Raw genomic sequence first — 115343 nt, 5'->3', positions numbered from 1 at the left:
ATCTAATTCTTCTAATTATTTTGTATAAAGATGGTATACTTGTTTTAAAATTAAAAAGGAGAGTTGATTATGGAAATAACAATTGAACATGTAGTAAATGAATTAAAAGGCATACTTCCTGAAGATCGAGTAGTAATAAATATGACAGTAAGAGAGTTACATAGTAAAGATGAATCTTACCATGTTAGTAGTTTACCTGATGTAGTTGTTTTTCCAAAAACGACCGAAGAAGTTAGCTCGATAATGAAAATAGCGAGTCAGCATGGGACAGCTGTCGTTCCATTTGGAGTAGGGTCCAGTTTAGAGGGACATGTAATTCCTTACGGAAAAGGAATTACAATGGACTTTTCTCTTATGAATAAAATACTTGAAATAAGAGAAAAGGATTTTCTTGTGAGAGTACAGCCAGGGGTGACGCGCTCTCAGCTTAATAAAGAATTGAAAAAGTATGGATTATTTTTTAGTGTAGACCCAGGAGCTGATGCAACGTTAGGAGGAATGGCTGCTACAAATGCGAGCGGAACGACAGCGGTAAAGTATGGTGTAATGCGTGATCAAGTGCGAGATTTAGAAGTCGTTCTTGCTGATGGAGAAGTAATACATACCGGGAATTTAGCGGCGAAGTCATCATCAGGTTATCATTTAAATGGTATTTTCGTAGGATCAGAAGGAACACTTGGATGTTTCACGGAGTTAACTTTAAAAGTATACGGTATACCAGAACATGTTATGGCTGCGAGGGCATCGTTTCCAACTATAAATGATGCAGTAGAAGCTGTAATTAACATATTACAAGCAGGTATTCCAATCGCGAGAATTGAACTCGTTGATGAATTATCTATGAAACAAGTAAATCATTACAATGAAACAAGTTACAGAGAAGAACCGACACTGTTTTTAGAGTTTCACGGCAATGAAGCAGGGTTAAAGCAAGATATTGAATTTACGAAAGAAATCGTTCTTGATCATAAATGTATAGAAATTGCATTTGAGACGGAAACAGCAGCGAGAAATAAACTGTGGGATGCAAGACATAACTTAGCGTACTCTTACGTGCATAGTTATCCTGGTAAAAAGCTAATGAGTACAGACGTATGTGTGCCAATTTCGGAATTAGCTGGCGCAATTCAACATGCGAAAGAGGTATTAGATAAAGTAGGCCTTATTGGTGGTATTCTTGGTCATGTTGGGGATGGGAATTTCCATGTACTCTTAATGATTGACGCAAATGATAAAGAGGAAGTGAAGAAGGCAGACGAAATAAACGAAAGTATCGTTTTGTATGCTCTTAAACGAGGAGGAACGTGTACAGGAGAACATGGCGTTGGAATCGGAAAACGAAAGTATCAAGAAGAAGAACATGGGGCGGCATTATTTGTAATGGAGAAAATAAAGAAAGCTCTTGATCCGCAAAATATTTTGAATCCCAATAAGGTGTTTCAATTAAAAGATAGGGGCTGAGTGGATGAAAGTACTAGAAGCGATAAGTAATATAGCTGGAAAGTATTTTGCATTTTGGGTTATTTGTATGGCAGCTATTGCATACTTCATTCCCGTGCCATTTCTAGGGTTAACTAGTTACATAACGATTTTACTTGGGATTGTAATGTTTGGGATGGGATTAACATTAAAGGCTGTTGATTTCAAAATCATAGCTACAAAACCATTACCAGTTATTATCGGTGTATGTGCTCAGTTTATTATTATGCCACTTGTCGCATACGTACTAGCCTACGTTATGAATCTGCCAGCTGAATTAGCAGCTGGATTAGTGTTACTCGGTTCAGCACTGCATCAAATGTTATGGTTTATTTAGCAAAAGGGAACTTAGCGCTGTCTATTGCAATGACTTCATTATCAACATTACTAGCACCAATTGCTACACCACTCATTTTACTATTACTTGCAGGGCAATGGATGCCAGTAAATGCTATGTCCATGTTTCTTTCTATCGTACAAGTCATTATTGTGCCTATTATTTTAGGACTAGTAGTGAAAAAGTTTTTCCCTCGTATCGTTAATAAAGAAATGACTGTTATTCCTTTAATATCGGTTGTAGCAATTATTATTATTGTTTCCGCAGTTGTTTCAGCAAATGTAAGTAGCATTAATTCTTCAGGACTTCTTATTTTTATTGCAGTGATGCTCCATAATGCTTTCGGTTTTTTGCTCGGATATATAACTGCGTTCGTACTTGGACTAGACGAAGGGACAAGAAGGGCTATTTCAATAGAAGTAGGAATGCAAAATTCTGGCTTAGGTGTTGCACTGACGACAGCGCATTTTGGACCTGCTGCTGCACTCCCAAGTGTATTAGCGGCAGTATGGCATAACATTGCAGGGCCAATATTAGCAACCATCTGGTCAAAAAATGCAAAGAACACTTTCAGCGATGAAAATGTATCAATAAATATAGAAAAATAGGAATGATAAATAATGCAAAAACGTATTGTACATTTTGAAGGAATGGTTGTATTTTTAGCCACAATTTATATGTATTCGATATATGAGTTTAGTTGGATTATATTTTTTGTATTCCTTTTAGCCCCGGATCTATCAATGTTAGCATATGGGATTAATAATCACGTTGGTGCGAAAATATATAATGTATGTCACACACACATATATCATATCCATATTAATTGTTCTAATAGGTGTCTATTTTAAGATAGATACCGTTATAATGATTGGCTTAATATGGACAGCACATATTGGAATGGATCGAATGTTTGGATATGGATTGAAATATGAGACGGGTTTTAAGGATACTCATATTCAGAGGTTATAAGAAAAAGTATTCATATTTACAGCGGATTTATTAAAATATTGAACGAAATTCAGTGAATGAATTTCGTTCAAGTGTTGAGAAATATATATATAGATAGATATAAATAATCGAATTATGTTATTTTTATGATAATTAAAAGAAGGAGAGTGGATTTGATGAATATACAAATCACTGGCAATGAATTAATTACTAAGATGCTGAATGATTGGTATCGAGATATTAGAGCTCAACGTATAAGTGAAGCAAAAAAATTAAAAGGGGAGATCGATAAAAAGCTTTATATTATCGAATCAGATGTAAAGGTTTCATTTCACTATTATCTGTTAGAATTTCGATATAAAGTGTTAATAGATGGTTTAGGTAATTTGAAAAAAGCTTTTGATAAAATAGATGCATTGCCTAAACCAAATGATAAATATTCTAATTATTATTATTATTTATTCAAAGCCATTCATTATACAATTCTTACTAATTATAGTGAAGCTAGCAACTATTTTGAAAAAGCTGAAGGGTTATTAGAGCATATTTCCGATGAAATTGAATATGCAGAGTTTAATTATAGAATTGCTATATTAAAATACCACTTGCATTACGCATATTCAGCTATTGAATACGCTTCAAAAGCAAGAGATATCTTTGTTAAACAAGCAGGGTATGAAGTGAACATAGCGCTGTGCGAAAATATATTAGGATTATCTTTTTCGGAATTAAAGCAGCATGATAAAGGTGAGGAATATATTGCGTCAGCAATAAACATTTTACAAAAAAATGATGCTGAAATGTTAGTATTAAGAATCAGACATAATTTAGGTTTATTGTATGCGAGTCAAAATCTTTCAGTTTTAGCAATTAGACACTTATCTGAGGTTTCTAAAAAAATGCCTACTCATTATAAGGCAATCTTTTTAGAGGCAAGAGAATATTATAAATTAGGTGAAATAGAAAAAGCGAAGGAATTAATTGAAAGTGGATTGAAGGTTTGTGAGGAATTAAAAAATGATGAATATAGATATCACTTTTTAATTCTAAAGGGATTTTGTCAGCATTTAGAGGTAGAAAAAATAGAAAAAATTATTCTCGAAGGTTTTTCTTACTTTGAAAGAAAAAATTTATCGGAGTATATTCACGAATATACTGAAAGTCTGGCATTAGAGTTTCATAAAGTAGGTAATATAGAAAAAGCAGAAAAGTATTTTTTTATGAGTTATGAAATAAAAAAGAGAATATTTGAAAAAGAAGCATTGAAATAAAGAAAAAACTTGGATTATCTATAATGGGAATAGCAGCTGGAGTTATGTGGTTTTATGGTAGAAGCTCTTTGTAATAAATTAGCTCAAAGTGGATATGGTGGAACGTTTATAATTATAAAACCTAATGAAAATCCATATGCTGTCTCTGAAGATACAACGATGCCTGCAAAACAAATTTTCTATTGAACGTGGGTAATTAAACAAGTCACAAATTATAATTTGTGACTTGTTTAAGGTTGGATACTAAATGTGTTGCTTTCAATATTGAAAGCAACTTTTAAGTTTGTGATTAATAGTTAACTTAATAAATTTTTGGGTTAAAATAAAAACAAATTTTTAATCAAGTCCCACAAAAAGTACGATAAGGACGATTCGTAGGCGCAGGTGGAATGCAGTATTCTTCTTGAGCTGTAGAATACGCATAAGGGTTTGATAAAGCTTCAAGAAGTTGCTCCATTACGCTATAGTCGTCATTTGTAACAGCTGCTTCTAGTGCTTCTTCTACACGGTGGTTCCTCGGGATGATTGATGGGTTATTATTTTTCATCATCTCGTAGGCGTTTTCTTTCGATTCTTCTTGATTTTCTAATCGAGATTGCCACAGTTTGTACCAGTCTTTAAATTCAGGACTATCGAATAGAGGGGTATTTTCTAACGTATCAAGAGTTAATGAACGGAATGTATTAGTGTAATCTGCTTTATATTTCTCCATCATTTTTAAAAGTTGCTCAATAAGTGATTGATCTTGTTCTTCGTTGCTAAATAGTCCTAATTTCTTTTTCATTCCAAGGAACCAATTGTTTTCATACTGTACGCTAAATTTCGAGATTTCGTCTTGGGCGATTTTTAGTGCTTCTTCTTCATCTTCGTGCAGAATTGGTATTAAAGATTCTGCTAATCGGGCGAGGTCCCATGCGGCCATATATGGTTGATTTCCATATGCATAACGGCCTTGTGTGTCAATAGAGCTAAATACGGTTCCTTGGTCGTAATTGTCCATAAATGCACAAGGACCGTAATCAATTGTTTCGCCACTGATCGTTATATTGTCAGTGTTCATTACGCCGTGAATAAATCCAACAAGTTGCCATTTTGCGATAAGACTTGCTTGTTTTTTAATGACTTCTTGTAGTAATGCAGTATATCGGTTTTCATGGGATTCACTTTCTGGGTAATGTCTTTTTATCGTATAGTCAGCTAGCGATTTAAGGTCCTCTATTGAACCACGAGCTGCAGCATATTGAAATGTACCAACCCGTATATGACTACTAGCTACTCTAGTTAAAATTGCTCCAGGTAACTTTGTTTCACGATATGTAGGTTCACCAGTTGTGACAACAGCCAAACTACGAGTAGTCGGAATATCAAGTGCATACATTGCCTCACTAATAATATATTCACGTAGCATCGGACCGAGTGCAGCACGGCCATCTCCTCGGCGTGAATAGGGAGTAGGGCCAGAACCTTTCAGTTGAATATCGAAACGCTCACCTGAAGGAGTAATTTGTTCGCCAATTAAAAGAGCACGACCGTCGCCTAACATATTAAAATGTCCGAATTGATGACCAGCATATGCTTGAGCTAATGGATGAGCTCCTTCTGGAAGTCCATTGCCAGCGAAAATGGCAATTTCAGCTTCCTTTTTCAGTTCTTCAGGGGTTAAGCCAAGAGATATCGCTAATGAATGGTTTAGTTTAACTAACTCCGGTGAACTTACGGGAGTAGGGGGGATTTCTGTATAAAATGATTGTGGTAAAGTCGTATAACTATTATCTAAATTCCAACCTGTTTCATTATTTTTAGTCATTGTATCTCCTCCTTTTTGTATTTTAAATTATGTATTTGTACGTATGTATTCTTTGTAAAGTTAACTAAAAGTATAATACAATATTTCCCCTTGCAATCTATTGTAAGGACTTCATTGTACTATGTCTATTTAACAGCAAATTTAAAACCTCCATTTTTAAAAATGGAGGTTTTATTATTATTTAATTTTTACAATTATTTTTCCTTTTGCTCTTCCAGCCTCGGAATATTCCATTGCTTTTTGCGCATCTTCAAAAGGAAAAACTCGATCGATTACAGGTTTGATTTGTCCAGCTTCAATATAGTTTGCAATAGTACGTAATTGATCCCCACTTGGCTTCATAAATAAAAATGAATATTGAGCATTATGCTTTTTTTCAAGTGCAGTAAGTTTTTTGCTGGCTAATGAAAATAAGAGAGTTTTAAAGAATCCTGAACCAAATTCTTTACCGAAGCGAGCATTCGGCATGCCTGAAACGGAAACAATGTTTCCTCCCCTTTTTATAATATTGAATGATTTTTCAAGTGTTGCACCGCCGATTGTATCAAATACGGCATCATAATTTTTTAGTATATCTTCAAATTTCTCTGTTTTGTAATTAATAATTTCATCTGCGCCAAGAGACGTTACTAAATTCGCACCAGCTTCACTAGCAGTCGTTGTAACAATGGCACCCATTATTTTTGCTAGCTGAATAGCGAAAGTACCAACACCACCGGATCCGGCGTGAATTAAAATCTTTTGTCCTTTTTGTAATTGCATGATGTCATGTAATGCTTGATATGATGTTAAGCCAACGAGTGGAATCGAAGCAGCTTCCTCAAAACTTAAATTTTTCGGTTTTAAAGCTATATCATCTTCATGAATGGCTATATACTCCGCGAAAGTACCAATCTTATTTTTTCTTGGACGAGCATATATTTCATCACCAACTTTAAAACGAGTTACTTTTGATCCAATCTTCGTGATGACACCGGCAAAGTCGTTACCAAGGATTAGGGGCATTTCATATTTCAGTAACATTTTTACTTTTCCGTCGCGTATTTTAAAATCAATTGGATTAATGCTAGCTGCATGAATTTCTGCGAGCACTTCATACTCATTTATTTCAGGAGTAGGTACCTCTGCCATACGCATTGGGACTTTTCCATATCTATCAATTATCATTGCTTTCATTTCTTATACCTCCAAGTTTTAATAAAAGTTTTGCAATAGCTTCTCAATATCTAATACAAGATTTTTTAATAAACCTAATTTTGTACGTATATCAATATAATAAAAATTCTTTGTACCTTCTTTTCTCATTAAAATAATGCCAGCTTCTCGTAAAATCTTAAGGTGATGTGATACGGCTGGACGGGAAAGGTGTGTTTGCTTCGTGATTTCTCCTACACGTAATCCTGTTTGACATTCCGTTTCCATTAGCACTAATAAAATAGCTTGACGCGTTTCATCACCAATTGCCAATAATACTTTTTGAGAATCAATAAAATCTTTTTTTATAATATTTAATTGTTCTTGTTTATTCATTTCAATCACTTTGCCTCCAGGTAATTAGTCGAAAGGTTTAAGATGATGAACCATTACTTCGATACGGTAATGCTACATGATTGTTGTATGAGGTGCAATATTGAGAAAGAAAATCGAGACGAATGAATTTTTTATTGTTAAAAATTATAGGGAGATAGAAAAGGGATTGGAAGGGTTACATAACACAATGGATGAATTTTTAAAAACAAAAAATGATGTAACAATAAAATAAGCTGTCGTAACCTTGTATAATCCATAAGGTTACAATCGCTTATAATGTTTGTATTATTTTTGATTTTTACGATAGAACATGGTTCAACGTAAAGTACGTTCTTTTGTTTTACACTTTCATACAGACACAATTCAGGTGGATTATAGATGTATGAAAAAGTAAAAGGAATTTTGGGGCGTAATCTATCTATATGATAATTCAAAATAAAATATAAGTCTATATTTTATTGTTTTTTTTGATTATATTTATGTCACTGAGCTCAGAAGAATGATGTGGAGGGTAAATATATGAAATCGAATTATGTACCAGTTTTAATTGTTGGAGGGGGATTATCTGGGTTAGCGTCTGCGTTATTTCTTGCAAAACATAACATTGAGTACTTACTTATTGAAAGGCATCCGTCTACTGCCATTCATCCGAAAGCAGGCGGTCTTACTTTACGTACAATGGAGTTGTTTCGAGAATTAGGCTTGGAAAAAAGAATTAAATTGGCAGGTAAAGCATTAGAGAACTGCCGAGGAAGAATAGCGGTTCATACAATAGCTGAGGCGAATAAAGAAGCATTGGAACAAATGAGAGCGACACAATACGGAAACGATGAAGAGTTACTTCAAAAAATAGAAAAGATTAGTCCATCAAAACAAACTGCGTGTTATCAAATTATTTTAGAAGAGGTGATGTTACAAGAAGCGAAAATGCTAGGCGGGCAACTATCTTTTTATCATGAATTAGTTTCATTTGAACAAAATGAAAACGGGGTAAAAGCAAAGATTCGAAATCGTGAAACAGAAAAAGAAAGTGTCATACATTGTGACTATGTAATTGCAGCAGATGGAGCGAAAAGTAAAATACGTGAGCAGTTAGGGATTAAAACTGAGGGGCGTGGAACCATTGGTGGCTATTATATGAATATTTATTTTGAAGCAGACTTAAGTGAGTTTATACAAGGAGACGCATTCGGTTTTTCTATGGTAGTTCATCCAGAGGTTCTTGGTGCACTGATCCCAGTAGATAACGTGAAAAAATGGATTTACCATGTAGCCTACGATCCATTAAAAGGAGAGGAACCAGAGGATTTCACGATGGAACGTTGTAAACAAATTATTGAAATAGCAATTGGAAGTACAAATGTTGAGTCAGAAATATTAAGTGTTTTACCGTGGGAAGCGGCCGAAAGTACAGCAATGAAATTTCAAGGAAATCGAGTCTTTCTAGTTGGAGATTCAGCACATATTATGCCGCCAACAGGCGGATTTGGTTCAAATACAGGAATACAAGATGCGCATAACTTAGCTTGGAAATTAGCGGCTGTTATAAAAGGGAAGGCAAAACCAAAATTGTTAGAAACATATCATGAAGAGAGACACTCTGTTGCAAAATTAACGACAGCTTATGCAAGTAGTTTACTGTTTCGTGCTGCGAAGAGAGAGGAAGGCAGTTTGAATAATATGGATAGTTTAGCTGTTACAGTTGGATATCAGTATTGTTCAGAGGCGATTATAGATAATTCAGTCACTCCACATAGAATGGATAGCATAGAGTTGAACGGAAGACCTGGAACGCGAGCGCCACATTTATGGGGAACGTATGAAGGAAAGGAAGTTTCTATATTAGACTTATTCGGTAACAGTTTTGTATTACTTACAAGAGTAGAAAATAGTTCTTGGGCTGAGGCAGCACATACTGTTTCAGCTAAATTAGGAATAAATATAAAAGGGTATCGTGTTGGCTTAAGTGAAGACTTTGTTGCTCCAGAAGATATTTTTAGCAAATTATATGGTATAGAGAATGGAGGTGCTGTATTAATTAGACCAGATGGCTTTATCGGATGGCGTTCGGAAAAAACAGTAGTAAATCCAAATATAGTATTGGAAGAGGTAATGAGAAATTTATTATGTGATTTTTAAGTAACTACAGAAATATTGTTTTATGTGCTTCACTGTACTGAAAAAAATATTCACAAATTTCAATAGGTTTGATATGATTAAATTCGACAAGTTAATAGAGGCCGGAGATATTTGAGAAAAGCCATAAATTTATTTAGGGATACAGGAGTGTAGCCTAAATAATTTATGGCTTTTTTTATTGAATGAACCGTACAAAATAGGGAGTTACATGTGAAAAGGAGGGCTATAGGAATTAAATAGGATAATACTAGTTTTCTATATTAATAATATAGAGAAAGTATATTTGTAAGATTGGAATTTTAATATAGGTTTATAAAAATATTGAAAGTGTGTCTTCTATTTCGTGTAAATCTCATTAGCTTGTTGAAATTTGCAACGTAGGAAGGGTTAGAAGGATGAGAAAGATTATTAGCGTTTTAGTTATTTTCTTTATGACGGGGAGCATCTTTGCTGGGGGAGCTGTTCATGCGAAAGCAGAAGGAAAGCATGAATGGAATACGAATAAGTTTTTAAATATTGCACATCGCGGAGCAAGTGGACATGCACCTGAACATACTTTTGCTTCTTATGATCTAGTGAAAAAAATGAAAGCGGATTATTTAGAGTTAGATATCCAATTAACAAAGGATGGCCAATTAATTGCAATGCATGATACAGCAGTTGATCGCACTACAAATGGAACAGGCGAAGTACGTGATAAAACGTTAAGCGAAATAAAGAGTTTAGATGCAGGATCATGGTTTAATAAAGCGTATCCAGAAAAGGCTAAGCAAGAGTATGTTGGGCAAAAAGTTCCAACTCTTGAAGAAATTTTTCAAAAGTATGGAAGAAGTATGAAGTATTATATTGAAACAAAATCACCAGATGTGTACCCAGGAATGGAAGAGAAATTGTTGGCGTTGTTACAAAAATATAATTTAGTAGGTCAAAACATGTCTTCTAGCCGTGTTATGATTCAATCATTTAGTAAAGATAGTTTGAAAAAGATTCATAGTATGAATGAAAATATTCCGTTAGTTCAATTGCTTTGGTATTATCCAAATGAAAACAATGAAATTGTCGAATGGTCTGGCATTACACATGAACCGAAAAGTGTAACGAATGATGATTTTCAAGAAATTAAAAAGTATGCAGCTGGTATTGGACCAAACTTACGTAATGATAACGGAGAACTAATTATTGATGAGTCATATATGAAAATGGCTAGGAAAAATGGACTGTTAATTCACCCTTATACAATTAACGAGAAACCTGATATGAGACTGTTAATCAAATGGGGTGCTACAGGAATGTTTACAAATTATCCGGATCGATTACATAGTGTATTGAAGGAAAAATAAGTGGAAAAGGGTATACCAGTGTTTTAGGTATACCCTTTTTAATTTAACTCCCCGATAAACAGAATCTCTTTTTCATAGCACTCATCTTCATCATAAATAATTTCTTGAAAGCGAAGTGTTTGGAAGGAATGATAAACCGAAATTTTCCATGTCTCCCAAAAATCAATTTCATTTGAAAGAAGAATCCATTTTTGAAATTCACTATTTCTATTAAAGAAATTATGAAAGTAGTTCTCATTTTTAAATATAATGATTTGCGAATCACACAAATTATTTATAGAAATCAAAACAACAACTCGATATGTATGTGTATCGCTCGGTTTCATATTTATTAAATGATTTGCTTGATTTAATAAGGTTTGAATACATAATCGCTTTACTTTTCTAGGTGTTTTACGAGAGTCAATAAAAGCTTGCGAAACTGGCAATAGCATATTCCAATATTCATCGTTATAGAAAGTAGAAGGGAACGTTTTTGTATGTTCCTCAATTCGCTTTATCATAGTGTTTGTTTTTCGTTTCATACCACGTATTTTCTTTTCACGCATTGAGAGTCATCTCCATAAATTTTTGTAATGCAGCAGAGTGATATATATCTTTTCTAGTAATAAAAGTAGTAGGAACTTTTTTGAAGCTATTTGGCAAAGGGTTGAATGATATGTCATGTTGATGACCATTTAAAATAGACTTCATCATAATTGCTACGCCCATACCTGATTTTACACATGCGAGTATCGCTTCAATTGTTCCAAACTCTAATACTCGTTTAGGGGAAATTCCTTCTTCTTGAAGCCAATCTTCTAATAAATTTCTATAATAGCACCCGTGACTAAATGCAAGTAAATTCATGTCTCCTATGTCTTTAAAGGAAGATAAAGGATTTTTGCTAATGAGAACTAATTCTTCTTCATGAAATATATTTGTATGAAGTTCAGCATGCTGAGTGGTTTCAGCGATAAACGCCCCGTCTAGTTTTCGTTCTAATACAAGTCTAATCAATTGTTCCGTCGTATTTGATTCTAAAATCAATTCGACTTTTGGGTATTCCTCATAATAGGCCGTTAATATAGATGGAAGTCTTACAGCGGTTGTAGATTCTGTACATCCAATTTTTAAAGTGCCCCTTGGTTCGATCCCATTACTTTGAACTGCTTTAATAGATTGATCCATTAAGTGGATAATTTGTTTAGCGTATGTTAATAAAATCTCACCGTTAGAAGTTAAAGTTACACCTTTTCCGTTTCGGTAAAATAAAGGTACACCTAGTTCGTTTTCTAGTTGTTTCATACGCATTGTTACGCCAGACTGTACATAGTTTAAATTTTTAGCTGCGTGAGATATGTTTTTTTCTTTCGCAACTTCGTAAAATACAGTTAAATCTTTTATATCCAAGTATCATCCCTCCATAAAAGGTATCATTTTTTTTGATGGATTACATGATAAATCTTTATTTTATATGATATCAGAACTTTCATACAATGGAAGGGGATGGAGGGATTATTGTGTTAATGGAAGAAAGGATAAATGGTACTTATAAGTGGGTTATGTTAATTTTTGCGACAGTTGCTCAAACAACAGCGACACTTATAACGTATGGTGTTGGAGCGTTTGCTTTATTTTGGAAAGAAGAATATGCACTTACGAATACGGAGATTGGATTGTTAGTAAGTGTTGTAAATATAGGACCGCTATTTTGTATGCTTTTTGTTGGGCGGCTACTTGATCAATACAATGAAAAGTTGTTAATTTCGATAAGTTCATTTTTACTAGGGGGTTCGTTTTTACTGACTAATATGGTCAATGGATTTAATGGGTTACTCTTTGTACTTTTATTAGTAGGAACGTTTTATAGTGTTTCGCAGCCAGGAGGAAGTAAGGTGATAATGAAGTGGTTCTCAAAAGAAAATCGCGGGTTAGCGATGGGGATTAGACAAGCCGGTATACCGATTGGTGGTACATTAGCGGGAGTATTGATCCCGTTTCTTACAATAAAATATAATATGGCCTATGCGGTAAATAGCATTGCATGCATTTGTATAATTGGAGGGTTTTTATTTTTTATATTTTATAAGGAACCATATATTCAAGAGAAAGTTAAACAAGAACGTAGTAAACTTTCTTTTTGGATGCAGTTAAAAGAAGTGATGTGTAAAAAAGAGTTGTATGCAATTTATATAACTGGCATTTGTATGATTTCATTGCAAATGGTGTTAGTTGCACACTTTATAAAATTTTTAGTATTGGAACAATCAATCACGCCAATTTTAGCTGGAAAAGTATTTTCCGTTATGTTCTTTTCTGGAATGGTTGGTAGGGTTATATTAGCAGCTACTAGTGATTTATTTTATAAGGGGAATAGGCGTACCCCCTTATTTATAACTGTTTGTATTTCTATTTTCTTCATTCTAATATTAGTAATGAGCATACATACAATAACGAATGTATTGTATGGCGTAAGTGCATTGTTAGGGTTCTTTTCAATTGGATGGTTTAGTCTTTTTATAACTGAAGTTGCGGAATCAGCAAGTGAAGAATCGGTAGGGATGACAGTGAGTTTTGCACTTACATTAAATCAAATTGCTATTATTGTTGCGCCTGCTTTATTTGGTTATATTGTAGATAAGAAGGGATATACGTACGCGTGGTTATGCATAGTTGTATTACTAACTATTTCAGCGGTTAGCTTATATAGGAAGTATAGAAAATGAAGGAATGTTAGCAATGTGAATTTTTTATGAAGAAAGTCTAAAGAAATGTTGAATGAGCGACATTTCTTTTTTTATTTGTTGTATAATCAAAATATAAATGAGATTCGTTTTCAATTTTGTTCATTACCTCTTTTGAAATTACCTGTAATTTTAGCCATAATTAGCTGTTTTTCTTTATCGTTATTTGCATGATTTATTTTATTTAAAAATTTTTCAGCATCATTTCCTTTTAATACCATTATCTGTTTTCCGTAATATTTAATTAATACCATGTTGTTTTTTATTATCCGATAATGAAACATTTTATCATCTAAACGATTGCGTTTATCGGTATTTTTCATATTACATCTCCATTCTTTTTAGTATGTAACAAATGTTACAAAAGAATTTGAAATTATAGTTTAATGCATCCGATTGTATGTTGGAAATTTTGCAAGAAAGAAATACAATAGAGAGTAGTAAAAATTGAAAATGAGAAAAAGGAATCTAGTTTTAACAGAGTGAATATTAAATAATATTATAATATACTTGATAATTAAAAGATATAAAATAGAATGGATGTACGTTAAGTGAAACTAGATAAAAGAGGGTTCCTAGTATGTTAAAGAAATGGTTAATCGTTTTCTTTATTTTTGCTGTTTTTTGTGGAAGTGTTGTTACACTAATACATGCAAATAAAGGAAAAAAATATGATACAAAGGCATTTTCTAATGTAAATAGTAAGCAAAAAGATGTTAAGCAGGAAATTGATGCGAATGAGAAAAAGCGTTATGAAATTGCAGCTGGAAAACTAGATCAGTACTTAAAAGATAAAGGATTTAATGGGAGTGTTCTTGTAGCAAGTAAAGATCATGTCATTTTACGAAAAGGCTACGGTTATGCGAATGTGAAAAATCAAGTATTAACAACGCCAAGAACGAAATATCGCATTGGGTCTATTACGAAAACAGTAGTTGCAATATCTATTATGCAACTAAAAGAAAAAGGGAAGTTGAACATTGAAGACAATGTAAATAAATATATCCCATCGTTTCCGGCAGATAAAAACATTACGTTACGAAACTTGTTAACACATACGTCTGGATTACCAGAACAGGGACAAGGTAGTGTTGACGCAGCATCACGGTTAAAATTAGTAACATGGATTGGGGCACAAACGTTACAATTTCCAGCAGGGACAGGATGGAAATATACAGATTATAATTATATGGTGCTTGCATATATTGTAGAAAAAATATCGAATAAACCACTTGCTGAATATGTGAAAGAAAATATTTTGACTCCTGTTGAAATGAATGAATCTGGAATGGGCGCAACACTCCCAGAAGATATTTTCTTAGCAGAAGGGTATACGAAAAAAGATAATAAGTTAATAGCCACGCCTCGCTTAAAAATGAACTGGCTGTATGGTTGTGGTGAAATGTATACGACTGTTGAAGATATGAAAAAGTTAGATGAAGCTATTATGGATGGTAAACTACTTTCCAAACAAAGTGTATCAGATATGTTTTCTGCATCACCTGCAAGAAAATATGGATTTAGTTTCTATATTTACCCAGATTATTATCATAACCACGGTGTATTAGCTGGCTGGAACACTTTTAATAATTTTAACTGGGATAAACGAACGTTTGTCATATTATTTTCTAACGTCCAAAATGGTATGAATGATGCATTTAATCAAGAATTTAGGAAAATGGCGAATGATTTAATAGAAGGAAAGTAATTATAAAAAAATCGGTATTGATATGTAATTATCAATACCGATTTTTTTATTTTGTAAAGTTTTACTTACTGAATAAAGTGAAACTTTAATCAGCAGGGCCCCACCTAACTTCTTTGCTTTCGCTGAATTTTGAGGTGGGGGTCTTACTGCCCACAAATGGCGGGATAAATAGGTAAAAAAGGTGATTGGCATTTGAATAAATCTAAATAGGTAGTTAAATGATAAGTAATGCAAAGAACAATTGGTAATTTTTACATTGATAAAAAAGCTTGAGCTTCACACTATGTGAAGCTTTACAGTATTGGAGACAAGAACAGGAGGTTGGAAAAATGAAAAAAGCAATAAAGTTTTGTTTAATAGCTACATTATCTACAACGATTATTAGTGGATGCTCTTTTGAGGGTAACAATGAAAATGTTAAAGGGAAAGAAGGAGAAAAAGTAGAGGTACAGAAAAATGCTGGGAAATATACGATGCCAGATGAAAAAGATAAACATGAAGGTACATGGCTGCAATGGCCACATGAATACACATATGGTGAAGAGTATAAGCAGGAGGTTGAACCTATTTGGGTTAAGATGGCAAGTGCTTTAACTGAGGGTGAGAAAGTTCACATTGTTGCATATGACCAGGAAGAAAAGGAGAGAATCAATAAGCTTTTAACAGATGAAGGGTTAAATATGGAGAAGATTGATTTCTTTATCGCGCCTACTGATGATGTATGGGCAAGGGATAGTGGACCAATTTTTGTTTATGACAGCAACAAAAATCTCAAAATATTAGATCCAGCATTTAATGGTTGGGGGAAGAAGACACCTTATAAAAATGATGCTCAAATACGTAAGAATGTTAGTAAACAATCAGGAATTGAAAGAATTGATTGGGGCAAATTTGTCCTTGAAGGCGGCGCAATTGAATTAGACAGCAATGGGACTGCTTTATTAACTCGAAGTGCGGTAACGAATAAAAATAGAAATCCTGATTTATCAGAAAAGGAAATTGAAAAATATATAAGTGACCTTGGGGTATCAAACTTTATTTGGTTAGACGGAGTACCTAATTTAGATATTACGGACTTTCATATTGATGGATTTGCTAAATTCCATAATAAATCTACCATTGTAACGATGAAAGAAGATGACCTAGCTGAATGGGGTTTATCTAATAAAGATATGGATACATTGTTAGATGCCAAAAATGCTTCAGGACAGAAATATAAGTATGAATACTTGCCGCTTAGTAAAGAAAAGGTTGCTTTAGAGAATGGAAAAACTCTCGATTATAAGGGATCGTATATCAATTATTATATTGGGAATACAGTTGTATTAGTGCCTAATTATAATGATCCAAATGATAAAATCGCAAACGATACGATTCAGAAGTTATACCCAGATCGTAAAGTAGTCGGTATTGATGTGAGAGAGTTGTATAAAAACGGCGGTATGATTCATTGTGTGACACAACAACAACCAATTGCATTGAAGTAATTGATTGTAATTTCGTTGTGCTGCTTATATAGACAAAATAGGTGAAATCTTATCTTTACCTATTTTGTCGTTCCTTATTATTTGTAAAAATGAAATTTAAATATAATGATAATTGAATTGTAGTGTATGTTCGCTTTTCGTTTTATATGGTAAAGGAGAAAAATGTTTGTGTTAAAGAATTTTAAAATAGTGTTTTCGTATTTCCCTATCGTTTTACAGTACATTTTAAATGTAGCTTTAATTTGCTTAGGGGTTGTTCTAAGTGTGTTTCTTATGAAAGAAGTCATTCAGTTTATACAAGAACTGAAATTGGATGGTAATGAATCTAGTTATCATTTAATTGATAGTATTGTCGTATTCTTTTTGTACTTTGAATTCATCGTAATGATTATAAAGTATTTTCAAATGAATTTTCATTTTCCATTACGATATTTTATATATATAGGTATAACAGCTATTGTTCGTCTTATTATTATAGATCACGATAGTCCGTTAGATTTATTGTTATATGCCTGTGCAATCTTTGTATTAATTAGTGCGTTGTTCATTGCGAATTCTAAAATGATGCGTCGTGATTTAGAATAGTGGACATTTGTTGTTGAATTAAATAAGATATTTTATCTTTTTGAAAAAAGGAGTAACGGTATTGAAAGAAATAATCTTAACCAGCCTCATAATGATAGGGTTTATGATTCTATTATTTAATTGTATACTTTCATAATTTAAAAGAATAAAAGGTTAATAGAGAAAGAGGTTTTTGTAAATATGGTTCAGTACAATAATCAAAATAGTTTACATCAAATATTTACATTAAAAGGGACAATTATAAGAGATATTTTCCCGCAAATCGTATTATATACGTGTATTTCAACGATAGTAGCTGTAATTAATTATTACTATGCAGAAATAAATATAAATCAGACTCCTTGGGTAATCGTAGGAGGAGCTTTAGGATTACTATTAGTGTTTCGTACGAATACTGCCTATGATCGGTACTGGGAAGGTAGAAAGCTCTTTGGCACGATTGGTGCTTGTACTAGAAATTTAGCAATTAGTTTTTTATGTCATTGGGATTCTAAAGGGAAGAGTATGGAGCAGGAAAAAATAAAATTTTTACATTTATTAATTGCATTTCCAAAGTTAGCGAAAGGACACTTGAGAGAGGAAAAAAATCTATCTGAAGTGAAATCATTGCTCGCTGTCTGTTCTGAAAAGGAAAAAGCACTTTTGGTTGAGTCCAATCATTTACCGATTAGTATAGTTTTTATGTTGAAAACTATACTATCAAAAGGTTTGAAAACGGGGCAAATTCATCCAAATGCGATAATTAGTATGGAAATGGATTTGAATACGTTACTTACATCTGTGGGTGGATGTGATCGTATCAAAACAACACCTATTCCTTTTGCATATTTTGCTCATATAAAAATTTTATTGATTATATTTTGTGCGACTTTACCGATTGGTCTTGTTGATAGTCTCGGATGGTTTACAGTACTTGCGACTACGTTTATAAGTTTTGCATTCATAGGTATTGAAGCAATAGGGGTTGAAATTGAAGATCCCTTTGGTCAGGATCCAAATGATCTTCCGCTAGAAGGAATTTGTATAGGAGTAGAGGCGCATTTAGTGAATTTATATAATCAAAACGATCTATTAGAAGTAATGGGTTTGAATCTTGATACAAAAATCATTTAATCATTTATTGTTGTTTTAAAATAGGTTATTTAAAAAACTTGTCAAGAGTCAATTTAAGGCTTAACGTCAGCTTTATATTTTTTATATAAATATATAATATTTCTCCATGCTATAATCCATTCATGAAATATACGCGGTTCATGAGTTGTAATGAAAAGAGAAATGAATTGAGGAATAGTTGGCTTTGTGAAATCAGTTATGTAACTACTATTAAAAAGCGAGGTAAATAATATGGAACAAAAACATAATGGGATTATTTTTACTGCAATACCAGACGAATCGAATGAATATTATCAACCATTTTATGAAGACTTGATTTACTTTAATGAATGTTTAAATGAAAAGAAATCAATTGCGGATCAACTTATATCTTTATCTGTTGAAGAACAAGACTTTCATACGAGCTGTTTTGAGTATGATGATATTTGGCTAAGAGATGTTGCACCGGTTGTCACAAATCATCTAGTTAAATTTAAATATCGACCAAATTATTTGCCAGATGATCAAGGGCGATATTTAGATCAACAGTTTAATAAATGGTTGAAAAAGAATGACTTTGAATATGTGAAATCCCCATTAATATTAGATGGTGGTAATCTTATTTGGAATAAAAAAGATACCGTAATATTAACAGAACGTATATTTGATGATAACGATGATTGGACAGAAGAGGAAATTATTGAGCAGTTAGAATGGGATTTAGATGTGAGTCGAGTTATTATTATTCCTGCTGAAGAAGGGGATGTACTAGCACACGCAGACGGAATGGTTAAATTTATTGATGAACATACAATGTTTATTAGTGATTTTTTAGGAGATCATGAATTTAGATATAGTGTTCAAGAGATTATTCAAGAACAAATGCCAGAAGCTGAATTTATAGTTGTTCCTTCATCATATACAGAGAAAGGACAATATGATCAAGAGATAGCATCAGCAAAAGGGTTGTATATAAATATGTTAGAATCATGTGATGCTCTTTATGTTCCTAAGTTTGGACTAGCCAAAGATGAGGAAGTTTTACGATATATTCAACAGTATACGGAGAAGCAAGTTATTCAAATTCATGTAGGAGAAATATCAACAATGGGAGGCGCAATGAATTGTTTAACGTGGTATTGTCCAAGCCATTTGTTACCTTCGAAAATGAGAAGATTGAAAAATGAGAATGAAGATTTTTCAATGAAGAAGATTTTTGATTGGTTTTAATAAATAAGTAATGAAAAGAAAATATATTCAAGGAGTATTGATATGTATACCATCGCTGAGTTTTCTCGGATTTGTAAAATGAGTACGCGGATGTTAAGACATTATGACAAAGAGGAGATATTAAAACCGGCATATGTGAATCCGGTTAATGGGTATAGGTATTATGAACAAGAGCAGCTGGAAGTAGCATTGAAAATAAAAAAGCTAAGGGAGTATAAATTTCCTCTTCCAAAAATTAAAATTGTTTTGCAGTCATCGGATCAAGATTCGTTTGTTCAACATATACAATCACAAATTATCGAGTTGTCTCATGAAGTGAAGCAAAATTTACAGGTTATTTCAGAAATGAATGAAATGGTAATGGTGAATAGTAGTCTAAATATTGCTCGCCATAGAAGTTACGATATATTAATGGGAATGAGGAACGAAGTAACGATAATTACTCAAAGAGTAAAAATAGATATAGATGATATAGATGATTATTTTTATGACTTATATGAAGAGGTACAAAAAAATAACTTTCAAATAGTCGGTTCGCCATCTGCAGTCTTTTATGATGAAGAATATATTCCAAGTAACAGTGATATTGAATTAAGAATCCCGGTTATGCAGGGGAATGATGAAGATGTAGTACAAGAATATGAAATGAAAAAACTAAGTCCACATCAAATCGTTACTACTATGCATTATGGAAGTTACGACTATATAGGTTACGCTTATATAGCGTTAGAAGAATGGGTTGAAAAAAATGGGTATGTAATAGTTAATTGGCCATATGAGGTTTATATAAAGGGACCTGAATGTGATTGTTTAGCAGAAGAGTATGTGACACAAATTTGTTTTTTAGTTACGAAAATAGAATGAGAATAAGGATTGACATTAACATTATGTCAATCCTTATTCTATGTACGAAAGCAATTTATCATAATAAAAAGGTGAAATAAAGAGTCACCTTATAAAGTTGCTACAAGTAAATGAAGATATTCCTGTTGACCTTAACACGATGTCAAAGTATAGACTGTACGTACATTCATATAAGGGGTGAACACGTATGAGAAATATAGAAAATAGTTTGTTTTATATGCCTGCGGAATGGGAGAAACATGAAGGTACATGGCTCCAATGGCCACATGATAAAGCACATAGAGGTGAAGGTTATAGAGCTAAGTTAGATGATATTTGGATATCGATGGCAAAGGAGCTTCACTATGGAGAAAATGTCCATATTGTTGTATGTGATGAAGAAGAGAAAATACATGTCCAATCGAAGTTAATGGAAGCTAATGTAAATATGGATAAAATTGATTTCTTAATTCAAGAAACTGATGATATTTGGATAAGAGATAACGGACCAATCTTTGTAACGGATAAGGAAGGGAATCGCTGCCTAACGCACTGGATATTTAATGGTTGGGGAAATAAATATCCGTACGAAAAAGACGCTAATATTCCGAATAAAATAAGTGAAATGTATCGCATTCCAAAAGTTGAATCTAGTGTCTGTCTAGAGGGCGGGGGAATTGAGATAAACGGAAACGGGACCTTAATGGCGGCGAAAACGTCTATTATAAATGAAAATCGAAATCCCACACTAAGTCAGAAAGAAATTGAAATGGAATTAACGAAATATTTAGGAGTAACGAATTTTATATGGATAACTGGTATACGCGGAGAAGATAATTATGATGAAGATACGGATTATCATATTGATGGCGCGGCACGGTTTGTAAATGAAAATACGATACTGTATGAATATGATCCTTTCGGTGAAGGAGAGCCATACCTTTTGGAGGCGTACGAAAAGCATTATCAAGAATTACGACAAGCGAAAAATATAGATGGAAAGCCATTTCAGCTCATTCCAGTACCAGTAACAAGAAAAGTGGTAAAAGAAGCAGACTGTAAGGGTTCATATTTGAATTTTTATATTGGTAATGAAGTTGTATTAGTTCCTGTATATGGTGATGAACATGACAAGTTAGGGCTGCAAATTATTGAAGGTCAGTTTCCAGGAAGAAGAATTGTCGGTATTTATGTGAATGAATTGTATGCGTATGGTGGTATGATTCACTGTGTGACGCAGCAGCATATAGAATAGAGTAATTCAAATGAAAAAGCATGCAGAGCATATACTCTGCATGCTTTTTATAATGCTGAAAACTCCTCAACAAGTTGAGTGAATTGTTTCAATGCACTTTCAATCGGTTCTGGCGTAGTTAAATCAACACCAGCTTTTTTCAATAGGTTTAGTGGATAATCAGAACTTCCACCTTTCAGGAATTCAATATAATTTTTCTGAGCATTCGGATCACCGCTTAATAGTTTATCAGCGATTTGAATGGCAGATGCGAATCCAGTTGCATATTTGTATACGTAAAACGGGCGGTAGAAATGAGGGATTCTAGCCCATCCGTATTTTACTTCTTCATCAAATACAAGTGAATCACCGTTATATTCTTTAAATAGTTTTTCATAAATTTCACTGAAGACTTGTGCATTTAATGGTTTACTTTGTTCCGCCATTTCATGTGTGATTTTTTCAAATTCTGCAAACATAATTTGTGTAAAGAAAGTACCTTTGAATTTTTCAATAAAATGGTTAACTAAATGGTTACGCACGTTCGTTTCTTTTGCTTCTTTTAATAAATAGTGAATTAATAACACTTCATTTACTGTAGAAGCGACTTCTGCCACAAAGATAGAATAATGTGCAGAAATTCTTGGTTGGTATCCATGTGAATAGTGCGTATGCATACCGTGCCCGCATTCATGAGTAAGAGTGAACAGGCTATTTAAATCATCGTGATGATTTAAAAGAATGAAAGGATGAACACCATATACACCAAAGTTATAAGCACCAGAACGTTTTCCTGGTGTTTCTCTTACGTCTATATATCGTTTATCTTTAAAACTTTTTAATGTTTCAATATATTCTTCTCCTAAAGGAGCTAGTGATGCAATCATAATGTCAAATGCTTCACTATATGGAATGTCTTGTTTTGCACCTTCTACTAAATCGACGCCTAAGTCGTATTGTCTTAGTTCATCTACGTTTAATTTTTCTTTTCGAATTTCATTGTATGTATGTAATGTTTGAATGTTTTTTTTCGTTGTATCAATTAGGTTTTCATATACTTCTTTCGGAACCATATCGCCAAATAATGATTTCTCTAGCGCTGATGGATAGTTTCTTAGTTTCGAAACAGTAACATTATTTTTAATAGCAGCGGATAAAGTAGATGCGATGGAATTCTTTAACTGAACATATGGTTTGTAATATGCTTTATAAGCTTCTTTACGCTTTTCACGATTCGTATCTTCTATTAACTTTGCATACATTCCGCGTGTTAAGTTCACTTTTTCTCCATCGTCAGTCGTCACTTCACCAAATAATATATCTGCATTGTTTAACATACCAAATGTGTGCTGTGGAGAAGAAAGAGCTTCACTCATCTGTGATAAAATTGCTTCTTGGTCCTTATTCAATACGTGTTTTTTATAACGATATAATTCAAATAAGTCTTCTTTATAATATTGTAAGCCTTCTGTTTCTTCTATGTAAGAATGTAATGTGCTTTCGTCTATGCTAAGTAAGAAGGGGGAAAAGAAAGATTTAGCTGCACTTACTTTCACGTGTAATTGTGATACTTTATCGACAAGAGATTGCGCGTCAGTATCGCGTGTATCAAGGTCAGATTGTAATCGTGCATAAGCGAACATTAAAGATATTATGCTAGAAATTTCTTCACTCTTCGTTAAATAAGCTAATAAACTATTGCCATCGTGAATATTGCCATTAAACTCGTGTAATTCCTTCGTTAATACTTCAATTTTATAAAAATCACTTTCCCAATCTTCAATTGTATGGTAAATGTCTGTTAAATCCCATTTTTCTATATCAGCTACTTGTAATCGATCTTTAAGTTCTGTCATAATCATTTCCTTTCTAAACATGTAGTTATATTTCTATATAACTATGAAATACAACAAATTGCAAAAAATCCCTGCTGAAAATTGAAAAGCCTTGCTAAAATAACAAGGCTTACATACTTATAGTGTAATTCCAAATTTTGAATGTAAAAGGTTTGTAAATTGCATGTCTGTAACGGTTTCTTTCGTTTTTTTACCATTTTTCGCTACTGTAAGGCTATCTTTCGTTAAAGAGGCATGCCCATCTTCAGTTAGTTTTACAATAAGAGGTAGTTTATTAAAGGGTGACCCTTCATGTTCAACGATAATTTTTTGTGCTGTATTTGCTTTTTCTTCATCCACTTCTTCTATATAAAATGCATAGCCTAACGTCCAATCATCAGCAGAAGATTGATCCAAGAACTCATTGTTTTTCCGCATCTCTAAAATGTAGTTTCCCTTTTCGGTCATTTCTTTACGAATACGATAATCTCCTGTAACAGAGTGAATGACTTCACCTGAGAAAGGGACAGGGGCAAGAGGTAAGTATGATCCGAATCCTACTTCAATTAAATAAAGTTCATTATGATGTGTTAAAACGGTTGCGATATGGCCAGAATCAACAGCCCATATGGAGTTTGCAGCGTTATAAACTGTTCCTGAAACGAGATGAACATCGAATCCAAAATCTTTCAGGAAGTAATACATAGTAGGATTGAGTTCATAACAAAGACCGCCACGGTTATTTACTAAAATTTTCTCTTTCAAATTTTCTTTTGATATTTCTTTAAAATTCTTTTCGAGAATATTTAAGTTTTCAAAAGGAACAGTTTGTGCCATTGCGTACATAATGTTAGATAAATCTTCAAATGAAACTGTGTCTTTTTCTTCTATATGTAATCGTGCGAAAAATTGTTTTTGAAAGTCTGTCATAGAAATCCCTCCGTTATGTTTTTATAGGTAAATTGTAAACAATCTTGAATAGGATGTGAAATTAAAACTACGTTGAATATTTGAAGTGAGATTAAAAATAATGTGGGAGAGTGAGAGATTGCTACTTTACTAACGGTGGGACGAATATTATAATAATTCTGATAAACTATGCAAACGCTTTCTTAGAAGGGGATGGTGTACAGATGTTTAAAAGAATAACAATAGTCGGATTGTCAGTTGTTTTGTTTTTACCTAGTATATATGAGGGGAGTAAAGCATATGCAGATACAGTTAACAATGGAACGTTAATGCAGTATTTTGAGTGGTATGCTCCGAATGATGGGAATCATTGGAATCGTTTGCGTACTGATGCTGAAAATTTAGCGCAAAAGGGAATTACATCTGTTTGGATACCACCTGCATATAAAGGAACTACGCAAAATGACGTAGGATATGGAGCATATGATTTATATGATTTGGGGGAATTCAATCAAAAGGGAACAGTGCGGACGAAATATGGGACGAAAGCACAATTGAAGTCTGCAATTGACGCTTTACATAAGAAAAACATCGATGTATACGGTGATGTAGTTATGAATCATAAAGGTGGGGCTGATTATACGGAAACTGTCACAGCAGTTGAAGTAGACCCGAGCAATCGAAATGTTGAAGTATCAGGTGATTATGAAATTAGTGCGTGGACAGGGTTTAACTTTCCAGGGCGTGGAGATTCTTATTCTAATTTCAAATGGAAATGGTATCATTTTGACGGAACAGATTGGGATGAAGGAAAGAAATTAAACCGAATTTATAAATTTAGGGGCATAGGTAAAGCGTGGGACTGGGAAGTGTCTAGCGAGAATGGGAATTATGATTATTTGATGTACGCGGATCTTGATTTTGATCATCCAGATGTTGCGAATGAAATGAAAAAATGGGGAACGTGGTATGCGAAGGAATTAAATTTAGATGGCTTTCGTTTAGATGCTGTTAAACATATTGATCATGAATATTTGCGCGATTGGGTAAATCATGTTAGACAGCAAACGGGGAAAGAAATGTTTACAGTAGCTGAATATTGGCAAAATGATATCCAGACTTTAAATAATTATTTAGCAAAGGTCAATTATAATCAATCTGTGTTCGATGCACCACTTCATTATAATTTTCACTATGCTTCAACAGGAAATGGGAATTATGATATGAGAAATATTTTAAAAGGAACGGTAGTTGCGAATCATCCTACACTTGCGGTTACTCTAGTTGAAAATCATGATTCACAGCCTGGTCAGTCATTGGAATCTGTAGTGAGCCCTTGGTTCAAACCGTTGGCATATGCATTTATTTTAACGCGTGCAGAGGGATATCCTTCTGTTTTCTATGGTGATTACTATGGTACAAAAGGAAATAGTAACTATGAAATTCCAGCGTTAAAGGACAAAATTGATCCGATTTTGACGGCACGAAAAAACTTTGCATATGGTACGCAGCGGGATTATTTTGATCATCCAGATGTAATTGGCTGGACAAGAGAAGGTGATAGTGTACATGCTAATTCTGGTTTAGCAACATTAATCTCTGATGGACCAGGAGGGTCAAAGTGGATGGATGTTGGGAAGAATAACGCAGGGGAAGTATGGTACGATATTACGGGTAATCAAACAAATACTGTAACAATTAATAAGGATGGTTGGGGACAATTCCAAGTAAGTGGAGGATCAGTTTCCATATATGTTCAGCAGTAATTTGGTGATGAAAAAGAAGAGGTAGACTGAAACATAAGTCTACCTCTTCTTTTTATATTGTGCATATTTATCCCGCTATTTGTGGTCAGTCCGATTGGTGAGGGCTTATTAAAGTTTCACTTTATTTTTCCTGAATCTTTATTGTAATAAAAGAGTTAGTCGACCTTTATAACAACAAGAGAGGCATTGGAATATATAATGTCACCCGTGGCTTCTCTTATTCGTACTCGAAGAACATCCCCTTGATTTAAAGGTAGTAAATCAGTTCTGGCGGATGTAGCTCTCACCCCAGAAGCACCACCAACTCGCGTTTCAATTGCGAATTGAATGGAATCGTTTATTGTAAGATTTAATATACTAGACGATATAGCTTGTATTACAAATACAATTGAAAAGGATACAGAGTACACGCCAGTGGTATCAATTGTAATAGAATTATTTAATGGATTTAGGGTAGTTCCACTAGCAGGTCCTGGAATGGTAAAATTAATATTTGTATTAACTACTGCTGAAAAACCGATTCCTACTTCAGAAGTTATTGTTCCAAATATGGGAAGAATCCCTAAACCGGTTGCGCCAGTAGGACCAGTTATTCCGATTCCGGTAGAACCTGTAACCCCAGTAGGACCAGTTATTCCGATTCCGGTAGAACCTGTAACCCCAGTAGGACCAGTTATTCCGATTCCGGTAGAACCTGTAACCCCAGTAGGACCAGTTATTCCGATTCCGGTAGAACCTGTAACCCCAGTAGGACCAGTTATTCCGATTCCGGTAGGACCTGTAACCCCGGTAGGACCAGTTATTCCAATTCCGGTAAAACCTGTCGCGCCGGTAGGTCCTGTGATTCCAGTAGGTCCGGTGGGGAATGTAAATGGTGGAATTGATGGTAGTGTGGGACCGATTAAATTTGGTTCCAGAGCAGGTCCATGTAAAATATTATATTCTTCACTCATATAGTAAACCTCCTATCATTGCTTGTCATAATTATTAAATGTATTAGGGGAAGTAAATGACATTCGCAATAGCGGAGGCGCTTCTTATAATTTCTCTTCAGTGAATATAGACCTAATTTAAGCAATATTGAAATCTATAGTTACGTACTACTAAAGTATGACACCTTTACTTCTCACGTAACATATAGTATGATGATTTCAATAAATTAGATTTCAATGACTATAATATAAATTAATGAGAGGTGCTTTTTGTGAGTGCGGTAGGTATTAAATAGGAAAAATTTAATGAAATAAATCGGATAAGACCAGGGGATTTTTATGTACATCATACCCCTAATTTTGTCATGCATTTATTTCAAAACCTATGAAGATACCTACAATACTTTATAAAGCGTGTAATAAGGGACTGCCATCTATTTTTATGGCTTATTTCCTCATACGTTATTACACATGCCTTGTAAATGTAAAAGCTGCGGTATCCCCGCAGCTTTTTTGTATATATTTTTAATGTATAAAAATGGTAATTAAATAATGTAGAGCTCATTGGAATCTAATGAGTAGGTATCTTCATTTATGATAAAAATCAATCATAGTGAGGAGAAACAAAATGAATACGATGACTTTTGAAAAGTTACAATATAACGAATTAAAGGATATAGTGAAATCTTATTGTGTAAGTGGATTAGGTAAGGAATTAGTAAACAAATTAGAGCCGAGTACGAGTATAAAAGTAGTGAGAAATCGCTTGAATGAAACGACAGAAGCACGAGCTATATTAGATGCAGAAGGGCATGTTCCTTTCTTCGGCATTTCTAATATTGCTAGTACAATTCAAAAATTAGAAAAAGGGATGATTTTAGATCCAGAAGAATTAGTAAGTGTTTCAGACTTTTTACGTGGGTGTAGAAAGATTAAAAAGTTTATGTTAGATAAAGAATTTTTTGCACCAGTATTAGCTTCTTATGCAAATTCAATGACTGAATATAAAAGTATTGAAGAGGAAATTAACTTTTCAATTAAAGGAAATAGTATTGATGTAGCTGCAAGTAAAGAGTTAAAACGAATTCGAAATAATATCGATTCTGTAGATGGGAAAATAAAAGAACGTTTAACGAAGTTTTTAAATAGTAGTGCAAATAAGAAATTCATTCAGGAATTCTTTATTAGTAAAAAGGATGACCGTTATACGATTCCAATTAAATCTTCCTATAAAAATCAAGTTGCTGGAAGTATTATTGAAGCCTCGGCAAAAGGTTCTACTGTATTTATAGAACCGCATACGGTTACGAAATTGAATGCAGAATTAGCAGGTTTGAAAGCAGAAGAAGCGGTTGAAGAGTATCAGATTTTAGCGACTTTATCAGGAATGGTGTTAGAAAACATTTATAATATAAAGATTAACATGGAGCTAATTAGTCAGTATGATATGGTATTTGCGAAAGCGAAGTTTAGTAAATCGATTGATGGAATAGAACCGAAGTTAAACGATCATGGCTACATTCATTTAGTGAATTGTAAGCATCCGCTTTTAACAGGGCAAGTTGTACCGTTACATTTTAAAATTGGTCAAGAGTATCGTAGTTTAATTATTACAGGGCCGAATGCGGGCGGAAAGACAATTGTGTTAAAAACGATTGGATTGTTAACATTAGCTACAATGTCAGGTCTTCATATTGCAGGAGATAAAGGTACAGAAATCGCTATTTTCGAAAATGTATTCGTAGATATTGGTGATAATCAAAGTATTGAAAATGCACTAAGTACATTTTCGTCTCATATGAAAAATCTGTCTGAGATTATGAGGATGTCAAATAATAATACGTTACTTTTATTTGATGAAATAGGGAGCGGGACTGAACCGAATGAAGGGGCAGCACTTGCAATTTCTATTTTAGAGGAGTTTTATCTTGCGGGATGTATTACCGTTGCGAGTACGCATTACGGAGAAATTAAACGATTCTCAGAAATGCATGATGACTTTATGAATGCAGCGATGCAGTTTAATAGTGAAACGCTAGAGCCGCTTTATAAATTAGTTATCGGAAAATCAGGAGAAAGTAATGCACTTTGGATTGCGAATAAAATGAGCGTAAAAGAACATGTACTGAAAAGAGCGAAAGAGTATATGGGAAATAAAGAGTACGCTTTAGAAAAAGTGAATGAAAGTAAAATTAGAAAACCGAAATTTGTACAAGAAAAAAGAGAATCTCATTATGAGTACAAAATCGGCGATCGTGTGAATTTATTGGATCATGATGATTTTGGTATCATCTATAAGGAAAAAGATAATTTTTATAACGTTGTTGTATATTATAACGGTGAATTCGTTGAAGTAAATGTAAAACGTATTACTTTAGAAGTAGCAGCGAAGGAGTTATATCCAGAAGGATACGATTTAAATACACTATTTGTTGATTATAAAGAAAGAAAAATGCAACACGATATTGAGCGCGGATCGAAAAAAGCACTGCGTAAAATTCAAAAAGAAATAAGAAAGAATAGAGGATAAGTTAAAATGGTAACGATTAGACAAGAACAAAAAAATGATTATAGAAAAACAGAAGAAGTCATAAAAGAAGCATTTTTAAAGGAAGAATTTAGTGATAAAACAGAACATGAACTTGTAAAACGTATTAGAGAATGTGACGCGTTTGTTCCAGAGTTATCAATTGTTGCGGTAGATGAAGATATAGTTGGTCACATTATGTTATCGAAAATTACAATAGAACAAGATGGAACTTCTGTAGAATCGTTAGCACTTGCACCAGTTTCAGTTGCTAGGGGTCATCAGAAAAAAGGAATTGGTGGAAACCTGATTGTAGCTGCATTAGAAAAAGCGAAAGAACTTGGATACGGATCAGTTGTAGTATTGGGACATCCAGAGTACTACCCGAAATTTGGTTTTAAGAAAGCAAGTGAGTGGAATATAAAAGCACCGTTTGAAGTGCCTGAAGAGGTATTTATGATAATGGAATTAACAGAAAATTCTCTTCGAGGTGTAGAAGGAATTGTACAATATTCGAGTGCTTTTGCTGAGTAGGAGTAACGGTTAAGAAATGTAATCATAAAAGATGCTATCTTTTTGTATGGATATACAGAAAGATAGCTTTTTTTATTAAGCGGATCTACTGACGTATATTTTGCTCAATGAATAATTGAGGTGGTAAAATTGATATAGAAACGTAAAGGGAGAGAATGACATGAATAAGCGAGAAACAGATAGCAATGAGAATGCAGTTACGTTATATGTTACAAGACACGGTAAAACAATATTAAATACGAATCATCGCGCGCAAGGTTGGGCTGATTCTCCATTAGTAGAAAAAGGTGTTGAAGTTGCCACAAATTTAGGAACAGGATTAAAAGATATTCATTTTATGAATGCGTATAGTAGTGATAGCGGCCGAGCGATTGAAACTGCTAATTTAGTATTAAAATATAGTGAGCAATCAAAATTAAAACTTGAGCAAAGAAAAGATTTGCGAGAATTAAATTTCGGTATTTTTGAAGGTGAAAAACTTGAGAATATGTGGGATGTGGTTGGAAAAGCTGCAGGCGTTGCATCACCAGAAGAACTTATGAAGTTTTCTATTCAAGAAGTGATTAATCTTATTAGAGTAGCAGATCCTACAAAACAGGCGGAAGATTGGGAATTATTTTCTACTCGCATAAAAGCTGAGATAGATAAAATTAGTGAAGAAGCTGCTGGAAATGGTGGCGGTAACGTTTTAGTTGTCGTTCATGGGCTTTTGATTACTACCTTAATAGAAATGTTAGACAGTAGCAAAACAAAACTTGGGGTGGAAAATGCTAGTGTGACGAAGATTGTATACCAAGATGGAACATATACAGTCGAGTCGGTTGGAGATATGAGTTATGTTGCAAAAGGGAAAGAAAGTGTGGAAATATAATTAAATCTCAAATAGAAATAAGAAAAGGAAGGTAGATAAATCTAGCTTCCTTTTCATTTTGTGAATTATGGGATTAATAAAATCTTCCCTGTGCTTTTACGGCTCTCTAATAATTCATGAGCAAGAGCACCGTCTTGTAAAGAGAATGTAGTAGGATTTGAAATGTTTAATTTTCCAGTTGCGATCCAATCGAATAATTGAGTAGATCGTTTTTTACGTTCTTCATAAGTGGTAAGAACGTTCCAAAGGTCTCCGCCAGTTAAAGTTTTTGAAGTATCCATAAGCATACGTGGATCAACTGGAGCAGGATTACCACCAGCCATTCCGTAAAATACGACAGTACCGCCAATTTTAGTAGCGTTAAAACTTTCCTCTAATGTAGAACCTACTGATTCATATACGAGATTTACTCCAGTTCCATTAGTCATTTCAAGTACTTTCGTATGCCATTCTTCGTTATATAAAAATACGTGATCGGCCCCAGCTAATGTAGCTAACTTTGCTTTTTCTTTTGATGATGTAAGACCAATTACTGTTCCGCCCTGTAGTTTAATCATTTGAATAAGAAGTTGACCGACGCCACCAGCTGCAGCGTGTACTAAAGCTATATCACCTTGTTTTAGTTGATAGCTATCGTGCGTTAAATAATGTGCAGTTAATCCTTGTAATAAGACAGAAGCGGCTGTTTCAAAAGAAATAGAATCTGGTAGTGGGATTACTTTTTCAGATGGAACGGCAACTAGTTCTGCATTTGCAAATGGGACGTCCGCAAATGCAATACGGTCTCCTAGGTTGATAGTAGTAACGTCAGCTCCTACTTTTTCAACAATTCCAGCTCCTTCATAACCTAATACATAAGGCGGATTGCCAGCAAGATGATAATCGCCGCGGCGTCTATAAATATCAGCGAAGTTTAATCCGATTGCTTTCGTGCGGACAAGAATTTCATTTGGACTTATGATTGGATCGTGTATTTCTTTATAGTGTAGAACATTAGCGTCTCCGAATGTTTCGAAACAAAGTGCTTTCATATGGAATACCTCCATTTATATTGTTTATAGATGTTCTTTATCATACAATACAAATATCAATAGACAAAGAGGATTATTTCGATGGAATCAATCGAAAATATCGATTGAAAAGAGGGATGATAAATGGAAATAAAACAGTTAATTACATTTAAAGTAGCGGCACATACTTTGAACTTTACACAAACTGCGAAGAAATTAAACTTTGCCCAATCGAGCGTTACAGCACAAATTAAAACATTAGAGGCTGAGCTCGGTACACCACTATTTGAGAGATTAGGGAAACGTCTTTTCTTAACTGAAGCAGGTAGGAAGTTTCAACTATATGCCGACAAGATGATTGCACTCAGTAACGAAGCGAAAATGGCTGTGAAAGATGATGAAGAACTAGCAGGTACGTTAATAATTGGTGCACAAGAAAGTCAATGTACATACAGACTGCCTTCTATATTAAAGAAGTTTAAAGCACAATTTCCTCAAATAAAACTTATATTTAAACCAGCACACTCCAATAAAGATGCGAAGGAACAATTGATGGAGGGGAAAGTAGATCTTGCATTTATTTTGGACGAATGTAAAACAGAAGATGTTTTACATGTGGAACCACTTATGAAAGAAGAATTAAAAGTAGTAGCTGCTCCTACGCATCGTTTACTTGAACAACCTTCAGTTTCTATAAAAGATTTAGAGAGTGAAACACTTTTACTAACAGAATTAGGCTGCTCGTATCGGACTTTATTTGAAGAGCTATTTCGCTGGGAAGATGTATATCCAGCAAATAAAATTGAATTTGTTAGTGTTGAAGCAATTAAACAATGTGTTATTGCAGATTTAGGTATAGCCGTTTTACCAGCGATAGTAGTAGAAAAAGATATACGGGAAGGGACGTTAAAGGAGTTAATGTTAAACGAAACAATATCTCCAATTTATACACAAATCGCTTGGCATAAAGACAAATGGATGACAGTGCCACTGCGACAATTTATTGATGTAACGAGGGAGTTTTTTGTAACGGATTAAGTGGAGAAATATTTATTTTATATAAAAGAAAAAATGGCAATTTTGTATAAAGAACCGATGCTTGAATATAACAAGTATTGGTTCTTTTATGTTTTAAATATAGAATGCTATAAAATGTGTATTTCTCAACTTTTTTTCTTACAAGGATAAGTAAAATTCTTCGTATATTCCAATAATCATAAGGGAATTTACAACGTTTATTCGTTTCTGTAAGATGCCTCTAGGAAGCGTGAAAGGAGGACTTACATAGCAGTATAGCTTGTCTTTAGTATACGTACTTATTGTAAGGAGGAATTTAAAATGTTTAAAAAGTTAATGAAAGTATGCGTGTTAAGTGCGGCAAGTATAGGTGTGTTATTTAGTTTTCAAGGAAGTACATTTGCAGCTACTGATTTAAGTAGTTATTATGACGGGAAAAATCCAGCAACAACGAAAGTATACGGGGGAAGTACAACGTGTGATGCAGATGGATTTAATGCAAAGTCTACAGCAGTTTATGAAGGTAGTAAAAAAGTAGGGACAGTGTATTTACGTTACAGTAATAAATGTCATGCAGCGTGGTCTAAGCTTGTTTTAGATCAACCAGCTCCTTCTGTTTCTGGAGGGGCATATGCTTACGCTGTTATTAATAAATATAAAAATGGTGTATTCCAAAAATCAGTAGACTCTAATAGTGGCAATGGGGCAATTAAAACAGGACAAACGAGTACGTATACAGGAATGGTGTTTGATTTAACTGCTGATTTTGGTTATACAGCTGATGCCGAAGCGGTGACGATTAATAATGGTTACGGGAAAACAGCACGTTATTAATAAAGGAGTGGAATTCTATGAAGTTTTTTAAAAAGGTAAGCGCATGTCTTTGTCTGGCATTGCTCATCGTAACTAGTGTGTTTAGTACGACCAATAATGATAAAGCATACGCGGAAGACCATTCATATGATGGGAAAAGTCCTTATTATAATAGCTGTGATCAATCCGCAGTAACGAAAGAAAAGAAGTGGATTGATTCAAATTCTTATGTGGAATTAAAATTTAGCACGACGTGTAAGACAGCATGGGCAAAAGTTACTGTAACTCGCCTGGCAGTTTATAATAATGAAGCTGATGCAAGGATTGTTAGAAAAACAGATGGAAAGGCATACACTTGCGGAAGTGTTGGAGGAAATGGTGTTGTAAATAAAGGTCAAACATCATGCTATACGCCAATGGTATATGATTTAGATCCAAGAAAAGCGCAAGCGCAGGGAAAACATGCAATACCAAATAGTGATGCTTATAATTATGCGGAGACTATTTGGTATTGATGAGGATATGGAGATTGTAAGATAGAATATTTTAAGAGCATGTTTTGATTGGATTTCAAAACATGCTCGTTTTGTATTCATTCTAATTTTTTCGGTAATCATGGACCATTGAATTAACTAAGGTCTGTATCAGGAGGAGTATATCCAAGATGACGAGCTATTGATACAATTTGTCCTTTATGATGAAACTCATGAGTCTCCGTATGAGTTAAAAGCCATAGCGGTGTTGTGCTCCAAGGTTCTTTTTGCCATTTCACTTCATTTGTTATGTTTTCAAGCCAACGATCATTGTATTCATCTAAAAAACGTTGTACAGTCTCATCTACTAATTTAAATCTAGCACGGACTTTCGCGACATCTGCATGCTCAATTTCGTAATCGCTAGCAAATGAAAAATCTGCTCTTTTTTGCTTGAATGCGAATGACCCAAGCCAGTATCGATAGCAATCGGCTACATGAATATGTGTCTTTATAATGCTACCGCTCCCGAAATTCGGAACAGTGCTATGTAATTTTTCTAATGGGATTTCTTCTAAAAATGTGAATAGAGTTTCTCTTGTAGAGCTAATAAGATTATATTGCTGTTTTAAAATATGTAACATGCAAGTACACTCCTCTTTTATTTACATAATAAGTAATTCTATATTTACGAGGAGTGAACCTTTTTATTATTTTTAATAAGCATATTAGATGTATTTCTTATTTGTTTCTGATAGATTAAACAAGGTGAAACTTTAATAAGTTGAACATTATTAGTTCATAATAAATTGTACATCAAGAAGGGGAACGATAAAATGAATAGACTAGTGGGTTTAAAACAATTTGAAATAACGCGCGGGGCGTTACTTAAATTTATGGAAACGTTAGATGATAAAACTGTGGATACGCAGCCAGAGGGTTTTAACAATACAATTCGTTGGCATATTGGACACGTGTTAACAGCAGCAGAAGTTTTCATGTTTGGAAAAGAATTTAAACAATTACCAACTGAATATCCAGGTATGTTTGGGTATGGATCACGACCATCTAAATGGAAAACAGAAGGACCATCGTTAGAAGTGTTAACGGCTCAATTAAAAGAACAAGCAAAACGTATTAACGAAATTCCAGCAGAAGCATTTGAAAATAAACTGCCAGAGCCATTCCTAGGATTGGAAACAGTAGGGGAGCTTTACGGTATGATGCTTTATCATGAAGCTGATCATATTGGGCAAATGAAGGCGATGGAACGTATTATTAAAGCTCTTTAGTCTTAATTGCATATAACAAGCAATACAGTTGTAATGTTAAATAATATATACAAAAAAGGTAGATAAATTATTATCTACCTTTTTTGTATAACTTCTTGAAGGATTAGAGAATTTTATAATTTTTTATGTTGTGATTATTAATTATAGTATTCCTAAATATGGAATATACGTATAATAATAGAGAAGAACTAGAAATAGGGGTGAATACTATGATTACATTAGAACAAAAGTTGGAGCAATATAAACATACATATGTACAGTTAAAGGGAGAACTAAAATGGAAAACGAGTGATTCTCGAACAGGAATGATGATTGCTGCTATGTATGCAGGTAGTGATAAATTGTTTGATCTCGGACGTTTTTTAGAAATTAGTAGTTATATTAAGAATCAGGTAGGGATGTTTTCATACTTAAAGTCTTATCATCGTTTTGTAGTGGCCGCAACATTAGATATTCACTTTACAGATTACAAGGAAGCTTTTCGGACGTTTTTAGATTTATATGAACAATTGGTCACTGGTGGCTTTAGCCGGAGTATATTTACTTATCTCGCAGCAGCTGTGCTTTTAACAGAAGAAAATGAACAGCATGGCACACATATTCAGCGTTCGATGCAAGTATATAAACGCATGAAAAAGGATCACCTCTTTCTTACAAGTACAAATGATTATCCGCTCGCAGTTTTATTAGCAGGACAATCAGAGCATGTAGAAACACTTATGGATCGAGTGGAACGTCTTTATCAGAAACTAGCGACAGCTGGTTTGCGTAAAGGGAATGATCTTCAATTTTTGAGTCATATTCTTTCACTAAAGAAGGATGTCAGGGAAGAACTATTAGTTGCAAAATGTACAAATATATGGAATTTGTTAAAGCAAGAAAAGGTAAAAGTAAAACAGATGCATTACCCAGCTATCGGGCTACTAGCGTTACTCGAGGACGGAGAAAAAGAGATTCATTCTATTCGAGCATTTATTGAAAAATTGCAGGGGGATAAATTGTTCCGTTGGCATACAGATACAAATATTCTTATTGCTATTCAACTGTTCGTAAGTCAGAAAGGTGAGGAAAGTAAAGCTACTAACACAGGTTTACAAACAATGATAGAAGTCCTCATACAAGCACAACAGGCAGCCATGATGGCAACGATTGCCGCTTCATCTGCAGCAACATCTTCTGCTAGTAGCAGTTCATAATGTTTAATTGCTTATACTCTTGTAAATTATAACTCCCTTGATAAGGAAGGTTTAAAAAATATTACTAAAAACAGTTAGCCCATCACTCTCTAATGAGTGATGGGCTAACTGTTTTTACATAATCAGCATTATCTTTTTGATTCCTTCAAATGTTTGAGCTGTGTGACAATCATAATGCTAATAACAACGAGTAAAAACCATGAACTAATTTTGCTTAAGTGAACGAGACTCCATGCTTCCCGTTGATTTGGATATTGCCATGCTCCGAAAAATGTTGCGATGTTCTCTGCAACCCAAATGAAGAAACCGATAAGGAAAAAGGAGAGAACGAGTGGCATTTTATATGGAACGCCTCGTAATGAAAATTCCACAAATGTCCGAAAGAAAACGATGAATAGTAGTAAAGTTAATATCCATCTAAAATCGTATAGAAAATGATGCGTGAAAAAATTGAAGTAAATCATAGCTCCTAACGGCACGGCAAAAATGGCTTTCGGCCAATGATGCATTTTTAAATGCAACCTTCTCCACGCTTGACATATGTAACTCGCGACACTCGCATACATAAAACCGCTGTAAAGCGGAACTCCAAAAACCTTCGAATATCCCTCTTCGGGATAACTCCATGAACCGAAATGTACTTTATATATTTCTAGTAAAAGGCCGATGAGGTGAAAGATGGTAATTACTTTTAGTTCGTCTTTTGTTTCAAGACCAGTCTTGTACATAATCCACTGCATAAGAAGGCATACGATGAGTATGAAATCATAGCGGTATAACTCTGGGATTGAAACAATTTTTGAAAGGGCTAGTGTTAAGAAAATAATGACTGGGAATAAGCAAGATAATGCTTGTTCGTAAGTGAAATGTAGTAGTTGTTTTATATAGAACATTGTGTCACCTTCGATGTTTTTTATTGGAAAAATCAAAATAATCAATAATTATACTACAATTTAAAAAATAATCCAGTAGTCTATTTTGCATGTATTTGTAAGTTTTAGAAGGGAATTGTAATGAGTATTTTAATATTGTAGAAAAGTAAAAAAATAGTTTGCTATTTAAAAAAAGTGGGGATATAATATCTAAATGAAAATGATAATTATTATCAATAATAATTACAAATAAAAAATAATTATAAAAAACAACTGAATATAAAGGATGAAATGAAACATGTTACATAAGTCTACTGTACATGCTGGTAATAACCGCTGGATACATATTAAGTTCATATGTTTCATGAGCTTAACAATTTTATGTTTAATTGGATCTATATTTTTAGCCATTTCATTTGGTGCAAAAGATATTCATTTACAAACGGTGTGGGCAGCGGTTTTGGATTACGATCCGAAATTAACACAGCACCAAATTATTTATGAATTAAGGCTCCCGAGAGTAATTGGAGCAGCAGTTGTAGGGGCAGCTTTTGCGGTTGCTGGTGCTGTTATGCAAGGTGTAACACGAAATCCTTTAGCTGATGCAGGTGTACTTGGCATAAATGCAGGAGCGATGTTTGTAGTAGCACTTAGTTTTGCTTTTTTTCCGCATATGCCGTATTCCTATTTAATGATTGTTTCCTTTATTGGAGCAGTCTTAAGTACAGTACTTATTTTTGTTATTGGATCAGCAACATCAGGCGGGTTAACACCAATGAGGTTAACGATTGCTGGAGCGGTTATGGCAGCGCTTTTACATTCATTAAGTTCAGGTGTTGCGATTTATTATGATTTAAGCCAGGATTTAGCGTTTTGGTATGCTGGTGGTGTTGCAGGGGTTAAGTGGGAACACTTGAAATTTTTAGTCCCTATTATTCTTATAACGATTATTTTTGCAATAGTGTTAGGGCGATCTATTTCACTCATATCAATGGGGGATGATGTTGCTACGAATTTAGGAGTAAAAACGAACCGAACGAGAATACTAGGGATGATTATAGTAGTCATTCTTGCAGGTGTATCTGTTTCAGCTGTTGGCTCTATTGGGTTTGTAGGACTAGTTATCCCGCATATTGCTAGAAAATTAGTTGGTGTGAATTATAGACTCATTATTCCTATGTCAGCATTATTAGGAGCTATGTTATTAGTTGTAGCTGATTTAGGGGCAAGAACAGTAAATCCTCCTAAGGAACTTGCGATAGGGATTATGGTAGCTCTTGTTGGAGTTCCGTTTTTCCTCTATATAGCACGTAAAGTTGGGAGGGAGTTGTAAGTGAAGGATCTTTTGAACACAGATAAAAAGAGAGCCATTACTGTAACTACAATTTTTGGTTGTATTAGTATCGCTGTCATTTTAATTAGTTTAAATACAGGGACACTGAGCATTGCACCGCTCAAAGTAATTCAAACGCTTTTCGGTTATGGTGATTTTGAGAGCGAGACCGTGCTATATGATTATCGTATGCCAAGAATAATAATCACAATGTTAGCCGGTATTGGCCTTGGGATTTCCGGTGCGATTTTGCAAGGGTTATCACGTAATGCACTTGCAGACCCTGGTATTTTAGGATTACATGCAGGTGCATCTTTCGGGCTAATTATATTCGTTACTTTCTTTCATTCTATTAATGAGAATGCATCGATTTTAATACCGTTATTTACATTTGGCGGGGGAGTACTAGCTGCATTTTTAATTATTATACTGGCGAGTGATCGGTCAAAAGGTTTACTTCCTATTAGACTTATTCTCGTTGGTATTGCTGTTTCAGCTGGATTTAGTGCGATTTCGTTATTTTTCTCTCTCAAGTTAAATGATGAGACGTATACATTCGCTTCTAGATGGTTAGTTGGTAACGTGTGGGGAAGGGATTGGATTCATGTCCTTGCATTATTACCTTGGATTTTCATACTAACCCCGTATACATGGATAAAATCTAAAACGTTAAATGCATTGTCACTAGGTGATAGTGTAGCAGCAGGGCTTGGTGTTTCTGTTCAAAAAGAACGGTTACTACTTTTAGCTACAGCGGTTGGATTATCTTGCGCGAGTGTATCGATGGCAGGAGGAATTGGTTTTATCGGTTTAGTTGCTCCGCATATCGCAAGGAAGTTAGTAGGTACTACATATCAACACTTTCTTCCTTTAGCAGGCATTATCGGAATGATTATTTTAGTGCTAGCAGATACGATAGGTCGTTCTATATTTGAGCCAAACTCTATTCCAGCTGGTGTAGTAGTGGCGGCATTAGGAGCACCGTATTTTCTTTATTTACTTACAAAAACAAAATAAATACTTCAAAGAGGAGAACATATGAAAAAGAAACTTATTATTTTATTTAGCATGATGTGTATTTTAGTATTAGCAGCATGTGGTCAAACGAAAGCTAATGAAGAGGCAACGAAAAAAACGGAAAAAAGTAATGATCCAAAAATCGCCTCTATGTCCATTCATTTAACAAATAATTTACTTGCATTAGGAATTACACCAGTAGGTTCTGTTATTGGTGGAGATTTAAAAGATTTCTTACCGCACGCAAAAGAGCAGTTGAAAGATACGAAGAAACTTGGTGTTGTAACAGATCTCAATATGGAAGCGTTACTTCAATTGAAGCCAACTGACATTTATGTGGATGAAAAATACGCGGGCAAAGATTTAGCGAAATACGAAAAAATTGCAAAAACACATTCTTTCAACTTAGATGAAGGCACGTGGAGAGATCAGTTACAACAAGTTGGTAAACTTGTAAACCGTGAGAAAGAAGCGGATAAATATATTCAAGATTACGAAGAGCAATCAAAACGAGTAAAAAGTTTAATAGATAAAGAATTAGGTAATAACGAAAAAGTAATGGCAATTCGTGTTACTGCAAAAGAATTACGAGTATTTAGTACGAAAAGACCGATGGGACCAATTTTATTCCAAGACTTAGGATTACAACCTGCAAATGGTGTAGAGAAAATTGATGGAAACCGTCCTTTCGAAGTCATTTCACAAGAAGTATTACCTGACTTTGATGCAGATGCTATTTTCGTTGTTGTAAATAGAGATGACAAAGCAAAAGCAGCATTTAAACAACTTCAAGAAACACCAATTTGGAAAGACTTAAAAGCAGTTAAAGGCAAGCATGTATACATTATCAATGATCAACCATGGCTTGACTATTCTGCTTTAGGAAACAAAATGGCAATGGATGAAGCGGAGAAAATGTTTACGAAATAATATAGTTTTGTTATTAGGAAAGGCCCTCTAAATTTGGAGGGCCTTTCTATTATTGTTAGAATAAATGAAAAATTATACAATGAAGTTAATTCGATATGGAGGAGATGTGCCAATGTCAGCGCTTATTGTAAGTATCCCGTTTATGAAACAGTTTATGAAACGAGGGGGTAAATAGGCTTGAATAATTATCCCCGTTATTTAATAAAGGGGGAGTTTGAAATGACAATGAATCTTTTTCGAAATAAAACGATTAAATTATCAGCTATGAGAGAAACAGATGCTGAAGTAATGGCTATGTGGCAAGAAGATAGTGAGTATTTAAGAAATGTTGATACAGATGTAGCATTCCCGCAATCTTTAAATGAAATAGCAAGTGATGGGTTATTAAAAGGACGAAGATCGAATAGTGTTTCTTTCATGGTAAGGACAGTTCAAGAAGATCGCTTAATTGGTTTTGTGGCGATTCATGGTATAGAGTGGAATAACAGAACAGGTTTATTAGCCATTGGTATAGGAGATGCGAATGATAGAGGAAAGGGATATGGAAGAGAAGCAATCCATCTTATCTTAAAATATGCTTTCTATGAATTGAATTTACACCGCGTCGGTCTGGATGTGATTTCTTATAATAAAGCAGCCATTGCGTTGTATAAAAAGATAGGTTTTCAGATGGAAGGGTGTATGAGAGAAGCGGTTCAAAGAGATGGGAAGTGTTTTGATCGTATCATTATGGGGATATTGCGGGATGAATGGATAGGGTTGCAAGATTAGCGAATACATTCAATATTATATATGTAGTATGCAGGAGATATAATGATAATTGGCGAAAATTTACAGTGAACTGATTGAATTTATAAGGAGTTATGTAAAATGAATTTAGAAAAAGCAAAACCAGTAAATGAAGAGGTCGCTGAATTAAAGGAACTAATTAAAGAGTTACACGGAAGTGTACATCAACTGCAAAGCGAAGTGCAACAACTAAGGCACGAAAGACCAGTTGTTGAAGTGAGAAAAGGTGTTCAATTATCACCAACAATTGTCGGACAAATTGGTGGTATGATTTTAGGTGGGTTAGCAATTATCGGTATATTTTGGTGATGAAAAAAGGTTTGCAGCACGATGCTGCAAACCTTTTGTATTTGACGATATAATTTCATGCAATACAACTTTTACATTAAATAACGTAAATATATATAAGCATGTGATAACAAGAGTGCAACAATAGTTAATGGTAAACCAATTTTTAAGAAGTCCATATAAGAGAAAGCATGTCCTTCACGTTTTGCAATACCAGCAACGACTACGTTTGCAGATGCTCCGATTAGCGTTCCATTTCCTCCTAAGCAAGCTCCAAGAGATAACGCCCACCATAGTACTTCTATTTGCGGAGAATCGACAGATAGTCCGAGTCCTGTAGCTAAGTCTTGAATAAGAGGAATCATCGTAGCGACAAATGGGATGTTGTCGATTGTCGCAGATGCGATGCCAGATACCCATAAAATAAGTATAGCTGCGAATCCGATGTCACCGTTTGTTACGCCGATTACTTCTTTTGCAAGTGAAGAGATAAGTCCGATATCAATTAACCCGCCAACGAGAACAAATAGTCCGGCGAAGAAGAAAATGGTTACCCATTCAACGTGGGCAAATACATCTTCAATATCATGTTCTTTCACGCCGATTAACATAAGAAGTGTAGCGCCTGTCATCGCGATAACAGCAGCGTCTACATGAATAATCGAATGAAGTACGAAGCCTAAAATAGTTAGTCCTAAAATCGAAATAGATTTTAAAAGGAGGCTTTGATCTTTAATGTAATCTTTTTCGTTTAATGCCATTAGTTTTTCGATTTGTTCAGGTGTTGTTTTTAGTTTGTTACGATACATGAAGTAAATAATGCCAAGTGTCACGATAGAAATAATAATTACGATTGGAGCTAAGTTAAGTAAAAAGGCGTTAAAGTCTAAATGCTTGTTTGCTGATCCAATCATAATATTAGGTGGATCACCGATTAATGTTGCTGTTCCGCCTATATTTGAAAACAGCACTTCTGAAATCAAATAAGGCACAGGATTTACTTTTAAAATACGTGTAATGGATAATGTAACAGGAACGATTAATAAAACAGTCGTTACATTGTCCAAAAATGCTGATCCGCCAGCAGTTAATAGGGATAGTAATAATAAAATGCGAATCGGTTTTCCGCCAGCTGCTTTTGCCGCTTTAATGGCCACAAATTCAAAGACGCCTGATTGACTCGTAATATGTACGAGAATCATCATCCCAATTAAAAGGGTAATCGTTTCCCATTGAATATGTGATGTGAAAGCAGTATGTAAATCTACAACTCCAAAAATAATCATAATAGCAGCACCGAATAGTGCGATTACAGCACGATTCAATTTCTCGGAAATAATAAATCCGTACGTGATTAAAAATACGGCAATTGCAAAATAATATTGCCAATTTGCTACTTCATGTGCTGATTGTTCCAATCATGTCACCTTCTTTAAATTATGTATTCAATTGTCGAAATGTATCTCGCTGCAATAATGCGGGATAAAATATATTGTAGCAAATTCAAAAAAGAAAGAAAACTATTTAACAAAGTGAAGGAAAAAATGTATTTTTTACATATCATATAAAAAATATAAAAAACACAGTGCAAATTATTAGGAAAAGTGAGCGTTGTCCTCTAATATAGAGATAGCAATTTACATTATTTTTGCGTAAAATGGTTTAAAGAGGTGAATTCCGATGGAAATAGTAAAAGATAGTTCTCTTATTCAAAATGAAATTGAACGTTTTGTAAATAAAGATGTATATATTCATTTAGAAACGACAAACGGAGCGTATGCATCACACATAAATGAAAAGATGATGACAGTTGGTGCTTTCATTCGAAATGCAATTATCCGTTTTGAACGCGGGAAGATAACTGGAACAAATCCATACCGAGTTGGTCTGAAAATGGATCATGGTTGGGTATATGCTGAAGGTATTACGCACTGGGAAGTAGATGGTCAAGAGCGTTTATTACTAGCTGGACATGATAATTTAGGTCGTCTAGCAGTTGCACTTGAGTTAAGCTTAACACCATTTAAGTAAGAAGGAGGGAAACTTATGGAGAGACATGTACTTGTTGTATTTCCGCATCCAGATGATGAAGCATATGCTGCGGGAGGAACAATTCGCTTATTAACAGATCAAGGAGTACCTGTAACATATGCATGTGGTACTCTAGGACAAATGGGACGTAACATGGGTAAGAACGTATTCGCTAACCGTGAAACGATTCCACATATCCGTAAGAAAGAATTGAAAGATGCTTGTGAAGCGATGGGCATTAAAGATTTAAGAATGCTTGGCTTCCATGATAAAACGTTAGAATTTGAAGATGTTGATTTCGTTGCTGACAAAATTGAAGCAATCATTCAAGAAGTAAATCCATCTCGAATTATTACATTTTATCCAGAGCACGGTGTACATCCAGATCATAATGCATTTGGCCGCGCTGTCGTTCGCGCTGTATCACGTATGCCAAAAGAAGAGCGCCCAGTTATCCATGCTGTTGCGATTACGAAAAATCGTGAGGCAGTATTAGGAGAACCGGATGTTGTAAATAACATTAGTGAAGTATTTGATCATAAATTAACGGCACTAGGTGCGCACCGTTCACAAACAGAAGCAATGCTTGAAGACACGCATGCAAAAATAAAAAACAAAGATGCAGCAACATTAAAATGGCTGCAACTTGAACAGTTTTGGACTTATAAATGGGAGTAGGCTAGAAGGATATCTTCTAGTTGCTCTTACATAGAAAAAGCGCCGTCACTTGTGATGGCGCTTTTTCTTGTTGAAGACTATATATTTTTTAGGGTGCTTCAAAATTTAAAAATTAACGTGCAGTATAGCCTCCATCAACAAGAAGTGTTGTACCGTTAACAAAACTAGCATCATCACTTGCTAAAAATAAGACAGCTTTAGCGACTTCTTCTGGTGTTCCAAGTCTGCCTTGTGGATGAAGTGAAGCTAAATATTCTTTCTGTTGAGGATTAACACTACCTAGTAAAGGGGTGTCAATATAACCAGGGCACACCGCATTAATACGTATTCCATATTTAGCGTAGGCAGTACATAAATTTTGAGTTAATAGTTTCACACCACCTTTTGCAGAGGAGTATGCTGTTGGGGTAGGTAATGAAACAAAACTATGAATCGAACCAGCGTTAACGATGACACCACCTGTACCTTGTTTAAGAAATTGTTCAATCGAATATTTATCAGAAAGGAATACCCCAGACAAATTAATATCAATAGTTCTTTTCCACTTTTCATAGGATAATTCGTGTGCCGGTGCATCATCAGCAACGCCGGCATTGGCATACATAATATCTAATTTACCGTATGTACTTACTGTCTCATGAATTAGCTGTTTAATATCTGCCTCTTTTGTTACATCGGTTTTAATAAATAACGTATTGTATCTATGTGCATTCAATTCATCTGATAGTTCTTTTCCACGTTCAGAAAAGTCAGCAATAACTACTTTTGCACCTTCTTCGATAAAAAGATGAACAGTAGATTCGCCAATTCCACTTGCACCACCAGTTATGATTGCTACTTTGTCTTTTAATTTCATATAAACCTCTCCATTCATCAATGAATTTAAGTCGAATTTTTAAATCTTGTTACTAAACTATTAACCTTAAATAGTAAGTAGATAGAAGAAAAAGCTCGCGTTTACTTAATCGTGAGAGTGCTATTTTTCTTTAGTGTACTTTTTGATACAGTTATGGACGAAAATATTAATTTGGTCAATTTTATCATTAGATTGAATATTTGGTAAAGAGCTCTCGAACAGAGCGAGTACGGATGCTGAAAAATTAAAATAAACATGCAGTATTATTTGTAGGGTAAGGAACAAGGGGGGGAGAGAAGCATAACGAAAACTACTACTCTAGTTAAATAGGAAAAAGCCTTGCAGGGGGGCAAGGCTTTAAACAGGGTATTAAAAATTATTGATTTATTAAGAATAACTTCTTCTTGTGAATAAACTAATTTTAGCATGATAACTCATATGTATGTGTTACGAATTTGTGAATAAAAACTCAATGATAAAAGTATGAGTGAAAGGAAATAATGTATTTGAAATATGCATTATTACACAAAGTTAAGTTGAAATAGGGGATTTGTATATGTAATTTCTTTTTGCATTTAATTCTTTAGAACTGATTTTTAATAATGTATATTAGAAGCGTATATTTTGAATTATTTAATAGAATAATATATATTTATATTGATTTAATGATTTTAGTTTGTTAAAAATGGGGAAATCGATATGAAGGTTAAATTTGCCGTAATAAAAGATGAGAATTTTGATTGTAGTTTATTGGAAACAAAATTATTGAAAACTTTTAAAGAAGTAGATTGTGAAGCAGATATTGTAAAGGTTAAGGATGAAATTTTTGAAAACAATGATGTACAAACGCATTTATCAGAAATAACCATACATGTTACTGGAAAAAATATCGGATATAGATCTGTTTCAGCCAGTATATTTATTGTTCTAGAGAGTTTATCAATACAGCTATTTCATATTCATATTAGTATACTTTAAACAGTTCAAAAAGTGGATTTATATTGCGTTGTAAATATGAAAATGGTGATGAAAACAATAGAAATTATCGTATGTGCTCCCGAATGTTGGATTGCACTTTGTTTGTTGTTAAATAAGCAAGGGGTCCCTTTTTAAATTTTAATCTATCTTAACGCTAATTTATAAATAGAAGAATGGAAACATGTGAGTAATTCAATTAGATTGTACAAAAAATTTGGTACGCGGATATACGCAATGTATTCACAGGTAAGAGGGTTGTCTCATAATATATATAGATTTTTCTATTAAGATGAACAGAGGGTGTGAATATATGGAAGATGTTTACGCTAAAATTGACAGTCTCAAGGCGGAGCAAAAAGAAATGATGAGAGACATTCGAAATTTAGAAACGCGTACTACTATTAATGAGAAAGATATAGCAACAATCAATAAGCAATTAGAAAAAATAAGTACAAACACTACTTGGATTTTGCGAATTATTATTAGTGCGATAATAATGTCAGTTTTAGGATTGATATTAAAAGGGATGATTTAAAAGAAAGAGGGGAGCTCCCTCTTTCTTTTATGTAAATGAGAAACTATAAATTTTCCGTTTCCTTTTCGTCTGCATACTTATCCTCTAAGGAAATTAATAGAGGGATTGATATAGTTACAAGAATGATTAAAGTGGTGATAAAAGATTTAGAAAGAGAAAAAGAACCTTCAATTAAAGGTGATAAAAACTTGAATGAAAGTATACTTGTTATGAAGGAAATTACTAAAAAGCTCAAAAGAGATATATTTTTATTCTTTATAGATGTCTCTATAAAGTCTTTAACACAGGTTATTACGACAAATATAGTTAATATGATAAGAGAAACAAAATAATGTGTTAAATTCGTCATACTAATAGTAGGATCGTCTATTATGTAAGCAAGTAACTTAGATACTAATATTCCTCCAAACAATAAAATAATAAAAGCAAGTAATCCTTCCGATATATAAGTGCTTAAATTGTTTTTCTTGTCAAAGAGTTTATAGTTTAGAGTAGATTGGGTTATTTGAATTAGGAATAGGGTAATAATCCATAAATAATATACAAATGGTAATTCTCCTGAGAATAGAGAAATTAGAAAGTTGACTACTGTCCTTAAAATTTCAATCATTACGAAAGTCCTCCTACTTGTTCAGCTTTATGACATTAGGAATATATGAGTCTATCATTTTATAATTGGGTTTATAGATTCAAACTATTTCTAATTATTCCATAATAAGGTGGTTATATCAAGTAGTTATCTTCTATGGTGTGTATTAGTTGTTCACTAATATAAAAAGAACATTTGAACGTTAATACTAGAAAAATAAAAGTAATATGTAATATAATTGAAAAAGTATATTTAAAAATCGATGTTAATATTACCCTCCTATAAGTATTAACATACGTAATTGAGGTGTTTTCTTTGTTGTTTTATGACCGGATTTCTATAATGGCCCCTCCTGTTCCGTAGCTAAGGAAAGTCTTTTTATTTCTGAGATTTTCAAAGTTATAGGAGGGTATGAAAAATGAAAAAAGTCTCAGTACCATCACTTTTGTTAATGATTATTCTTGTCGCATTTCCGCAAATTAGTGAAACGATTTACACACCGTCTTTACCGGACATTTCAAAGGCGTTACATGTAAGTAATAATGAGGTGCAGTTAACACTTAGTTTGTATTTTGCTGGATTTGCTTTAGGTGTATTTTTTATTGGATGGCTATCAGATATAATTGGCCGTCGCCCAGCAATGTTATTTGGAATTGTAATATATGGCGTTGGGAGTTTCTTATGCTTTATTGCAAATTCCATTGAAGTTTTATTGGTAAGTCGTTTTATTCAAGCGTTTGGAGCAAGTGCAGGATCCGTGGTTACACAAACGATTCTTCGTGAAAGTGTAGAAGGGCATAAGAGGCATGTTATGTTTGCTCAAATCTCGGCAGTCATTGCTTTTACACCAGCGATAGGACCGTTAATTGGTGGCTTTCTTGATCAAATGTTTGGATTTAAAATAGTATTTTTAAGTTTAGTAGTTATGAGTGTCGGGATTTTTCTGTATACATTTGTTTCTCTTCCTGAAACAAAGACGGACTCAGTAACGAATCAAATAAATGTGTTTTCTGTTTTAAAACGGTTGATTACAAATCCGAAAGTAGTAACATACGGTCTATTAATTGGAGGAGCGAATGGTGTTTTATTTAGCTATTATGCAGAAGCGCCGTTTATCTTTATTGATTACTTTCAATTATCGCCTAGTATGTATGGATTTCTAGGAATTGTCGTTGCTTCTGCTTCTATTATTGGAGCGAAAGTTTCAAAACGTTTACTTGCTACTTATAAACCAGAGAAAATTATATATATCGGTTGTCTCGTAATGACAGGAGGAGCTATCCTTTTATCTGTAATTACGTTTGTTGGATCAAATCCAAATGTAATATATATGGTTGTATTTTTAATAGCGATGTTTATATTGCTATTAGGAATTGGAATAGCATTACCTAACTGCTTAAGTTTAGCGTTAGTAGATTTTCAAGATGTCATTGGTACAGCTGGAGCGTTGTTTAGCTTAGGATACTATGTAATTGTAACGATGACAATTTGTGGAATGAGTCAACTGCATACGGGCTCGTTACTAGTGATGCCACTTTATTTTCTAGTTATTGTAGTTATAATGGCAGTGTTTACTAGGGTGTTTATCTTTGGTAAGCAAACTTTGAAATCGGTTTAAATATGAAATCGTAAAAGAGTCTCATTTTTAAATGAGGCTCTTTTATATTTTGGCTGGGGTAAAGAAGTTAGTAGTTTATTAATATATTAAATTTCTCATTGGTATATAAATCGAATGTGTGGGAAATTACGTTATCAACTATAAAGGTTGAAGTATTTGACATATGAAACCGAGGAAGAAATGCTCTCCTCTGTTATTTATATTGTAATAATATACATGCCGGAATCATATTGAATAGATGTATTTTATTGTTAATTTAGTTAAAAATTAATCAGAATTATGTATAATAATTTATTGAAAAAATAATTGAATTTTTCAGATTAATGAATTAATATAAGGTAAGTAATTTTAATATTTATAGAATATTGGAAGATGAAAGGTTTTGAGAATTTTATTAGGAGCACAAAACGATTTTAGGATAGCTTTAAAGCTAGTGTAAAATGACGTTTGCTTCATCATTTTCAGGGCCGAAAGGAATTAGGGGAAAGCATCTTGTGTTAAAATGCGGCTATGAATCATCTAAGAGGGGGAAGTGAAGTGGCAAACAAAGAATTGAAAAGAGGTTTAGAAGCACGTCATATTCAAATGATTGCTTTAGGTGGAACCATTGGTGTTGGTTTGTTTATGGGGTCAGCCAGCACAATTAAATGGACAGGTCCGTCAGTAATGCTTGCTTATGCAATTGCAGGTATTTTCATATTCTTCATCATGCGTGCCATGGGAGAAATGTTGTATATGGAGCCAAGTACAGGCTCATTTGCGACGTTCGGTCATAAGTATATTCATCCACTAGCTGGTTATATGACAGCGTGGAGTAACTGGTTCCAGTGGGTTATCGTTGGGATGTCAGAAATTATCGCGGTTGGAGCGTATATGCAATATTGGTTCCCGGATTTACCAGCTTGGATACCAGGTATAATCGCAATGGTTATTCTTGGTGCAGCTAACTTAATTTCAGTTAAGTCATTTGGTGAATTTGAATTTTGGTTCGCGATGATTAAAATCGTTACGATTCTATTAATGATTATTGCGGGATTTGGACTTATTTTCTTTGGAATTGGTAACGGCGGAGAAGCGATTGGTATATCAAATCTTTGGTCAAATGGCGGTTTCTTTACAGGTGGTTTTTCAGGATTCTTCTTTGCATTATCACTTGTAGTTGGAGCGTATCAAGGTGTGGAATTAATCGGAATTACTGCTGGAGAAGCGAAAAATCCGAAGAAGACACTTACAAGAGCGATTCAAAGTACAATTTGGCGTATTTTAATTTTCTACATCGGTGCTATTTTCGTTATTGTAACTGTGTATCCGTGGGATCAATTAAGTACAATTGGTAGCCCGTTCGTAGCAACTTTTGCGAAGGTTGGTATTACGGCAGCAGCTGGACTTATTAACTTTGTTGTTATTACAGCAGCAATGTCTGGTTGTAATAGTGGTATTTATAGTGCTGGTCGTATGCTTTATACGTTAGGTGTAAATGGACAAGCACCGAAATATTTCACGAAACTTTCTGGAAATGGTGTACCTTTATTCGGTACAGTTGGCGTAATTATCGGTCTGGCGGTTGGTGTTGTTTTAAGTTACATCGCACCGAAAAATTTATTCGTATACGTATATAGTGCGAGTGTACTCCCTGGTATGGTACCATGGTTTGTCATTTTAATTAGTCAAATTAATTTTAGAAAAGAAAAGGGAGCAGAGATGAAAGATCATCCGTTCAAAATGCCATTTGCTCCTGTAACAAACTATTTAACGATTGCCTTTTTAATTATGGTATTAATCGGAATGTGGTTTAACGATGATACTCGTATTTCTTTAGTTGTAGGTATTATTTTCTTAGCTATCGTTACAATTAGTTTCTATGCTTTTGGAATAGGAAAGCGAGCTCCGTTAGACGTTCAAAATAATAAAGAGATTTCAAGTAAATAAAGAAAAGGCTGTTCATCTGGAACAGCCTTTTCTTATTGTTGTTATTTGTCGATAAATCAATATACCTTGTCGAATCGTTGATATAATTTGATTTGTGATAGATATATTTGAAAAATCGTTGATATATTGTACGTTATGATAGATATATTCGAAAAATCGTTAATATAATTTTACATACTATCTGTCACTATCATGATTAAAATTTCTCTAATACGATTTTTCCAATGGTGTGCCCGCTTTCAAGTAGTGCATGTGCTTTCTTTAAGTTTTCAGCGTTAATCGGTGTTAATGTTTCATTTTTATGTAAGCTGTACTGATAGTCTAGAAGGAGTTTATTTCTAAAAAGAAGAATTTTTTACTGTATTACTTTATCCAAAACTAAATGTAAAGGTGGATACATAATGACAGTAAAGAAACTTTATTTCATCCCAGCAGGTCGTTGCATGTTGGATCATTCGTCTGTTAACAGTACTTTAACTCCAGGGAAACTATTAGACTTGCCGGTTTGGTGTTATCTTTTGGAGACGGAAGAAGGTCCTATTTTAGTAGACACAGGTATGCCAGAAAGTGCAGTTAATAATGAAGGGCTTTTTAACGGTACATTTGTTGAAGGGCAGATTTTACCGAAAATGACTGAAGAAGATAGAATCGTGAATATATTAAAGCGTGTAGGGTATGAGCCGGACGACCTTTTATATATTATTAGTTCTCACTTACATTTTGATCATGCAGGAGGAAACGGTGCTTTTACAAATACATCGATTATTGTGCAGCGAACGGAATATGAGGCAGCACTTCATAGAGAAGAATATATGAAAGAATGTATATTACCGCATTTGAACTACAAAATTATTGAAGGGGATTATGAAGTGGTACCAGGTGTTCAATTATTGTATACGCCAGGTCATTCTCCAGGCCATCAGTCGTTATTCATTGAGACGGAGCAATCCGGTTCAGTTTTATTAACAATTGATGCATCGTACACGAAAGAGAATTTTGAAGATGAAGTGCCGTTCGCAGGATTTGATCCAGAATTAGCTTTATCTTCAATCAAACGCTTAAAAGAAGTTGTGACAAAAGAGAAACCGATTGTTTTCTTTGGTCATGATATAGAGCAGGAAAAGGGTTGTAGAGTGTTCCCGGAGTATATATAGTGCAAAAAGTCATGAGTTCGCGTGCTCATGACTTTTTCGTTTAAATAATTTTTTTAAATAAATTATAAACTTTTTTTGAACTATCTTCGTTTAACTGATAGTACGTAAGGTTTACATCATCAGGAGTATCTTGCTGAGCAATCATCACTTCGCTGCTGTGATGATCAACTACCCATATGAAATATTTTTTATAAGTTCCATCCTCGAAAGTAATCCACATATCACAATCTATTAAGTCTGATCCTTCTTCATCTAATGTTAATTTACCTTTTTTTGCGGTATTCATACTGTTAATAAACGTTTTTAATTCATCTGTTTTTGTGAGAAAGATATCCTGTTTTGTTTTAATTGATTCTACATGTATATCTTTTATTTCCTGTTTTCCTAAAAAAACAGGGGGCTCATTTGGATCTCGCGAGCTTGAAATAATAGTTGCTTTCTTTTTCGGTTTATTTGCAGTATAGAGATCTTGAATAGATTTTCCCGAGTTTATAAACCATACAATTCCAGAAATAATTAATACGCTACCTAGCAATAAAATAATTTTTTTAATAGGATTTTCTCCTCTCTATTACTTCGTGTGAAGAGCTTTTCTATTAATATATGATAGGTAAGCGTAAAGTATTATAGTTGAACTTGGTTATGCTTCACAGTTTTTATCGGGCGATCTATGAGTAAATTGTAAGTGAGCCCAATTAATACGAAAATGCCACCGATAACTTTACCAATTGAGAGTTCATTTGTCAGGAAGAAATCAATAATAGTCCCCGCAAATAATTGTCCGATAAAGATGAGTAATGTTAAATAAAAGGCTGATATTTTAGGAGTAATATAGTTGGATAATGAAATAACGATAACGCCTACTAATCCGCCTAAGTATACGGCGATAGGAATAGATTGCAACTTATGAATAGGGATATACAATGAATCTGAACTGAAAATTAAAAATAACATAGAGAAAAATAATCCAGTAATATAATTGAAAAACGTGCCTTCCCAGTTTCCAATTTCCTTTGCTAAATTCGCGTTAATAATTCTAGCAACAACGATAGAAACACCAGCTAAAATAGCAATCGTAATATATAGCATTTTCTTGCCCCCATTAATAAATTGTCATGATTATAATTCCAGAAGAGATGAAACATAATCCAATTAGTTTTTTCTTTTCAAACTTTGCAACTTTCATTCCTAATAAGCCGAAATGATCAATAACGATGGAAGCAATAGATTGACCGAGTAAACTTAATGCGATCGTAATAGAAGCACCAAGGACGGAGAAACTTATATTGTTAAAAAGAACAGTGAATACTCCAATCGCTCCAGCGCTATATAAAAAAAGTGGAATACTTTTATCGAAACGAATTTTATTTTTGTTTATGATTAAAATGAAGATAACTGCAATTAAACCGACAAGGTGAATGACCACGCTTGCTGTGTACTTGCCAATTAACTTAGATAAAATCCCATTCAGTGGAAGCATAACGGCGATGAGCACACCAATAAAGACAGAAAGAAAGTTATACAATGTAATATCCCCTTTGTATTTCATATTTGTAATGACTGTATCATGCTGAAATTGTGTATTGTTATGACATATGTCATAGTGGAAGAAGAAAATTTTGATTACAATGGGGATGAGTTGTAAAGGTGGGGGACTATGAAGAAAATATGTAATTCTATTAAATTAGCAGAGTATATAAAGCAAAATAATATTGATTCATTTTTTAGTCATGATATGAAGCCATATATGGAACTTATATTTTTTAAAAAGAATGAGTTTATTTGTAGAGAAAATGAAGTGATAGATTATTTATATTTCTTTGTTGAAGGAAAAGCAAAAGCGTTTAACACATTAAGTAACGGAAAATCGGTATTATTATGTTTTTACGATAGTTTGCAGTTACTTGGAGATGTGGAGTTAATTCATTCCCAAAGGATTACTTCAAACGTACAAGTGATGGCAGATTCGTATTGTGTCGGTTTACCTTTAGGAAAAGTGAGAAATCAGCTATTTCATGATGCGAAATTTTTAAGATGTATTTGCGGATCATTAGCACATAAATTAAACCGACTTTCCAAAAACAGTACAATTAATTTATTGTATCCACTTGAAAATAGACTTGCGAGTTACATGTTAGCAGCAGGGGAGCGAGCAGTTCAGCATGAAAATAGAATTGTATTTAGTGGGAATTTAACGGAAATAGCGGAATTGTTAGGAACGAGCTATCGGCATTTGTTGCGAACATTAAATATTTTTTGTGATAAAGAGATAATAAAGAAGAACGATGGATGCTATGAAGTAGTAAACGTGGATGTTTTGAGAGAATTGGCAGCAGATGTTTATAAATAGGAGGAGAGTATAAATGATAACACCTATATTTAGAATTTTTGATATTGAAAAAGCAAAACTATTTTACTTAGGTTTTTTAGGATTTAAACTGGATTGGGAACATCGGTATGAGGAAAATATGCCATTATATTTGCAAATTTCGTTACAGGATGCTGTGATACATTTATCAGAACATCATGGTGATGCCTCACCAGGTGGTGCGATTCGGATCAAAATAGATGATGTAAAGGATTATCATTCTGTATTATTAAGTAAAGAATATGCTTATTCGAAGCCGAATATAGAAAAAACACCTTGGGGTACAATTGAATTAACTGTGATTGATCCGTTTTCAAATAGAATTACACTATACGAGGAAAAATTGTAGAAATGGAATGAAGAGTAGTTCATAGAGCAGTGAACTGCTCTTTTTTATTTTGAGTAGATATTGAATCATATAAAAAGAAAATGTTATGATTATGGAAACGTATGAATATATGAACAAGTATTCATATGTTTAAGAAGAGGAGGGATTAGAATGAAAGATCTAATTATTATTGGGGCGGGTCAAGCTGGATTAACAATGGGATATTACTTGAAGCAAGAAGGGTATAATTTTTTATTACTTGAGGCAGGAAAACGAGTTGGTGATTCATGGAGAAATCGATATGATTCTTTGCAGCTTTTTACCTCAAGGTCTTACAGTAGCTTGCCGGGTATGACGTTAATAGGTGAAAAAAATGAATTTCCATATAAAGATGAAATTGCAACTTATTTAGAAGAATATGCAAGACATTTTCAATTACCGGTACAATTACAAACGGAAGTTTTAAAGATAAAGAAAGAAAAAGAAATATTTGAATTACACACTCCTACAGAAATTTTACAAACGAAAAAAGTTATTATCGCATCAGGTGGTTTTCAGCATCCATTTATTCCCTCGCTTTCAGAAAATCTTTCACCACATATTTTTCAAATACATTCATCACAATATAAATCATTATCGCAAATTCCACAGGGGAAGGTACTTGTAGTAGGGGGCGGAAATTCAGGAATGCAAATCGCAGTAGAACTTGCAAAAACGCATGAAGTTACGGTGTCTATTAGTCATCCTTTAACGTTTTTACCGTTACAACTTTTTGGAAAAAGTATTTTTAATCTGCTAGAAAAAGTGGGTTTATTGTACGCTGAAATAAATACAAAGAGGGGAAGATGGTTTCAAAAGAGAAAGGACCCTATTTTCGGTTTTGAAGGTAAGAAACTTATTCGTAATGGAGCAATTAAACTGCAAGAAAAAGCAGTAAGTGCATCAGGAAATAACATTATGTTTCAGAACGGTGAAACATATAGTGCAGAAAGCGTTATATGGTCAACTGGTTTTGTTCAAAATTATAATTGGATTGAAATTGAACAAGCAGTGAATGAGAAAGGATTTCCTAATCATATAAAGGGAATAAGTCCAGTAAAAGGATTGTATTATATCGGATTGCCGTGGCAATCTCAAAGGGGTTCTGCACTTATTTGTGGTGTAGGAAAGGATGCAGCATATTTGCTTTCTGAAATCAAAAAAATAGATCAGTAGCAGCGACTACTGATCATCCATATGTACATGAATTAGGAGAGGTCAAACATTTATTAACTTTATTATAATTGATTTTCATAAGAATAAAAACTGAAAATTCTAATTTTATGTTGAGAAAGTTTTTTGTATCGAAATATATGAAAGAATAGGGGGTTTTTAGTAAAAGGAAATATGATATTTATATTTTACTAAAGTGTGATATAGTCAATATAGGATTTATTTCCTTAAATTGGTTTTTGTAGTCATTACATTTTTAAAGCAGAAAGGAGAAGTAATTATGAAGTTTGATGATCAACGCTTACTAGGAGTCCGATTAGGTTCTGTACTTGTGACAGAGGAAAATCAATATTTAGTAATTAAGAAGAAAGATCATTATGCACTGTTAAATATACATAATTTAGAATGCACTCATGTTGAAGTGCAGTTAGAACATTTGGAAGAAATGTTGCGGGAAGATTTCCAAGAAAGTATAACGGAGATTATCGCACCAGAACATATAAAAATTGTTGCGAAAAATGTTATATAGATAAAGAAGCTGGAAGGAACAGCTTCTTTATTTTCATTATAAGGGTAACGTTTTTACAACCTCACCAATGATCCCTTCCATTTGATGAACACCTAAATCGGAATTGGTCATAATAACAGCACCATTCCCGCAGTATGGATAACAAACCATCATACATTGAAATCCAACGCCCCATCCGAGTGAATAAATCTGTAATTCTTCATTAGAATCATCTAGAAAAACACCTAATCCAGTCCATTTTGAGCAACCTTGAGGAGAAATCATGTCTATTACTAATTTTTGAGAAAGTTTTAGTTTGCCCTTTCCTTGTAAGGAATGAATGATTTCAATAACTAAAGCTGATAAGTCAGTTGGTGTTGTCCAAATACCTGAAGCAGCTGCGAATGGATAAAATGGATACTTCTCATTTGTTACAGTTCTATCTTTATTATGTCCGCAAGCAAAAACATCGGTTTTATCTATGTCTTTTGGAGAAAAAAGTGTACTATTTTTCATTTGTAATGGCTGGAAGATGTGTTCTTCTAATAACTGACTAAATGATCTTCCTGTAATATCTTCTAGTAGTAGTTCGATTATACAAAAGTTTGCGTCTGAGTAGTGAAATTCACTTTCTGGTTTATAAGTTACCTCTATAGGTACGGGGCAATATAGTGTTTTACCGGAAAGGAGCTCAGACATATTAGGTAAGCCTTTTGCAGGTGTATAATGTTCAAAACTATTAGGTGGATCAATGAGTCCAGATTGATGGCTTAATAAGTTTCTCAAAGTGATGCTTTTTTGTGAAGTAAATAGATTAGTAGGAATGTTCCAAGATGTGAGTTTATCATTTACGTCTTCGTCTAAATGCAAGATTTCTTGATCTGATAACATTAGTACGAGCATTGTAGTGATGAATTTGCTGATAGAACAAGAATTAAAGAGAGAATTTGTAGTAACAGCTCTAGTTGTTCCAGCTTCAAGTGTTCCAAAGGCAGTCGCTTCATCTAGTTTGCCATTACATATAACAGCGAGGCTTAAACCTGCAACGGAATATTGGTTCATTTTCTCGTATATATTGCTACTTTTTAAGTTCATGGTGACTCCTTTCTTTAAAGACAGAGTAGTATTTTTATTATACAGTAGTAAAAAAAAGAAAACACTTCGTCATTCACCAATGAAGTGTTTTCTTTTTTAGTTAGTTTGAAGTGAACTTTTGAAAAAATTTGTCTCGGTACATGTACATAACCCATGAGATTGTTATTAAAGAAATGATGATTTGTTTGTTTTTAATTGGTGCATTGAAAACAAGCCAACCAACTATATCAAATAACAAATGTAGCACGATTGAAAGAACTACAAATTGAAGTAACGTATTTAAAAATCTTTTCATAAAGTGTCCCCCTAAAATAATAGGTTTTATTAACAGTTTGATATAGTGATATTATACATTAAATGTGTATTGTGGTAAAATTTACATAAGTTAGTGGAATAAAGCAAATGAAAGTTAGTAAGGGGGAACATTCATGGAATTCTGGATGGTTATACTGATAGTAGCTGTTGGTTTCATTTATATCGCTGAAAAATTAACTACAATTGAAAAGAAAAATGATGCGCGTTTAAAGAGAATTGAAGATAGATTACAATTAATTACGAAAGAAATGGGAATTATAGAAAGAGAACCTGAAATTAATAAAGAACTACGCCAGCTTGTAGAAGAAGGCAAAAAAATTACAGCAGTTAAGAGAGTAAGAGAAGCTTTTGGTTTTTCCTTACTAGAAGCGAAGCAATATGTTGATAAATTATAAAAAAGATCATCCATTTGGGTGATCTTTTTTACTGCACCATGCGTGTATTTACATAAACCGCGATTATAAAGTGTCCAATTAGAGTGATAGGAATAACGATTGTGACATTAGGCGTAGTGAAGACACTACCGATTGTCGCAATGACACCAGCAATTAAATTATAAAGACCTACTATTTTTGATAGTTTCACTTTATCAGGCACGCGGCGTTCGTTGAATCCTGATAAGAGCCAAGTGTACTGCTTTACTCCAATGAAATAAGCTAGTGCAAATGAAAGGATTGCCACTATGAATAATGATGGGGAAGCGAAGAGAGTCAATGAAAACACCTCCGTTAATGGGCTATAAATAAATTATAGTCCGAATGTTATAATTTAACAAAATATAATTTTAGTTTTAAGTGTAATAGAAAAATGGAGTATTGGTAATGAGGGGAGATTAAGTATGAATATTGTGGAGTTTCAGAGGTATGTATCAAATTTCAGTAAAGAAAAAGGATTTCAAGATACAACAATTGAAGAGCGTACGATATATACGATGGCGGAATTAGGTGAATTAGCGGAAGTCATATTAAAGCGTGATACAATACAAGATGCGAAAAGAGAAATCGGTTTAGAAATGTTTGATGTAATTTGGAATGTATGTGATTTAGCAAATAAATTAAATATTGATTTAGAGAAGGCGTTTGAAGAAAAAATGAAAATTAATAAAAAGCGCGAATGGTAAGTAGAATTTTAATTTGTAAAGATGGGTGATATGAATGAAAAAGAAGCTTATTATAGGAGGAATCTTTACTTTAATTAGTGTAATAAGTGTTGTCGTTTACTTAGTTTTTCAAGGCATATTCATTCCGAATCAAATAAGTGCTGATAAGTATGAAATAAAAGGTGTAGATGTCGCATCGTATCAAGGGGATATAGATTGGAGAGAGTTGGAAAAGCAAAATATGAAGTTTGCGTTTATAAAGGCGACTGAAGGAAGTTCGTTTGTGGATGAGTACTTTTCGAAAAATTGGAGGAATGCGAATAAGACAGATATGCGCATCGGAGCGTATCATTTTTTTAGTTTCGATAGTAAGGGTAAAACACAAGCAGAGCAATTTATACGAACTGTTCCAAAATATAAACAAGCACTGCCACCCGTGATTGATGTTGAGTTTTACGCTAACAAAAAAGATAATCCGCCTAAGCGTGAAGATGTTACGAAAGAGTTGGCGGTCATGATTGAAATGCTAGAAAAACATTACGATAAGAAAGTAATATTGTATGCAACGCAAGAGGCGTATGATTTATATATAAAGGATGCGTATCCAAAATGTAATATATGGATTCGTAGTGTTCTTACAAAACCGAGTTTATCTGATGAGAGAAAATGGACGTTTTGGCAATACACGAACCGCGGGAGATTAAGCGGTTATAATGGAAAAGAAAAGTATATTGATTTGAATGTATTTTATGGGAATGAGGAAGAGTTTGAGAATTATGGAATGGAAGATTAAGTTTTAAAGCGTACAAAATTTTGTACGCTTTTTTGTTAATTACATAAAAGTATGCAAATGAAGATGGAACAAACATTTGAGATGAATTGTCTAATATAGGTAATAACTATTTAGCTTGAAAGAAAGGGTTGATAACATGAAAAAGAATACGTTGTTAAAAGTAGGATTATGTGTAAGTTTACTAGGAACAACTCAATTTGTTAGCACGATTTCTTCTGCACAAGCATGACAAAAGGTAGAGCAAATAGTAATCAAAAATGAGACGGGAACCATTTCAATATCTCAGTTAAACAAGAATGTATGGGTTCATACGGAGTTAGGTTATTTTAATGGAGAAGCAGTTCCTTCGAACGGTCTAGTTCTTAATACTTCTAAAGGGTTAGTACTTGTTGATTCTTCTTGGGATAACAAATTAACGAAGGAACTAATAGAAATGGTAGAAAAGAAATTTCAGAAGCGCGTAACAGATGTCATTATTACACATGCGCACGCTGATCGAATTGGCGGAATAACAGCGTTGAAAGAAAGAGGCATTAAAGCGCATAGTACAGCATTAACCGCAGAACTAGCAAAGAACAGTGGATATGAAGAGCCGCTTGGAGATTTACAAACAATTACGAGTTTGAAGTTTGGCAATACAAAAGTAGAAACGTTCTATCCAGGGAAAGGACATACAGAAGATAATATTGTTGTTTGGTTGCCACAATATCAAATTTTAGCTGGAGGCTGTTTAGTAAAATCTGCGGAAGCTAAAGATTTAGGAAATGTTGCGGATGCGTATGTAAATGAATGGTCTACATCGATTGAGAATGTGCTGAAGCGATATGGAAATATAAATTCGGTAGTACCTGGTCATGGAGAAGTAGGAGACAAGGGATTACTTTTACATACATTGGATTTATTAAAATAAGAAATTGTAGAAATACAAAAGAAAGGAGAAATAATTTTCTCCTCTCTTTCTTCTAACTATATTTAAATGCTGAATCTGTCGATTACGTCAGCGTATATTACTGAGATTTTAATTCCAAGTATACAAATACTAGTACTGTCATAATTGCAATAACAACGTAAGTAGCATCAAGCATTATAAGTGTTTTTAAAGTTTCAGTCATCGTAATTCACCCCTGTTATAAAAATATAACATGATCTTTTTATTGATTAGATTAGAGATCATAAAGATAAAATGTATATGAAATTTCTTAAGTAGCTTCTATATAAATATATCATATAAATAATGTAAGTAATGTTAAGATAGTGTAAATGTATTGTAAATAAAGAGGTTTACAATGAAGGCTTTAATAAAAAAATGATAGTTCCTTAAAATAAAAAATACGCTATTTTCATATGAGATGAATTGCAATTATTTGTATAAGGGATTCAAAAAAATTTTTTCGTTGTATATATTTCTCCAAATTAATTATTTAGCTATTTAAAAGTATCGAAAGATGTGTGCACACTAATGTATATTTTTTGGATGTCAATAAAAGTATTATGTCAACAATATGAACTGTCACAAATCTTTATATATTATTGTGATTGATATCACATCACTTTTTTTCAATGGGTATTATGCTTAAGGTGTAATGAATGATTGGGAGAGGGTGGAATGATATGTTTTGTTATCAATGTGAACAAACGCCAACAGGCGGATGTAAAGTAATGGGTGTTTGTGGCAAGAATGAAACGATTGCGAGTTTACAAGATACGATTGTGTTTGGGCTAAAAGGAATTGCAGCTTATCGCACACATGCTGCTCAGCTAGGGTATACGGATGCATTTGTAGATGCTACAACACAAGAAGCTTTATATATGACATTAACAAATTCTAACTTTAACGAACAAGAGCATATTGATATGGCTATGAAAGTTGGGAAATCAGCTTTACGGGTGATGGAGTTATTGGATGAGGCACATACGAATCATTTTGGTGTGCCAGAGCCTGTACAAATTACACAAAATCGTGTAGAAGGTAAAGCAATTGTAGTTACGGGCCATAATTTATTTGCATTAGAAGAACTATTAAAGCAAACAGAAGGAAAAGACATTAATATTTATACGCATTCTGAAATGCTACCAGCACACGGATACCCGCAGCTGAAAAAATATAAACATTTAAAAGGAAACATCGGTAAGGCATGGTATGATCAAAGACGCCTTTTTGAAAAATTTACTGGTGCCATATTAGCTACAACGAACTGTGTTATGCCAATTAAAGGCTCGTACTCTGATCGATTCTTTTCATATGACATTGCAGGTTTAGAAGGTGTACAAAAAATTGAAAATGATGATTTTACACCATTGATTCAAAAAGCACTAGAACTTCCAGAAGTACATATGGAGTCGGATGAACAGTTAGTGACAGGGTTTCATCATAATAAAGTATTATCATTAGCTCCAGAAATTATTGATGCAGTAAAAGAGGGGAAGATAAAGCGTTTCTTTGTTATCGCCGGTTGTGATGCACCGGGAAAAGGCGGAGAATATTATCGTGAATTAGCAACGTCACTTCCGCCAGAAACAGTTATTTTAACAACTTCTTGCGGGAAATTCCGCTTTAATGATGTGGATTACGGTGTTGTACCTGGTACCGAGATTCCGCGCTACATCGACTTAGGACAATGTAATAATTCCATTTCTACAGTGAAAATAGCAGCTGCATTAGCTGATGCTTTCCAATGTGAAGTGAATGAATTGCCAGTAAGTATTGTGCTATCATGGTTTGAACAAAAAGCGGTTGCCATTTTACTCGGGCTATTTAGTCTTGGAATTCAAGATATTCGCATCGGTCCAAAGGCTCCTGAATTTATTTCACCTGGCGTGCTTGATGTATTACAAGAAACATTTGGTTTAAAACTAATTACAAATGCAGCAGAAGACATGGCTATGATGTTATCGTAACGGAAAAGGTGTTTTCACTTAATTGTGGCTTTATAAATCATTTGTATGTGTGTGAGTAAACGCACATACAAATGATTATTAATAAAGAAAATCGCTATATCTATAAATTTTATAGAGCTTTTAAAGTATAACACCACATGCTCATCACCTTAAGATTTTAAGTATCCCCAAAACGAAATTTCTACATGAATATCTATAATTTTACCTCTTTTTCATTTGATTTGAAAATAAGCTTTCTATTTTTAAAAACCAACGATACCACCTCAAATTATAGGAATAAAATCCATTCATTTATTAGGAAAATGGATTGAAAATAATAAGGTAGACTAAAAAGTAAAATATTATTTATGATAATCATTCTTTTATAAAATTTAAATTGGAAATAGCCCTACTCATTTTGATTGCGCATTTTCAAAATGGAGGGGCTTTTTTTACTGTAAAATCAATAACTGCATCTTATTTTTGTTGAAAAAATTCTCATTCTTATTTTGAAAGTGATATGGGTACATTTACATGCACATCAATCTTTTATTATGAAGTGGCCCTTGAATATATTGTTTTTTATTGACAGACATAAAAATGATTTATTTGCTGTATTGATAATTTGTAGATGTTATAATAAAATGTTTATGTATATGTAAACTTAATTTATTTTTGTTTGGTTTTATTGTAAGGTTAGGCAGTGTTGATAACAATAAAATAATGAATATATCACCTGTAAAAAGAATGAAACCAATACGGAGAAGGTGATTTCGTTAAAAATTCGAAAAATAAGCGTTATTAGCTCTTGAAGAAAAATTACAAGCATATGGAAAATAGGGTTATACAAAAAGTCCTAAAGGGGGACGGAATTATGGAGAAAAGAAAGTATTCAGTAACACCACAAGATCGAATGAATTATGTATTAGGTCATTATTCTGCAGATCAACAAATTAATGCAGTTCTTTATTTTCCTGTAGGTATATCCAAGGAAATACTTGAAGAATCAGTAAGGATAACGTTGCAATTGCAACCAGTTTTGAACAGCCGGTTTGTAGAAAATGATATTCCTTACTGGGAGGAACATTCATCTGACACTAACTCATCTATTTGCTTTTTTGCAGAAGGAAATAATCAAGAACTTGAAATAATGGCAATAGATTTTATTAAGGAACCTGGTGATCGTATTCAGGGGCCTATGGTTCAAACGAAATTATTACGGGGCACTACAATAGATATGTTAGTTGTGAAATTGTCTCATCTATGTTCAGATGGTGCAGGAGTCAAGGAATATATAAAATTGCTTGGAACAATATATACTCACCTTTCATTGGGACGGTCTAAGAAGCAAATTATAAAGGAATTTGATGAGGGAAATGAGAGTTGTCGAGATCAATCACATGTATTCAAATACGCTGGAATATCGGACATAAAAAGTGCGTATCGTCCTAACCAAGAACAACAGGCATCGTTATGGTCTTTTCCATCTCAACCTAACAAAAATAAATTTCCCCAAATGTCCGTACGGCGATTGAGCCATAAGCAAACTCTACGTTTAACCCAATGGACAAAAGCACAACAGGTTACCTTGAATGATGTAATCATGACTGCTTACTTCCGAGTTTTATCACATTTCACTGTGTATGCAGAACCTCGCACTGCAGAAAAAATGATTGGTTTGACAATTGATTTACGTCGATATCTGCCTAATAATACAACTGGTGCTATTTGCAACTTATCCGGTATGGAAATGCCAGTGATTAAAATGGAAGACGATGAAACATTTAAGCAGACTCTTGGTCGAGTTAAACAATCAATGGATAAAATAAAGTCTCAAAATCCAGGTCTTTCTTCAGCAGCAGGAATGGAGTTACTGGCAGAAATGAAGCTATCTACAGTGAAGGAAATGTATAATCAGCAATATGAACAGGCTGTACAGATGGGGATGGCGTTGCCATTACTGACAAATTTGGGAGTGATTGCTGAGGAACCTATTCAGTTTGGTCAAATTCAAGCTGAGGACGGGTATATGGCATCACCTATTATGTATGCACCATTCTTTTCAATGGGAGCAAGCTCTTATAATGGAAGGCTTACATTTACGATCGGTTATCATGCGCCGGATACATCAAAAGAAAAGGTAGAAAAATTTTTAGATAGTGTTGCTAATCAACTATCAGAAATAAAATAAAAGAGAATATAGAGAACAGATTTCTAACAGAATTGTATTTTAGGGGCTCGTATCATGTATGGATAATCTCTGGAAATTTTCTCTGACCGCACTTGCCTTTATGCTTTATATACAATGGGAATGGTAGTGAGAAACAATTTGTATCGTGAAAAAACAAGATATATCGGTATAAAAACAATAAAACAGAGCTGATTTAAATTACACTTTGAATCAGTTCTGTTTTGCTAGTGTGATGGTCCTTACAACAAAAAAAGTAGGCTGTATCCGGTTAGGGTAAAGCGGATTTTTAATTTTTTTGAAAATAAAGTTGACATCCATAACTACTTAGTCATACAATGTAGATGTAATAAGTGATACTGAATAGTTCGGATTCACAAAAACTGTTCAGTAAAAAATTCGCCTTAGTACTCTGTGATACTGAATATAAGTCAGACAGAATAGGGGGTAAAGGAGGATCAGGACATGGAAAATTTAACTGAAATGCTGAAAGGTTCACTGGAAGGGTGTGTACTGGAAATCATTAGTCGCCGTGAAACGTATGGCTATGAGATTACCCGCCACCTGAATGATCTTGGGTTTACCGAAGTTGTGGAAGGTACGGTGTATACCATCCTCGTACGATTAGAGAAGAAAAAGCTTGTGAATATTGAAAAGAAACCATCAGATATGGGACCGCCTCGTAAGTTTTATTCATTAAATGAAGAAGGCCGCCAGGAGCTTGAATTGTTTTGGGAAAAATGGGATTTTGTATCGTCAAAAATTAACGTCTTGAAGTCAAAATAGGTTCATAAGATAAAATGTTCCGGCCGATATTTTGAGAATTTCTTGTTCGGTTTTATAAAAAAGGAGGAAAATAAGATGTTAGAAATGTTCAAAAAGTTAATTGGTGATAAAAAAGAGTACAAAATGATGATGGCACGAGTTGAGGCTCTGCCAGAGGACTACCAATTTGTATTTAAGAAAATTCAAAACTACATGTGGAATTTTTCAGCGGGTAACGGGATGGATATGTTACACATACAGTATGAATTAATCGATTTGTTCGAAGCGGGTGCAGCGGAAGGAAGACAAGTGCTTGACATTACTGGGGATGACGTGGCTTCCTTTGCTGACGAACTAGTGGCAAATGCTAAAACTTACGTCTCCAAGTATCGTGAAGATTTGAATGAAAGTATTATGAAGAAATTGAGAAAAAAATAAATGGAATAAGTAGTACCGACTGATTAGCTGGTTACACATATGAATTGCCATCATAGCTATTCAGTTATATTTTTAACTCGGTACTAAGTAATACAGAATATCAGTGATACTAAATAGATAGAGGTAAATAAATAGTCTTCGCAAAACATTTTTATAGGGAGGAAAAAAGTATGAGTCATGCAGCGATTTCTGTAAAAGGCTTGAAAAAATCCTTTAAAGACAAGGAAGTTTTAAAAGGGGTAGATTTTGAGGTGCAGCGTGGAGAAATTTTCGCGCTGCTAGGCTCAAATGGAGCTGGAAAGACGACAACGGTTAACATCCTTTCGACGCTAATGAAGCAAGATAACGGTGAAGTAAATATTTGCGGATTTGATGTACAGCGTCAACCAGACCATGTTCGTCAAAGTATCAGTTTGACAGGGCAGTTCGCAGCTTTAGACGGTATGCTGACAGGGAGGGAAAACTTGATAATGATCGCCAAATTACGTGGTGTTTCCAATCCCGCTCAAGTTGCTGACAATCTACTTGCAAGATTTAGCCTGACTGATGCGGCAAACCAAAGGGCAGATCAGTATTCAGGCGGGATGAAGCGCCGGCTTGATATCGCGATGAGTTTGATTGGGACGCCAGCAGTTATTTTTCTTGACGAACCAACGACTGGACTTGATCCTGAAGCGCGAATCGAAGTGTGGGATACAGTTAAGGAACTTGCTGGTAGCGGTACAACTATTTTGCTTACGACTCAGTACTTGGAGGAAGCAGAACAACTGGCAGACCGTATCGCTATTTTGCATGGCGGAAAAATTATTACGACAGGTACTCTTGCTGAACTAAAAGAGATGTTCCCACCGGCAAAAGTGGAGTATATCGAAAAGCAACCGACATTGGAAGAAATCTTCCTTGCGATCATTGGTAAAAAGGAGGAGATGTAAATGAAAAGTAGAACAGGTGTATTACTAGGTCGTTTAATGCGTAACATTATGCGCAGCCCGGATACAATTATTACAGTAGCGATTACGCCGATTATGATGATGCTATTATTTGTCTACGTGTTTGGCGGCGCAATAAAAACAGGAACGGAAAATTACGTCAATTATTTATTGCCGGGAATTTTGCTAATGGCTATCGCATCCGGTGTAGCTTACACTTCCGTGCGACTCTTTACGGATGTAAAGAGTGGGCTGATGGCACGTTTCATTACGATGCCTATTAAGCGCTCATCGATATTGTGGGCTCACGTTTTAACCTCTCTTGTTGCTAATGTACTTACTATCGTGGTGGTTATTCTTGTTGCACTCTTAATGGGCTTTCGTTCCAGCGCTAATATTCTAGATTGGCTTGCAGTAGCTGGGATACTAGGGATGTTTACGCTGGCGCTAACATGGCTAGCTATCATTCCAGGATTGAAAGCGAGGTCTATGGAAGGGGCGACTGCTTACTCGTACCCGCTAGTTTTTCTTCCATTTATTAGTTCGGCCTTTGTACCTACCGAAACGATGCCAAAAATTGTTCGTGTGTTTGCGGAGAATCAGCCTGTAACTTCAATCGTGAATGCGATTCGTGCTCTTTTATATGAAGGAACTGTTGGTAACGATATTTGGATTGCGCTCGCTTGGTGCGTAGGTATAATGGTCATCTCTTACTTTTTCGCCAGTAAAGCATTTAAACGTCAGTTAGGGTAAGAAACGTGATAAACGAAACCTTCAGGAATAATATATATTTAGAAAAGCACGGGAGATTTTCCGTGCTTTTATTATTTATCATGCTCTCATTGTAGTAAATGAAATGGTATTTAAAAATAGGATAATTATCCAGTGATAAAGCTTAATATTTGAGGCTCACTGCTTATGGAATGTATAAGCACACTCGTTTTTGTAAATCTGCTAATACTTCATCGGGTATTTCTTTGATTTTAATATCCTTCCCTAGAAAAAGCAGCCAATTTATTATTTCCGTCACTTCATCGGGATTGTTAACATTGATAAAAGTTTTTAAAATGGCTGTGGATTGGTAAGGATTAGTATAAGATATTGAAATTTTTAAAGGATGGTATTTTTTGAACTGGGCAATTGCTGTCGGACCAAGTTCAAATACAAGGTTAATTGCTTCGTCCTTCTTACTTAGTTTTTCTAAAATCTTTTTCTTATTTAGCCTTTTGTTCGTCGTGTATGGTTCGATATTAATGAGATCATCGACAGGAAACATCATCTTCTTTTCTTTTTTTAAGTCAAACCCTTCAATGATCCAATGGCTTTTTTCTTGATAAAGGTGCAATAGATAAATTGGATAAGACTTGATTTCTTCATCTTCTTTCATAGTAATCAATAAATGGTTATCCAAAAGAAGGATTTGAATGAGTTTTTCTAACATAGGATGGGGGAGATCAGAAAGCTCAAGTAGATCGGGATTATGAGGGTTAGTCCCTTGGAAAAGCAAGAGTTGATTTAAAAGAACGAGATCATCTTGCTGGGTTTCTGAGATGAGTCCTAGTAGTTTTTCGGCTAAAGATTGACGACTCTTTAGGTAGGGAAGTTGTTGATTCCTCGTAGCCATAAAGGCAATAAAAAGAGCTTTCACTTCATTATCAGTAAAGCGAACAACGGGCAGGATAGAGTTGTGCATAACAAAATATCCCCCGGTCCTCCCAACTTCAGCGACAAGTGGCATTCCCATAGCTTCAATTTCTCTAATGTCTCTAATAGCTGTCGACCGTGATATGTTAAATTCTTGTATAATTTCAGAAATTGTAAAGTGAGAGCGGTTGTTGATATACCGCATAATTGTATTAATCCGTTCAACCTTTTTCATTTTAGTCTCCTAAACAGTATCATTTTTTGACATGGTTTAAAGGTATTATAAACGTATCAGATGAAAAGATAAATCGTTTGATTAATAAAAAAAGAGGCAGGTTTTGAATATGAAAAATTATACTATAGAAGAAAAAGATAGCTTTATTGTGTTAGGTATTGGAACTGAAATTAAGAGTGAATACACAGACTTTGCTGGAATAAATAAAGAAAAGGAAGACTTTTGGTCGGCTGTTAAAGAAGATGGAAGGCTGGACACTTTAAAAGCTTTAGCTACAAATGAATACATTTTTTCCGTGAGCGAAGCGGTGAATAACAAAATGATGTATTATGCGGGTGTCATGACAGAAGCACAAATAGAGGAAGAATCTAGAGTGATTCAGTTTCCGAGGGGAGAATACTTAGTAGTGAAAGGGGAAGACAAAACGGCTAAAGAGCTAAGTAATAAGCTTACTGGCATCGCCTTCGGTCAAGCTTTACCAGAAGCAAAGGATTTTGCCTATGTTGGTGGACCTAATACAACGGTTGAGATGGGACAGAGAAATGGCCTAGTATTTGGTGAAATGTGGATTCCGGTTGTTAGGAAGTAAAGTGATAAAAGGTGCGAATATGGAAAGTAGAGGCTAACGATCTTGTATTGTTGGCCTTTTTGAAATGAATATAATATTCATATACTGCTACACAGTATGTTCTGATAAAATGGAATAAAAGGGAATTCCTGTAAGGTGGTGGCGGATTGAATAAAAAAAGATTATTTGAGCTATTCATAGTAACGTTTGTTTTTCTATTCCTTCATGTAAGTACATTTACTAATGAAAAATTTAACGATAAATTGGGATCTTTTACTTACATTGTTTTATTTCTTATGCTTACTATCAACGCTATATTTATAGAAAGGTATTTTGGTGATATACAAAAGTGGATTCGAAATATTACATGTTGCTTTGCTTTATTCGTAGTGGTTTTAGTAGCTCTATGGATAGGTTATTTTTAGTCCTTACTTAAGAGAATGAGAAATATGTGATTACACTACATTTGATCCGATACTATTACTTAGCTGCATCGGTTTATATTAATCTTTTCTCTCCTCAATCATGATAAAATGTACAATAGGAAATTTTATGTAAGATAAAGAAGGAAGGTTTACGGTCAGCCTGAGTACTTTGCTAGCTTTTGCGCTTGTTTCACTTAGTATGGTGAGCCTATTTTGATTTATCTTATTTCTCATTCCATTACACAGGGGCGTATGGCAGGATTTATTTTTTTATTAAGCATCATGCTTGGATTTGTAATTCATATAAATGAAGCAACTTTAGTATTCACTCAAAAATCCATTGTCTATGAAACAACTAGATTTGTAAACGGCTTTAATAGAAAGATGTCTATTGTATTTTTTGCGGCAAGATTAAATAGCTTTTTTGTTACTTTACAATAAAGTATACTTAATATCAGTAATTCATGTAATTAGGGGTGGTTTCTATATTTAGAGAAAATACAAAAAGGATACTTCTGTCATTAGTAACAAATCCAATACTAATAATTGTATATGGGATTTTTTGTTATGAGTTGGCCTTATACTGTAAGTACGGAAGAATGAATTATAATATTTATATTATGTTATTATGTATAGTACTTTTTATATCCATAACTGCATTTACTACAATGCGGGTGATGAAAAATAGAGAATATAAATCTAAAAAATTAACTAATTCAATAGTATGGAGATCCATTTCTATTATCATTATTGTTACAATTACATCATTTTATGGGATGCAGATTTATAAAAGTGCAATAAATTACAATGGCAAATTGGCATGGTTTATAGAAAAGTTAAAACATGAAAGATCAGTTAAACTTAAACATAATAATATATATAAATCTGGAGTAGAAGGTATTTTTGAAGATATAAATAAAAAATATCCTTTGCCAAAGAAATTGTATATGGCAACTGATTTTGATCTTACATTTCATTCAGATGGAACAATCACAGCGTTTGATACATTTGTTTATGGGAAAAATGTTGATGGGAAAGAAGAAACTTATTTAATCTCTTATAATAAGAAGAAATCAGAAGATATTACTATAATACGAGATGGATATGCAAAGCCTGATTATAATGATGATAAATTAGTAGAACCTTTAATTAAAACGGTTAAGGCGATCCCAGTTAAGCAAACGGTCAAAAAATGGAATGAAAGTAAGTATGGGTTGATTTATTATGGAAAAAGGAATTGGGGATCCAATACAGAGGGAATTATTAATATTACTGAGGATGGTAAGGGGCAGAGTCTTAAAAAAGCAGCTTCTGATATCATTGGATATACTGTATCTATATTTGTCCCTGGAAAAGAGCAAGAGCTAGTCCCTGCTAGATATAATTTAATAAGTGACGCAAGTTGGAGTAAATCAAAGACGCCTCCAAAAGAAGATATGCTTAAAGAAAAGAAACAACAAGATTTAAAGAATGAAAAAGAACAGTTTTTCCTATCGAAAGAAGTTGGTTATAAACTAAATATGACAGATAAAGCATTAGGGAGCGCCTTTTATTCATTAAGCAAGACTAGTGATGAAGGGAAAACATGGGAGGTTATCAATCCAGACCCATTTAATGGGGGGATTGGTAGTGTATCAGGAATCACTTTTATAAATGATAAACTTGGGTTTTTAGGAGCAATTAGGCCTTCTGGTAATGAAGGAGAGTTATATCGCACAGATGATGGGGGAGTATCTTTCAAAAAGGTAGAATATCCGCCGCATGAAGTGAAATTAGATCATACACAGTCCACAATAAGTCCTTTTGATTCACCTAGTATGCCATATGAGAAAGATGGGGTTTTTAATATGTTAGTTGGACAAGGGGCAGATGGAGACTACAATGGCGATAGTAGTGCACTTTATCAATCAAAAGATAACGGAGAGACATGGGAATTTGTAGAAGAAGTGAAAAAGAAATAATCAGAATTTTTTTGAAAAATAAGATAACTACTCAGCTATACATTTTATTTAGAAGTTTGGTAAGGGGTATAATTCCAGCCATGAAGATAAAAATGGACCTATGCCTCGCTGTCTTTCTTTGTTTTATTTCTTATGCTTACTATCAACGCTATATATAGAAAGGTATTTTGGTGATATACAAAAGTGGATTCGAAATATCACATGTTGTTTAGCTTTATTTGTAGTGGTTTTAGTAGCTCTATGGACAGGGTACTCTTAGATCCTTACTTAAGAGAATGAGAAGTATGTGATTACAATACATTCGATCCGATACTATTACTTAGCTGCATCGTTTTATATTAATCTTTTCTCTCCTCAATTATGATAAAATGTACAATAGGAAATTTTATGTAAAATAAAGGGGGAAGGTTTATGGTCAGCTTGAGTACATTGGTAGCTTTTGCAATTGTTTCGCTTAGCATGGTTTGTTCACCTGGGCCTAATATGATTTACCTCATTTCCCGTTCCATTACGCAAGGACGTATGGCGGGATTTATTTCTTTATTGGGCATCATGCTCGGATTTGTAATCTATATAATCGCAACTATGTTTGGACTTACAGTTCTATTCGTTGCTGTTCCCGCTGTATATGAAGCAGTAAAGTGGGCAGGTGCTGCTTACTTGCTCTGGCTCGCCTGGAATTCGATTAAACCGGGTGCTACATCTATTATGGAACCTCGTATGATTTCTAATGAGCCACCAAGGAAATTATTTCTGATGGGACTCATGACCAATCTTCTGAATCCAAAGATTGCTATTTTGTATGTATCACTTCTACCTCAATTTGAAGATCCAGAGAAGGGATCGTTGCTTTTTCAAGGTGCAGTTTTGGGGCTTACGCAAATCACTGTTAGCTTTATAGTTAACCTTGTAATTGTATGTACAGCAAGTAGAATTGCAAAATGGTTTGGCACACGCCCGACGTGGCTACGAGTACAGCGTTGGCTTATGGCAAGTGTTTTAACGGGGATTGCTGTACGTCTTGCTTTTGAACGTCGACAGTAAGAGCCTCTTTACCGTCAGTTTCTATAATATAACCTAATAAATATTAATATAATTTATGTATAGTAGATATTTACCTTATAAAATAAGGGGGGAATATTATGACTGAGACAAACGAATCTTCAGGAGTTAATTTGAAAAAAGATGTGAAGTTTTCTATTATAATTCCTGCGCATAATGAAGAAAAGTACATTAGAAAATGTTTAGATTCAATTGCAAAGGCATCAGAGGCATATAAAGAGCAAACGGAAGTTATAGTTGTTTTAAATCGTTGTACAGATAAAACAGAGGAAATAGCAAAATCTTATAATTGTGTTACATTGAAAAATAACGATAAAAACTTATCTAAAATTCGAAATGCAGGGGCTAAAATAGCTAGTGGAGAAATAATCGTTACTATAGACGCTGATACCATAATGACAGAGTCTATGTTGATTAATGTAGATAAATATTTAGCTTCAGGTACATACATTGGTGGTGGGGTGAATGGTAAGTTTGAAAGAATATCTTTAGGAATATTTCTCTCCGCAATGTTAATCATAATCCCCTTACTTTTTAAGTACGGAGCTATATCTGTAGGGATTTTTTGGTGCTATAGAAAAGATTTTATGGCAATCAACGGATTTAATGAAAACATGCTTATGGCAGAAGATGCAGATTTCGCTAAACGTTTAAAAGAGTGGGGAAAGAAAAATAATAAGAAATTCGGTACTATTAAAAATGGAATGATAACTTCATGCAGAAGATTTGATACATATGGAGACTGGACTTTACTTAAAAATCCAAAAGTAATTTTAGCTTATCTAAAAGGAAATGATAGAAAATACGCAGATAAGACATATTATGATAACCAAGAAAGATAAAAATGGAGAAAATCAGAAGAGGATAGCTAGTACTTTTTTAGATATAATGAGAATCCAACTTAATTTAATAGATATTATAAGAAAACCATCAATTTGATTATCTTTTTTCAAATTGATGGTTTTTATTTTTGAAATAAATATGTATTTTTTTATGAAAATATTTTTTGACCCCCATAAAACTATGTATTCCTCCGAATATGTATAGTGAAGAAAATAAATAGAAGAAAAATGACTATGAAAGAATATAGAAGCATTAATAAAATTGCTAGATTAAGTGGGCATCCAAAGTAAAAGGATGAAATTACCAATTATATAGAGGAGAGTTATTCAAGGATTGCAGATAAAATAGAAAGAGAATAAGCAAAACGAACGGTAGAAAATAAGAAAGTAGATAAAAATACAAACTTAACTGTAGTGCCGAGAGAAAAGGAAAAATCATTAAGAAAACGTTAGACTCTAAAAATATAACTAACAGCAAGAAAACAAGACCGAAGAAAAGTACCAAGAAAATCTGGTTAAATGGTCACTTTTGTAGTGGCCATTTTGCTATTTGAAGGAGGCTGGGAGATTACAAGTGTTGAGTTTAGTAATGAAGATCTTAAGAAAACCGAAAATAGAAGATATCGTATGTAACATACAAAACAACGAAGAAGATAAAGAAGCGTTTATCGTACAGTATCAGCCTTTTATTAGAAAATCAATCTCATCTGTCTGCCGCCGATATATTACAGAACAGGATGATGAATATAGCATTGGATTGTTTGCGTTTAACGAAGCAATTGAACAGTATTCCTATACAAAAGGAAAATCCTTTTTAGCGTTTGCTGATCTTCTTATAAAAAGAGATGTAATTGACTATATACGTAAGGAGTCTAAACATAACTTTGTCTTTTTAAAAGAAGATGAGCAAGAGGAAATGTTAGAAATGCAAGTGTCGCTTACGGAGTATATGAAAGAGATGGAAAATAGTAACCGTAAGGAGGAAATTCTTCATTTTCAAAGTGTGCTAGCTGAGTTTAAAATCACATTCTCAGAGCTTGCTAAAGAATCTCCTAAGCATCGTGATACGCGTGAGCACTTAATAGAAATTGTAAAAATTATTATAAAAGAAGAGGAAATGATGGAAGAGCTGTTCCGAAAGAAAAAGTTACCGCTTAAACATATTGAACCGCGTGTTAGGGTAAGTCGTAAAACGTTGGAACGACATAGAAAATACATTATTGCAATGTGTATTATTTTTGCAAACAACTATACATATATTCTGGATTACATAAGAGGGGAAAAGCATGATGAATAAAGGAATTGTGATGGATATAAAAAAGCATAGCGTAGTTGTTTTAACACCAAATGGAGAGTTTATTACGTGTAAAAGAAAAGGGGATTCTTGTATGATCGGGGAGGAAATCTCATTTGATGAGCAAGAAAAAAAAGCATCGCATTTTTCGATCCCTTCCTTTTTAAAACCTGCATCAATACTTGTTGCTTGTTTTCTATTTGCAGTGCTGTTTTTCTACAACCAACCAGAAGAAAAAGTATTTGCTTACGTCTCAGTTGATATAAATCCAAGTTTAGAGGTGAGCGTAACGAAGGATTTTCGTGTTATAGATTTACAGGCTTGTAATGATGATGGAAGGCGTATTTTAAAAGAATTGAAGCAATGGGAAAATAAACAATTACAAGAAGTAATACGTACTATTATAAAGCAAAGTCAAGAGGATAAGTATTTAATGAATGATAAGCAAGTTATGCTAACAGCAGTTGCAAAGGACAAGGCGCTAGAACCACAGTTAGAAAAGGCAATGAAAGAATTGAAGAAAGAATATGAGTTAAAACATATTACAGTTGAATATCAAAGTAGCACGATGCAAGTACGAGAGAATGCTAGAAAAGCTGGAATTGGCATAGGTGTCTATATAAAGCAAGAGAATGAGAAAAACAAATCGCTTACTCCTCCTGCCACGCCGCCTAATCCGGTGGAAAATGAAGAAGAGGTGCAATCACAGCCGGAGTCATCTCCTGATGCATCAATGGATTTACCTCCTGTAAAAGAAAAAAAATATGAAAAGCAAGAGCAGAAAGAACAAAAGAAAACAGAGGGACAGCCATCGAAGCAAATAAAAGAAAACAATGGAAGAGGATCTCAGCAAGAAAATAGAGGGAATCAACAGGAGAATAACAGTAGAGAATCTCAACAAGGAAATAATGGGAATCAGCAAGGGAACAACGGAAGAGAATCACAACAAGGAAATAATGGAAATGGGCAAGGGAACAACGGAAGAGGATCACAACAAGGGAATAATGGAAATGGGCAAGGGAACAACGGAAGAGGATCACAACAAGGGAATAATGGAAATGGACAAGGGAACAACGGAAGAGGGTCTCAACAAGGAAATAATGGGAACGAGCAAGGGAACAACGGAAGAGAATCTCAAAAAGGAAATAATGGGAATCAGCAAGGGAACAATGGAAGAGGATCTCAACAAGGGAATAATGGAAATCAGCAAGGGAGCAATGGTAGGGGGTCTCAGAAAGAAAATGATGGAAACGAGAAAGGGAACAATGGTAGGGGGTCTCAACAAGAAAATAGAGGCCACCAGCAAGGGAATGAAAAGAAGAATCAATAGAATATGGAAGTGAGAGATTCATTTCAAAGCTAAAAGGATTTCTCTCGCTATTGTGGGCAGTAAAACTCCCATCTCAAAATTTGGCTGGGGCAAAGAAGTTAGGTGGGAGTTGGGCTGCTTGTAAATGCCCAATTGGTGAGGGCTGATTAAAGTTGCACTTTATTATTTTATAGTTCTATTAAGAAGGAGTATGTGAAAAATATAATGGAGAAAAACATTCAACAAGAGAAAGATAAAGAAAAACCTGTTTTTTATGATCCGAAAGGAAGGAGAAATATAGCCTTTATTTGGTTTCTATGTATCTCAATAGTTAGTGTAGGTGTTGTATTCTATTTTTTCTTTCAAAGTATTTTTTCAACACCAGAAATTCCAAATATGAATACCGCTGTACAACAAGATACTAAACTTGTACCAATTAATCAAAAACTTAGTGATCAGCAGTTAAAGAAGGAAGAATTTAACCCAAATACCGAAACGAAGGATAATAAAAATTTGGTGAATCCACCGAAGGATAGTAAACAACCTAAAGAAGTGTATGGTTTTTATGTAAATTGGGATGAAAATAGTACCGCTTCTTTAAAAGAAAATATCGATTCCTTAACTACGTTAGTACCAGAGTGGTATCATTTAAAAGCAGATTTAACGATTAGAAGTGAGATAAAACCTGAGATAGTAAAGTTGGCAGAAAAAAATCAAGTGAAGATTATGCCTTTGCTTACTAACTATACTGAGGAAGCTTCTGGTCCTGATAGTGGGCTAATTCATAAGTTACTGAATTCCTCAAATGATGTAAAGACAAAGTTTATTAATGATTTAGTAAGCCAAGTTAAAAAGAATCATTTTTCAGGAATTAATATTGACTTTGAGGCCGTACCTGAAAGTGATAGAGAAAACTTAACAAATTTTATGAAAGAACTTACTACGGAATTTCATCAACATGATTTGCTCGTTACACAAGATGTTCCAGCTAATGATAAGGCTTTTGATTATAGTGCGTTAGCAAAAATAATAGATCGAATGATTGTAATGATGTACGATGAGCACTATGGAGCCGGGGAACCAGGACCAATTGCTTCAAATAAATGGTTCCAACATACATTGAAAGAACTGAATATTCCGTCTAATAAGCTTATAGTTGCTTTCGGTAACTATGGATATGATTGGCAAGTAAATAGTAAAGAAGCTGCGAAGTCTTTAACTTTCTCAGAAGTTATGGCAATGGCTCATGATTCAAATATGAAAATTCAATGGGATAAAATGAGTGGAAACCCTTATTTTAGGTATAAAACAGAAGGGAAAGAACATACTGCTTGGTTCTTAGACGGTGTAACTCTTTATAATCAAGTGAAAATCGCAATGGACAATCATGCAAAGGGATTTGCGTTATGGAGACTAGGAGCAGAAGACCCTACAATATGGAAAGTTTTAAAAAATCCGATTGAGGCACAAAAAAATCCTAATGTATTACATAAAATCAATAGTTTAGATGAAGTAAATTATTCTGGACAAGGTGAAATTTTACAGATTGAGAATGAAAGAAAAAATGGATTGAGAGATTTTAAAGTAGGCAAAGATGGTTACCTTACAGATGAAGTATATCAATCCTTACCATCTGCATATGAAGTGCAACGATATGGAAAACCAAATGGGAAACAAGTAGTATTAACATTTGATGATGGACCAGACCCGAAATATACGCCAGAAATTTTAGATATATTAAAAGAGAATCAAATAAAAGCTGCTTTTTTTGTACTTGGTGAAAACGCACAACTAAATACTAGTATTGTAAAAAGAATATACGATGAAGGGCATGAAATTGGCAATCATACTTTCAAGCATCCTAACATAGCTGATACGTCTTTACTACGAACGAAAGTAGAACTTAATACGACGCAACGTTTAATTCAGGAAGTAACTGGACATTCTACGGTTTTATTTAGACCGCCATATGAAGCGGATGCTAACCCGGATTCATCAAATGAAATATTGCCTATTTTACGTGCACAAAATATGAACTATACAATGGTAGCGGAAAAAGTTGATCCCGAAGACTGGGCAACACCATCAACAAATGAATTAGTAAAGCGTGCTCTTAATCCCATTTATAAGGGAGAGGGAAATATTATTCTTCTCCATGATGCGGGAGGGAATCGTACACATACAGTAGAGGCGCTCCCAATCATTATTAAAGACCTAAAAAAGCATGGATATAGTTTTGTAACAATTTCAGATTTAATGAATAAAGAACGAGATGAAATTATGCCTCCTGTTTCTTCTGAGGGGAAGCAATATTTACTTTACAATAAAGCTGTCTTTTCAGGAGCTGGATATTTTAAGCATATATTAACAACTATTTTTTATATCGCTATTGGATTAGGGGTTTTTCGATTCTTATTCTTAATTTATTTTGCATGGAAGCAGAAAAGACAGACGTTATCTCGCTATATTAATTCGTCTTATCAACCTTTTGTTAGTGTTGTCATAGCGGCATATAATGAAGAAAAGGTGATAGCTAAGACGATTCGCTCAATTTTGAATAGTAATTATAGAGAATTTGAAGTTATTGTTGTGGATGACGGATCGACAGATGGTACGTCAAAAGTAATGAAAGAAACATTTTATAAACACCCTAAAGTTCGTTTCATTCAGAAAGAAAACGGCGGGAAATCATCGGCAATGAACCAAGGGTTTCAACAATCGCGAGGAGAAATCATTGTCACTTTAGATGCGGATACTATTATTGCGCAAGATGCTATTTCTTTAATGGTTAGACACTTTGAAGATCAGAATGTAGCTGCAGTTTCAGGTAATGTCAAAGTGGGGAATAGACGGAATTTGTTAACTACTTGGCAACATGTTGAGTATATTACAGGGTTTAATTTAGAACGTAGAGCTTTTGATGAGTTAAATTGTATTACAGTCGTTCCAGGAGCTATTGGGGCGTGGCGCAAGAAGAATGTAGTTGAATCTGGATATTTAAGCGAAGATACATTAGCAGAAGATACGGATCTTACTATTACATTTTTACGTCAAGGGCATAGAATTGTATATGAAGAAAAAGCGCATGCTTTTACGGAATCACCTGAGGATGTGAAAAGTCTCATTAAACAGCGATATCGTTGGTCATATGGTACACTTCAATGTCTTTGGAAACATCGAAAAGCGTTGTGTAATTCAAAACATAAAACATTAGGATTTATTGCACTGCCTAATATGTGGTTATTCCAATATGTTCTGCAATTCATTGCTCCTTTTGCAGATATATTAATGATTATAGGACTATTTAGTAGTAATCCGCTAAAAGTTTTAGGATTTTATCTTGTATTCTTTTTAATGGATCTTCTCGCTTCTCTGTTCGCATTTAAATTAGAGGAAGAGAACCCAAAACCATTGGCATGGTTAATTTTACAACGTTTTATTTATCGTCAATTTATGACTTATGTTGTCATTAAATCTATATTCTCATCGCTTCGAGGAGTAGCGGTAGGGTGGAATAAACTAAAGAGACTGGGGAGTGTTAAACATTCCACGGAACATAAGGAGGCATCATAAAAGAGCGGACTATCTGCTCTTTTTTTCATTGATTTTAGTTAGTTGAATGTAGAGTTGTAGCATAAAAACTGCTGCTTCTATAACGAGATTCCTATTCACCATTAATAGTGAGACATTATGTTAAGCTAATCCTTTAGTTTCGGATTAAAGTTTTTTTATATTTTTTTAAAATGACGGACACAAAAACGCATATACCTTCGAATTATATATATGGATAACATAAATATGTATATAAAAGGGGAGAAATAAGATGAAAGAAAAAAAAGAAATGTTTCAAGAAATCGCTGAGGTGTTAAAGGTATTGGCGCATCCAGTTCGTCTATCTTTAGTAAAAATAATGCTTGCAAAAGGTCCTACTAATGTAACAACAATGTATGGGGATTTACAAATGCCTCAAAGTACAATTAGTCAACATTTATCTAAACTAAAAGCTGCTAAAATGGTTACAGGTACTCGGAAAGGATTAGAAATTTATTATGAGGTAACTGACAATCGCACAAAATCAATATTAGCATGTTTAGTTTAAATACAGACTTCTATTTCAAAATAAAAAACGCTATTCTTTTCTATGATTTTACAGAGAGAATAGCGTTTTTTATTTTGAAGGAGTATCTTTTTATATGCCTATAGAATGGAGTGAAAGGTTTATGGGTTTAAATGTACCTACTATTACCTTAGGTTCTAATGCGTCTAATAATGAAAAAATTCTCGGTTTAGGGGTGCTTCTTTATAGCTTACGTACAATTGAGATTAGAAAAAGTAGAGCGAGCGCTTAATGAGGCGGAAGTAGTGTTTATATGCGAAACTTTATAGAAATCTCATTTTTCTAATTGTATCTTTTTAGATTGATGGATGTGGGGTCACGTCCATCAATCTAAGAAAACAAGTTAGCTAAAAAATGATGAAAATAAACTTTATAGAAATAAAAAATATGAACGTTGAGGATTAAACAAAGTATATAGTGCTTTTTTAGTCATGTAATCTTTTAATCTGATGATCTTTTCCCCATTCAAACAGATCATTCATTATTTGCATTAAAGATTTTCCGTATTCACTTATGGTGTACTCAACCTTTGGTGGTACTTCTTGATATACGGTACGATAGATAATCCCATCAGCTTCAAGTTGCCGAAGTTGTTGTGTAAGAACCTTTTGTGTAATGTTTGGGATTTCTCGTTTAATTTCATTTGTTCGCATTTTTCCATCCGACAAAATACATAAAATATGAACTTTCCATTTTCCACCGATTACATCGAGTGTTGTTGCAATTGGGCAATTATCATTTTGATTCATATAACACCTCCAAAGGTACTTCAAGGTTCCTATAGTACCTGAAAGTACGTACTTTTCAATTATATGTAACTCATTCATACTAATACGTAAAGGATTGATTAATTTATAAAGGGGCTGGAAAATGATGAGAACACTTGTAATTGTAGCACACCCTCATATTGAAAAATCAAAAATTAATAAAAGATGGATAGAAGAACTTGAGAAACATTCAGATGAAATTACGGTGCATGAATTATATAAGGTGGCACCAAATTGGGAGTTTAATATTGAACAAGAGCAAAAGTTATTAGTAGAACATGACAGATATATATTTCAATTTCCGCTTTACTGGTACAGCACACCACCATTATTAAAAAAATGGTTCGATGATGTATTAACATATGGATTTGCGTACGGATCACAAGGAGATAAAGTGAAGGAGAAAGAATTTGGTGTAGCTATTTCTATAGGTGGATTAGAAAAAGACTATGAAAATAGTGGGATTACAATGGATGAGTTGACGAAACCATTCCAAGCTACATGCCTATATACAGGTATGGAATTTATACCTTCCTTTTATTTATATGGTGCAGAATATAAACTAAGTGATGAAGAGATTGATAAAAGTGCACCTGAGTATGTGCAATATGTAATGAACAAGAAGTATTCTAATATATAATGAAAAATAGCCATTTACTTGTGAAGTAAATGGCTATTTTATATTCTTCTTATATTCACTAAGTGTAATCTTTAGTAAATTAATAATTAATCTGGTAAAATAAAAAATCTAACATATATAAAGGGGAGTTTTACTTGAGAACGATGCGACAATTATTACAAAAGAGAGCAATGCAGTCACCAAATTTGGAAGCGCTTGTAGGAGGGAAGAAAAGATATTCGTTTCAGCAATATAATGAACGAGTAAATCAGCTTGCACATTATTTGTTACATAATGGTGTGCAAAGAGGAGATCGTATAGGAATACTATGCAAAAATAATCACCCATTTCCAAGCGTTATGATGGCAAGTTTAAAAATTGGAGCGGTATTTATTCCGCTAAATCATCAGCTTACTGTATATGAATTAGAAACGATTGTAAAAGAAGCGAAATTAAAAGTGTTAGTTATTGATGAAGAATTTAGTGAAGTGTTATTAAATGTTGATGCTGTTAAAGAAATTCCTTATGTAATTCAAACGACAAAAGAAGGTTTTGGTTCATTTGAATTAGAGCTGCAAAAACAGCCAACGACAGAACCGAACGTAGAAGTTCATGAAGAAGACGACGCCATTTACTTATTTACTTCAGGAACGACTGGACAGGCGAAAGCATGTGTAATTGGACATAAAAACTTACATCATTATTTTGCTGAAATTGCGGGACAAAGAGAAATCCCAGCAGGTGAACGCTTTTTATCTGTGCATCCATTGTTCCATATGAGTGGCGTGCTTTCTATTTTAAATTGTATTTATCATGGCGTTACGATGATTTTCTTAGCTGATTCGAATCCTACTCTTATTTGGGATAAGATTGAAGAAGAGAAAATTACTACGATGCTTGCGTTCCCTGCTGTTTATAGTTACATGCTTGATGAATTAAATAAAAAAGAACGTAATATTTCAACCTTTAAAGTAGCACAAAGCGGTGGTACAAAAGTGCCAGAAACACTCATTCAAAAATATATGGAAAAAGGAATATATATGGTGCAAGGTTATGGTAGTACAGAAGGTTGGGTTGTAACCTCATGGCATCCAATGATGGGAAAAGAAAAGATGTCTTCTGTAGGAAAAACCTTGAAAAATGTAGAGGTGAAAATTGTTCATCCGGAAACAGGACATGAATTAACAACAAATGAAGTTGGAGAGATTCATGTGAAAAGTCCATACATGTTTAAAGGGTATTGGAATAATGAAAAGGCGACAAAGAAGGTAGTAAAAGATAACTGGTTTAACATGGGTGATGCTGGCATGATAGATGACGATGGATTCCTGCATATTATGGGAAGATATAAAGACGTTATTATACGCGGTGGTGACAATGTATATCCAGATCAAGTAGAAGATGTTATTCATGAAATACATGGTGTTTTAGAAGTTGCAGTAGTTGGAGTTCTAGATGACTTTTGGGGAGAGGTTCCAAGAGCTTTCATTGTGAAGGATAGCGAAACAATATTAACAGAAGAAAGTATTACTCAGTATTGTAAACAGAAATTAGCCAGTTACAAAATACCAGAAGTGGTATTCATGGATGAGTTACCGAAAAACGCTTTAGGAAAAGTGTTGAAGAGGGAATTACGAGATGTAGTTCTTGTGAAATAGAAAATTATGAAACGATGGAGAACCCAGTTATGTATAAAGCATGACTGGGTTTTTATGTATCAAAAACATAATAATTTACTAGATTTTGTATTTTGTGTAAGATAATAAAGAATATTCAATTAATAATTTGAGGGATGAAATTAAATGAAGCTACCGTTATTAGAAGTAGAGACGGATAGACTCATTATCCGTCCATTTCAAAAAGATGATTATGGAAGTTGGTTAGATCAATTTTCTTATTGATTATAAAAATAAAGAAATGGACAAATAAGGAGAAAAGAAAATGAAGACTATAAACGTATTTCATTACGACGCATTTACGAATAAACCAAATAAGGGAAATCCAGCAGGTATTGTATTAGAAGCAGATGGATTAACGGAAGAGGAAATGCAAATTATTGCTGAAAAAGTTGGATATAACGAAACAACTTTTGTTCTTTCCTCAGAAGTAGGAGATATAAGAATGCGCTATTTTACACCTGGTTTTGAAATGGATTTATGTGGTCATGGGACAGTAGGGACGATATATGCCTTGCGCGAAAAAGGTTTATTAGAAGAGAAAAGTAACCTTACGATTGAAACGAAGGCAGGGATTTTACCAATACAAATAGGTGTAAATGAAAAGGGAGAAACCTTTATTAAAATGAGGCAGACAGCACCTCAGTTTAAAGATTTTGCAGGTTCAAAAGAAGAATTAGCTCATAGTATTGGTTTAGAAGTAAATGATTTAGATGAAAGTTTACCGATTGTATATGGAAGTACGGAGAATTGGACTGTAATTGTACCGATTAAAAATCTTGATGCGTGTGAGAGAATGAAACCTAATACTGATGCATTTCCATCAGTATTAAAAGAAATACCTAATGCTTCCATTCACCCAATTTGTCTAGAAACTTATGATGAACTAGCACAAATGCACGGCCGTCATTTTTCATCAGCTTACGCTGGAACGATTGAAGATCCAGTGACAGGAACAGCTTCAGGTGTAATGGGAGCGTATTATGCGGAGTATTTAGAGAAAGATTTTGAACATGAATTGGATTTAATCGTTGAGCAAGGACAGGAAATAAATAAAGATGGTCGTGTAACTGTTTATGTAACGAAAGGGATAGAAAACGAGAAGTTACAAATAGATATTGCTGGAACAGCGGTATATGTGAAAGAGTTTGAAGTTTTAATATAAAAAAAGAAAGCCCGGCATACATCCGGACTTTCACTATCTGTTCAATACTTCAATATACGAAGCATTTCCAGTTGTTCTTAAAGCAGAGCGAAAATTGTTATTTTCTAGCGTTTTAGCGACTTGTTGTAATTGCTGTGCATCATCATGATGGATAAGTAAGCTGTCAGCACCGCTTTCTTCTATATGAATGTGTTCGACATTTCCGATGGCATCATGTACAGCTTTTAAAAATTCAGGTTTCATATTGTCCTCCTATATGTATGTAACGTTGTTGTTAGTATTTCCTTATTTTTGAAATATAAAAGTAAATGAAAGGAGAAATAAAATGAATATAAAGCAGTTTAACGAACATATAACATCATTATTTGGAGAGCATCTTCATAAATACGGCGATGATGAATATGGTTTTACTCATATAAGTAAAGATGAATTTCACAAAATCGGTTACACAACAAATTTAACGTTAGAAACTATTGAAGAAGCGTATAGAAATGGAGTCGATATGATAGTTACACATCATGCGCCGTGGAGTTTTTTATTTGGTATGGAAGAGGCTTGTATTGAGAAATTGAAGCAATATGAAATGAATCATTTTTGGGTTCATTTGCCGTTAGATTTTGTAAAGTTTGGCACATGTACATCGTTATTTAACGGAATTGGGATAGATACAATACTGGAATATTCCACGTATGAGGAAGAAGAACTACCGGGAATAGGAGAATATAAAGAAGCGATTCCTTTTTCAAACTTAGTTGGAAAACTTGAAGAAAAAATGGAAGAGAAAGTGAAGAGCTGGAAAAATCACGATAAACCAGTAAAACGGATTGCGATTTTAACCGGTGCAGGAAACAATACAAATTTGATTGAACGTGCATTAGAAAAAGGGTGTGACACGTACATAACAGGTGAAAAAACATTATATACAGTTCAACATGCGAAATTTAAAGGGATTAATTTAATTGTAGGCAGTCATACGTTTACAGAAGTGTTTGGTGTAGAAAGTTTGGCTCATAAATTACAAGACAGAGACCCTGCAATAGAAATTATTAGAGTATATGAAGAGCATTTAGAGTGATAAAATCACGTTATCATAAATGAGATATTGAAGAAAGCCATTGTAATAAAATAAAATTGTTGTTTGTTATATTAGGATGGTTGGGAGGATTTCCCTTGCGTTTGTCAAATAATAGTAAAGTTGTCTTTTGAATTAAGGGAATCTTCCGAATTAAAGGGTGAGAGAATGGACATTTCAATAATCACTGCACAACTAGTTAAGGAAAAAGTTATTTCATATTATCCAAAAAGCGTAAAAGCATTAAACGGGGGAACGGCAAGTACTATATATTTGTTAGATGAACAATACGTTGTAAAGTTGAATGAATCGGATGTCATACGTGAAGAAGCTTATTTTCTTCAGTTTTATAAAAAGGACGAATTATTTCCAAAGCTTTTATATAAGGAACCTTTAAATCGCTATATTGTTTACTCATTCCTTGAGGGCACAAATTCTTGCAAACTAGGCTATAAACGGAGTGTTCTTTGTAAACTTGTAAAAGAAGTTATCAATGAGTATGAAGTAGCTACAGAGGTTGATGGCTGGGGATGGAAAGAAAATTCGGTTCAATCTTGGAGTGAATTTTTAACAACAAATGTGATAGAAGCTCATGAAAATGTAAGGCGTTACATAAGTGAAGAAGAGTATAGAACGGTTCTTAAGTTAGCGAATAGGGACGTTGGAATAAATCAGCTATTTTTATTGCATGGTGATCTTGGATTTCATAATTTTATATTTCAAGAGAATAAACTGCACGGTGTAATTGATCCTTTACCAGTGTTAGGAGATCCTATATATGATTTAATTTATGCGTTCTGTTCAACTCCCGAAGATTTAACAAAAGAAACGATTGGTTATGCGATGAAACAATGTGTATTTCATAAAAATGACCGTGATTTATATGAAGAAATAGTCATAGGATTATATTTGCGTATAGATACATGTTTACGGCACCACCCGAAAGATTTAGAAGATTATTTAGAAGCTTGGCATTATTGGATGGGTGAGGTTGAGGTGACTTTATAGTACAAATATTTTTGGGGAGATAGTGAGATGAATGTTGCAGAAGCGAAAAAGGATTTAGCAATAAAAACGAAGAGAGGCCTACCGATTATATTAGCCGGCGTTTTATTTTGGATAGTTATGAGTATAACGGGATTTGTTCTTTCTGAAAAACAAGTGGTGTGGGTATATTTAATCGGTATGGGCTGTGTGTTTCCTTTTGGCTTAATGATAGCTGCTATATTGAAGATTGATATGTTTGCGAAAGGAAATCCGTTAGGGGTTTTGGCAGGCTTAATTGGTGGAATAAATGTATTGAATATTCCACTTGTATTACTTGCCTATTTTCAATTTCCAGAATGGTTACCTTTTGTAGTAGCGATGTTAATAGGTGTTCATTTTATTCCGTACGTATGGATTTATGAAAGTAAAAGTTATGGTTTATTATCAGTAGGGACTGTATTTGTAACGTCAGTTTGCGGGATTCTTTTTGCAGAAAAAGGATTTACTGTAATTCCATTATCGGTTACAGTTGTCTATTTACTTACTTTTATAAGTTTAATAATTGAAAATAAAAAAGCAGATCATTATCAACAAAAGTCAGCTTAATAAAAATATAGGGATAGGGGAAATTATGATGAAAAATTTCGTTTGTACAACGTGTGGCGTGCAGTATGCAGCGAGTGTAGAAGAACCAGTGAGTTGTCATATTTGTGATGAAGAAAGGCAGTATGTGAATCCGAAAGGGCAGTCTTGGACGACTTTAGAAAATTTGCAAACAGATGATACATATAAAAATGAAATAATTAAAGAGGAAAATGGACTTTATAGTATTACGACAAAACCAGGATTTGCGATCGGTCAAACGGCATTTGTAGTGAAAACAGAGTCATATCGTTTACTGTGGGACTGTATTACGTATTTAGATGAAACGACAATTACGAAAATAAAAGAGCTTGGCGGATTAGATGCGATTGCATTGTCTCATCCTCATTATTATTCAACGCAAGTAGAATGGGCAGAGACATTTGATGTACCAATTTATATACACGAAGATGATAAAGAGTGGGTGATGCGTCCGAGTAGTCGTATTATTTATTGGTCTGGTGAGTCTTTACAATTAGCTGATGGATTAGTCATTCATCGTTTAGGGGGACATTTTAAAGGTGGATCTGTCTTACATTGGGAAGAAGGTAATGACGGAAAAGGAATTTTGTTAACAGGTGATATTATTCAAGTTGTAGCAGATGAGCGGTGGGTAAGCTTCATGTACAGCTATCCAAACTTAATTCCACTACCAGCGAGAAAAGTGGAAGAAATGGTGAATCGAGTGAAGCCGTTACAGTTTAATCGTTTATACAACGCTTTTCATCGAGTAGTAAAAGAAAATGCAAATGAGGCAGTTGAACGTTCTGCTGACAGATATATAAAAGCAATAGAAGGAAAGTTGTTTCATACGTAAAAGGAGAGTAGCTTAATGAAAACGTTAGTATGTTTTGGAGATAGTATTACAGCTGATGAAACATTTTTTGATGGAATGCCGAGATTAACACCACGTTTGCAAGAGATGTTTCCGAACTGGAAAGTAGTGAATGCAGGTGTTCCAGGTGATAATACATTCGATGCGTTAAATAGGATTGAAGAAGATGTAATATCATATAAACCAGATTTCGTAACAGTTTTTCTTGGTACGAATGATGCAGTTTCTTTTTCTCAAGTGTCATTACAAGCATATAAAGAAAACTTAGAGAAGATTGTGAACCAAGTTTCATCAGATAAAGTACTACTGATTAGTCCTGCACCAGTTGATGAAGAAAGACAGCATAATAGAACAAATAGAGTGCTTAGTCAGTATGCAGACGTGGTGGAGAAAGTGGCGAGGGAAACAGGAAGTTATTTTCTAAACGTATTCGCTGAAATGATTCAAGAACGGGATTATAAAAGATTTGTAGAAAATGATGAAAAAGATGGATTACACTTTGGGCCAGAAGGTTATGAGTATGTAGCGAAGTTAATTGGTGAAAAGTTAAAAGGGATTTTATAAGGAGCAAAGCACTTAGTGCTTTGCTTTTTCGTATTTCTTTCGTAGTCCATAAACTTATTGATTGCTGTAATTTGGATAGATATTTTGCATTTTTATCCCGCATTAACTGCCCGTAAATGCCCGATTGGTGAGGGCTAATAATCAGTGGGGGATGAGCAAAAAAAACACTGATTAAAGTTTCACTTTATGTGGGTAAAAGGTTAGTGCTGTTTTAAAGTAATATAAATTTATTTTTAAAAATTTATATTTCGTAGTTGAAAATTAATAAAGGTGTAACTATAATAGTTACAGCAAGTTTGTTGTTTTGAGATGTACATATTGAATTACAAGAATGAAGGGAGTTTTTATGTAAATCAAAAAGCTATAAAATCCATTAATTTTTATAATAAGATAAAATGCTTTTGGTTCATACACATTATTAAATATGTTATTTCTAATAGAAAACTAGAGGTGGAAAAATGAAAAATTTTAAAGGTATGTTAATATCATCACTTGCAATTACAGCTTTTGCTGGGGTAGGTACGACATTTGTAACAAATACAGTACATGCTGCTAATGACGATTCTAGTAAAATACAAGTTCGTTCTAATAAGAGTATAAACACAACAACTGGCTCGAGATTGCCTGTATTATCAGTCAATCCTTATGATGAACCTAGATTTTCAAGACAGGGATATCTTGAAGAGGCACCTTTAGGAATTAATGCTCCTTATGCTTGGGGAATTAAAGGAGGAAATGGCCAGGGAGCAACTTTTGTAGATTTGGAAGAAGGTTGGTTATTAAATCATGAAGATTTAGTCGGTCAAAATATTGAATTTATGTCTGGAAAAATGAGTAATGATCTTTCTCACGGTACTTCAGTTCTAGGTGTTGTTTCTGCAGCTGACAATGGGATTGGGAACATTGGGATTGCACCAAAAGCAAAGGCAAAAGTAATTTCAGTGATCCGAGATAATGGGAGAATCGATGTAAGAGATGCTATTTTAAGTGCCGTAGATTCTTTACAGGCTGGAGATGTTTTATTAATAGAAGAATCCTTTAAATATGATGGATATGGAGATGACCCTTTACCAGTAGAAGTATACCCGAGTATATTTAACGCAATTCGCAAAGGTACAGATAAAGGCATTATTATTGTAGAAGCAGCTGGTAATGGTGGGATTGATTTAGATGAATTTAAAGACCGTAATGGTAAGCAGATTTTAAATCGAAATAGTCGAGACTTTAAAGATTCAGGAGCTATTATAGTTGGAGCATCTACTGCAAGAGTTCCTCATAAACGTTTAGCTTTCTCTAACTATGGTAGTAGAATTGATGTATATGGTTGGGGAGAATATGTTGATACATTAGATACATATCAAAATCAAAATAGTAAAGGACAAAAAGTTACAGATCAGAACATAATTAATCGTTATACTTCTAATTTTCGTGGTACTTCTAGCGCTTCGCCTATAATTGCTGGGGCTGCTGTATCGATTCAAGGGATTGCTAAAGAACATTTAGGTAAGGCATATACACCAAAAGAATTGAGAGCAATTTTAAGTAATCCTAATACAGGCACAAAGACTAATAACCCATCATCTGATAAAATAGGGGTTTTACCAGATTTAAAAGCGATTTTGTCTAACCTTGGATTTCATAATGATTTGACTACCAATGATCCTATGGTATTTCCAGATAACGTAGAAAAAAATGAAGGAAAAGAAAATTCAACTTTCGTATTTCCAGGTGAAGAAACAAAAAGAACAGGTGATAAAAATTCAACTGTAACCTTTCCAGAAGAAGATTTAAAACAGGAGGAAAAAGAAGAGGGATTAATTGTTTTTCCTGATTAATAAAAAAATACTACCTTCCATTTGGAGGTAGTATTTTTTATTTCTTGTCAATAACAAGCAGGCATGAAATTTGTATTTGTTTATCTTTCATAATGAATTTAACTAAAAAAATCGAATATTTGACTGTTAATTTACTTTTTCGTCTCAATCAATTACATGAATTAATCTAGAAATGCTTGCTGTAATGCTTTCAGTCCATCGCTGTAAATACCATGAAACAGATTTATTGCCTCTTCATCACTAACCTCAACAGGAGTGAATGTACCAGACCACTCTACTAACGATGTATTACTTTCAGTACCTTCTTTCACCTGGATTGTAGATAAATAATTAGTGACTGGGAACGGTGCATTCATGATTGAATACGTGTAGTAGCGTTCTTTATCATTGAATATTTCTAAGCGTTCTATAATTGTATCACCATCTGGATTAGCTAGATGACGTACACGACCGCCTTCCGTTAATTTACTGCTAGGTATATAAGGTAACCAGTCTGGAAGGGAGTTGAAACCTCCGATTAATTGCCATACTTGTTCAGGTGAACCGAAAATTTCCATAGATGTAGTAGTATGTGCCATATTCATTACGCTCCTTTTCATCCCGGTATTTACGGGTAAATAATCAGTGGGGGATGCTCCCACTGATTAAAGTTTCATTATTATTTTACGTTGATTGGTAGTGGTGCATTAGGTGCTACTAGTTTTTGTTCGCGCATTTCTTCCCAGAATGCTGCTGGAATTACTGTATTTAAGGCGTTTTGGTCTTCTACAATTCGTTCCGGTTTACTTGCACCAGGAACAACGGCAGCAACTGCTGGATTTGCTAGTGAAAATTGTAATGCAGCAGCTTTGATGCTGATGTCGTGACGATCTGCAAGAGCTTTGATTTTCTCAACCTTTGCAATAATTTCTGGCGATGCTTTTTGATATTCGAAGTGAGCGCCTCCAGCAAGAATACCTGAGCTATATGGGCCACCAACAACAATATCCATATTATGCTTTACAGCTGCAGGCATTACTCGTTGCAATGCACGTTCGTGGTCTAATAATGAATAGCGACCAGCTAGTAAGGATATATTTGGTTTCGCTTCTTCTAAATCAAGCATAAGTTCAATTGATTCTACTTTGTTTACTCCAAGCCCCCAGCCCTTAATAACTCCTTCTTCACGTAAACGTGTTAGCGCACGGAATGCTCCTGTTCGAGCTGTTTCAAATTGTGAAATCCACTCATCACCATAAAAGTCTTGTGCTAAATCATGAATGAAAACAAAGTCTAGACGATCTGTTTTTAAACGTTTCAAACTTTGCTCGATAGAACGAAGTGTTGCATCTGCGCTATAGTCATTGATCATTTTATTTTTGCGACCAAATTCGAAAAGTCCGCCTTTTTCACCTAAATCACGTGCAGATGGATCTTCTAGTTCATCTGAAATCGTTCGACCTACTTTGGTGCTTAAAAAGTAATCATCACGATTTCTTTTTGACAGTGCTTCACCAAGACGGATTTCCGCTAATCCAGATCCATAAAGTGGAGCTGTATCAAAGTAACGAACGCCATTCTCCCAAGCAGCATCCACTGTAGCGATTGCTTCTTCCTCTGGGATATTACGGTACATATTTCCTAGTGGTGCTGTACCAAACCCGATTTTTTCTTTTAGTAATTTACTCATTATAGATATCCTCCTAAAATGTATTTGAAAATTATTTATTCATTGTGAATGGATGTGAAAATGAAAACATGTCATTTCATCGTCTGACAAAATGTATGATAAAAATACTCACTTTAAAGTACAGGTACTAACAGGTAATTTCTAACACTGCATGACTCACTCAACTCTTACAAATGCTATTATGAAATGTATTTTACATAATGAAAAGTACGTACTTTAAAGTGATATAGATACTAAAAAGTAATACAGGTACTTTTTGGTGCCGTACTACTCATCTGCTGTTTACGTATGCTATTATGAAACATGTTTAACACAATAAAAAGTACGTACTTTAAGGTGCTATAGATACTTAAAAGTAATATTTAAATATTTTAGCTTATTTGTCTTATAAAATTATTAAAGGAGATTTTTATATGAAAACATACAATATTCCTGTAGAGGCAACTTTAGAGGTTATCGGTGGAAAGTGGAAAGTAGTTATCCTTTGTCATTTAAAGAAAGACAAAAAGAGAACGTGCGAATTAAAACAATTAATGTCTGGTATTACACAAAAGATGTTAACGCAACAATTACGTGAATTAGAAGAAGATGGTGTAATCGAGAGAAAAGTGTATAACCAAGTGCCACCAAAAGTAGAATACTCTTTAACTGATTACGGTCATTCTTTAGATTCTATACTCGATACTCTTTGTAACTGGGGAGAAAATCATCTTGAAAAGAATGGTAACACGTCTATGCTTATAACCGCAGCTGAATAAAGAAAGAAAAAACGAACGAGAATACGTTCGTTTTTTCTTTTTGTATAGAGGGAGATTTTTAAGCAGCATAATTACTTTTTTGTAATATAGGTACTTTTTTGTGCTGTAGGAACTAAAATGTGCCGTATAGAAAATTATTTATTTTTACGTAACAATAGATAAGGAATTTATAAAAAAGGAGAGGAGATCGCGTGAAACAATATAATATACCTATAGAAGCAACTTTAGAAATTATCGGTGGAAAGTGGAAGGTCGTCATTTTATGTCACTTAACGAAAGGGACGAAGAGAACGAGTGAGTTGCAACGTCTAATTCCTGAAATTTCTGTGAGAATGTTAACGCAGCAACTACGTGAGCTGGAAGAAGATGGTGTGATTACACGTGAAATTTACAAAGAAATTCCCCCTCGAGTAGAATACTCCCTAACCGATTATGGGTGGTCTTTACAAAATGTATTAAATCAATTAACCGCATGGGGAGAACGATGCATAGATAGAAAAAACACAGAAGTTAAGTGAAATCTCTATATGTAATATTGAAAACACCACCTAATGAAGAGGTGGTGTTTTTCGTTTTAAAACTTTAGAAAGTTGTTATGATGAAAAGTAAATTTTTTGAGGACCTGTTTCAGTCATGGGTACTTAAAAGTGCCTACATCACTTTAAAGTACGTACTATGCTTCATAATATAACCGTTTTATAATGACACTCGTAGCAAGAAGTCATAAAGATTTTAAGCTATGTTCAAAAAGACTTATTAACTAGTATAGTTTTTTGTTCAATTTTTTAGTAGGAGATGTTTTTATGGTTGAAGAACTTTTTTATAAAAAAATACTTAAAAATCTGTTTTCAGATCCAGTTCAAATTACACTTTGGAATGGAGAAACAATACAATATGGCGAAGGGGAACCTCAATTTCATATAACATTCCATAAGCCGCTCTCAAAAAAAGAAATTGCTAAGGATCCTTCTATTGCATTCGGTGAAGCATATATGAATGGAGACCTTGAAATAGAGGGTAACCTTGAAAAAGCAATTCAATCTATTTATAAAAGGCAGGATAGCTTTTTAGGTGATAGTAAGTTGCAATATTTCAAAAGTAAATGGAATTTCTCAAAACAAAAAAATAAAGATGATATTGCTCATCATTATGATATTGGGAACGATTTCTATAAATTATGGCTTGATGAAACAATGACATATTCTTGTGCATATTTCCAAAATGAGCAAGATTCTTTAACGACAGCTCAACATAATAAAGTGAATCATATTTTGAAAAAGTTGAACCTTCAAAAAGGTGATACGCTATTAGACATCGGTTGCGGGTGGGGTGAGCTCATTACAGCTGCCGCTAAGCAGTACGGTGTGAAAGCGATGGGAGTAACGTTAAGTGAGGAACAATTTGCAAAGACTTCCGAGCGAATTAAACAAGAGGGACTTACGGATTTAGTTGAAGTATCTTTACTTGATTACCGCGATATTAAGAATCGTAAATTTGATAAAATTGTTAGTGTAGGTATGATCGAACATGTAGGAAAAGACAACATTACGCAATACTTTGAAACAGTTAACAAACTACTAAATGATGGCGGGATTTCTCTGCTGCATTGTATTACTTCTCCGGCTAATGGTGGTGCTACGAATGGTTGGATTGAAAAATATATATTCCCTGGTGGGTATGTTCCTGCTGTTAACGAATTAATCACGAACATGACAAACGAACAATTTTTCATTGTTGATGTGGAAAGCTTACGTAGACATTACGGGAATACATTACAACATTGGGCTCAAAATTTTGAAAACGTACTAGAGGAAGTTCGCAAAACGAAAGATGAGCGATTTATCCGCATGTGGCGTTTATATTTAAATGCATGTGCAGCTTCATTCTTTACAGGTAATATTGATTTACATCAATTTGTATTTACAAAAGGGATTAATGATACAATTCCGATGACACGTTCTTATATGTATGAATAAGAGCATGTAACCAAGGAGCTCTCTAGTCATCGAGTGTAAATAAAATGATGATAGGACATAAGTCTATAACTTAAAGTCGAGATGGGGATCAGAAAATGATTTCTATCTCGACTTTTTGATATATAATTTTAAAATCAAAACTATATACTTTTAAAGAAAAAATATATAATAAATGTAGAAACGAAAATTTATGAGCAAGGAAGTTGAAGAACATGACATTAACAATGGGCTTTATTGGATTTGGAAAATCAGCTAACCGTTATCACCTACCTTATCTGAAGACACGTAAAAATATAAAAGTAAAAACGATTTTTGTGCGTCAAATAAATAAAGAATTAGCGGCTCCATATGAGGAAAAAGGTGTTTACTTCACTACTGATTTGGACGAATTGTTGAATGACAAAGAAATTCAAGTAGTGACGATTTGTACGCCAGCACATACGCATTATGAATTAGCAAAAAAAGTTATACTAGCCGGAAAATCAGTTATCGTTGAAAAACCATTTTGCGATACAGTAGAACATGCGAAAGAATTATTAGCTTTAGGACGAGAGAAAGGTGTAGTCGTTATGCCTTATCAAAACCGTCGTTTTGATGGTGATTTTTTAGCTGTAAAGCAAGTAGTTGAACAAGGATTCCTTGGTGATATTATTGAGATTGAATCACATATTGATTATTTCCGTCCTGGTTCAATCACTCATGAAGCTCCAAAAGAAGAAGGTTCATTTTACAGTTTAGGTATTCATACGATGGACCGCATGATTTCACTATTAGGCCGTCCAGATACGGTGACATACGATATTCGTAATAATGAAATGGAAGGTGCGGTTGATAACTATTTCGATGTTGGTCTACATTACGGAAATCAGTTGAAGATTAAACTAAAAACGAACCATGTTGTAGCAAAAGATTATCCACGTTTTATCGTTCATGGAACAAATGGCTCATTTATTAAATACGGTGAAGATCAGCAGGAAAATGATTTGAAAGCGGGTATTATGCCTGAGAGTGCAGGATTTGGTGAAGATTCGCCGATGTACTATGGAATTGCTAAGTATCGTAATGCAAATGGTGACTGGATTGAAAAACAAATTAAAACGCCGCTTGGTGATTATGGTCGTTTCTATGATGCAGCTTATGACACAATTGTAAATGGTGCACCAAAACTTGTGAAAGACGAAGAAGCGGTAACGAATATTGAAATCTTGGAAAACGGATTTGCTGCCCCATCACCTTCAGTTTACAAACTTGAGGCTTTACATTTGAATGAATAGAAGAGAGTTTGCGGTATAAAGGAGGTATGGAAATGGCAAGCGGATCAACACAAGTAAAATACCTCGGCATTTATCAAAAGATTAAACAGCAAATTTTAGACGGTGAATATAAAATCAACGAAAAAATTCCGAGTAGCTCCGTCCTTGCTGAAGAATTCGATGTTTCAGCACTTACGATTAAAAAAGCGCTGGATCTATTAGTAAGAGACGGCTACATTATCCGTCGGCGCGGAAGTGGAACAGTGGTACAAGATTGGCATCAGCAGGAAAAGGCACGAATGATTCAAACTTTAACAGGTACGAAAGCTGTTTACGGTAGTGAGGTAGAAAGTAAAATTATCGAGTTTGCGATTGTAGGTGCTGATGAAGTAGTTGCTGAGAAATTGGGAGTTTCAATTGGTGATTTCGTCTATAAAATCATTCGCCTCCGCATCATTCACAGCATTCCAACGATTATGGAGCATACATGGATGCCAATTTCGGTTATCCCAGGTGTTGAGGCTTCTGTTTTAGAGGAGTCGATATACTCACATATTCAAAATAAACTTGGCCTTGAAGTAGGGACATCTGTTGTCAGGGTTAAAGGAATTCGCCCAGATGATAGGGAAAAGCAGTTTATGAACTTAACAAATCAGGATTTCCTAATGCGAGTTGAGCAAGTAGCTTACTTAACGGATGGACGAACTTTTGAATATTCTTATGCAGATCATCTACCGGAAACCTTTGAGTTTGAAACAGTCATTACGGCAAAAAAATTATAAAGAGACATAAAAACCGGTTGAGGCAAGTATTGTCTCAACCTATTTTATGTCTTCTACAGTTATTATTCATCTGCTGTAATCAGCATGGATGTGTTCCCGTTTTTTTCAAGATGAACTTCTCCCCAGGAACAGAGGGAATCGAGTATAGCTCCTAAAGACGAACCGTAATCCGTTAAAGAGTACTCTACTTTTGGTGGTACTTGGTCATATACTTTCCTTTGGATTACACCATCTTCTTCTAGTTCCCGTAATTGTTGGGTTAACATTTTTTGCGTAATACCAGGCATTAAACGTTTTAATTCACTCGTTCTTTTTGTTCCTTTTTTTAAATGACAAAGGATAACAACTTTCCACTTTCCACCAATAACTTCTAAAGTCGCTTCTACAGGAATATTGTATGTCTTCATAAAAAAAACTCCTTTGATGAGTTTAGATTTCCGTTTTGGGGTTACATTTGTTTTCGTGCCAAAATTATTACTTTTTAGTGCCTATAACACTTTAAAGTGCGTACTTTTTATTATGTTAAATATATTTCATAATAGCACATGTAAGCAAGAAATGAATAAAATGTACTTTAAAGTACATTGGGAATTGGTTAGCGTAACACTATAGGGACATTCATATAAAACAAATAATTTGTTACGTTCAATAGAATATATCCAAGACTTAACATTTGATTAATAGAACTGTAAAGTTTAAAATTACAGTATAGTTTTTAGAAGTGAGTTGTTATCGTCTGTAAAATGTAGATAAATGAAATATTCTCGAAAAAATAATATTATGTGAATTTGATTCTAAACTGTAATTTTTTTTAATACATTTCAATAAGCGATATTTAAAATGTACGTTTACTAACATTAAAGGAGTGAGTTAAATATGGTAATTCTATATACAACAGCAAGCTGTGCTTCATGCCGAAAAGCGAAAGCATGGCTTGAAGAGCATCAAATTGATTATATTGAAAAAAACATCGTATCAAATTCTATGACAGTTGATGAGCTTAAATCGATTCTTCGTTTAACTGAAGAGGGGGCTACTGAAATTATTTCAACTAGATCCAAAACTTTTCAGGACTTAAATATAAATATTGATGAGCTCTCGCTAAATGAATTTTATACATTAATAATTGAGCATCCACTAATGTTGCGTCGCCCGATTATGCTGGATGAAAAAAGATTGCAAATTGGTTTTAACGAAGAAGAAATTCGCAAATTTTTACCACGTAGTGTCCGAACATTTTTAAACATTGAACTGCAAAAGTTGGCTAATTAATAAGTAATAGTATGAAAGAGAAATTTTTTGAAAGGAGGAAACTGAAGGTGATAGAAGTATGCGTTACAGTTAATTATAAAGATAGAAACTATCAAACAAATGTCATTGTGAACAAAGATACGATTTGGACAAAAATTGAACAGTTGGCAGAAGAACAAGTGAAGAAACAGTGGGGTTTTTAAACTTAATTATTTAAAAAAATGAAGTTATATGCTAGAGATTATAACTAAATTCAAAATTTTTCAGGTATTAAATATAAATAAGAAATTTTCTTGAAAGGAGGAAGCAGAAGATGATAGAAGTATGTGTTACAGTTAATTATAATGATAGAAATTATCAAACAAATGTTATTGTGAGTAAAGATACGATTTGGACAAAAATTGAACAGTTGGCAGAAGAACAAGTGAAGAAACAGTGGAGTGTTTAATTTTCTTTTTAACTTAAAAAGCTAAATGAAGTTATCAGATATAGGTGGGACGGGATAGAATATAAGGGAATTAATTTTTTATGGCAAGAAGCATTCCACATGTTTTAACGTTCTAACCAATCTGTAATATTTATGGCTACAGTATGTTAATATATGAGAAACAATATTTTTAATCGTAGGAGGAAAATCATGAACAGCGACTTTACCTTGGCCATACACAGTTTAACTTATTTAGCTTTACAGCCAGACCGGATGTCAACAAGTAATGCTATTTCAGAAAGTGCAGGTGTTCATCCAGTACGCATTCGCAAAGTACTAAGTTTGTTAAAAAAACATAAGTTTATACAATCGAAAGAGGGGACTGGTGGCGGTTTTATTTTCGCTCGCGATTTAGATGAAATTAATCTTTGGCATATTTATCAGATAACCTCTGAAGGTGCTTTGCAGCCGAAGTGTCCAGAATCAAACAATCAGTGTGTTGTAGGTTCGAATATGCGAAAAGTTCTTTTCGCTATTTTCTTAGGTGCTGAAGAGCATCTAGGTGAATACTTAAAGAATTATACAATGAAAGAAGTTGTTGACCTTATCAATCAAGAGCGTTAAGCGGCTTAATTATTATATAGCCGTGAGTTCTTAACACTTAAATGTAATGAAAAATATTACAGTATAATTTGTTTTTATATCTTTTTTATCGTCACAAAAAATATTTATAGGAAGGTGAAACGGTATGATGTCAAATAATAATCATGTTTTAAAAGTAGGAGATTGGGTTCGTGGAATATCAAATGAAGGTGAATTAATAGTTGGTTATATTGTATCACTTGATGATGTAGAGGATATAGTTACAGTTAGTATTGTGAAACGTGACGGCCAGTACACAATAAACGAAGCGATTTTACTCTTTAGTAAACACGTTAACAAACTCCCTGAATCAAAGGTAATAAATAAGGAACAAATCCTTTATCTTATAGATCTTGCATTATTAACAGGGGATGAAGAATGGTTTATCGAGCTTTCTTCAAAATTAAACTCGATAAACGAGCTAGTTAATGGGGGAGTTTAATTTTTTAGCTTATGCCCTAATCAATAATATCCTCTCTTTTGTTGCATCTTAATAAAAGAGAGGATTGATGTTATGAAAATAAGATTAACAATGGTTAGCATCATATGTCTGTTTAGTTTTTTATTACCATGCATTTCTGCTCAAGCAATTGTAAAAAAGGAAAATGATATAAACAGAAATTTTGGCATAGATTTAACCGGTTATGAACTTTATTCGTTTGGAAACTTTAACCAATTAGATTATAAGATAACGCCACTTACTCAGTTGTTTTTAGGGACAGTGCAAACAGAAGGTGAGTGGATTAATGAACCACGATTATATATTAAGGGAAATAAAGGTTATTTTCATCTTTTGAAAGCGGACGGTACGAATGTTCTTTATACCGTTGAAAAGAGCGAGGATTTTTGGAGGATTATAGATGTAAAAAGAAAGAAAATCAACAGAATACCTGTACCCAAAAAACTTTTAAAAGAAGTAGTAATTGAGCTCTTATTGGAGCCGATAAGCAAAGAGGTTGAAAACCATTATAAGGAACCAAAACTTTGGTATCGAGGTTCTGAAAAAATACTTGAAATAAGAAAAGATACAACAAATTATACTTTTTATGTAACTGTTCAAATTCAAACTTTTGAGGGTGCACACAATCCGCCTTATGGAGAGGACACAATTACTTTTCGCATAAAAGGAAATGATCTAAAAACGATTCATTACAAACATAGAGATATTCCTGAAGAAGAGTCGAACAAACTACACTTAAGATGACATTGAAGTAATTTGTTTGTGAATCCTTGATAACGATAATTATGTAAATGAGCTGTCCATATGGGGCAGCTTTTTTGCTCAGTGTAGCTTTTTAAATTGTATATGAATTCAATATTAATAATATATATCCCAAAAATTGGTTTTTGTATTTTGTGAATCTTTTCTTTTTACCTACATTAATTATTTATTAGAATATCTTTTATGTTTAAAATAAAATTTTTTAATAAAAGGGGATATAAGTATTTTTAGAATGAGTCACCTAGAAAGACAATGTATAATTGTATATTTTTACTAACTAATTCAGCTTTACGCGATAAAAACAATGGCTACATACTAACTGTAAAATATTATCCATATAAAATTATTCCACTTTAATATTTCTGAAAATATAAAAATATTAATTTTATAAATATACACGTTATAATGAGGGCGTCGAGAGAAATTTTATTATCTCTGGAGAAAATATAAAAAATGCGATTCTTAGTAAGAAAGGTGTGTGATTAGAGGCGAAATGTATGTAATGTGCTTCAGTGGCTTGTGTAAGCAATATCATCAGTGCTACCGAAGTTATGAAAGTAATGTATAGAATTGAGAAAGAAATGCCTCGCAAATGAAGAGAGGCCGGTTTAGCTAAAATTACTGTTAAAAGTAAAAAAGAGAAACCACTAAAGTAATACACTGTTATTAGAAATGTTGCAACGTATTTATGAAGTCTATTCTATATTGTTCTCTTAAGGGGTCTTTATATAAAGAGCGGATACTTTGAGTAAACTTTTTTGTGAACGCTAACAATTATATTAGGACGCTAACTAGCGAATGTTTCAATTTGGATTCATTATGATGAAGGACATACAATGTGGGGCAACTTGTAAGGAATTCATTTTCCGAAAAGGGAATATTTGTTAGATGAAAAGAGAGATGTAGGAATAGATACAAGGGGGAGTTATTATATGAACGGGAATACTGCAAAGAAAATAGAAGTTCAAGCTGAAAATACCGCACTAAAAAATGAGCAATATGCAGATCCGAAAAAGTGGCATAAGCAGGATACTACATGGGCACTCAGTCTATTTGGAACTGCAATTGGAGCAGGGGTGCTCTTTTTACCGATTAATGCAGGTTCAGGTGGTTTATTATCTTTACTACTAATTACATTGCTTGCATATCCAGTTATGTACTACTCACATAGGGCACTTGCTAAAATGATATACGCTTCTAATTCTGCTGATGAGGGGATCACAGGTACAATTAGAGAGTATTTCGGAAATAAAGCGAGTATCATTTTTAACATCGTATATTTCGGTTCAATTTATACAATCGTACTAATGTATTCGGTTGCGCTTACAAATACTGCAAGTAGTTTTATCGTGCATCAATTGCACATGGCAGAACCTCCAAGGGCTATTTTATCACTTGTATTAGTTCTTGGTCTTATCGCTATACTAAATTTTGGTCAAGATATTACTGTAAAGGTAATGAGTATGTTAGTGTATCCTTTCATAGTTTCTCTACTTTTTATCGCAATATCTTTAATTCCACAGTGGAATACGTCAATGCTTAGTTTTTCAGCTGTTTCAACTGCTTCAACAGGAACAGGCTATTTTGGGACGATATTGATGATTCTACCAATTATCGTATTCTCATTTAATCATTCACCTATGATTTCATCATTTGTTGTGAAACAGAGAGCTACGTATGGAATCGAAGCCACTGATGCTAAATGTGCGCAAATACAAAAGGTTTGTTATATCATGACATTCGCTGTTGTTATGTTCTTCGTTTGGAGTAGCGCATTGAGCTTGACTCCAGATGATATAAAAATGGCAAAAGAACAAAACTTATCAATTCTTTCATATCTTGCTAATGAGCTTAATTCGCCTGTAATCACTATTGCAGCTCCAATTATTGCTTTTGTGGCTATTACAAAGTCTTTCCTTGGCCATTATATAGGAGCATTTGAAGTAATGCGTGACATGATTATTAAGTTTGGTAAATCACGTGGAAAAGATATTGAAGAAAAAACAATTAAGACAATAATTCTTACTTTTGTTGTATTATCATGCTGGTTTGTTGCTTATACAAATCCAAGTATTCTTGGACTTATTGATTCTCTAAGCGGTCCTTTAGTTGCTGCTATTTTATGTCTATTACCGATGTATGCGATTCAAAAAGTACCAGTACTAGCTAAATACAAAGGGAAAATGAGTAACGTATTTGTTATTATTGTAGGTGTACTTACTGTCTTAGCAAGTATTAAGTCATTATTCTAATTCACTACTGTTGGTTTTAGTATCAAAATAGTTGGATCTGAGAAAATAAGGAGCAAGTTTTGAATAGTTTTTTTCAAAACTTGCTCTTAAAATATTCTAAGCAATTAATTTTACAAATAAGTTTATTCATATTAGTCATCTAGCGTTTTGGTCATATACTCATCCAATATTATCAAGACCTAAATCGAAAAATTTTAAATATCAAGCGCCTAACGTATTATATATCCCTAATATGTTAGGCGCTTTTATTTTGGATAATAAATTTTGAACCTAAATTTGAATAGTATATTTCTCTATTTGATGCTTATTTAATATTGTAAAATTTGTATTGAAAATTCGAGGTTTTAAAAGTATCATATACATATTCAAACATTTGAAGATGTATATGATACTTTTTGAAATTGAGGAAAAGTAACGGAGGGATTTCAATGGGAAACGAAATGCAACAATTTAAAGCAGATTTCTTTAAAGCCTTAGCACACCCTTTGCGAATAGGTATCTTAGAATTATTGTCAGAAGGTGAAAAAAGCGTAAACGAAATTCAAGATATTCTAAATAAGGAAGGTTCAGCTGTTTCTCAGCAATTAAGTGTACTACGTTCAAAAAATATTGTTGTTGGTAGGAAAGATGGAAAAAGAGTTTTATATTCTTTACGAGACCCTATTATTGTGGATTTATTGGTGGTTGCACGGAAGATTTTTAACAACCATTTAATCGATACGATTTCAATGTTAGAAGAGCTAGATGAAGCAGAAAGTGAAATGATGTCCAAGGAGGGATAGGTTGAGTATTGAGGTTAAGAAAGAAGATATCATCCAACATGGGATTGAAACATTTCGCTCATTAGGAGCTCATTACGTTTGTGAAGTTTGTATAAAAAGTGGAAATTCTTGTTGTTTTTCATGCCAACATTTACAAGATGGAGTTGGATGTCAAAAAAGAAATACTGCTTGTACAGCTTGGTTATGTGGAATTCAAGGTTTTTTATTTGATCAAATAGGATTACTGGATGAATGGAATCGTTTTTGGAATGAAATTCCAGGACAAATGTTTCGTAGAGATATTACTCCAGATAAGGTAAGGATTAGATCGTTTATTGATACAAAGAAGCTAGATAGTCGAGCCGGAGAACGTTTAGCAGAAAGATTGAAATCCTATGTACAACAAGGTGGAGATATAGGTGAATTGGAGTGTCATTTAAGTAAAACATATAGTAAATATTAGGGTGTTTTTTATTTTTGTGAAAAGGACAATTTTCTGTATAAGGGACCGAGAAATACATTTGTAATCCAGATCTATTAAAAATAGAAAAGAAGGGTTTGTAATGAGAAAGTTATTTACAGGAAGGTTTGAAGGATATTCATTAGCACATTTTCAAAAGGATCTTCTTTCAGGAATGATTGTTGGAGTTGTTGCGATTCCACTTGCTATGTCTTTTGCTATAGCCTCTGGTGTTAAGCCAGAGTATGGGATTTATACAACCTGTATTGCTGGAATACTCATTTCACTGTTTGGTGGTTCGAAGTATCAAATTGGAGGACCTACAGGTGCTTTTGTTCCGATTCTTTTAGGAGTTGTAATTACCTATGGATACGAAAATTTACTACTCGCGGGTTTGTTAGCTGGAATTATTTTATGTCTTATGGGAATCTTCAAACTAGGCTCTTTAATTAAGTTTATTCCACGTCCTGTAACAATTGGTTTTACTTCAGGTATTGCTGTTATTATCTTTACGGGACAAATTGCTAGTTTTTTAGGTTTAACAGGTATAAAAAAGCATGAGGAATTTCTAGCAAATTTGAAGGAACTCTTCACTCATATCAGTACTACCAATTTTTATAGTGTTATAACTGCTTTGATTTGCTTTTTTGTTATACTCATAACACCAAAGATTTTACCAAAAGTGCCTGGTTCATTAGTAGGTGTTGTTATTTCAACTGTAATTGCAACTGTATTTTTCTCAGGTCATGTACCTACTATTGGTACAGCATATGGCACGATTCCAAATACACTTCCTCAGTTTGATATACCAGAAATCACATTAGAACGTATAAAACAGTTAATTGGTCCTGCATTTGTTATTGCGATGCTCGGTGGAATTGAGTCGCTTTTATCCGCTGTCGTGGCAGATGGTATGACAAATAGTAAACACAACAGTAACAAAGAGCTTGTCGGTCAGGGGATTGCAAATATTGTTACCCCGTTATTTGGCGGGATTCCAGCGACTGGAGCAATTGCTCGTACAGCGACTAATATTAAGAGTGGGGCTGTATCTCCGATGTCGGGTATTATTCATGGGGGATTTGTGTTATTGACACTTTTACTGTTAGCTCCATATGCTTCACATATTCCTCTTGCTAGTATGGCTCCCATTTTAATGGTGGTAGCTTGGAATATGAGCGAACAAAAACATTTTTATCACATACTCAAAATGAAGACAGGGGATTCCCTTGTATTACTAGTAACATTTTTACTTACTGTATTTACTAGTTTAACAACAGCTGTGGAGATCGGTCTTATTTTAGCTGTTATTTTGTTTACAAAACGTATGAGTAATATGCTTGTTATATCTAAAGTGCTTCCTGATCATACAAAAAAGAATGAAAAATTGTTATCGCATGTGGTAAATAAAGCTCATGATTGTCCACAAATTAGTATTTATACAATAGAAGGCCCATTATTCTTTGGGGCTGCTCAAACATTTGAACAAAATATTTTAGCGACTATTCATTATAAACCTAAAGTTTTAATTTTACGTATGGGAAAAGTTCCTTTTATTGATACCACAGGAGAGTCTTACTTTAGGAATATTGTTCAGCACTTCAAAAAACAAGGTGGCGTACTTCTTATTTCTGGAATTCAATCAGAGCTAAAAGCCAATCTAGATAAGAATGGATTGTACGCTGAGATTGGGAAAGAAAACTTTTTTGATCATACCGGGGAAGCAATTAATTGTGCTTTAGGACATCTGAATACAAAAAAATGTATAGGGTGTAAGCATTTTGCTTTTCATGAGTGTACAGGGCTTTCTCAGCAATCGCAGGAAATCAATACAATAAAGAATAAAGTAAATGCATTAGATTTTTAAAAATTTCACTTCACATACAAAGTTTGTTTGATTTAATCTACTTTTTCATCATTTTATTAAAAAATAGAGAAGAAGAAAGTTTGCTTTGGAGAATGTGGAGAAGATTTTTTACAAGGTGTGAACAAGTAGTTTTTTTTATACATTCAACAAATAAGTATCAAACAGTAAGAAGAGAATATTTTCCGTATATTTAAACGGAAAAGGGAAATTAAAAATAATATTTATTTAATAGAATACACGAAAACGAGTGGAGGAAATAAAAATATGTCTAATTTACCAAATTGTCCAAAATGTAATTCAGAATACACTTACGAAGATGGGAATCTTTTTGTTTGTCCAGAATGTGCTCATGAGTGGACTTTAGAATTAGAAGCTGAGAATAGTGAAGATACAAAGGTAATTAAAGATGCAAATGGGAATATTTTAAACGATGGTGATTCTGTAACAGTAATTAAAGATCTTAAAGTAAAAGGAACTTCATCAGTTGTAAAAATTGGTACAAAAGTAAAGAGTATCCGATTAGTTGATGGAGATCATGATATTGATTGTAAAATTGATGGTTTTGGAGCTATGAAATTAAAATCTGAATTTGTTAAAAAGGTATAAATACAATTTTGTTATATCAAAATTAGTTTGAAGTTAATGAATATACACTGTTTTTCAGCTGTACCCCGTGCCCAACAACTTAAGAATTTCGAATTACCTTGAAATGATAAAATGAACTTTTGGTTATGATTCAGCAGATTTTTTTGGGGAGTACCATGAAATTTTAGCTTGCTAGCAATATAGTACAGCCGAAATATTTGAAATAGCTATAAGACTATTCTTTCGATGGCATGATGAAAGATATGGAAAAGGAATAGGTGTCAATCAGACCTCAATATTAATCTTGACCATTAGCAACAAAAACCACCTCTCATAAAGGTGGTTTTTCAGTATTAATATATTTTAATTAGTCACGTCTAAATGGCCCTTTTGGAGCAATTAGCTCTAAATTAGTACCATCTGGATTAAGGAAGTAGGCAACTCCTGTACCAAATCCAGATTTCAAGCCGTTTTCTTGAAAGATAATTGGTTCTCCATATGGGTGCTATCTTATGCCCATCAGGCTAACAAAATGGATTGCCTCTGAAACAAAAAAATGATTTTTATTACTATAAAAAACGTAAAGTATCTGTTTTTAGAAAAAATTAATTTTTATAAATTGATGGAGATATAACTCAATTCTTTTATATATTTAGTTAAATATGATTGTCAGAATGAACTTAAAGTAATTATGATTTCTAGAAATGCGAACTGATGTTTTGAATTGGTTTAAAGTTGCTAGAACAAAATAAAACCAATTGAGCAAAAAAACTTGCAAAAATAAAAAGAGAGATGTATATTAATTGATGTATCAATAATTGATATATCAATTAATATTTTGACAAGAAAGAAAAGGAACATTTTATGAAGGAAATGTTCGTAAATATCAGTGGAGAAGAACGCAAAATACTTATTCATGTTCTATTACAGATGCAAAAAAATGTAGAGAATATTAAAGAATAGAGAGTGTAGGGGGCAGAATAGTGTGGAAATAATCGCAGCTATTTTAGTCGGGATCGTAGCATTAGAACATTTGTTTATCATGATCCTTGAAATGTTTTTTATTGATTCAAAAGTAGCGAAACGTGCTTTCAAATTACCGAAGCATTTAGAAGGAGATCGAAACGTAGCCATTATGTTTGCAAACCAAGGTTTATATAATGGATTTTTAGCGGCTGGTCTCATTTGGGGACTTGTACTTGGACTCAATCCAATTGGTTATATGGTCCAATTATTTTTCGTGATTTGTGTGGTGGTAGCAGCTATTTTCGGAGGTTTCACATCTAATAAATCAATTATTGTGAAACAAGGACTTCCAGCTGTTTTAGCACTGGTTGCCCTTTTATGTATGATATAGAATCAAAGTTTCTCAATAAAAGAACTCATTTTTGAAAAGAATACGCTATTCTTTCTTTAAAATTATAGGAAAGGATGGCGTTTTTGTATGTCTATTTCTATAAGTAGTGAATTATAACTATTCCCTCAAGGGACTCAACTGCTTTTCAGCTTTTGGATATATTTTCATCCATCTTTGTTTCCTCCTATTGTTGGATAGTGTAATAATTGATAAAAATTTTGATGAAATTGGATTATAACGATTGATCAAAAAAGTTAGTGATTAAAAATATTATTCTTTAGTACATACATTTTTAAGATGTTAAATATATTTCATAATAGTCTCTGTAAGATAGGGATAAGTAGAATAGTACTTTAAAGTACCTATAGCACTTTAAAGTGCGTACTTTTTATAACTTTGAATATCATTCATAATAGCACCAGTAAGAAGAAAACAAGCTTTACGGTACTACTAGTTACCAACGATGTTACAGCAGTTTATTTAGAATCAGATTGATTGAAGGGTTGTACTATATGGCCTAATAATTTCGAAAAAATGTCGGTGTGGCATAAAACAATTATGGAGGTTAAAGATATGAGCACTTCAAATTTGAATGAAATAAGTAAACAAATTTTAACAGAGGAGGAAACGCTTCAATTTTCCTCTTTTACAAATGAAGATGCCTTGCAACTAGGTTTATTTATCGTTGAAACAGCAAAGCGAGAGGGGAAATTGATTGCTGTTGATATAACGAAAAATGGTGTGCAATTATTTCATTTCAAGATGACAGGGACAAATGCGGAAAATACGAAATGGATTGAGCGTAAAAAACGAGTCGTTTCCCTGCATGATCGTAGCTCGTATTATATGCAGATACAAAGTGAAATAACTGGAATTTCATATAATGAAAAATATCTTTTAGATACTTCGGAATATGCTGCGTTTGGTGGATGCTTTCCTATCAGGATAAAAAACGTAGGGGTTATTGGAATGATAACAGTTTCAGGATTACCACCAGAAGAAGATCACGAATTGGTAGTAAGAGCAGTTAAAAATCATTTGAACCAATAGTTGTAACTAGTCAATAGATAATTAAATTTAGGGGGCAATACTATGCCATTAATCGAGCTAAATACTTGGCCAACCATGTCAACAGAAGAAAAGAAGGAATTTATTTATAGTGTAACGGAACTTACAATAAAACTATTAAAAATTGTCCCTGACAAAATTCAAGTGTTGATAACGGAACTTGAGAAAGAAAACTGGGGGAAAGCTGGGGCTGTAGCAAGTGATGCTACCTTTGCTGTGAAAAGTAGGGTGTCCGATTGGGAGACAAAAGAGTCTTACGATACACTAGGTCGTAACGTTAATGGAATGGCTATTATTAAGATTGATATATGGAATACATTTGATCAAGAGACAAAGGATAAGTGGGTAAACGAACTTACACAAGTAACATCTAAATATACTCATGCACCTTTGGATAAAGTGCTAATTCTTATTCGTGAAATGATTCCAGGGAACTGGGGACAAAGTGGTGTAACAGGAGCTAATGCAGATTTCCTTTCCAAAAGTCGTACATTTTAATCATTAAATAAAAAAGGCAAAAATGAACACATTTCTGTTCGTTTTTGCCTTTTTATTATTTGTCTGTGGTAATGAACATGATCCTTTATATGTTTAAGTAATATTCTCTAAAGTTGCCTCTACGGGAAAGTGTATTTCTTCATTTGAAAGTCTTTTTCATGGAATGTAGATTTCAATTTTTGAGCAAAATAAGCTAGGTTATATAAATGTTACTTTTTAGTACCTATAGTACTTTAAAGTACGTACTTTTTATTAGGGTGATTATCATTCATAATAGCACATGTAAGAGAGAAACAAGCTTTACGGTACTGGTAACTAACTATGTTACTTTTTAGTACCTACAGCACTTTAAAGTACGTACTATTCATTGTATTGAATATATTTCATAATAGTACATGTAAGAGAGAGACAAGCTTTACAGTACTAAAAAGAGAATGAAACCATTCATAATAGCGTTTGTAGAGATTAAATATATTTTTTAGAAGATAAAAGGGCCTTTTTATCGCACTATTATGATAGGAATTATAGGGAAGAGGGGGAACTTAATTGAATTCATATACAGCATCGTCTTCAGAAGTTCAGACGAATCGAAGAAGTATATTTGCTTTATTAGCGCTAGCAATTAGTGCGTTCGGGATTGGGACAACTGAATTTGTTAGTGTCGGTTTATTACCATCTATTTCGGAAGATTTACATGTGTCGGTTACAACGGCTGGTTTAACAGTTTCTTTATATGCGTTAGGCGTAGCGTTTGGGGCTCCAGTATTAACGTCATTAACAGCTAATATGTCACGAAAAACGTTATTAATGTGGATTATGATTATTTTCATTATTGGTAACGGAATCGCAGCGGTAGCAACAAGCTTCACTGTATTACTTATTGCGCGAATTGTTTCTGCACTTTCGCATGGTGTGTTTATATCAATTGGTTCAACAATTGCTGCGGCACTTGTACCAGAAAATAAACGTGCTAGCGCGATTGCAATTATGTTTACCGGCGTAACAGTTGCGACTATTACAGGGGCGCCAATTGGAACATTTATTGGTCAACAATTTGGCTGGAGAACATCATTTTTAGCAATTGTAGTAATTGGAATTATCGCCTTAATTGCAAATAGTATTCTCATTCCATCTAATATGAAAAAAGGTGCGTCTGTATCATTCCGCGATCAATTTAAACTGATTACGAACGGAAGATTGTTACTAGTTTTCATTATTACTGCATTAGGATATGGGGGAACATTCGTAACATTTACGTATTTATCTCCGTTATTACAAGAGGTAACAGGATTTAAAGCAAATACAGTTACTATCATTTTATTAGTGTATGGAATCGCCATTGCGATAGGGAATGTGATTGGCGGAAAATTATCGAATCATAATCCAATTCGAGCGCTATTCTACATGTTCTTTATTCAAGCGATTATATTATTTGTTTTAACATTTACGGCACCATTTAAGGTAGCTGGGTTAATCACTATTATTTTAATGGGGCTATTCGCATTTATGAATGTTCCAGGGTTACAAGTATATGTCGTAATGTTAGCTGAACGATTCGTACCGAGTGCTGTCGATGTTGCATCGGCAATTAATATTGCGGCGTTTAATGCTGGGATTGCCCTTGGTGCTTATTTAGGTGGTATTGTAACGAACTCGTTAGGGTTAATTCATACAGCTTGGGTAGGCGGCATTATGGTAGTAGGTGCTGTTATTTTAACAGCGTGGAGCATGACATTAGAAAAAAGAGATCAAGTAAAATAAAAGGAGAGAAAATAAAATGAAAAATTTACAAAGTAAAACAGTATTAAGTAATGGTGTGGAAATGCCTTGGTTTGGTTTAGGTGTATTTAAAGTAGAAGAAGGACCAGAACTTGTAGAAGCGATTAAATCAGCAATTAAAGCAGGATACCGCAGCATCGATACAGCTGCAATTTACGGAAATGAAACAGCTGTAGGTGAGGGGATTCGTGCCGGTATTGAAGCAACTGGTATTTCAAGAGAAGAATTATTTATTACTTCAAAAGTATGGAACGCAGATCAAGGATATGAAGAAACAATTGCTGCATACGAAGAGAGTTTAAAAAAATTAAAACTAGATTATTTAGATTTATATCTTGTTCACTGGCCTGTAGAAGGGAAATATAAAGATACGTGGAGAGCGTTAGAAACACTTTATAAAGAAAAGCGTGTACGTGCAATTGGCGTAAGTAATTTCCAAATCCATCACTTACAAGATGTAATAAAAGATGCGGAAATTAAGCCAATGATCAACCAAGTAGAATACCATCCTCGTTTAACACAAAAAGAATTACAAGCTTTCTGTAAAGAACAAGGTATTCAAATGGAAGCATGGTCACCACTTATGCAAGGTCAATTATTAGATAACGAAACATTACAAGAAATTGCTGAGAAACATGGTAAAACAACAGCACAAGTGATTTTACGTTGGGATCTTCAAAATGAAGTGATCACAATTCCAAAATCAACGAAAGAGCACCGCATTATTGCAAATGCCGATGTATTTAACTTTGAATTAACGAAAGAAGATATGGAAAAAATCGATGCATTAAATCAAAATCACCGCGTTGGTCCAGATCCTGATAACTTTGATTTCTAATAGAAATGAGTAAAAAGAGTGCAAAAATTGCACTCTTTTTTTATTTTCTATTCAATAAAATGTTTCTGTTTATATTATGACTTTTAAATTACTTTAGGCGAGCTAAAGAACTGATTAACAGTATTAAAGTTTGACATAAAATAATGCATTCTATATTATATATGCTATAGCATGTAAATTGTGATTTATTTGGAGGTGGCATATGGACTTATATGAGTTAACAGGACATCTTGTTCACCATACTGATGTGAAGTTAACAAATTATATAATGTAAGTTTTTAATCACATATTGCTTATAAAATTTATCTTTTATATGCTATAGCATATAAGTGGCACCTCTTAACTTGTAATGCTCAAAATTTAAATAATATAGTAGAAAATTCATGAAACGAGGAGATTTTAGTTATGGAAAAATTCATATTAGCGTTTGATAGAGAACTTGTAATCGCAGAAAAAAAAGACTCAACATGGAGTGTCCAATCACATTTTGTAGGTGCGAATCCAGTTGCTTTAGCTGTAGATCCATACGACCCAGAAAGAATGTATTGTGGTACTTTTGATAGGGGATTATGGAGAAGTAAAGATGGGGGAAGTTCATGGGAAGCAATTGGTACGTTACCTTCCTTTGGTGAAGTTTTCCCAGCTAATGCTATTCATATGAGAGCTATTACAGCAGTTTCTGTATCTCCAGCAAAGGGGAATGACGGTAATGGGATTGTATATGTAGGAACTGAACCGAGTGCCATGTTTGTGTCCAAAAATGGAGGAGACAGTTTTGAGCTGCTAACTGATTATCGACAAATGCCATCATATTCATCATGGTTCTTTCCTCAAAGAACATATACACACCATGTAAAATATATTGAAATTGATGCTAATAATCCAGAAACTATTTATACGACTATTGAGGTTGGGGGATTAATTAAAAGTGTAGATGGAGGTAAGACATGGACTGAGGAAAAAGAGGGGAACTATCCTCAAGATATTCACATTCTTAAATCACATCGCAATGCCCCAAATCGTTTATACGGGGTGTTAGGTGATTCATTCTTGAAAGAACCAGGTCAAGAGTATGCGGAGAGTAATGATGGAGGTAAGACGTGGAACTATATGTGTAGTGGGCTAAAGCATCATTACGCATATCAAATGGCAGTTAACCCAAATGATCCAGAAAATATTCTCATCGCGACATCTTCAAATCCACACGTAGCGCATGATTACAATAATGGAAATTGTGAATCATTTATTTATAAGAAAGAAAAAGATCAGCCTTGGGCAGAAATGAATGCAGGTTTACCAACTCCTAAAGGGGCAATCATACCAGTATTAAAGGCAACAAGTGATGGAACGTTTTATCTGTTTAGCAATAAAGGAGTGTATCAGTCAGTAGACGGTGGTTCAAATTGGACATCATTAGAGATTCCTTGGGAGAATAGATTTATGGAACAACATCCTTATGAGATGTTAATTATTAAATAAGTGACGGGTATAGTTTTTACTACTATTCATTGGTAATGTTTAGTTGAATTTAAATTAAAAATGTAAAAAGCCAGGTAATGTGTTATTCATACTACCTGGCTTTTTTGACCAGCAATTTAAGGTTATTTTCATATTTGTGTAAATATGAAACAAGCAGGATACATGAATAGAGAATGGGTAAAATAATACCGAATGATCACTAGATTGTATCAATGATGCTATAAGAGTTTTTTTAGGTAAACTGAAGCAAGAAGCAGTGTTTTAGATTCAGAATGACTAGCAATTGGTGTTATGGTGTTCGATGGTTCAAAAATGAACTCATGTCAACTCATATTCTCTTCGCAATGTATCATTTTGAAGAATATTAAAACTTAGGAGGAAATGAATTATGACAAAAGATTTCTATACTGCACTGAAAGAAAGACGTACTTACTATGGAATTAACAAAGAGGTACAAGTATCGGATGAAAAAATTAAAGAAATTGTGGAGTTTGCTGTGAAATATACTCCATCAGCTTTCAATTCTCAAACTGCGCGATTAGTTGTATTATTTGGTGAAGCTCATGATAAATTATGGGATATTACAACTGAAACATTAAGAAAAGTAGTTGGAGATGGAGATTTCTCAGGAACGCAACAAAAAATGGATTCTTTTAAAGCTGGTTATGGAACAGTACTATTCTTTGAAGATGAGGCTATCGTTAAATCGCTTCAAGAAAAATTTGCTGCATATGCTGAAAACTTCCCAATTTGGTCACACCAAGCATCAGGTATGCACCAATTAGTCGTGTGGACAGGTTTAGAAGCAGAGGGATTAGGAGCATCTTTACAACATTATAATCCATTAATTGATGATGAGGTAAAACAAGAATGGAATGTTCCTGCTAATTGGAAACTAATTGCACAAATGCCATTTGGTAATCCAACAGCTGCACCAGGAGAAAAAGAATTCCAACCGCTTGAAGAACGTGTGAAATTTCATAAGTAATATTCAAATGCAATAAAATGGAAATTTAATTAGTAGCGGTCTTACTGTCCGCAAATAGCGGGATAAGCTAACTGTATTGCGAAAATAAAACTGTTTAGTTACAAAAATTCTATTTATTATTTCTGTTAATCGAGTATGTATTAATAAAAGTTGTTAAAATCACTATTTTAATCTTTAAAGGAACAAGGTGATCGGTTTGATCATCTTGTTTCATTTCTTAAATTTTATTTTATTCATTAAAAAACGCTAGCTTTTCATAAATGCTTGAAAAACTAGCGTTTTAATAATAGGTATCTGTAATTTGATTACTTAAAACTATATACGAAAAAGCTTTTATGTTATTCCTCAAGTTCTATCCATTCCTGT

General features: G+C 33.8%; 116 protein-coding genes and 8 pseudogenes (1 of these 124 running past the window's edge). 95 read left to right on the top strand and 29 right to left on the bottom strand.

Annotated features, from left to right (window positions below):
- Positions 1-69: 69 nt before the first annotated feature.
- The 5 genes and pseudogenes from QCI81_RS04450 to QCI81_RS04430 all read left to right on the top strand — a co-directional run bounded on the left by QCI81_RS04450 (position 70) and on the right by QCI81_RS04430 (position 4224).
- Complete coding sequence (locus tag QCI81_RS04450) at positions 70-1461, top strand: FAD-binding oxidoreductase (protein ID WP_071731261.1); 1392 nt, start codon at positions 70-72, stop codon at positions 1459-1461.
- Between the two features lie 4 nt (positions 1462-1465).
- Positions 1466-2424 (top strand): annotated as a pseudogene (locus QCI81_RS04445) (bile acid:sodium symporter family protein).
- Positions 2425-2436: 12 nt separating this feature from the next.
- A pseudogene (locus tag QCI81_RS04440) lies at positions 2437-2788 on the top strand (DUF4260 domain-containing protein).
- 155 nt (positions 2789-2943) lie between these two features.
- The gene (locus tag QCI81_RS04435; RefSeq protein WP_071731260.1) at positions 2944-4038 is read left to right on the top strand and encodes a response regulator aspartate phosphatase; all 1095 of its coding nucleotides are present in this window, start codon (positions 2944-2946) and stop codon (positions 4036-4038) included.
- A 54-nt stretch (positions 4039-4092) separates the two neighbouring features.
- Positions 4093-4224, top strand: coding sequence for a hypothetical protein (locus QCI81_RS04430; protein ID WP_081366357.1), 132 nt, complete (start codon positions 4093-4095; stop codon positions 4222-4224).
- A 154-nt stretch (positions 4225-4378) separates the two neighbouring features.
- Here the strand turns inward: QCI81_RS04430 and QCI81_RS04425 are convergent, their stop codons facing one another.
- From QCI81_RS04425 to QCI81_RS04415, 3 genes are all read right to left on the bottom strand, one after another.
- The gene (locus QCI81_RS04425) at positions 4379-5845 is read right to left on the bottom strand and encodes a protein adenylyltransferase SelO (protein ID WP_353810623.1); all 1467 of its coding nucleotides are present in this window, start codon (positions 5843-5845) and stop codon (positions 4379-4381) included.
- Positions 5846-6022: 177 nt separating this feature from the next.
- Entirely contained in the window at positions 6023-7021 is a 999-nt protein-coding gene (locus tag QCI81_RS04420; RefSeq protein ID WP_071731258.1) for an NADP-dependent oxidoreductase, read from the bottom strand.
- A gap of 18 nt (positions 7022-7039) precedes the next feature.
- Positions 7040-7384, bottom strand: a complete 345-nt coding sequence (locus tag QCI81_RS04415; RefSeq protein ID WP_000571870.1) for an ArsR/SmtB family transcription factor — start codon at positions 7382-7384, stop codon at positions 7040-7042.
- 510 nt (positions 7385-7894) lie between these two features.
- On the opposite strand from QCI81_RS04415, the gene QCI81_RS04410 reads away from it, so the two are divergent.
- Complete coding sequence (locus tag QCI81_RS04410) at positions 7895-9514, top strand: FAD-dependent oxidoreductase (RefSeq protein ID WP_071731257.1); 1620 nt, start codon at positions 7895-7897, stop codon at positions 9512-9514.
- Between the two features lie 395 nt (positions 9515-9909).
- Complete coding sequence (locus tag QCI81_RS04405; RefSeq protein ID WP_001226340.1) at positions 9910-10854, top strand: glycerophosphodiester phosphodiesterase; 945 nt, start codon at positions 9910-9912, stop codon at positions 10852-10854.
- Positions 10855-10892: 38 nt separating this feature from the next.
- On the opposite strand, the gene QCI81_RS04400 is transcribed toward QCI81_RS04405, so the two are convergent.
- Positions 10893-11402, bottom strand: a complete 510-nt coding sequence (locus tag QCI81_RS04400) for a DUF3916 domain-containing protein (RefSeq protein ID WP_053563883.1) — start codon at positions 11400-11402, stop codon at positions 10893-10895.
- Positions 11395-12246: a LysR family transcriptional regulator gene (locus QCI81_RS04395; RefSeq protein WP_071731256.1), complete on the bottom strand. Its 852-nt coding sequence runs from the start codon at positions 12244-12246 to the stop codon at positions 11395-11397. The genes QCI81_RS04400 and QCI81_RS04395 overlap by 8 nt, the downstream gene beginning before the upstream one ends.
- A gap of 86 nt (positions 12247-12332) precedes the next feature.
- Between QCI81_RS04395 and QCI81_RS04390 the strand changes: the two genes are divergently transcribed.
- Positions 12333-13562, top strand: a complete 1230-nt coding sequence (locus tag QCI81_RS04390) for an MFS transporter (protein ID WP_071731255.1) — start codon at positions 12333-12335, stop codon at positions 13560-13562.
- 110 nt (positions 13563-13672) lie between these two features.
- Here QCI81_RS04390 and QCI81_RS04385 read toward each other — a convergent pair whose 3' ends face one another.
- A complete protein-coding gene (locus tag QCI81_RS04385; protein ID WP_353810622.1) occupies positions 13673-13903 on the bottom strand; it encodes a hypothetical protein in 231 nt (76 codons plus the stop codon).
- Between the two features lie 257 nt (positions 13904-14160).
- Between QCI81_RS04385 and QCI81_RS04380 the strand changes: the two genes are divergently transcribed.
- The 7 genes from QCI81_RS04380 (at position 14161) to QCI81_RS04350 (ending at position 21780) form a co-directional block, all read left to right on the top strand.
- Positions 14161-15288 carry a serine hydrolase domain-containing protein gene (locus tag QCI81_RS04380; protein ID WP_071731253.1) on the top strand — a complete coding sequence of 376 codons (1128 nt, stop codon included), beginning with the start codon at positions 14161-14163 and terminating at the stop codon, positions 15286-15288.
- Between the two features lie 329 nt (positions 15289-15617).
- Positions 15618-16775 (top strand): agmatine deiminase family protein, encoded by a 1158-nt coding sequence (locus QCI81_RS04375; RefSeq protein ID WP_016080772.1) that lies wholly within the window; start codon positions 15618-15620, stop codon positions 16773-16775.
- A 168-nt stretch (positions 16776-16943) separates the two neighbouring features.
- Positions 16944-17360: a phosphate-starvation-inducible protein PsiE gene (gene psiE, locus QCI81_RS04370; protein WP_000916570.1), complete on the top strand. Its 417-nt coding sequence runs from the start codon at positions 16944-16946 to the stop codon at positions 17358-17360.
- A gap of 180 nt (positions 17361-17540) precedes the next feature.
- Positions 17541-18473, top strand: coding sequence for a bestrophin family protein (locus QCI81_RS04365; protein ID WP_071731252.1), 933 nt, complete (start codon positions 17541-17543; stop codon positions 18471-18473).
- 231 nt (positions 18474-18704) lie between these two features.
- Positions 18705-19682: an agmatine deiminase family protein gene (locus QCI81_RS04360; RefSeq protein ID WP_071731251.1), complete on the top strand. Its 978-nt coding sequence runs from the start codon at positions 18705-18707 to the stop codon at positions 19680-19682.
- A gap of 42 nt (positions 19683-19724) precedes the next feature.
- Positions 19725-20546 (top strand): MerR family transcriptional regulator, encoded by an 822-nt coding sequence (locus QCI81_RS04355; RefSeq protein WP_071731250.1) that lies wholly within the window; start codon positions 19725-19727, stop codon positions 20544-20546.
- Between the two features lie 187 nt (positions 20547-20733).
- Positions 20734-21780 carry an agmatine deiminase family protein gene (locus QCI81_RS04350; protein WP_001244187.1) on the top strand — a complete coding sequence of 349 codons (1047 nt, stop codon included), beginning with the start codon at positions 20734-20736 and terminating at the stop codon, positions 21778-21780.
- A gap of 47 nt (positions 21781-21827) precedes the next feature.
- Here the strand turns inward: QCI81_RS04350 and pepF are convergent, their stop codons facing one another.
- Positions 21828-23615, bottom strand: coding sequence for an oligoendopeptidase F (pepF, locus tag QCI81_RS04345; RefSeq protein WP_071731249.1), 1788 nt, complete (start codon positions 23613-23615; stop codon positions 21828-21830).
- Between the two features lie 117 nt (positions 23616-23732).
- Positions 23733-24524 carry an arylamine N-acetyltransferase family protein gene (locus QCI81_RS04340; protein ID WP_048538083.1) on the bottom strand — a complete coding sequence of 264 codons (792 nt, stop codon included), beginning with the start codon at positions 24522-24524 and terminating at the stop codon, positions 23733-23735.
- Positions 24525-24727: 203 nt separating this feature from the next.
- On the opposite strand from QCI81_RS04340, the gene amyS reads away from it, so the two are divergent.
- On the top strand, positions 24728-26269 hold the full coding sequence (amyS, locus tag QCI81_RS04335) for an alpha-amylase (RefSeq protein WP_071731248.1): 1542 nt from the start codon (positions 24728-24730) through the stop codon (positions 26267-26269).
- Positions 26270-26424: 155 nt separating this feature from the next.
- On the opposite strand, the gene QCI81_RS04330 is transcribed toward amyS, so the two are convergent.
- Positions 26425-27222, bottom strand: coding sequence for an exosporium leader peptide-containing protein (locus QCI81_RS04330; protein ID WP_353810621.1), 798 nt, complete (start codon positions 27220-27222; stop codon positions 26425-26427).
- A 607-nt stretch (positions 27223-27829) separates the two neighbouring features.
- On the opposite strand from QCI81_RS04330, the gene QCI81_RS04325 reads away from it, so the two are divergent.
- From QCI81_RS04325 to QCI81_RS04315, 3 genes are all read left to right on the top strand, one after another.
- Positions 27830-29731 carry an endonuclease MutS2 gene (locus QCI81_RS04325; RefSeq protein ID WP_001095202.1) on the top strand — a complete coding sequence of 634 codons (1902 nt, stop codon included), beginning with the start codon at positions 27830-27832 and terminating at the stop codon, positions 29729-29731.
- A 6-nt stretch (positions 29732-29737) separates the two neighbouring features.
- Positions 29738-30262 carry a GNAT family N-acetyltransferase gene (locus tag QCI81_RS04320; protein WP_000256462.1) on the top strand — a complete coding sequence of 175 codons (525 nt, stop codon included), beginning with the start codon at positions 29738-29740 and terminating at the stop codon, positions 30260-30262.
- Positions 30263-30422: 160 nt separating this feature from the next.
- Positions 30423-31133, top strand: a complete 711-nt coding sequence (locus QCI81_RS04315; RefSeq protein ID WP_001042044.1) for a histidine phosphatase family protein — start codon at positions 30423-30425, stop codon at positions 31131-31133.
- A gap of 65 nt (positions 31134-31198) precedes the next feature.
- On the opposite strand, the gene QCI81_RS04310 is transcribed toward QCI81_RS04315, so the two are convergent.
- Positions 31199-32164 (bottom strand): quinone oxidoreductase family protein, encoded by a 966-nt coding sequence (locus QCI81_RS04310; protein WP_071731242.1) that lies wholly within the window; start codon positions 32162-32164, stop codon positions 31199-31201.
- Between the two features lie 123 nt (positions 32165-32287).
- On the opposite strand from QCI81_RS04310, the gene QCI81_RS04305 reads away from it, so the two are divergent.
- The 3 genes from QCI81_RS04305 (at position 32288) to QCI81_RS04295 (ending at position 34488) form a co-directional block, all read left to right on the top strand.
- Positions 32288-33181: a LysR family transcriptional regulator gene (locus tag QCI81_RS04305; protein WP_071731241.1), complete on the top strand. Its 894-nt coding sequence runs from the start codon at positions 32288-32290 to the stop codon at positions 33179-33181.
- Between the two features lie 300 nt (positions 33182-33481).
- Positions 33482-33994: a DUF2690 domain-containing protein gene (locus tag QCI81_RS04300; RefSeq protein ID WP_071731240.1), complete on the top strand. Its 513-nt coding sequence runs from the start codon at positions 33482-33484 to the stop codon at positions 33992-33994.
- Positions 33995-34011: 17 nt separating this feature from the next.
- The gene (locus QCI81_RS04295) at positions 34012-34488 is read left to right on the top strand and encodes a DUF2690 domain-containing protein (RefSeq protein ID WP_071731239.1); all 477 of its coding nucleotides are present in this window, start codon (positions 34012-34014) and stop codon (positions 34486-34488) included.
- A gap of 113 nt (positions 34489-34601) precedes the next feature.
- On the opposite strand, the gene QCI81_RS04290 is transcribed toward QCI81_RS04295, so the two are convergent.
- A complete protein-coding gene (locus QCI81_RS04290) occupies positions 34602-35090 on the bottom strand; it encodes a DinB family protein (RefSeq protein ID WP_071731238.1) in 489 nt (162 codons plus the stop codon).
- Positions 35091-35282: 192 nt separating this feature from the next.
- Between QCI81_RS04290 and QCI81_RS04285 the strand changes: the two genes are divergently transcribed.
- Together QCI81_RS04285 and QCI81_RS04280 are read left to right on the top strand one after the other, a co-directional pair.
- Positions 35283-35738 carry a DinB family protein gene (locus tag QCI81_RS04285; protein WP_048543843.1) on the top strand — a complete coding sequence of 152 codons (456 nt, stop codon included), beginning with the start codon at positions 35283-35285 and terminating at the stop codon, positions 35736-35738.
- Between the two features lie 158 nt (positions 35739-35896).
- Entirely contained in the window at positions 35897-36934 is a 1038-nt protein-coding gene (locus tag QCI81_RS04280; RefSeq protein WP_144465795.1) for a DUF4003 domain-containing protein, read from the top strand.
- Between the two features lie 128 nt (positions 36935-37062).
- On the opposite strand, the gene QCI81_RS04275 is transcribed toward QCI81_RS04280, so the two are convergent.
- The gene (locus tag QCI81_RS04275; RefSeq protein WP_050844368.1) at positions 37063-37827 is read right to left on the bottom strand and encodes a DUF817 domain-containing protein; all 765 of its coding nucleotides are present in this window, start codon (positions 37825-37827) and stop codon (positions 37063-37065) included.
- A 277-nt stretch (positions 37828-38104) separates the two neighbouring features.
- Between QCI81_RS04275 and QCI81_RS04270 the strand changes: the two genes are divergently transcribed.
- The 5 genes from QCI81_RS04270 to QCI81_RS04250 all read left to right on the top strand — a co-directional run bounded on the left by QCI81_RS04270 (position 38105) and on the right by QCI81_RS04250 (position 42184).
- Positions 38105-39139, top strand: a complete 1035-nt coding sequence (locus QCI81_RS04270; RefSeq protein ID WP_071731237.1) for a FecCD family ABC transporter permease — start codon at positions 38105-38107, stop codon at positions 39137-39139.
- Positions 39140-40156 carry a FecCD family ABC transporter permease gene (locus QCI81_RS04265; RefSeq protein WP_071731236.1) on the top strand — a complete coding sequence of 339 codons (1017 nt, stop codon included), beginning with the start codon at positions 39140-39142 and terminating at the stop codon, positions 40154-40156. It begins immediately after the preceding gene.
- 21 nt (positions 40157-40177) lie between these two features.
- Entirely contained in the window at positions 40178-41086 is a 909-nt protein-coding gene (locus tag QCI81_RS04260) for an iron-hydroxamate ABC transporter substrate-binding protein (protein ID WP_071731235.1), read from the top strand.
- Positions 41087-41305: 219 nt separating this feature from the next.
- Positions 41306-41857 (top strand): GNAT family N-acetyltransferase, encoded by a 552-nt coding sequence (locus tag QCI81_RS04255; RefSeq protein WP_071731234.1) that lies wholly within the window; start codon positions 41306-41308, stop codon positions 41855-41857.
- A gap of 99 nt (positions 41858-41956) precedes the next feature.
- The gene (locus tag QCI81_RS04250; RefSeq protein WP_001047304.1) at positions 41957-42184 is read left to right on the top strand and encodes a coiled-coil domain-containing protein; all 228 of its coding nucleotides are present in this window, start codon (positions 41957-41959) and stop codon (positions 42182-42184) included.
- A gap of 71 nt (positions 42185-42255) precedes the next feature.
- Here QCI81_RS04250 and QCI81_RS04245 read toward each other — a convergent pair whose 3' ends face one another.
- The gene (locus QCI81_RS04245; RefSeq protein WP_071731233.1) at positions 42256-43581 is read right to left on the bottom strand and encodes an ArsB/NhaD family transporter; all 1326 of its coding nucleotides are present in this window, start codon (positions 43579-43581) and stop codon (positions 42256-42258) included.
- Positions 43582-43843: 262 nt separating this feature from the next.
- Here QCI81_RS04245 and QCI81_RS04240 point away from each other — a divergent pair, with 262 nt between their 5' ends.
- Both QCI81_RS04240 and bshB2 read left to right on the top strand, forming a co-directional pair.
- Complete coding sequence (locus QCI81_RS04240; RefSeq protein ID WP_000407046.1) at positions 43844-44194, top strand: YojF family protein; 351 nt, start codon at positions 43844-43846, stop codon at positions 44192-44194.
- Positions 44195-44209: 15 nt separating this feature from the next.
- Entirely contained in the window at positions 44210-44872 is a 663-nt protein-coding gene (gene bshB2, locus QCI81_RS04235; RefSeq protein ID WP_000439483.1) for a bacillithiol biosynthesis deacetylase BshB2, read from the top strand.
- Positions 44873-44984: 112 nt separating this feature from the next.
- Here the strand turns inward: bshB2 and QCI81_RS04230 are convergent, their stop codons facing one another.
- Complete coding sequence (locus QCI81_RS04230; RefSeq protein ID WP_071731232.1) at positions 44985-45728, bottom strand: SDR family NAD(P)-dependent oxidoreductase; 744 nt, start codon at positions 45726-45728, stop codon at positions 44985-44987.
- 699 nt (positions 45729-46427) lie between these two features.
- Between QCI81_RS04230 and QCI81_RS04225 the strand changes: the two genes are divergently transcribed.
- Both QCI81_RS04225 and QCI81_RS04220 read left to right on the top strand, forming a co-directional pair.
- On the top strand, positions 46428-46706 hold the full coding sequence (locus QCI81_RS04225) for a hypothetical protein (RefSeq protein ID WP_071731231.1): 279 nt from the start codon (positions 46428-46430) through the stop codon (positions 46704-46706).
- Positions 46707-47016: 310 nt separating this feature from the next.
- Positions 47017-47241 carry a hemolysin XhlA family protein gene (locus QCI81_RS04220; protein WP_000390469.1) on the top strand — a complete coding sequence of 75 codons (225 nt, stop codon included), beginning with the start codon at positions 47017-47019 and terminating at the stop codon, positions 47239-47241.
- Positions 47242-47284: 43 nt separating this feature from the next.
- Here QCI81_RS04220 and QCI81_RS04215 read toward each other — a convergent pair whose 3' ends face one another.
- Positions 47285-47851 carry a DUF5823 family protein gene (locus QCI81_RS04215; RefSeq protein WP_353810620.1) on the bottom strand — a complete coding sequence of 189 codons (567 nt, stop codon included), beginning with the start codon at positions 47849-47851 and terminating at the stop codon, positions 47285-47287.
- A 397-nt stretch (positions 47852-48248) separates the two neighbouring features.
- On the opposite strand from QCI81_RS04215, the gene QCI81_RS04210 reads away from it, so the two are divergent.
- The 3 genes from QCI81_RS04210 to aiiA all read left to right on the top strand — a co-directional run bounded on the left by QCI81_RS04210 (position 48249) and on the right by aiiA (position 52531).
- Positions 48249-49448: a multidrug effflux MFS transporter gene (locus QCI81_RS04210; RefSeq protein WP_071731230.1), complete on the top strand. Its 1200-nt coding sequence runs from the start codon at positions 48249-48251 to the stop codon at positions 49446-49448.
- A gap of 537 nt (positions 49449-49985) precedes the next feature.
- Positions 49986-51377 carry an amino acid permease gene (locus QCI81_RS04205; RefSeq protein ID WP_001284410.1) on the top strand — a complete coding sequence of 464 codons (1392 nt, stop codon included), beginning with the start codon at positions 49986-49988 and terminating at the stop codon, positions 51375-51377.
- 401 nt (positions 51378-51778) lie between these two features.
- Positions 51779-52531 (top strand): quorum-quenching N-acyl homoserine lactonase AiiA, encoded by a 753-nt coding sequence (gene aiiA / locus QCI81_RS04200; protein WP_071731229.1) that lies wholly within the window; start codon positions 51779-51781, stop codon positions 52529-52531.
- A gap of 40 nt (positions 52532-52571) precedes the next feature.
- Here aiiA and QCI81_RS04195 read toward each other — a convergent pair whose 3' ends face one another.
- The 3 genes from QCI81_RS04195 to QCI81_RS04185 form a co-directional block, all read right to left on the bottom strand.
- The gene (locus QCI81_RS04195; RefSeq protein ID WP_071731228.1) at positions 52572-53066 is read right to left on the bottom strand and encodes a hypothetical protein; all 495 of its coding nucleotides are present in this window, start codon (positions 53064-53066) and stop codon (positions 52572-52574) included.
- A gap of 89 nt (positions 53067-53155) precedes the next feature.
- Positions 53156-53620: a DMT family transporter gene (locus QCI81_RS04190; RefSeq protein WP_000965811.1), complete on the bottom strand. Its 465-nt coding sequence runs from the start codon at positions 53618-53620 to the stop codon at positions 53156-53158.
- Between the two features lie 13 nt (positions 53621-53633).
- Positions 53634-54080 carry a DMT family transporter gene (locus QCI81_RS04185; protein ID WP_071731227.1) on the bottom strand — a complete coding sequence of 149 codons (447 nt, stop codon included), beginning with the start codon at positions 54078-54080 and terminating at the stop codon, positions 53634-53636.
- 108 nt (positions 54081-54188) lie between these two features.
- On the opposite strand from QCI81_RS04185, the gene yeiL reads away from it, so the two are divergent.
- From yeiL to QCI81_RS04165, 4 genes are all read left to right on the top strand, one after another.
- The gene (gene yeiL, locus QCI81_RS04180; RefSeq protein ID WP_071731226.1) at positions 54189-54881 is read left to right on the top strand and encodes a transcriptional regulator YeiL; all 693 of its coding nucleotides are present in this window, start codon (positions 54189-54191) and stop codon (positions 54879-54881) included.
- Between the two features lie 13 nt (positions 54882-54894).
- A complete protein-coding gene (locus QCI81_RS04175) occupies positions 54895-55248 on the top strand; it encodes a glyoxalase superfamily protein (protein ID WP_000632403.1) in 354 nt (117 codons plus the stop codon).
- A 150-nt stretch (positions 55249-55398) separates the two neighbouring features.
- On the top strand, positions 55399-56442 hold the full coding sequence (locus QCI81_RS04170; RefSeq protein WP_071731225.1) for a flavin-containing monooxygenase: 1044 nt from the start codon (positions 55399-55401) through the stop codon (positions 56440-56442).
- A 277-nt stretch (positions 56443-56719) separates the two neighbouring features.
- Positions 56720-56968, top strand: coding sequence for a hypothetical protein (locus QCI81_RS04165; RefSeq protein ID WP_000666948.1), 249 nt, complete (start codon positions 56720-56722; stop codon positions 56966-56968).
- Positions 56969-57004: 36 nt separating this feature from the next.
- On the opposite strand, the gene QCI81_RS04160 is transcribed toward QCI81_RS04165, so the two are convergent.
- Together QCI81_RS04160 and QCI81_RS04155 are read right to left on the bottom strand one after the other, a co-directional pair.
- Positions 57005-58042: a serine hydrolase domain-containing protein gene (locus tag QCI81_RS04160; protein WP_001050187.1), complete on the bottom strand. Its 1038-nt coding sequence runs from the start codon at positions 58040-58042 to the stop codon at positions 57005-57007.
- A 100-nt stretch (positions 58043-58142) separates the two neighbouring features.
- Positions 58143-58337: a hypothetical protein gene (locus tag QCI81_RS04155; protein ID WP_000819660.1), complete on the bottom strand. Its 195-nt coding sequence runs from the start codon at positions 58335-58337 to the stop codon at positions 58143-58145.
- A 133-nt stretch (positions 58338-58470) separates the two neighbouring features.
- Here QCI81_RS04155 and QCI81_RS04150 point away from each other — a divergent pair, with 133 nt between their 5' ends.
- Complete coding sequence (locus QCI81_RS04150) at positions 58471-58752, top strand: hypothetical protein (protein WP_000397724.1); 282 nt, start codon at positions 58471-58473, stop codon at positions 58750-58752.
- Positions 58753-58780: 28 nt separating this feature from the next.
- On the opposite strand, the gene QCI81_RS04145 is transcribed toward QCI81_RS04150, so the two are convergent.
- The gene (locus tag QCI81_RS04145; RefSeq protein WP_353810619.1) at positions 58781-59071 is read right to left on the bottom strand and encodes a DUF3784 domain-containing protein; all 291 of its coding nucleotides are present in this window, start codon (positions 59069-59071) and stop codon (positions 58781-58783) included.
- Positions 59072-59195: 124 nt separating this feature from the next.
- Between QCI81_RS04145 and QCI81_RS04140 the strand changes: the two genes are divergently transcribed.
- The 9 genes and pseudogenes from QCI81_RS04140 (at position 59196) to QCI81_RS04100 (ending at position 68199) form a co-directional block, all read left to right on the top strand.
- Positions 59196-59477, top strand: coding sequence for a MazG nucleotide pyrophosphohydrolase domain-containing protein (locus QCI81_RS04140; protein ID WP_071731223.1), 282 nt, complete (start codon positions 59196-59198; stop codon positions 59475-59477).
- A 34-nt stretch (positions 59478-59511) separates the two neighbouring features.
- Positions 59512-60249: a glycoside hydrolase family 25 protein gene (locus QCI81_RS04135; protein WP_071731222.1), complete on the top strand. Its 738-nt coding sequence runs from the start codon at positions 59512-59514 to the stop codon at positions 60247-60249.
- 136 nt (positions 60250-60385) lie between these two features.
- Positions 60386-61159: pseudogene (gene bla2, locus QCI81_RS04130) on the top strand (BcII family subclass B1 metallo-beta-lactamase).
- Between the two features lie 701 nt (positions 61160-61860).
- Positions 61861-63147, top strand: a complete 1287-nt coding sequence (gene hcp / locus QCI81_RS04125) for a hydroxylamine reductase (RefSeq protein WP_071731247.1) — start codon at positions 61861-61863, stop codon at positions 63145-63147.
- An 853-nt stretch (positions 63148-64000) separates the two neighbouring features.
- Complete coding sequence (locus QCI81_RS04120; protein WP_071731221.1) at positions 64001-65317, top strand: condensation domain-containing protein; 1317 nt, start codon at positions 64001-64003, stop codon at positions 65315-65317.
- Between the two features lie 462 nt (positions 65318-65779).
- Positions 65780-66100 (top strand): PadR family transcriptional regulator, encoded by a 321-nt coding sequence (locus QCI81_RS04115; protein ID WP_000429487.1) that lies wholly within the window; start codon positions 65780-65782, stop codon positions 66098-66100.
- 75 nt (positions 66101-66175) lie between these two features.
- Complete coding sequence (locus QCI81_RS04110; RefSeq protein WP_000891986.1) at positions 66176-66517, top strand: DUF1048 domain-containing protein; 342 nt, start codon at positions 66176-66178, stop codon at positions 66515-66517.
- Between the two features lie 170 nt (positions 66518-66687).
- Positions 66688-67449 (top strand): ABC transporter ATP-binding protein, encoded by a 762-nt coding sequence (locus QCI81_RS04105; protein ID WP_071731220.1) that lies wholly within the window; start codon positions 66688-66690, stop codon positions 67447-67449.
- Positions 67450-68199 (top strand): ABC transporter permease, encoded by a 750-nt coding sequence (locus tag QCI81_RS04100; protein ID WP_071731219.1) that lies wholly within the window; start codon positions 67450-67452, stop codon positions 68197-68199.
- A gap of 163 nt (positions 68200-68362) precedes the next feature.
- Here QCI81_RS04100 and QCI81_RS04095 read toward each other — a convergent pair whose 3' ends face one another.
- Entirely contained in the window at positions 68363-69325 is a 963-nt protein-coding gene (locus QCI81_RS04095) for a helix-turn-helix transcriptional regulator (RefSeq protein ID WP_065212056.1), read from the bottom strand.
- Between the two features lie 109 nt (positions 69326-69434).
- Between QCI81_RS04095 and QCI81_RS04090 the strand changes: the two genes are divergently transcribed.
- From QCI81_RS04090 to QCI81_RS04035, 12 genes and pseudogenes are all read left to right on the top strand, one after another.
- A complete protein-coding gene (locus QCI81_RS04090; RefSeq protein ID WP_002195671.1) occupies positions 69435-69914 on the top strand; it encodes a GyrI-like domain-containing protein in 480 nt (159 codons plus the stop codon).
- 146 nt (positions 69915-70060) lie between these two features.
- Positions 70061-70318: a DUF3963 domain-containing protein gene (locus tag QCI81_RS04085; RefSeq protein ID WP_001036214.1), complete on the top strand. Its 258-nt coding sequence runs from the start codon at positions 70061-70063 to the stop codon at positions 70316-70318.
- Positions 70319-70517: 199 nt separating this feature from the next.
- Positions 70518-70625 (top strand): annotated as a pseudogene (locus QCI81_RS04080) (LysE family translocator); the annotation flags it as partial.
- A gap of 169 nt (positions 70626-70794) precedes the next feature.
- Positions 70795-72279, top strand: a complete 1485-nt coding sequence (locus tag QCI81_RS04075; protein WP_081366353.1) for a WD40/YVTN/BNR-like repeat-containing protein — start codon at positions 70795-70797, stop codon at positions 72277-72279.
- A 105-nt stretch (positions 72280-72384) separates the two neighbouring features.
- Positions 72385-72538, top strand: a pseudogene (locus QCI81_RS04070) (DUF3963 domain-containing protein); the annotation flags it as partial.
- Positions 72539-72690: 152 nt separating this feature from the next.
- Complete coding sequence (locus QCI81_RS04065) at positions 72691-73323, top strand: LysE family translocator (RefSeq protein ID WP_071731218.1); 633 nt, start codon at positions 72691-72693, stop codon at positions 73321-73323.
- 98 nt (positions 73324-73421) lie between these two features.
- Entirely contained in the window at positions 73422-74183 is a 762-nt protein-coding gene (locus tag QCI81_RS04060) for a glycosyltransferase family 2 protein (protein WP_071731217.1), read from the top strand.
- A gap of 574 nt (positions 74184-74757) precedes the next feature.
- Positions 74758-75480, top strand: coding sequence for an RNA polymerase sigma factor SigI (gene sigI / locus QCI81_RS04055; protein ID WP_002082432.1), 723 nt, complete (start codon positions 74758-74760; stop codon positions 75478-75480).
- The gene (locus QCI81_RS04050) at positions 75470-76807 is read left to right on the top strand and encodes an anti-sigma factor domain-containing protein (protein WP_071731215.1); all 1338 of its coding nucleotides are present in this window, start codon (positions 75470-75472) and stop codon (positions 76805-76807) included. Before sigI ends, QCI81_RS04050 begins: the two co-directional genes overlap by 11 nt.
- Positions 76808-77011: 204 nt before the next feature.
- A complete protein-coding gene (locus tag QCI81_RS04045; RefSeq protein WP_098033507.1) occupies positions 77012-80359 on the top strand; it encodes a trifunctional glycoside hydrolase family 18/polysaccharide deacetylase/glycosyltransferase family 2 protein in 3348 nt (1115 codons plus the stop codon).
- Positions 80360-80609: 250 nt separating this feature from the next.
- Positions 80610-80885, top strand: a complete 276-nt coding sequence (locus QCI81_RS04040; RefSeq protein ID WP_000660066.1) for an ArsR/SmtB family transcription factor — start codon at positions 80610-80612, stop codon at positions 80883-80885.
- Between the two features lie 94 nt (positions 80886-80979).
- Complete coding sequence (locus tag QCI81_RS04035) at positions 80980-81135, top strand: hypothetical protein (RefSeq protein WP_001121201.1); 156 nt, start codon at positions 80980-80982, stop codon at positions 81133-81135.
- A gap of 193 nt (positions 81136-81328) precedes the next feature.
- On the opposite strand, the gene QCI81_RS04030 is transcribed toward QCI81_RS04035, so the two are convergent.
- A complete protein-coding gene (locus QCI81_RS04030) occupies positions 81329-81652 on the bottom strand; it encodes a winged helix-turn-helix transcriptional regulator (RefSeq protein WP_001072980.1) in 324 nt (107 codons plus the stop codon).
- Positions 81653-81776: 124 nt separating this feature from the next.
- Here QCI81_RS04030 and QCI81_RS04025 point away from each other — a divergent pair, with 124 nt between their 5' ends.
- The 4 genes and pseudogenes from QCI81_RS04025 to QCI81_RS04010 all read left to right on the top strand — a co-directional run bounded on the left by QCI81_RS04025 (position 81777) and on the right by QCI81_RS04010 (position 85130).
- Positions 81777-82310 carry an NAD(P)H-dependent oxidoreductase gene (locus QCI81_RS04025; protein ID WP_071731245.1) on the top strand — a complete coding sequence of 178 codons (534 nt, stop codon included), beginning with the start codon at positions 81777-81779 and terminating at the stop codon, positions 82308-82310.
- Between the two features lie 143 nt (positions 82311-82453).
- A complete protein-coding gene (locus tag QCI81_RS04020) occupies positions 82454-83947 on the top strand; it encodes a class I adenylate-forming enzyme family protein (protein ID WP_080672484.1) in 1494 nt (497 codons plus the stop codon).
- Between the two features lie 144 nt (positions 83948-84091).
- Positions 84092-84184, top strand: a pseudogene (locus tag QCI81_RS04015) (GNAT family N-acetyltransferase); the annotation flags it as partial.
- Between the two features lie 46 nt (positions 84185-84230).
- A complete protein-coding gene (locus QCI81_RS04010) occupies positions 84231-85130 on the top strand; it encodes a PhzF family phenazine biosynthesis isomerase (protein ID WP_353810618.1) in 900 nt (299 codons plus the stop codon).
- Between the two features lie 33 nt (positions 85131-85163).
- On the opposite strand, the gene QCI81_RS04005 is transcribed toward QCI81_RS04010, so the two are convergent.
- On the bottom strand, positions 85164-85373 hold the full coding sequence (locus tag QCI81_RS04005) for a hypothetical protein (protein WP_000801654.1): 210 nt from the start codon (positions 85371-85373) through the stop codon (positions 85164-85166).
- Positions 85374-85455: 82 nt separating this feature from the next.
- Between QCI81_RS04005 and QCI81_RS04000 the strand changes: the two genes are divergently transcribed.
- From QCI81_RS04000 to QCI81_RS03975, 6 genes are all read left to right on the top strand, one after another.
- Entirely contained in the window at positions 85456-86205 is a 750-nt protein-coding gene (locus QCI81_RS04000; RefSeq protein WP_048564552.1) for a Nif3-like dinuclear metal center hexameric protein, read from the top strand.
- Positions 86206-86370: 165 nt separating this feature from the next.
- Complete coding sequence (locus tag QCI81_RS03995) at positions 86371-87210, top strand: aminoglycoside phosphotransferase family protein (protein WP_353810617.1); 840 nt, start codon at positions 86371-86373, stop codon at positions 87208-87210.
- Between the two features lie 27 nt (positions 87211-87237).
- The gene (locus QCI81_RS03990) at positions 87238-87795 is read left to right on the top strand and encodes a DUF7010 family protein (protein ID WP_023522581.1); all 558 of its coding nucleotides are present in this window, start codon (positions 87238-87240) and stop codon (positions 87793-87795) included.
- A 25-nt stretch (positions 87796-87820) separates the two neighbouring features.
- Positions 87821-88648 (top strand): MBL fold metallo-hydrolase, encoded by an 828-nt coding sequence (locus tag QCI81_RS03985; RefSeq protein ID WP_081366351.1) that lies wholly within the window; start codon positions 87821-87823, stop codon positions 88646-88648.
- Positions 88649-88663: 15 nt separating this feature from the next.
- Positions 88664-89230, top strand: coding sequence for an SGNH/GDSL hydrolase family protein (locus QCI81_RS03980; RefSeq protein WP_029442875.1), 567 nt, complete (start codon positions 88664-88666; stop codon positions 89228-89230).
- Between the two features lie 458 nt (positions 89231-89688).
- Positions 89689-91065 (top strand): S8 family peptidase, encoded by a 1377-nt coding sequence (locus QCI81_RS03975; RefSeq protein ID WP_071731211.1) that lies wholly within the window; start codon positions 89689-89691, stop codon positions 91063-91065.
- Between the two features lie 161 nt (positions 91066-91226).
- Here the strand turns inward: QCI81_RS03975 and QCI81_RS03970 are convergent, their stop codons facing one another.
- Both QCI81_RS03970 and QCI81_RS03965 read right to left on the bottom strand, forming a co-directional pair.
- Positions 91227-91643: an SRPBCC family protein gene (locus QCI81_RS03970; protein ID WP_053563924.1), complete on the bottom strand. Its 417-nt coding sequence runs from the start codon at positions 91641-91643 to the stop codon at positions 91227-91229.
- An 80-nt stretch (positions 91644-91723) separates the two neighbouring features.
- The gene (locus QCI81_RS03965; protein WP_000040529.1) at positions 91724-92734 is read right to left on the bottom strand and encodes an aldo/keto reductase; all 1011 of its coding nucleotides are present in this window, start codon (positions 92732-92734) and stop codon (positions 91724-91726) included.
- A 413-nt stretch (positions 92735-93147) separates the two neighbouring features.
- On the opposite strand from QCI81_RS03965, the gene QCI81_RS03960 reads away from it, so the two are divergent.
- The 5 genes and pseudogenes from QCI81_RS03960 (at position 93148) to QCI81_RS03940 (ending at position 97513) form a co-directional block, all read left to right on the top strand.
- Positions 93148-93492, top strand: coding sequence for a winged helix-turn-helix transcriptional regulator (locus tag QCI81_RS03960; RefSeq protein WP_000860820.1), 345 nt, complete (start codon positions 93148-93150; stop codon positions 93490-93492).
- Positions 93493-93683: 191 nt separating this feature from the next.
- A complete protein-coding gene (locus QCI81_RS03955) occupies positions 93684-94010 on the top strand; it encodes a winged helix-turn-helix transcriptional regulator (RefSeq protein ID WP_000816339.1) in 327 nt (108 codons plus the stop codon).
- Positions 94011-94295: 285 nt separating this feature from the next.
- A complete protein-coding gene (locus QCI81_RS03950; protein ID WP_069355988.1) occupies positions 94296-95468 on the top strand; it encodes a cyclopropane-fatty-acyl-phospholipid synthase in 1173 nt (390 codons plus the stop codon).
- A gap of 212 nt (positions 95469-95680) precedes the next feature.
- Positions 95681-96742: an oxidoreductase gene (locus QCI81_RS03945; RefSeq protein WP_053563928.1), complete on the top strand. Its 1062-nt coding sequence runs from the start codon at positions 95681-95683 to the stop codon at positions 96740-96742.
- Between the two features lie 32 nt (positions 96743-96774).
- Positions 96775-97513 (top strand): annotated as a pseudogene (locus QCI81_RS03940) (GntR family transcriptional regulator).
- A gap of 52 nt (positions 97514-97565) precedes the next feature.
- Here the strand turns inward: QCI81_RS03940 and QCI81_RS03935 are convergent.
- Positions 97566-97910 (bottom strand): winged helix-turn-helix transcriptional regulator, encoded by a 345-nt coding sequence (locus tag QCI81_RS03935; RefSeq protein WP_000860830.1) that lies wholly within the window; start codon positions 97908-97910, stop codon positions 97566-97568.
- 469 nt (positions 97911-98379) lie between these two features.
- Here QCI81_RS03935 and spxA point away from each other — a divergent pair, with 469 nt between their 5' ends.
- From spxA to QCI81_RS03880, 11 genes are all read left to right on the top strand, one after another.
- The gene (gene spxA, locus QCI81_RS03930) at positions 98380-98775 is read left to right on the top strand and encodes a transcriptional regulator SpxA (protein WP_000236189.1); all 396 of its coding nucleotides are present in this window, start codon (positions 98380-98382) and stop codon (positions 98773-98775) included.
- Positions 98776-98822: 47 nt separating this feature from the next.
- Positions 98823-98957: a BA3454 family stress response protein gene (locus QCI81_RS03925; RefSeq protein ID WP_000573515.1), complete on the top strand. Its 135-nt coding sequence runs from the start codon at positions 98823-98825 to the stop codon at positions 98955-98957.
- A 110-nt stretch (positions 98958-99067) separates the two neighbouring features.
- Positions 99068-99202, top strand: a complete 135-nt coding sequence (locus QCI81_RS03920; protein ID WP_000573530.1) for a BA3454 family stress response protein — start codon at positions 99068-99070, stop codon at positions 99200-99202.
- A 189-nt stretch (positions 99203-99391) separates the two neighbouring features.
- Complete coding sequence (saiR, locus tag QCI81_RS03915; protein ID WP_001083465.1) at positions 99392-99805, top strand: Rrf2-family transcriptional regulator SaiR; 414 nt, start codon at positions 99392-99394, stop codon at positions 99803-99805.
- Positions 99806-99929: 124 nt separating this feature from the next.
- Positions 99930-100265: an IDEAL domain-containing protein gene (locus tag QCI81_RS03910; RefSeq protein WP_000987464.1), complete on the top strand. Its 336-nt coding sequence runs from the start codon at positions 99930-99932 to the stop codon at positions 100263-100265.
- A gap of 72 nt (positions 100266-100337) precedes the next feature.
- On the top strand, positions 100338-101027 hold the full coding sequence (locus QCI81_RS03905; protein ID WP_071731210.1) for a DUF3888 domain-containing protein: 690 nt from the start codon (positions 100338-100340) through the stop codon (positions 101025-101027).
- Positions 101028-101977: 950 nt separating this feature from the next.
- Positions 101978-103297, top strand: coding sequence for an aromatic amino acid transport family protein (locus QCI81_RS03900; protein WP_001014163.1), 1320 nt, complete (start codon positions 101978-101980; stop codon positions 103295-103297).
- A gap of 428 nt (positions 103298-103725) precedes the next feature.
- Positions 103726-104079 carry an ArsR/SmtB family transcription factor gene (locus QCI81_RS03895; protein ID WP_000526188.1) on the top strand — a complete coding sequence of 118 codons (354 nt, stop codon included), beginning with the start codon at positions 103726-103728 and terminating at the stop codon, positions 104077-104079.
- Position 104080: 1 nt separating this feature from the next.
- Complete coding sequence (locus QCI81_RS03890; RefSeq protein WP_000021459.1) at positions 104081-104521, top strand: hypothetical protein; 441 nt, start codon at positions 104081-104083, stop codon at positions 104519-104521.
- A 100-nt stretch (positions 104522-104621) separates the two neighbouring features.
- Positions 104622-106385: a SulP family inorganic anion transporter gene (locus QCI81_RS03885; RefSeq protein ID WP_001228485.1), complete on the top strand. Its 1764-nt coding sequence runs from the start codon at positions 104622-104624 to the stop codon at positions 106383-106385.
- A 264-nt stretch (positions 106386-106649) separates the two neighbouring features.
- Positions 106650-106991 carry a zinc ribbon domain-containing protein YjdM gene (locus tag QCI81_RS03880; RefSeq protein WP_000067658.1) on the top strand — a complete coding sequence of 114 codons (342 nt, stop codon included), beginning with the start codon at positions 106650-106652 and terminating at the stop codon, positions 106989-106991.
- A 346-nt stretch (positions 106992-107337) separates the two neighbouring features.
- On the opposite strand, the pseudogene QCI81_RS27155 reads toward QCI81_RS03880, so the two are convergent.
- A pseudogene (locus QCI81_RS27155) lies at positions 107338-107472 on the bottom strand (VOC family protein); the annotation flags it as partial.
- Positions 107473-107955: 483 nt separating this feature from the next.
- On the opposite strand from QCI81_RS27155, the gene QCI81_RS03875 reads away from it, so the two are divergent.
- The 7 genes from QCI81_RS03875 (at position 107956) to QCI81_RS03845 (ending at position 114977) form a co-directional block, all read left to right on the top strand.
- Positions 107956-108327, top strand: a complete 372-nt coding sequence (locus QCI81_RS03875; RefSeq protein WP_000402473.1) for a DUF1304 domain-containing protein — start codon at positions 107956-107958, stop codon at positions 108325-108327.
- 534 nt (positions 108328-108861) lie between these two features.
- Complete coding sequence (locus tag QCI81_RS03870; RefSeq protein WP_141241009.1) at positions 108862-109377, top strand: heme-degrading domain-containing protein; 516 nt, start codon at positions 108862-108864, stop codon at positions 109375-109377.
- Between the two features lie 42 nt (positions 109378-109419).
- On the top strand, positions 109420-109893 hold the full coding sequence (locus QCI81_RS03865) for a tautomerase family protein (protein WP_001128306.1): 474 nt from the start codon (positions 109420-109422) through the stop codon (positions 109891-109893).
- A 546-nt stretch (positions 109894-110439) separates the two neighbouring features.
- The gene (locus QCI81_RS03860) at positions 110440-111654 is read left to right on the top strand and encodes an MFS transporter (RefSeq protein WP_353810616.1); all 1215 of its coding nucleotides are present in this window, start codon (positions 110440-110442) and stop codon (positions 111652-111654) included.
- A gap of 16 nt (positions 111655-111670) precedes the next feature.
- Positions 111671-112510 (top strand): aldo/keto reductase, encoded by an 840-nt coding sequence (locus QCI81_RS03855; protein ID WP_053563934.1) that lies wholly within the window; start codon positions 111671-111673, stop codon positions 112508-112510.
- A 405-nt stretch (positions 112511-112915) separates the two neighbouring features.
- Entirely contained in the window at positions 112916-113989 is a 1074-nt protein-coding gene (locus tag QCI81_RS03850) for a WD40/YVTN/BNR-like repeat-containing protein (protein ID WP_071731208.1), read from the top strand.
- Between the two features lie 388 nt (positions 113990-114377).
- On the top strand, positions 114378-114977 hold the full coding sequence (locus QCI81_RS03845; protein ID WP_000158938.1) for a nitroreductase family protein: 600 nt from the start codon (positions 114378-114380) through the stop codon (positions 114975-114977).
- 338 nt (positions 114978-115315) lie between these two features.
- Here QCI81_RS03845 and QCI81_RS03840 read toward each other — a convergent pair whose 3' ends face one another.
- Positions 115316-115343 carry the 3' portion of a winged helix-turn-helix transcriptional regulator gene (locus QCI81_RS03840; protein WP_001000104.1) on the bottom strand. Its footprint extends 290 nt past the window's final position, so 28 of the gene's 318 nt are visible here — the last part of the coding sequence; the start codon falls outside the window, past its right edge — the gene reads right to left on this strand; its stop codon occupies positions 115316-115318.

The organism is Bacillus cereus group sp. MG20 (assembly GCF_040459885.1).
In the GTDB taxonomy this organism is placed as follows: Bacteria; Bacillota; Bacilli; order Bacillales; family Bacillaceae_G; genus Bacillus_A; species Bacillus_A cereus.
The sequence above is the reverse complement of the archived record's forward strand: the minus strand, read 5'-3'. Positions and strand labels throughout refer to the sequence as shown.

Excerpts from the sequence above, each read along its gene's own strand:
- QCI81_RS04090 (WP_002195671.1), top strand. The coding sequence starts at position 69,435 with ATGAAAAATTATACTATAGAAGAAAAAGATAGCTTTATTGTGTTAGGT.
- QCI81_RS04260 (WP_071731235.1), top strand. The coding sequence starts at position 40,178 with ATGAAAAAGAAACTTATTATTTTATTTAGCATGATGTGTATTTTAGTA.
- spxA (WP_000236189.1), top strand. The coding sequence starts at position 98,380 with ATGGTAATTCTATATACAACAGCAAGCTGTGCTTCATGCCGAAAAGCG.
- QCI81_RS03885 (WP_001228485.1), top strand. The coding sequence starts at position 104,622 with ATGAGAAAGTTATTTACAGGAAGGTTTGAAGGATATTCATTAGCACAT.
- QCI81_RS04040 (WP_000660066.1), top strand. The coding sequence starts at position 80,610 with ATGAAAGAAAAAAAAGAAATGTTTCAAGAAATCGCTGAGGTGTTAAAG.
- QCI81_RS03975 (WP_071731211.1), top strand. The coding sequence starts at position 89,689 with ATGAAAAATTTTAAAGGTATGTTAATATCATCACTTGCAATTACAGCT.
- QCI81_RS04240 (WP_000407046.1), top strand. The coding sequence starts at position 43,844 with ATGGAAATAGTAAAAGATAGTTCTCTTATTCAAAATGAAATTGAACGT.
- QCI81_RS04155 (WP_000819660.1), bottom strand. The coding sequence starts at position 58,337 with ATGAAAAGATTTTTAAATACGTTACTTCAATTTGTAGTTCTTTCAATC.
- QCI81_RS04315 (WP_001042044.1), top strand. The coding sequence starts at position 30,423 with ATGAATAAGCGAGAAACAGATAGCAATGAGAATGCAGTTACGTTATAT.
- QCI81_RS03965 (WP_000040529.1), bottom strand. The coding sequence starts at position 92,734 with ATGAGTAAATTACTAAAAGAAAAAATCGGGTTTGGTACAGCACCACTA.
- QCI81_RS04405 (WP_001226340.1), top strand. The coding sequence starts at position 9,910 with ATGAGAAAGATTATTAGCGTTTTAGTTATTTTCTTTATGACGGGGAGC.
- QCI81_RS04160 (WP_001050187.1), bottom strand. The coding sequence starts at position 58,042 with ATGAACTTAAAAAGTAGCAATATATACGAGAAAATGAACCAATATTCC.
- QCI81_RS04360 (WP_071731251.1), top strand. The coding sequence starts at position 18,705 with ATGGAACAAAAACATAATGGGATTATTTTTACTGCAATACCAGACGAA.
- QCI81_RS04350 (WP_001244187.1), top strand. The coding sequence starts at position 20,734 with ATGAGAAATATAGAAAATAGTTTGTTTTATATGCCTGCGGAATGGGAG.
- saiR (WP_001083465.1), top strand. The coding sequence starts at position 99,392 with ATGAACAGCGACTTTACCTTGGCCATACACAGTTTAACTTATTTAGCT.
- QCI81_RS04065 (WP_071731218.1), top strand. The coding sequence starts at position 72,691 with ATGGTCAGCTTGAGTACATTGGTAGCTTTTGCAATTGTTTCGCTTAGC.
- QCI81_RS03920 (WP_000573530.1), top strand. The coding sequence starts at position 99,068 with ATGATAGAAGTATGTGTTACAGTTAATTATAATGATAGAAATTATCAA.
- yeiL (WP_071731226.1), top strand. The coding sequence starts at position 54,189 with ATGAAGAAAATATGTAATTCTATTAAATTAGCAGAGTATATAAAGCAA.
- QCI81_RS03895 (WP_000526188.1), top strand. The coding sequence starts at position 103,726 with ATGGGAAACGAAATGCAACAATTTAAAGCAGATTTCTTTAAAGCCTTA.
- QCI81_RS03960 (WP_000860820.1), top strand. The coding sequence starts at position 93,148 with ATGAAAACATACAATATTCCTGTAGAGGCAACTTTAGAGGTTATCGGT.
- QCI81_RS04320 (WP_000256462.1), top strand. The coding sequence starts at position 29,738 with ATGGTAACGATTAGACAAGAACAAAAAAATGATTATAGAAAAACAGAA.
- QCI81_RS04110 (WP_000891986.1), top strand. The coding sequence starts at position 66,176 with ATGTTAGAAATGTTCAAAAAGTTAATTGGTGATAAAAAAGAGTACAAA.
- QCI81_RS04270 (WP_071731237.1), top strand. The coding sequence starts at position 38,105 with ATGTTACATAAGTCTACTGTACATGCTGGTAATAACCGCTGGATACAT.
- QCI81_RS04330 (WP_353810621.1), bottom strand. The coding sequence starts at position 27,222 with ATGAGTGAAGAATATAATATTTTACATGGACCTGCTCTGGAACCAAAT.
- QCI81_RS04325 (WP_001095202.1), top strand. The coding sequence starts at position 27,830 with ATGAATACGATGACTTTTGAAAAGTTACAATATAACGAATTAAAGGAT.
- QCI81_RS03935 (WP_000860830.1), bottom strand. The coding sequence starts at position 97,910 with ATGAAGACATACAATATTCCTGTAGAAGCGACTTTAGAAGTTATTGGT.
- QCI81_RS04025 (WP_071731245.1), top strand. The coding sequence starts at position 81,777 with ATGAGAACACTTGTAATTGTAGCACACCCTCATATTGAAAAATCAAAA.
- QCI81_RS03985 (WP_081366351.1), top strand. The coding sequence starts at position 87,821 with ATGATGAAAAATTTCGTTTGTACAACGTGTGGCGTGCAGTATGCAGCG.
- QCI81_RS04120 (WP_071731221.1), top strand. The coding sequence starts at position 64,001 with ATGGAGAAAAGAAAGTATTCAGTAACACCACAAGATCGAATGAATTAT.
- QCI81_RS04250 (WP_001047304.1), top strand. The coding sequence starts at position 41,957 with ATGAATTTAGAAAAAGCAAAACCAGTAAATGAAGAGGTCGCTGAATTA.
- QCI81_RS03945 (WP_053563928.1), top strand. The coding sequence starts at position 95,681 with ATGACATTAACAATGGGCTTTATTGGATTTGGAAAATCAGCTAACCGT.
- QCI81_RS04285 (WP_048543843.1), top strand. The coding sequence starts at position 35,283 with ATGAATAGACTAGTGGGTTTAAAACAATTTGAAATAACGCGCGGGGCG.
- QCI81_RS03970 (WP_053563924.1), bottom strand. The coding sequence starts at position 91,643 with ATGGCACATACTACTACATCTATGGAAATTTTCGGTTCACCTGAACAA.
- QCI81_RS04450 (WP_071731261.1), top strand. The coding sequence starts at position 70 with ATGGAAATAACAATTGAACATGTAGTAAATGAATTAAAAGGCATACTT.
- QCI81_RS03990 (WP_023522581.1), top strand. The coding sequence starts at position 87,238 with ATGAATGTTGCAGAAGCGAAAAAGGATTTAGCAATAAAAACGAAGAGA.
- QCI81_RS03850 (WP_071731208.1), top strand. The coding sequence starts at position 112,916 with ATGGAAAAATTCATATTAGCGTTTGATAGAGAACTTGTAATCGCAGAA.
- QCI81_RS04030 (WP_001072980.1), bottom strand. The coding sequence starts at position 81,652 with ATGAATCAAAATGATAATTGCCCAATTGCAACAACACTCGATGTAATC.
- QCI81_RS03995 (WP_353810617.1), top strand. The coding sequence starts at position 86,371 with ATGGACATTTCAATAATCACTGCACAACTAGTTAAGGAAAAAGTTATT.
- QCI81_RS04430 (WP_081366357.1), top strand. The coding sequence starts at position 4,093 with ATGGTAGAAGCTCTTTGTAATAAATTAGCTCAAAGTGGATATGGTGGA.
- QCI81_RS03905 (WP_071731210.1), top strand. The coding sequence starts at position 100,338 with ATGAAAATAAGATTAACAATGGTTAGCATCATATGTCTGTTTAGTTTT.
- pepF (WP_071731249.1), bottom strand. The coding sequence starts at position 23,615 with ATGACAGAACTTAAAGATCGATTACAAGTAGCTGATATAGAAAAATGG.
- QCI81_RS04295 (WP_071731239.1), top strand. The coding sequence starts at position 34,012 with ATGAAGTTTTTTAAAAAGGTAAGCGCATGTCTTTGTCTGGCATTGCTC.
- QCI81_RS04060 (WP_071731217.1), top strand. The coding sequence starts at position 73,422 with ATGACTGAGACAAACGAATCTTCAGGAGTTAATTTGAAAAAAGATGTG.
- QCI81_RS03910 (WP_000987464.1), top strand. The coding sequence starts at position 99,930 with ATGATGTCAAATAATAATCATGTTTTAAAAGTAGGAGATTGGGTTCGT.
- QCI81_RS04355 (WP_071731250.1), top strand. The coding sequence starts at position 19,725 with ATGTATACCATCGCTGAGTTTTCTCGGATTTGTAAAATGAGTACGCGG.
- QCI81_RS04300 (WP_071731240.1), top strand. The coding sequence starts at position 33,482 with ATGTTTAAAAAGTTAATGAAAGTATGCGTGTTAAGTGCGGCAAGTATA.
- QCI81_RS03980 (WP_029442875.1), top strand. The coding sequence starts at position 88,664 with ATGAAAACGTTAGTATGTTTTGGAGATAGTATTACAGCTGATGAAACA.
- QCI81_RS04115 (WP_000429487.1), top strand. The coding sequence starts at position 65,780 with ATGGAAAATTTAACTGAAATGCTGAAAGGTTCACTGGAAGGGTGTGTA.
- QCI81_RS04435 (WP_071731260.1), top strand. The coding sequence starts at position 2,944 with ATGAATATACAAATCACTGGCAATGAATTAATTACTAAGATGCTGAAT.
- aiiA (WP_071731229.1), top strand. The coding sequence starts at position 51,779 with ATGACAGTAAAGAAACTTTATTTCATCCCAGCAGGTCGTTGCATGTTG.
- QCI81_RS04220 (WP_000390469.1), top strand. The coding sequence starts at position 47,017 with ATGGAAGATGTTTACGCTAAAATTGACAGTCTCAAGGCGGAGCAAAAA.
- hcp (WP_071731247.1), top strand. The coding sequence starts at position 61,861 with ATGTTTTGTTATCAATGTGAACAAACGCCAACAGGCGGATGTAAAGTA.
- QCI81_RS04225 (WP_071731231.1), top strand. The coding sequence starts at position 46,428 with ATGAAGGTTAAATTTGCCGTAATAAAAGATGAGAATTTTGATTGTAGT.
- QCI81_RS04425 (WP_353810623.1), bottom strand. The coding sequence starts at position 5,845 with ATGACTAAAAATAATGAAACAGGTTGGAATTTAGATAATAGTTATACG.
- QCI81_RS04035 (WP_001121201.1), top strand. The coding sequence starts at position 80,980 with ATGCCTATAGAATGGAGTGAAAGGTTTATGGGTTTAAATGTACCTACT.
- QCI81_RS03845 (WP_000158938.1), top strand. The coding sequence starts at position 114,378 with ATGACAAAAGATTTCTATACTGCACTGAAAGAAAGACGTACTTACTAT.
- QCI81_RS04410 (WP_071731257.1), top strand. The coding sequence starts at position 7,895 with ATGAAATCGAATTATGTACCAGTTTTAATTGTTGGAGGGGGATTATCT.
- QCI81_RS03900 (WP_001014163.1), top strand. The coding sequence starts at position 101,978 with ATGAACGGGAATACTGCAAAGAAAATAGAAGTTCAAGCTGAAAATACC.
- QCI81_RS04135 (WP_071731222.1), top strand. The coding sequence starts at position 59,512 with ATGAAAAAGAAGCTTATTATAGGAGGAATCTTTACTTTAATTAGTGTA.
- QCI81_RS04390 (WP_071731255.1), top strand. The coding sequence starts at position 12,333 with ATGGAAGGGGATGGAGGGATTATTGTGTTAATGGAAGAAAGGATAAAT.
- QCI81_RS04230 (WP_071731232.1), bottom strand. The coding sequence starts at position 45,728 with ATGAAATTAAAAGACAAAGTAGCAATCATAACTGGTGGTGCAAGTGGA.
- QCI81_RS04275 (WP_050844368.1), bottom strand. The coding sequence starts at position 37,827 with ATGTTCTATATAAAACAACTACTACATTTCACTTACGAACAAGCATTA.
- QCI81_RS04210 (WP_071731230.1), top strand. The coding sequence starts at position 48,249 with ATGAAAAAAGTCTCAGTACCATCACTTTTGTTAATGATTATTCTTGTC.
- amyS (WP_071731248.1), top strand. The coding sequence starts at position 24,728 with ATGTTTAAAAGAATAACAATAGTCGGATTGTCAGTTGTTTTGTTTTTA.
- QCI81_RS04280 (WP_144465795.1), top strand. The coding sequence starts at position 35,897 with ATGGAATATACGTATAATAATAGAGAAGAACTAGAAATAGGGGTGAAT.
- QCI81_RS04215 (WP_353810620.1), bottom strand. The coding sequence starts at position 47,851 with ATGATTGAAATTTTAAGGACAGTAGTCAACTTTCTAATTTCTCTATTC.
- QCI81_RS04045 (WP_098033507.1), top strand. The coding sequence starts at position 77,012 with ATGGAGAAAAACATTCAACAAGAGAAAGATAAAGAAAAACCTGTTTTT.
- QCI81_RS03870 (WP_141241009.1), top strand. The coding sequence starts at position 108,862 with ATGTCGGTGTGGCATAAAACAATTATGGAGGTTAAAGATATGAGCACT.
- QCI81_RS04385 (WP_353810622.1), bottom strand. The coding sequence starts at position 13,903 with ATGAAAAATACCGATAAACGCAATCGTTTAGATGATAAAATGTTTCAT.
- QCI81_RS04010 (WP_353810618.1), top strand. The coding sequence starts at position 84,231 with ATGAAGACTATAAACGTATTTCATTACGACGCATTTACGAATAAACCA.
- QCI81_RS04375 (WP_016080772.1), top strand. The coding sequence starts at position 15,618 with ATGAAAAAAGCAATAAAGTTTTGTTTAATAGCTACATTATCTACAACG.
- QCI81_RS03880 (WP_000067658.1), top strand. The coding sequence starts at position 106,650 with ATGTCTAATTTACCAAATTGTCCAAAATGTAATTCAGAATACACTTAC.
- QCI81_RS04170 (WP_071731225.1), top strand. The coding sequence starts at position 55,399 with ATGAAAGATCTAATTATTATTGGGGCGGGTCAAGCTGGATTAACAATG.
- QCI81_RS03855 (WP_053563934.1), top strand. The coding sequence starts at position 111,671 with ATGAAAAATTTACAAAGTAAAACAGTATTAAGTAATGGTGTGGAAATG.
- QCI81_RS04190 (WP_000965811.1), bottom strand. The coding sequence starts at position 53,620 with ATGCTATATATTACGATTGCTATTTTAGCTGGTGTTTCTATCGTTGTT.
- QCI81_RS04140 (WP_071731223.1), top strand. The coding sequence starts at position 59,196 with ATGAATATTGTGGAGTTTCAGAGGTATGTATCAAATTTCAGTAAAGAA.
- QCI81_RS04020 (WP_080672484.1), top strand. The coding sequence starts at position 82,454 with ATGCGACAATTATTACAAAAGAGAGCAATGCAGTCACCAAATTTGGAA.
- QCI81_RS03865 (WP_001128306.1), top strand. The coding sequence starts at position 109,420 with ATGCCATTAATCGAGCTAAATACTTGGCCAACCATGTCAACAGAAGAA.
- QCI81_RS04305 (WP_071731241.1), top strand. The coding sequence starts at position 32,288 with ATGGAAATAAAACAGTTAATTACATTTAAAGTAGCGGCACATACTTTG.
- QCI81_RS04400 (WP_053563883.1), bottom strand. The coding sequence starts at position 11,402 with ATGCGTGAAAAGAAAATACGTGGTATGAAACGAAAAACAAACACTATG.
- QCI81_RS04290 (WP_071731238.1), bottom strand. The coding sequence starts at position 35,090 with ATGTTACATATTTTAAAACAGCAATATAATCTTATTAGCTCTACAAGA.
- QCI81_RS04005 (WP_000801654.1), bottom strand. The coding sequence starts at position 85,373 with ATGAAACCTGAATTTTTAAAAGCTGTACATGATGCCATCGGAAATGTC.
- QCI81_RS04185 (WP_071731227.1), bottom strand. The coding sequence starts at position 54,080 with ATGAAATACAAAGGGGATATTACATTGTATAACTTTCTTTCTGTCTTT.
- QCI81_RS04095 (WP_065212056.1), bottom strand. The coding sequence starts at position 69,325 with ATGAAAAAGGTTGAACGGATTAATACAATTATGCGGTATATCAACAAC.
- QCI81_RS04105 (WP_071731220.1), top strand. The coding sequence starts at position 66,688 with ATGAGTCATGCAGCGATTTCTGTAAAAGGCTTGAAAAAATCCTTTAAA.
- QCI81_RS04000 (WP_048564552.1), top strand. The coding sequence starts at position 85,456 with ATGAATATAAAGCAGTTTAACGAACATATAACATCATTATTTGGAGAG.
- QCI81_RS04100 (WP_071731219.1), top strand. The coding sequence starts at position 67,450 with ATGAAAAGTAGAACAGGTGTATTACTAGGTCGTTTAATGCGTAACATT.
- QCI81_RS03950 (WP_069355988.1), top strand. The coding sequence starts at position 94,296 with ATGGTTGAAGAACTTTTTTATAAAAAAATACTTAAAAATCTGTTTTCA.
- QCI81_RS04150 (WP_000397724.1), top strand. The coding sequence starts at position 58,471 with ATGGAATTCTGGATGGTTATACTGATAGTAGCTGTTGGTTTCATTTAT.
- QCI81_RS04175 (WP_000632403.1), top strand. The coding sequence starts at position 54,895 with ATGATAACACCTATATTTAGAATTTTTGATATTGAAAAAGCAAAACTA.
- QCI81_RS04420 (WP_071731258.1), bottom strand. The coding sequence starts at position 7,021 with ATGAAAGCAATGATAATTGATAGATATGGAAAAGTCCCAATGCGTATG.
- bshB2 (WP_000439483.1), top strand. The coding sequence starts at position 44,210 with ATGGAGAGACATGTACTTGTTGTATTTCCGCATCCAGATGATGAAGCA.
- QCI81_RS04050 (WP_071731215.1), top strand. The coding sequence starts at position 75,470 with ATGATGAATAAAGGAATTGTGATGGATATAAAAAAGCATAGCGTAGTT.
- QCI81_RS04165 (WP_000666948.1), top strand. The coding sequence starts at position 56,720 with ATGAAGTTTGATGATCAACGCTTACTAGGAGTCCGATTAGGTTCTGTA.
- QCI81_RS04310 (WP_071731242.1), bottom strand. The coding sequence starts at position 32,164 with ATGAAAGCACTTTGTTTCGAAACATTCGGAGACGCTAATGTTCTACAC.
- QCI81_RS04255 (WP_071731234.1), top strand. The coding sequence starts at position 41,306 with ATGACAATGAATCTTTTTCGAAATAAAACGATTAAATTATCAGCTATG.
- QCI81_RS04380 (WP_071731253.1), top strand. The coding sequence starts at position 14,161 with ATGTTAAAGAAATGGTTAATCGTTTTCTTTATTTTTGCTGTTTTTTGT.
- QCI81_RS04340 (WP_048538083.1), bottom strand. The coding sequence starts at position 24,524 with ATGACAGACTTTCAAAAACAATTTTTCGCACGATTACATATAGAAGAA.
- QCI81_RS04365 (WP_071731252.1), top strand. The coding sequence starts at position 17,541 with ATGGTTCAGTACAATAATCAAAATAGTTTACATCAAATATTTACATTA.